Annotated in this window: 116 protein-coding genes and 2 pseudogenes (2 of these 118 cut by a window edge); 17 read left to right on the plus strand and 101 right to left on the minus strand. The window is 45.9% G+C overall.

Annotation, left to right across the window (positions count from 1 at the left end; translation table 11 throughout):
- On the plus strand, positions 1–1102 hold the 3' portion of the coding sequence (locus J9317_RS18750) for a PqqD family protein (RefSeq protein WP_211561446.1). It extends 110 nt beyond the left edge of the window; the window shows 1102 of its 1212 coding nt (coding positions 111–1212); the start codon falls outside the window, past its left edge; its stop codon occupies positions 1100–1102.
- A gap of 130 nt (positions 1103–1232) precedes the next feature.
- A complete protein-coding gene (locus tag J9317_RS18755; protein WP_211561448.1) occupies positions 1233–2129 on the plus strand; it encodes a helix-turn-helix domain-containing protein in 897 nt (298 codons plus the stop codon).
- A 326-nt stretch (positions 2130–2455) separates the two neighbouring features.
- Here the strand turns inward: J9317_RS18755 and J9317_RS18760 are convergent, their stop codons facing one another.
- Genes J9317_RS18760 through J9317_RS18775 form a run of 4 tightly spaced genes read right to left on the minus strand, consistent with a single transcriptional unit; the run spans position 2456 to position 4299 of the window.
- Positions 2456–2929: a hypothetical protein gene (locus tag J9317_RS18760; RefSeq protein WP_249292240.1), complete on the minus strand. Its 474-nt coding sequence runs from the start codon at positions 2927–2929 to the stop codon at positions 2456–2458.
- Between the two features lie 19 nt (positions 2930–2948).
- Positions 2949–3410: an HNH/endonuclease VII fold putative polymorphic toxin gene (locus J9317_RS18765; protein WP_249292241.1), complete on the minus strand. Its 462-nt coding sequence runs from the start codon at positions 3408–3410 to the stop codon at positions 2949–2951.
- Positions 3341–3982, minus strand: a complete 642-nt coding sequence (locus J9317_RS18770; RefSeq protein ID WP_211561450.1) for a hypothetical protein — start codon at positions 3980–3982, stop codon at positions 3341–3343. Before J9317_RS18770 ends, J9317_RS18765 begins: the two co-directional genes overlap by 70 nt.
- Positions 3979–4299, minus strand: coding sequence for a hypothetical protein (locus J9317_RS18775; protein WP_211561451.1), 321 nt, complete (start codon positions 4297–4299; stop codon positions 3979–3981). Before J9317_RS18775 ends, J9317_RS18770 begins: the two co-directional genes overlap by 4 nt.
- A 337-nt stretch (positions 4300–4636) precedes the next feature.
- On the opposite strand from J9317_RS18775, the gene J9317_RS18780 reads away from it, so the two are divergent.
- Positions 4637–5878: an Nramp family divalent metal transporter gene (locus J9317_RS18780; RefSeq protein WP_211561452.1), complete on the plus strand. Its 1242-nt coding sequence runs from the start codon at positions 4637–4639 to the stop codon at positions 5876–5878.
- 593 nt (positions 5879–6471) lie between these two features.
- Here the strand turns inward: J9317_RS18780 and J9317_RS18785 are convergent.
- The 11 genes and pseudogenes from J9317_RS18785 to J9317_RS18835 all read right to left on the minus strand — a co-directional run bounded on the left by J9317_RS18785 (position 6472) and on the right by J9317_RS18835 (position 14155).
- A complete protein-coding gene (locus tag J9317_RS18785) occupies positions 6472–6906 on the minus strand; it encodes an SMI1/KNR4 family protein (protein WP_211561453.1) in 435 nt (144 codons plus the stop codon).
- A gap of 215 nt (positions 6907–7121) precedes the next feature.
- A pseudogene (locus tag J9317_RS18790) lies at positions 7122–7496 on the minus strand (immunity protein YezG family protein).
- 1206 nt (positions 7497–8702) lie between these two features.
- A complete protein-coding gene (locus tag J9317_RS18795) occupies positions 8703–9032 on the minus strand; it encodes an SMI1/KNR4 family protein (RefSeq protein WP_249292243.1) in 330 nt (109 codons plus the stop codon).
- Positions 9022–9276: an HNH/ENDO VII family nuclease gene (locus J9317_RS21100; RefSeq protein WP_211561455.1), complete on the minus strand. Its 255-nt coding sequence runs from the start codon at positions 9274–9276 to the stop codon at positions 9022–9024. The genes J9317_RS18795 and J9317_RS21100 overlap by 11 nt, the downstream gene beginning before the upstream one ends.
- Before the next feature lie 40 nt (positions 9277–9316).
- On the minus strand, positions 9317–9640 hold the full coding sequence (locus tag J9317_RS18805) for a T7SS effector LXG polymorphic toxin (protein ID WP_211561457.1): 324 nt from the start codon (positions 9638–9640) through the stop codon (positions 9317–9319).
- A 61-nt stretch (positions 9641–9701) separates the two neighbouring features.
- On the minus strand, positions 9702–10061 hold the full coding sequence (locus tag J9317_RS18810) for a hypothetical protein (protein WP_249292244.1): 360 nt from the start codon (positions 10059–10061) through the stop codon (positions 9702–9704).
- Between the two features lie 583 nt (positions 10062–10644).
- The gene (locus J9317_RS18815; protein WP_211561461.1) at positions 10645–11112 is read right to left on the minus strand and encodes an SMI1/KNR4 family protein; all 468 of its coding nucleotides are present in this window, start codon (positions 11110–11112) and stop codon (positions 10645–10647) included.
- Between the two features lie 25 nt (positions 11113–11137).
- Positions 11138–11434 (minus strand): hypothetical protein, encoded by a 297-nt coding sequence (locus tag J9317_RS18820; RefSeq protein WP_211561463.1) that lies wholly within the window; start codon positions 11432–11434, stop codon positions 11138–11140.
- 17 nt (positions 11435–11451) lie between these two features.
- Complete coding sequence (locus tag J9317_RS18825) at positions 11452–12915, minus strand: T7SS effector LXG polymorphic toxin (RefSeq protein ID WP_211561469.1); 1464 nt, start codon at positions 12913–12915, stop codon at positions 11452–11454.
- 23 nt (positions 12916–12938) lie between these two features.
- Entirely contained in the window at positions 12939–13226 is a 288-nt protein-coding gene (locus J9317_RS18830) for a YwqI/YxiC family protein (RefSeq protein WP_211561471.1), read from the minus strand.
- A 788-nt stretch (positions 13227–14014) separates the two neighbouring features.
- Positions 14015–14155, minus strand: coding sequence for a YwzD family small protein (locus tag J9317_RS18835; RefSeq protein ID WP_164462274.1), 141 nt, complete (start codon positions 14153–14155; stop codon positions 14015–14017).
- 281 nt (positions 14156–14436) lie between these two features.
- On the opposite strand from J9317_RS18835, the gene J9317_RS18840 reads away from it, so the two are divergent.
- Together J9317_RS18840 and J9317_RS18845 are read left to right on the plus strand one after the other, a co-directional pair.
- Complete coding sequence (locus tag J9317_RS18840; RefSeq protein WP_211561473.1) at positions 14437–16032, plus strand: SWIM zinc finger family protein; 1596 nt, start codon at positions 14437–14439, stop codon at positions 16030–16032.
- Positions 16025–18769: a DEAD/DEAH box helicase gene (locus J9317_RS18845; protein WP_211561476.1), complete on the plus strand. Its 2745-nt coding sequence runs from the start codon at positions 16025–16027 to the stop codon at positions 18767–18769. Before J9317_RS18840 ends, J9317_RS18845 begins: the two co-directional genes overlap by 8 nt.
- A 594-nt stretch (positions 18770–19363) precedes the next feature.
- Here J9317_RS18845 and J9317_RS18850 read toward each other — a convergent pair.
- From J9317_RS18850 to ssb, 12 genes are all read right to left on the minus strand, one after another.
- Positions 19364–19825, minus strand: coding sequence for a transposase (locus J9317_RS18850; RefSeq protein ID WP_249292246.1), 462 nt, complete (start codon positions 19823–19825; stop codon positions 19364–19366).
- Between the two features lie 836 nt (positions 19826–20661).
- Positions 20662–21201 carry a type VII secretion protein EssA gene (essA, locus tag J9317_RS18855; RefSeq protein WP_211561478.1) on the minus strand — a complete coding sequence of 180 codons (540 nt, stop codon included), beginning with the start codon at positions 21199–21201 and terminating at the stop codon, positions 20662–20664.
- A gap of 19 nt (positions 21202–21220) precedes the next feature.
- A complete protein-coding gene (gene esaA / locus J9317_RS18860) occupies positions 21221–24115 on the minus strand; it encodes a type VII secretion protein EsaA (RefSeq protein WP_211561480.1) in 2895 nt (964 codons plus the stop codon).
- Complete coding sequence (essC, locus tag J9317_RS18865; RefSeq protein ID WP_211561482.1) at positions 24112–28581, minus strand: type VII secretion protein EssC; 4470 nt, start codon at positions 28579–28581, stop codon at positions 24112–24114. The genes esaA and essC overlap by 4 nt, the downstream gene beginning before the upstream one ends.
- Positions 28582–28659: 78 nt before the next feature.
- Positions 28660–30000 (minus strand): type VII secretion protein EssB, encoded by a 1341-nt coding sequence (essB, locus tag J9317_RS18870; protein WP_211561484.1) that lies wholly within the window; start codon positions 29998–30000, stop codon positions 28660–28662.
- Positions 30001–30014: 14 nt separating this feature from the next.
- Complete coding sequence (gene yukD / locus J9317_RS18875; RefSeq protein WP_035408137.1) at positions 30015–30254, minus strand: ESX secretion system protein YukD; 240 nt, start codon at positions 30252–30254, stop codon at positions 30015–30017.
- Positions 30255–30343: 89 nt separating this feature from the next.
- Positions 30344–30637, minus strand: a complete 294-nt coding sequence (locus J9317_RS18880) for a WXG100 family type VII secretion target (RefSeq protein ID WP_211561485.1) — start codon at positions 30635–30637, stop codon at positions 30344–30346.
- A gap of 809 nt (positions 30638–31446) precedes the next feature.
- Positions 31447–31791, minus strand: a complete 345-nt coding sequence (locus tag J9317_RS18885; RefSeq protein ID WP_211561486.1) for a hypothetical protein — start codon at positions 31789–31791, stop codon at positions 31447–31449.
- 200 nt (positions 31792–31991) lie between these two features.
- A complete protein-coding gene (locus J9317_RS21140; RefSeq protein WP_488656181.1) occupies positions 31992–32312 on the minus strand; it encodes a hypothetical protein in 321 nt (106 codons plus the stop codon).
- 161 nt (positions 32313–32473) lie between these two features.
- The gene (locus tag J9317_RS18890) at positions 32474–34435 is read right to left on the minus strand and encodes a methyl-accepting chemotaxis protein (RefSeq protein ID WP_211561487.1); all 1962 of its coding nucleotides are present in this window, start codon (positions 34433–34435) and stop codon (positions 32474–32476) included.
- A 116-nt stretch (positions 34436–34551) separates the two neighbouring features.
- The gene (locus J9317_RS18895; protein WP_211561488.1) at positions 34552–35169 is read right to left on the minus strand and encodes a DedA family protein; all 618 of its coding nucleotides are present in this window, start codon (positions 35167–35169) and stop codon (positions 34552–34554) included.
- A 223-nt stretch (positions 35170–35392) separates the two neighbouring features.
- Positions 35393–35740, minus strand: a complete 348-nt coding sequence (ssb, locus tag J9317_RS18900; protein ID WP_211561489.1) for a single-stranded DNA-binding protein — start codon at positions 35738–35740, stop codon at positions 35393–35395.
- Between the two features lie 225 nt (positions 35741–35965).
- Here ssb and J9317_RS18905 point away from each other — a divergent pair, with 225 nt between their 5' ends.
- Positions 35966–36424 (plus strand): YwpF family protein, encoded by a 459-nt coding sequence (locus tag J9317_RS18905; protein ID WP_211561490.1) that lies wholly within the window; start codon positions 35966–35968, stop codon positions 36422–36424.
- Positions 36425–36457: 33 nt separating this feature from the next.
- Here the strand turns inward: J9317_RS18905 and J9317_RS18910 are convergent, their stop codons facing one another.
- The 11 genes from J9317_RS18910 to spoIIQ form a co-directional block, all read right to left on the minus strand.
- On the minus strand, positions 36458–36721 hold the full coding sequence (locus tag J9317_RS18910; protein ID WP_211561492.1) for a hypothetical protein: 264 nt from the start codon (positions 36719–36721) through the stop codon (positions 36458–36460).
- Between the two features lie 205 nt (positions 36722–36926).
- Positions 36927–37361: a 3-hydroxyacyl-ACP dehydratase FabZ gene (fabZ, locus tag J9317_RS18915; RefSeq protein ID WP_211561497.1), complete on the minus strand. Its 435-nt coding sequence runs from the start codon at positions 37359–37361 to the stop codon at positions 36927–36929.
- An 85-nt stretch (positions 37362–37446) separates the two neighbouring features.
- On the minus strand, positions 37447–37725 hold the full coding sequence (locus J9317_RS18920) for a DNA-directed RNA polymerase subunit beta (protein WP_211561499.1): 279 nt from the start codon (positions 37723–37725) through the stop codon (positions 37447–37449).
- A gap of 22 nt (positions 37726–37747) precedes the next feature.
- Entirely contained in the window at positions 37748–38560 is an 813-nt protein-coding gene (locus J9317_RS18925) for a flagellar hook-basal body protein (RefSeq protein ID WP_211561506.1), read from the minus strand.
- Positions 38561–38576: 16 nt separating this feature from the next.
- Positions 38577–39413, minus strand: a complete 837-nt coding sequence (locus tag J9317_RS18930) for a flagellar hook-basal body protein (protein ID WP_211561508.1) — start codon at positions 39411–39413, stop codon at positions 38577–38579.
- 834 nt (positions 39414–40247) lie between these two features.
- Positions 40248–40652: a DUF6188 family protein gene (locus J9317_RS18935; RefSeq protein WP_211561509.1), complete on the minus strand. Its 405-nt coding sequence runs from the start codon at positions 40650–40652 to the stop codon at positions 40248–40250.
- Positions 40653–40725: 73 nt separating this feature from the next.
- Positions 40726–41331 (minus strand): TetR/AcrR family transcriptional regulator, encoded by a 606-nt coding sequence (locus J9317_RS18940; protein WP_211561515.1) that lies wholly within the window; start codon positions 41329–41331, stop codon positions 40726–40728.
- A 120-nt stretch (positions 41332–41451) separates the two neighbouring features.
- Positions 41452–42453 (minus strand): rod shape-determining protein, encoded by a 1002-nt coding sequence (mreB, locus tag J9317_RS18945; protein WP_211561517.1) that lies wholly within the window; start codon positions 42451–42453, stop codon positions 41452–41454.
- 151 nt (positions 42454–42604) lie between these two features.
- Positions 42605–42880, minus strand: a complete 276-nt coding sequence (gene spoIIID, locus J9317_RS18950) for a sporulation transcriptional regulator SpoIIID (protein WP_211561522.1) — start codon at positions 42878–42880, stop codon at positions 42605–42607.
- A 372-nt stretch (positions 42881–43252) separates the two neighbouring features.
- The gene (locus tag J9317_RS18955; RefSeq protein WP_211561523.1) at positions 43253–44245 is read right to left on the minus strand and encodes a Gfo/Idh/MocA family protein; all 993 of its coding nucleotides are present in this window, start codon (positions 44243–44245) and stop codon (positions 43253–43255) included.
- A 107-nt stretch (positions 44246–44352) separates the two neighbouring features.
- The gene (gene spoIIQ, locus J9317_RS18960) at positions 44353–45147 is read right to left on the minus strand and encodes a stage II sporulation protein SpoIIQ (RefSeq protein WP_035408259.1); all 795 of its coding nucleotides are present in this window, start codon (positions 45145–45147) and stop codon (positions 44353–44355) included.
- A gap of 123 nt (positions 45148–45270) precedes the next feature.
- On the opposite strand from spoIIQ, the gene J9317_RS18965 reads away from it, so the two are divergent.
- Positions 45271–45699, plus strand: coding sequence for a VanZ family protein (locus J9317_RS18965; RefSeq protein ID WP_211561525.1), 429 nt, complete (start codon positions 45271–45273; stop codon positions 45697–45699).
- A gap of 5 nt (positions 45700–45704) precedes the next feature.
- On the plus strand, positions 45705–46193 hold the full coding sequence (locus tag J9317_RS18970) for a GNAT family N-acetyltransferase (RefSeq protein ID WP_211562513.1): 489 nt from the start codon (positions 45705–45707) through the stop codon (positions 46191–46193).
- Between the two features lie 247 nt (positions 46194–46440).
- Here J9317_RS18970 and spoIID read toward each other — a convergent pair whose 3' ends face one another.
- Positions 46441–47469: a stage II sporulation protein D gene (spoIID, locus tag J9317_RS18975; protein ID WP_211561526.1), complete on the minus strand. Its 1029-nt coding sequence runs from the start codon at positions 47467–47469 to the stop codon at positions 46441–46443.
- 268 nt (positions 47470–47737) lie between these two features.
- Here spoIID and J9317_RS18980 point away from each other — a divergent pair, with 268 nt between their 5' ends.
- A complete protein-coding gene (locus J9317_RS18980) occupies positions 47738–47977 on the plus strand; it encodes a hypothetical protein (RefSeq protein WP_211561527.1) in 240 nt (79 codons plus the stop codon).
- Positions 47978–48206: 229 nt separating this feature from the next.
- Here J9317_RS18980 and murA (J9317_RS18985) read toward each other — a convergent pair whose 3' ends face one another.
- The 15 genes from murA (J9317_RS18985) to J9317_RS19055 form a co-directional block, all read right to left on the minus strand.
- Positions 48207–49517, minus strand: coding sequence for a UDP-N-acetylglucosamine 1-carboxyvinyltransferase (gene murA / locus J9317_RS18985; protein ID WP_211561530.1), 1311 nt, complete (start codon positions 49515–49517; stop codon positions 48207–48209).
- A gap of 32 nt (positions 49518–49549) precedes the next feature.
- On the minus strand, positions 49550–50287 hold the full coding sequence (locus tag J9317_RS18990; protein WP_211561533.1) for a YwmB family TATA-box binding protein: 738 nt from the start codon (positions 50285–50287) through the stop codon (positions 49550–49552).
- 252 nt (positions 50288–50539) lie between these two features.
- Positions 50540–50770 (minus strand): DUF1146 family protein, encoded by a 231-nt coding sequence (locus tag J9317_RS18995; RefSeq protein WP_211561535.1) that lies wholly within the window; start codon positions 50768–50770, stop codon positions 50540–50542.
- Between the two features lie 96 nt (positions 50771–50866).
- Positions 50867–52324 carry an NADH-quinone oxidoreductase subunit NuoN gene (gene nuoN, locus J9317_RS19000; RefSeq protein WP_211561537.1) on the minus strand — a complete coding sequence of 486 codons (1458 nt, stop codon included), beginning with the start codon at positions 52322–52324 and terminating at the stop codon, positions 50867–50869.
- Positions 52325–52327: 3 nt separating this feature from the next.
- A complete protein-coding gene (locus tag J9317_RS19005) occupies positions 52328–53821 on the minus strand; it encodes a complex I subunit 4 family protein (protein ID WP_211561539.1) in 1494 nt (497 codons plus the stop codon).
- Complete coding sequence (gene nuoL, locus J9317_RS19010; RefSeq protein WP_211561547.1) at positions 53818–55707, minus strand: NADH-quinone oxidoreductase subunit L; 1890 nt, start codon at positions 55705–55707, stop codon at positions 53818–53820. Before nuoL ends, J9317_RS19005 begins: the two co-directional genes overlap by 4 nt.
- 32 nt (positions 55708–55739) lie before the next feature.
- Positions 55740–56054, minus strand: a complete 315-nt coding sequence (nuoK, locus tag J9317_RS19015; RefSeq protein ID WP_211561550.1) for an NADH-quinone oxidoreductase subunit NuoK — start codon at positions 56052–56054, stop codon at positions 55740–55742.
- Complete coding sequence (locus J9317_RS19020; protein WP_211561552.1) at positions 56051–56566, minus strand: NADH-quinone oxidoreductase subunit J; 516 nt, start codon at positions 56564–56566, stop codon at positions 56051–56053. Before J9317_RS19020 ends, nuoK begins: the two co-directional genes overlap by 4 nt.
- Positions 56563–56985: an NADH-quinone oxidoreductase subunit NuoI gene (nuoI, locus tag J9317_RS19025; RefSeq protein WP_211561554.1), complete on the minus strand. Its 423-nt coding sequence runs from the start codon at positions 56983–56985 to the stop codon at positions 56563–56565. Before nuoI ends, J9317_RS19020 begins: the two co-directional genes overlap by 4 nt.
- A gap of 41 nt (positions 56986–57026) precedes the next feature.
- The gene (nuoH, locus tag J9317_RS19030; protein ID WP_211561556.1) at positions 57027–58031 is read right to left on the minus strand and encodes an NADH-quinone oxidoreductase subunit NuoH; all 1005 of its coding nucleotides are present in this window, start codon (positions 58029–58031) and stop codon (positions 57027–57029) included.
- Positions 58031–59131, minus strand: coding sequence for an NADH-quinone oxidoreductase subunit D (locus tag J9317_RS19035; RefSeq protein ID WP_211561558.1), 1101 nt, complete (start codon positions 59129–59131; stop codon positions 58031–58033). Before J9317_RS19035 ends, nuoH begins: the two co-directional genes overlap by 1 nt.
- A gap of 3 nt (positions 59132–59134) precedes the next feature.
- Positions 59135–60586: an NADH-quinone oxidoreductase subunit C gene (locus J9317_RS19040; protein WP_211561560.1), complete on the minus strand. Its 1452-nt coding sequence runs from the start codon at positions 60584–60586 to the stop codon at positions 59135–59137.
- A 3-nt stretch (positions 60587–60589) separates the two neighbouring features.
- Positions 60590–61102: a NuoB/complex I 20 kDa subunit family protein gene (locus tag J9317_RS19045; protein ID WP_035408069.1), complete on the minus strand. Its 513-nt coding sequence runs from the start codon at positions 61100–61102 to the stop codon at positions 60590–60592.
- On the minus strand, positions 61093–61467 hold the full coding sequence (locus J9317_RS19050; RefSeq protein ID WP_035408068.1) for an NADH-quinone oxidoreductase subunit A: 375 nt from the start codon (positions 61465–61467) through the stop codon (positions 61093–61095). The genes J9317_RS19045 and J9317_RS19050 overlap by 10 nt, the downstream gene beginning before the upstream one ends.
- A gap of 478 nt (positions 61468–61945) precedes the next feature.
- Positions 61946–62296 (minus strand): hypothetical protein, encoded by a 351-nt coding sequence (locus J9317_RS19055; RefSeq protein ID WP_211561562.1) that lies wholly within the window; start codon positions 62294–62296, stop codon positions 61946–61948.
- 154 nt (positions 62297–62450) lie between these two features.
- On the opposite strand from J9317_RS19055, the gene J9317_RS19060 reads away from it, so the two are divergent.
- Positions 62451–62939 carry a hypothetical protein gene (locus J9317_RS19060; protein WP_211561564.1) on the plus strand — a complete coding sequence of 163 codons (489 nt, stop codon included), beginning with the start codon at positions 62451–62453 and terminating at the stop codon, positions 62937–62939.
- A gap of 34 nt (positions 62940–62973) precedes the next feature.
- Here the strand turns inward: J9317_RS19060 and J9317_RS19065 are convergent, their stop codons facing one another.
- Entirely contained in the window at positions 62974–64014 is a 1041-nt protein-coding gene (locus tag J9317_RS19065; RefSeq protein ID WP_211561565.1) for a YdbT family protein, read from the minus strand.
- A 290-nt stretch (positions 64015–64304) separates the two neighbouring features.
- Here J9317_RS19065 and J9317_RS20865 point away from each other — a divergent pair, with 290 nt between their 5' ends.
- Positions 64305–64433 (plus strand): hypothetical protein, encoded by a 129-nt coding sequence (locus tag J9317_RS20865; protein WP_284143284.1) that lies wholly within the window; start codon positions 64305–64307, stop codon positions 64431–64433.
- A gap of 180 nt (positions 64434–64613) precedes the next feature.
- Here the strand turns inward: J9317_RS20865 and J9317_RS19070 are convergent, their stop codons facing one another.
- The 27 genes and pseudogenes from J9317_RS19070 to prfA all read right to left on the minus strand — a co-directional run bounded on the left by J9317_RS19070 (position 64614) and on the right by prfA (position 86766).
- Positions 64614–65018: a F0F1 ATP synthase subunit epsilon gene (locus J9317_RS19070; protein ID WP_035408062.1), complete on the minus strand. Its 405-nt coding sequence runs from the start codon at positions 65016–65018 to the stop codon at positions 64614–64616.
- A gap of 24 nt (positions 65019–65042) precedes the next feature.
- Entirely contained in the window at positions 65043–66464 is a 1422-nt protein-coding gene (gene atpD, locus J9317_RS19075; protein WP_211562514.1) for a F0F1 ATP synthase subunit beta, read from the minus strand.
- Between the two features lie 46 nt (positions 66465–66510).
- Positions 66511–67368: an ATP synthase F1 subunit gamma gene (gene atpG, locus J9317_RS19080; protein WP_035408059.1), complete on the minus strand. Its 858-nt coding sequence runs from the start codon at positions 67366–67368 to the stop codon at positions 66511–66513.
- 325 nt (positions 67369–67693) lie between these two features.
- Complete coding sequence (atpA, locus tag J9317_RS19085) at positions 67694–69202, minus strand: F0F1 ATP synthase subunit alpha (RefSeq protein ID WP_211561566.1); 1509 nt, start codon at positions 69200–69202, stop codon at positions 67694–67696.
- A gap of 22 nt (positions 69203–69224) precedes the next feature.
- On the minus strand, positions 69225–69764 hold the full coding sequence (locus J9317_RS19090) for a F0F1 ATP synthase subunit delta (protein WP_211561568.1): 540 nt from the start codon (positions 69762–69764) through the stop codon (positions 69225–69227).
- A complete protein-coding gene (gene atpF, locus J9317_RS19095) occupies positions 69761–70300 on the minus strand; it encodes a F0F1 ATP synthase subunit B (protein WP_211561570.1) in 540 nt (179 codons plus the stop codon). Before atpF ends, J9317_RS19090 begins: the two co-directional genes overlap by 4 nt.
- 179 nt (positions 70301–70479) lie before the next feature.
- Positions 70480–70698 carry a F0F1 ATP synthase subunit C gene (atpE, locus tag J9317_RS19100; RefSeq protein ID WP_035408051.1) on the minus strand — a complete coding sequence of 73 codons (219 nt, stop codon included), beginning with the start codon at positions 70696–70698 and terminating at the stop codon, positions 70480–70482.
- A gap of 64 nt (positions 70699–70762) precedes the next feature.
- The gene (gene atpB, locus J9317_RS19105; RefSeq protein ID WP_035408049.1) at positions 70763–71497 is read right to left on the minus strand and encodes a F0F1 ATP synthase subunit A; all 735 of its coding nucleotides are present in this window, start codon (positions 71495–71497) and stop codon (positions 70763–70765) included.
- Between the two features lie 20 nt (positions 71498–71517).
- Positions 71518–71886, minus strand: coding sequence for an ATP synthase subunit I (locus J9317_RS19110; RefSeq protein ID WP_035408047.1), 369 nt, complete (start codon positions 71884–71886; stop codon positions 71518–71520).
- Between the two features lie 7 nt (positions 71887–71893).
- Positions 71894–72115 carry an AtpZ/AtpI family protein gene (locus J9317_RS19115; RefSeq protein ID WP_035408045.1) on the minus strand — a complete coding sequence of 74 codons (222 nt, stop codon included), beginning with the start codon at positions 72113–72115 and terminating at the stop codon, positions 71894–71896.
- Between the two features lie 194 nt (positions 72116–72309).
- Positions 72310–74541 (minus strand): S8 family serine peptidase, encoded by a 2232-nt coding sequence (locus J9317_RS19120; protein ID WP_211561572.1) that lies wholly within the window; start codon positions 74539–74541, stop codon positions 72310–72312.
- A gap of 130 nt (positions 74542–74671) precedes the next feature.
- Positions 74672–75301 carry a uracil phosphoribosyltransferase gene (upp, locus tag J9317_RS19125; RefSeq protein WP_035408041.1) on the minus strand — a complete coding sequence of 210 codons (630 nt, stop codon included), beginning with the start codon at positions 75299–75301 and terminating at the stop codon, positions 74672–74674.
- A 143-nt stretch (positions 75302–75444) separates the two neighbouring features.
- A complete protein-coding gene (glyA, locus tag J9317_RS19130; protein ID WP_211561573.1) occupies positions 75445–76677 on the minus strand; it encodes a serine hydroxymethyltransferase in 1233 nt (410 codons plus the stop codon).
- 314 nt (positions 76678–76991) lie between these two features.
- Entirely contained in the window at positions 76992–77828 is an 837-nt protein-coding gene (locus J9317_RS19135; protein WP_211561578.1) for a Rossmann-fold NAD(P)-binding domain-containing protein, read from the minus strand.
- Between the two features lies 1 nt (position 77829).
- Entirely contained in the window at positions 77830–78267 is a 438-nt protein-coding gene (locus tag J9317_RS19140) for a nuclear transport factor 2 family protein (RefSeq protein ID WP_249292248.1), read from the minus strand.
- A 61-nt stretch (positions 78268–78328) separates the two neighbouring features.
- Entirely contained in the window at positions 78329–78913 is a 585-nt protein-coding gene (locus J9317_RS19145; RefSeq protein WP_211561582.1) for a TetR/AcrR family transcriptional regulator, read from the minus strand.
- A gap of 168 nt (positions 78914–79081) precedes the next feature.
- Positions 79082–79165, minus strand: a pseudogene (locus J9317_RS20695) (hypothetical protein); the annotation flags it as partial.
- 73 nt (positions 79166–79238) lie between these two features.
- Positions 79239–79811, minus strand: coding sequence for a TIGR01440 family protein (locus J9317_RS19150; protein WP_211561584.1), 573 nt, complete (start codon positions 79809–79811; stop codon positions 79239–79241).
- A 17-nt stretch (positions 79812–79828) separates the two neighbouring features.
- Positions 79829–80269 (minus strand): ribose 5-phosphate isomerase B, encoded by a 441-nt coding sequence (gene rpiB / locus J9317_RS19155; protein WP_035408030.1) that lies wholly within the window; start codon positions 80267–80269, stop codon positions 79829–79831.
- Between the two features lie 18 nt (positions 80270–80287).
- A complete protein-coding gene (locus J9317_RS19160; RefSeq protein WP_211561586.1) occupies positions 80288–80743 on the minus strand; it encodes a low molecular weight protein arginine phosphatase in 456 nt (151 codons plus the stop codon).
- Positions 80744–80895: 152 nt separating this feature from the next.
- A complete protein-coding gene (locus tag J9317_RS19165) occupies positions 80896–81456 on the minus strand; it encodes a manganese efflux pump MntP (RefSeq protein WP_211561587.1) in 561 nt (186 codons plus the stop codon).
- Between the two features lie 61 nt (positions 81457–81517).
- Positions 81518–82564 carry an L-threonylcarbamoyladenylate synthase gene (locus tag J9317_RS19170; RefSeq protein WP_211561589.1) on the minus strand — a complete coding sequence of 349 codons (1047 nt, stop codon included), beginning with the start codon at positions 82562–82564 and terminating at the stop codon, positions 81518–81520.
- 182 nt (positions 82565–82746) lie between these two features.
- Positions 82747–83190, minus strand: coding sequence for a GNAT family N-acetyltransferase (locus J9317_RS19175; RefSeq protein WP_211561591.1), 444 nt, complete (start codon positions 83188–83190; stop codon positions 82747–82749).
- A gap of 80 nt (positions 83191–83270) precedes the next feature.
- Entirely contained in the window at positions 83271–83936 is a 666-nt protein-coding gene (spoIIR, locus tag J9317_RS19180; protein ID WP_211561593.1) for a stage II sporulation protein R, read from the minus strand.
- Between the two features lie 266 nt (positions 83937–84202).
- Positions 84203–84835 carry an NUDIX hydrolase gene (locus J9317_RS19185; RefSeq protein WP_249292250.1) on the minus strand — a complete coding sequence of 211 codons (633 nt, stop codon included), beginning with the start codon at positions 84833–84835 and terminating at the stop codon, positions 84203–84205.
- A 12-nt stretch (positions 84836–84847) separates the two neighbouring features.
- Positions 84848–85693, minus strand: a complete 846-nt coding sequence (gene prmC / locus J9317_RS19190; RefSeq protein ID WP_211561595.1) for a peptide chain release factor N(5)-glutamine methyltransferase — start codon at positions 85691–85693, stop codon at positions 84848–84850.
- A 2-nt stretch (positions 85694–85695) separates the two neighbouring features.
- Positions 85696–86766: a peptide chain release factor 1 gene (gene prfA, locus J9317_RS19195; protein WP_211562516.1), complete on the minus strand. Its 1071-nt coding sequence runs from the start codon at positions 86764–86766 to the stop codon at positions 85696–85698.
- A gap of 221 nt (positions 86767–86987) precedes the next feature.
- Between prfA and J9317_RS19200 the strand changes: the two genes are divergently transcribed.
- From J9317_RS19200 to J9317_RS19210, 3 genes are all read left to right on the plus strand, one after another.
- Complete coding sequence (locus J9317_RS19200) at positions 86988–87431, plus strand: hypothetical protein (protein ID WP_211561596.1); 444 nt, start codon at positions 86988–86990, stop codon at positions 87429–87431.
- A gap of 13 nt (positions 87432–87444) precedes the next feature.
- Complete coding sequence (gloA2, locus tag J9317_RS19205; protein ID WP_211561598.1) at positions 87445–87828, plus strand: SMU1112c/YaeR family gloxylase I-like metalloprotein; 384 nt, start codon at positions 87445–87447, stop codon at positions 87826–87828.
- A 122-nt stretch (positions 87829–87950) separates the two neighbouring features.
- Entirely contained in the window at positions 87951–88466 is a 516-nt protein-coding gene (locus tag J9317_RS19210; RefSeq protein ID WP_211561600.1) for a MerR family transcriptional regulator, read from the plus strand.
- Between the two features lie 621 nt (positions 88467–89087).
- On the opposite strand, the gene J9317_RS19215 is transcribed toward J9317_RS19210, so the two are convergent.
- The 9 genes from J9317_RS19215 to J9317_RS19255 all read right to left on the minus strand — a co-directional run bounded on the left by J9317_RS19215 (position 89088) and on the right by J9317_RS19255 (position 97863).
- A complete protein-coding gene (locus tag J9317_RS19215) occupies positions 89088–89867 on the minus strand; it encodes an AIM24 family protein (protein WP_211561602.1) in 780 nt (259 codons plus the stop codon).
- Positions 89868–90008: 141 nt separating this feature from the next.
- Positions 90009–90626, minus strand: coding sequence for a thymidine kinase (locus J9317_RS19220; protein ID WP_211561604.1), 618 nt, complete (start codon positions 90624–90626; stop codon positions 90009–90011).
- A 208-nt stretch (positions 90627–90834) separates the two neighbouring features.
- The gene (gene rpmE, locus J9317_RS19225) at positions 90835–91035 is read right to left on the minus strand and encodes a 50S ribosomal protein L31 (protein WP_035408007.1); all 201 of its coding nucleotides are present in this window, start codon (positions 91033–91035) and stop codon (positions 90835–90837) included.
- Positions 91036–91214: 179 nt separating this feature from the next.
- The gene (gene rho / locus J9317_RS19230) at positions 91215–92498 is read right to left on the minus strand and encodes a transcription termination factor Rho (protein ID WP_211561606.1); all 1284 of its coding nucleotides are present in this window, start codon (positions 92496–92498) and stop codon (positions 91215–91217) included.
- Positions 92499–92781: 283 nt separating this feature from the next.
- On the minus strand, positions 92782–93744 hold the full coding sequence (glpX, locus tag J9317_RS19235) for a class II fructose-bisphosphatase (protein WP_211561608.1): 963 nt from the start codon (positions 93742–93744) through the stop codon (positions 92782–92784).
- A 71-nt stretch (positions 93745–93815) separates the two neighbouring features.
- Positions 93816–95105 (minus strand): UDP-N-acetylglucosamine 1-carboxyvinyltransferase, encoded by a 1290-nt coding sequence (gene murA, locus J9317_RS19240; RefSeq protein ID WP_211561610.1) that lies wholly within the window; start codon positions 95103–95105, stop codon positions 93816–93818.
- Positions 95106–95696: 591 nt separating this feature from the next.
- Entirely contained in the window at positions 95697–96338 is a 642-nt protein-coding gene (gene fsa, locus J9317_RS19245) for a fructose-6-phosphate aldolase (protein ID WP_211561612.1), read from the minus strand.
- Positions 96339–96443: 105 nt separating this feature from the next.
- Positions 96444–97301, minus strand: coding sequence for a class II fructose-bisphosphate aldolase (locus J9317_RS19250; protein ID WP_211561614.1), 858 nt, complete (start codon positions 97299–97301; stop codon positions 96444–96446).
- A 187-nt stretch (positions 97302–97488) separates the two neighbouring features.
- The gene (locus J9317_RS19255; RefSeq protein WP_211561616.1) at positions 97489–97863 is read right to left on the minus strand and encodes a response regulator; all 375 of its coding nucleotides are present in this window, start codon (positions 97861–97863) and stop codon (positions 97489–97491) included.
- A 161-nt stretch (positions 97864–98024) separates the two neighbouring features.
- On the opposite strand from J9317_RS19255, the gene J9317_RS19260 reads away from it, so the two are divergent.
- Positions 98025–98570 carry a DUF2529 domain-containing protein gene (locus tag J9317_RS19260; protein ID WP_211561617.1) on the plus strand — a complete coding sequence of 182 codons (546 nt, stop codon included), beginning with the start codon at positions 98025–98027 and terminating at the stop codon, positions 98568–98570.
- A gap of 45 nt (positions 98571–98615) precedes the next feature.
- Here J9317_RS19260 and pyrG read toward each other — a convergent pair whose 3' ends face one another.
- The 9 genes from pyrG to J9317_RS19305 form a co-directional block, all read right to left on the minus strand.
- Positions 98616–100223 carry a CTP synthase gene (pyrG, locus tag J9317_RS19265; RefSeq protein ID WP_211561618.1) on the minus strand — a complete coding sequence of 536 codons (1608 nt, stop codon included), beginning with the start codon at positions 100221–100223 and terminating at the stop codon, positions 98616–98618.
- Positions 100224–100474: 251 nt separating this feature from the next.
- Complete coding sequence (gene rpoE / locus J9317_RS19270; protein ID WP_211561619.1) at positions 100475–101023, minus strand: DNA-directed RNA polymerase subunit delta; 549 nt, start codon at positions 101021–101023, stop codon at positions 100475–100477.
- A 525-nt stretch (positions 101024–101548) separates the two neighbouring features.
- Positions 101549–104803: a fused isobutyryl-CoA mutase/GTPase IcmF gene (icmF, locus tag J9317_RS19275; protein ID WP_211561620.1), complete on the minus strand. Its 3255-nt coding sequence runs from the start codon at positions 104801–104803 to the stop codon at positions 101549–101551.
- A gap of 50 nt (positions 104804–104853) precedes the next feature.
- Entirely contained in the window at positions 104854–105474 is a 621-nt protein-coding gene (locus J9317_RS19280) for a TetR/AcrR family transcriptional regulator (protein ID WP_211561621.1), read from the minus strand.
- A gap of 93 nt (positions 105475–105567) precedes the next feature.
- Positions 105568–106707 carry an acyl-CoA dehydrogenase gene (locus tag J9317_RS19285; protein ID WP_211561623.1) on the minus strand — a complete coding sequence of 380 codons (1140 nt, stop codon included), beginning with the start codon at positions 106705–106707 and terminating at the stop codon, positions 105568–105570.
- A 17-nt stretch (positions 106708–106724) separates the two neighbouring features.
- Positions 106725–107861 carry an acyl-CoA dehydrogenase gene (locus J9317_RS19290; protein WP_211562517.1) on the minus strand — a complete coding sequence of 379 codons (1137 nt, stop codon included), beginning with the start codon at positions 107859–107861 and terminating at the stop codon, positions 106725–106727.
- A 16-nt stretch (positions 107862–107877) separates the two neighbouring features.
- Positions 107878–108729: a 3-hydroxybutyryl-CoA dehydrogenase gene (locus tag J9317_RS19295; protein ID WP_211561625.1), complete on the minus strand. Its 852-nt coding sequence runs from the start codon at positions 108727–108729 to the stop codon at positions 107878–107880.
- 27 nt (positions 108730–108756) lie between these two features.
- Entirely contained in the window at positions 108757–109935 is a 1179-nt protein-coding gene (locus J9317_RS19300; protein ID WP_211562518.1) for an acetyl-CoA C-acetyltransferase, read from the minus strand.
- A 117-nt stretch (positions 109936–110052) separates the two neighbouring features.
- Positions 110053–112164 (minus strand): (Fe-S)-binding protein, encoded by a 2112-nt coding sequence (locus J9317_RS19305; RefSeq protein ID WP_211561630.1) that lies wholly within the window; start codon positions 112162–112164, stop codon positions 110053–110055.
- Between the two features lie 205 nt (positions 112165–112369).
- Between J9317_RS19305 and cls the strand changes: the two genes are divergently transcribed.
- Both cls and uvsE read left to right on the plus strand, forming a co-directional pair.
- Positions 112370–113566 carry a cardiolipin synthase gene (gene cls, locus J9317_RS19310; RefSeq protein WP_211561632.1) on the plus strand — a complete coding sequence of 399 codons (1197 nt, stop codon included), beginning with the start codon at positions 112370–112372 and terminating at the stop codon, positions 113564–113566.
- Positions 113567–113593: 27 nt separating this feature from the next.
- Entirely contained in the window at positions 113594–114553 is a 960-nt protein-coding gene (gene uvsE / locus J9317_RS19315) for a UV DNA damage repair endonuclease UvsE (protein WP_211561634.1), read from the plus strand.
- Between the two features lie 463 nt (positions 114554–115016).
- Here uvsE and argS read toward each other — a convergent pair whose 3' ends face one another.
- Positions 115017–115343: the end of an arginine--tRNA ligase gene (gene argS / locus J9317_RS19320; protein ID WP_211561636.1), read on the minus strand. It continues 1344 nt past the right edge of the window; 327 of the gene's 1671 nt are visible here — the last part of the coding sequence; its start codon lies off the right edge, out of view; its stop codon occupies positions 115017–115019.

Genomic DNA, 115343 nt, shown 5'->3' on the forward strand with positions numbered 1-115343 from the left:
GGTTCCTGAAGTCGCCGTTGATGTTGTGAGGCTCCTGGATGGAAAGAATACATTGCTGCAGGTGAAAGAGAAAATTGACCGTAAATACGGGGAAGATGTGGACGTCCTTGATTTTGTCGAGATGCTGAAGGAATGCGATTTGATTTATAAAATCGATTCAGAGGTGCTGAATGATTCTTTTCGTAAAGAAGTTAATCCTGTCTTATTCAAATTAGGCAGCCTTTTCTTCAGCAAGACAGCCAACCTTTTGTATGTGGTTTCTTTCGCAGCGCTAATTCTTTTACTCTTTCTCTATCCATCTCTCATCCCTACATTCCGGGATATGTTTGTCTTTGAGCCAGTCGGATTGAGCGGATTGATTTTCCTTGTGGCAGGCTGGGGCCTTACCATGATTCATGAATTCGCCCATCTGCTTGCCGCCTCCAAAGAAAAAGTCCATTCGAAGATAAGGCTTAATTTAAGAATGATTTTCCTCGTTGCTGAAACCGATATGACAGGGCTTTGGGGAAAACCTAAGAAGAACCGATATGTTCCATTTTTAGCCGGCATGGCCTGGAATACCGTCATTGCCCTCGTGTGCTTTGCGGTTCAGCTGCTCTCTTCTTCAGAACTGGTGTTTTCTTTTGCAAGAATGATTGCGCTGATTGCTTTATATGGCTTTGTATGGCAATTCATCATTTTCCTCCGAACAGACATTTATTATGTCATCTCAAATTGGAAGAACACATCCGCCATGCATGAACACAGTCTCATGTTTTTACGGAAAACCGTTCTGCGGAAAGAACCGGCAGAATGGGCGTCCCTTCCGCTTCATGAAAAAAACCATGCAAAATGGTTTGGTGTCCTTTATATTATCGGAGGCTTTATATCTGTGACCTTAACCCTTTATATTCAAGTTCCTGCCCTTTGGTATACCCTTTCTTATGCAATCCGGTCGCTAAGCACCTACACCTACAGCTCCTACTATTTCTGGGACAGCCTGATGGTCGTAAGCGTTGGTGCCATAGAGCTGGTCATCTGGCTGGTTGGATTGAACAATGCGCGAAAAGAACGGATTGCGCAGCGAAACAATCCCGCCAATCGGGAGCAGGAAGCTGTATGAATACCAATTCTCAACCGAAATAAAGCAAGAGATTCTTGCTTTATTTTTTTACAACCCATTCTGAACATACCCTTCCCTGTCCTTTGCAGCCTAAGAGTCCCTGATATGTTTAAGAAAGAAAGGAAAACAAATGGACTTTTCAAAAATCGGCAAAGAAATCTATTTCCTGAGAAAGGCCATCGGCATGTCTCAAAAAGAGCTAGCAGAAGGCATTTGTTCTCAAGCTCAAATCAGCAAAATCGAAAAAGGCGATGTCTATCCGTATGCCCCTACCCTCTACCTCATTGCCCAAAGGCTTGGAGTGGACGTCAGTTATTTCTTCAATATAGCCACTACTTTAAATTATCATTATGTACTAGAAGTGGAGTCACAGTTAACTGTATTAAGACGTGAAGAGAAATACGCAGAGATTCAAAAACTCGTACAGACTGAGAAAAAAAACCCGCTTTACAAAACCACCCCTTCCTATCAGCAGCTGCTTATTTGGCACGATGCCATCGGGCTATTCAATATCGCCCAAAAGGAGGAAGAGGCGATTGCTCTGCTTGATCAAGCCATCTCCCTCACAAGCTTCACATCCAAAATCATGACCGAACGCGAAATGGAAATCCTCAACACAAAATGCGTCTTTCTGCTTGAATTGGAAGATTACAAACAGCTGGCACAGCAGCACCAAGCCATTATTCAGCACCTCGAACGCGTGCCAAATCTGACAGATAAAACACTTAAAACAAGAATCTACTTCAACTGCGCCAAAGCAAAATTCAAGCTGGGGAACCACCATGACTCGATTCAGCTCTGCCATAAAGCCATTCAATGGTGTTTGAGTGCCTACTCTCTTTATCTTCTGCCGGAACTTCACTATTTAATGGGCCAAAACTACAACTGTTTAAACGACTCTTATCAGGCAGGCAATTATTTGAGAAAAGCCCGGGATTATTTTGAGCTGCTTGGCAGGGGCGGATGCAAAATGATGGCGGAGAGAGATTTAGAGCATACTGGCAGAAAGGAACAGTCTGGAAGGTAAGACGTTTCTGTTTTTTTTCGAAGGTAGAAAATTAAAAGGTCTATAAAACACACAAAAACCCACTGGATGGTAATTGCCCAGCGGGTTTTCTTCTATCAAACTCCTCAAGCCACTTCCTCATCCAATATCGCCGCACTTGACCTTGATCAATCGTTTCAAAGTACTTATCTGCTGTTTCTCAAGAACAAAAAAACCTCAGAGATTTCCCTCTGAGGAGCTATTTTTGTAAATCTGGTTTTCCTATTTTCTTACCTTCATGAGGGTGGTTCAAAGATAACAATCCTACATTGAATTCAGCAGTCAAAATTGTAACTAAGTGAGTTCAACTAGATATTTTCTTTAACATTAGTAATATCACACTTTCCAACATGTATCTCATAGCACTGTTCTTCAAAAAACATCTGTACAACCGTTCCCGTAGACTTATCAGCAATTAGGAAGCTATTCGATTCAGACGTATTCCAAAGTTCTCCGATAGCTTTGGTATAATCCAAGACCTGAACGTTTGCCCATACAGGCTCTGGACATTTTGGAACAACGATTAACCATTCTTTTTTTTCTTTAAGAAAGCTTAAAGTATTTTCAATCCATAAAATTGTATTATTCTCCAAATCACTTACTGATTTAGTATAAGTAGCTTTAGAATCAATTCTTCGAAACTCTTTTAACTTTGATTCAAACACTTGTAACCAAGTGGAATCATGCTCTTCAATATCTATTAATTCTAAATAAGTAAGCTGCTGCATAACTTTCTTAGCAGTCATTAATGATATTTTACGTCGAATCATTTCATTACGCATGTCATATCTTCCTTATCTTTTATTTATAGTATATATCGTGGTCTCCATTAGGACCGTATATATTATCATACCTCTCTTTTTTAAAATCATAATTAAATTGATTTGCTTGTCTATTGGGCCTACCTGCATGTGTATGCACTCTTCCATCATTTGTGTGCTCAGCAATAACCCTTTTTCCTTGAGGTGTATTGTACTCGTAGTAACGTCCGTGGTGTGTTGGGTTTGAACTAAATTCGTAGTTTTTGTAGTCCATTCCTTTCCTTTTTATATCTTCTCCAACTTGCCATTGTCGTGAAGGTTGTTGCGACCTTGGAACACCAGCTAAATCCTTTGCTTGATTAAGCGCTTTCTTTCTATTAAGATTAGTCGCACCTTTAGGCACAACCTTACCAATATCACCCATCTCATCTTCTAATTTCTTAATTGCATTTTTAGCCAGCTTCTTTCCAAAGAATACAGGTCCCCCATATATTCTACCCATTCATAACCTGTTCCTTCTAAAAAATCAGTAGGCTTGGCATCGCCTCTTTGATCTACCTCTGGAATTTCATCCACAAATCTTTTTCCTTGTACAAAATAGATCTGACCATTTTCAAATACATGGTAGACTCCTACATTATGAGAAGCGCGCAGCTTTTCATCCGTTATGGGTCTTGTTTGGGTGTCTACCAGTTTATGACCCATCGGATTGACTAGTACACCGTTCTCCATGTAAATATTTTTCCGCTTCCACTCTGTCACAGCGATCGGATTTTGCTTGATGGATTTCGGCATTCCCCATAGGTCCAGATTATAAGTGGCAGCATAGTTTTCGTCTGATGCAATCATTACTTCCCGAGCAATAAACACCTTCTGATGGCCGTGATCAAGTGTTTCGAGGCAGGTCTCCATCTGTTTTAATAGCTTCATTTTAGCATTTTCAATGTCAGCCGTGGTAGCGTAGGAGGAGGCTTCGTTGATGATGGATTGGCCTTCCTGAGCCATTTGAATGGACTGGCCGATTTTCTGAGCAAGTTCAAGCAGTTCCTCCGGTTTGATTTGAATATCGGTCATAGGGAATTCAGCTCCTGTAAGAGGCGGCTGATTTCCTCGCTGATGGCATCAATGGTTTCCAATCCGGAGACCTCCATTTTCAGGTTCAGATTATTGAGGTCTCCCGCCAGTTCCTTGTAAGCCGTGCCGCCTTCCCCAGTCCATTGTCCAAGATATAGCTCGTGTGCGGCATGAAGATGCTGTTTGTTCTTATGAAGTTCATTCATTCCATCTTCTATATCAACCTGGTATTTTTGCAATGATTCTATTTTTTTCATAATCTCAATACGTTTGGCTGCCCTGGCCGCCCGGGCTTCCATTTCAATTAAATCCGGCAAAAATCCCACTCCTTTCCAAATATTCATTGCTCTAATGGTAAAATAATACATACGCTGTTTCTATCAACCAAAAGTCCTTTTCTTTTACAGCTATCACATTCATATGAACTACCAATCATAAATCAGCCCTTAAGATTGAGGACATATTCCTTCTGTTTATTCCCAGATAAAACCAATAAGTAAACATGTACATCCAAATCTGCAATCTAAATGAAACACAAAATATGCCTTTAGACCTGATAAAAATTTACTTTAGAACTTATATAAAGACCTATTAAAGACACGTCTATAAACTGTAAAATTAAATCAGAAAATTCAGTATTTAGGAGGATGCATAATGGATGGAAATACTCGTATTGCGGATGCGAAGAGTACCCAGACAAAGAAACCTTTGGTGCGGTTAACGGGACTCGGACCGGCGATTATTACAGCCGCATTGGTGCTCGGGCCTGGAAGCCTTACACTATCCACAAAGATTGGGGCTGTTTATGGATTGTCCCTTTTATGGACATTGCTGGCTGCGATTGTGCTAATGATGGTATTTACCGAGATGAGTACACGGATTGGGCTTGCTTCCAAAGATTCGTTTATTGTGAGTGTCCGTAAAAAATGGGGAAAGGGAGCGAGCTTGCTTATTGGGATTGGGGCTTTTCTTGTAACAGCATCATTTCAGTCCGGAAACGCTCTAGGATCAGGGCTTGCCATTGCCTCTGTAACGGGTCTGCCTGTTTCATTCTGGATATTGGTTACGACAGGCGGAGCCATTTTTCTTCTCTTTGCCAAGAATTTTTATAAAGTGCTGGAGCGGATGATGATTTTGCTTGTTGGCCTTATGCTGTTTTCTTTTTTAACCACTTTAGTTGTTTCAAAGCCCTCCCTCCAAATGCTATCCTCAGGCTTGAAGCTGTCCTTGCCCGAGGGTTCCATGCCGCTTGTCATAGCGCTTACGGCGACCACCTTTTCTATTGTAGGAGCCTGTTATCAGTCGTATCTTGTTCAGGAAAAAGGCTGGGGATTAACAGATGCGAATCAGGCTGTGAAAGAGAGCTATGCTGGAATTTTTATTCTCGGAGTCATTTCTTTAATTGTTATGATGTCAGCAGCATCGATCCTGCTTCCAAAAGGAGTCACAGTAGACTCGGCAGCTGAAATGGGAATGTCGCTGCAGCCGCTGTACGGGGATTGGGCGGTTATCATTTTTATGCTGGGACTGTTCGGGGCCTCCTTTTCTTCCTTAACCGGAAACGCTGCGATAGGAGGTTCCATGCTTGCCGATTCACTCGGCAAGGGTTCAAAGCTTAATACAGCACCGGTTCGGTATCTTATCATCGCGGTCATGCTTCTAGGGGCTGTCGTGGCATTAGCCTTTGGCCAGGCACCGCTTGAAATGATCATCTTTGCCCAAGCCATCACCATCGTTGTCGTTCCCTTCATAGGTTTTGCCCTGTTTATGGTTGCAAATGACGCTGCGATTATGGGGAAGTTTAAGAATAAGGCCATCCATAATGTACTTGCTGTAATAGGGCTTATTATCTTACTTTTGCTGGCAGGGAATAATTTGTATCAGATGATTTTTTAACGCGAAAAGAGCCTGGATGTGTTCAGGCTCTTTATTTCTTCATTTTTACATATAAGCCAAGACAATATCTTTTATTCTTCATGGGAGAGTCTTTAACCCAACCTCCCCTTTTAATCAATATCATCATTATGACTCGCTCATGCCTCTTGCTTCCTTATCGCGAATGTTTTCTGGATTATATATAACCTGGACAGACCAAAGATTGGCCTTTTCTCCTTCAAAATGGCCATTAACAAAAACTGTACCGCCACCCACTTTTGAAGAAAATTCGTAACCGTCAATAATAAATGGCTTATTGTCTATTTCTTTAGCAAGTTCTACTGGAATTTCTTTATCTTTTCCTTTTCTTCGTTATCTCGCATACTTGTTCCACAGCCTGCAGCTGTCATTGTAAACACCACTATCGTGAATAATAAAATAAGCATTCTTTTCAATGTGTGTCCCCCCGCATGTTGAAATTTTCCCCCATTTTAAATTCAGTAGAAATTAGGTGTCTTTATCAAAAAAAGAACTATCTCCATAGTTCCTTTCAGTTTGGGGATGCAACCCCGCCCCGCTATCCAGCCGAGAGGTAAGCTAGTATTAGACTTGGGTTAATCAAATTTATACAAACGATCAAGCAAACCTGTGAACGTTTCACACACATAATAAATTGCTTCTTCTCCCTCTAATTCATGGTCCAGAAAAATAATCTCAGGGCTATCTTTTGATTCTCTATAATCAAAACATATCTTGTTTCCAAAAGGGTCTCTCGCAAAAGGGAAAATTCCACTTGGGAAACTTCCAGCACCAAGGTCGTACACTTTTACGATATTGCTCTCTTCGCTAGTATAGCTAAGCAAACATAAAAATATTTCTTCCCTGTCTTCGCCTACTTTAAAAACATCAGGTTCCGGGTAGCCACCATTATATTTTTTTACACACTCTTTATAATCTTTTGGAAACTCGATACCGAAATATTGCTCCACGAGGTTTATTTCCTTATCAGCAATTGGGGCATCTGGTTGTATCCATTCTACCTTTTTCATTTCATCACCCCTATTAATATTTTGTAACCCACTAACTATTTAGAGCAAAAGAACACCATAAAGATTCATGATGCTTTTTATATAGAAGGTTTTTATTCATCATCCTTCATATTATTAATAAAATCAGTTAAACTGCCAAATAAAAATCTTATGTGTTTTTCCGGATTATCTCCATATTCGTACTCATGATTCCAATAGTAAATGGCACCCTTCTCTTAAACTGTAACAATAAAAGTCTCCTCCTGCTTCATTAGTTCTTCATACCCATAATTAATCTTCATCTTACCTGAGTGATCTAAGATAAACGTTAAGTTTGTCCATTGTTCTTGTTCCTGTTTCTTGAACTCGATCCATAGCTCTTCAAACGATTGATATAAGTCCTGTTTCATTTTCTTGAATGCTCTAGAATCAAGATCAAATACATCTGTAATATCCCAACTGTAAACAGCTTTGTGTGATCCTACAGGGTAATAATAGAAATAGACTTATGAGAAGCCATCTCTATATTCTGCATACAATAATATTTCTTCCCACTTTTCTGGAATCATGTTATTTAGTGTGCTAGTAATCCCTTGATAAGACTGTTTCATATAGTACACCTCACCCGTAAAGCTCGGTACTTAATTTAAATGGTTATCTTAAATATTCAGCTTCCCAATACTCCTATTTCTCGACCGGACTAATCTTAGAAATATCTTAACACGTTTCCATCTAACAATTGATGCCACATAGTACACCACTATTCCAGTAAATCGTCATCTAACCACAGTTCCACACGATCCAGATCTGCACGACTACTAGTGTCGATTTCCAATGACGAAAGGTAATCTGCAAAAGACTCTGAAACCAGAATATCGTGACTTTTTATTGCGCTGGAATGGAGGAGAAGCAGAGTTTTTCTCGATTTCTACTAAACTTTCATTTACCATTTCCACATCATCCTTATTCACCTAGAACCCCCTTCCTTCTGCCTCTTCAATATCTTGCTCACGACAGAAAAAAATGTGTTTCATGGTACTTTCAACATTAGGAATTTTCAATATATACTTTTGGTAATCTTCAAAGATTGGCATATTATCACCTGTGGTCGCACTTTTAAAAATGACCTCAGTTTGCACTGAAGTCATTAAGAATCTGTAACTAATAAAATAGTTCTAATTGGGATAGTCACAAATAAGCTAATTGAAATTCTAAAGGTTAGCTCTGTAATTGATTCTGTTGTGGTTGTTAAATTCTAGATATGACTTCCTTATTATAAGTATTATCTAGAAAGTTGTTTTCTTAATATCTCCACTAAACCTTTTGTTTTTTCAATTGATAAATTTCTCATGCCATAATCTCTTACATAAGTTTGAAAGAGTATCCACTCACCTTTACTAGCAACAAAGTCTATTTCTTTAAGTAGTTCAGAAATATAATCTTGATTTTCAATTTTTTGTATTCTATTGATAAATTTTCAATATCTTTGTAATCCATGCTCAAATTAAAGTAACACTCTAAAAAATAATTGAATTTGTCTAGTTTTAGATTCGATTCCATGCTTGTCCTCCGTTACTTAATAATCGAAGTAATTTATGGTAAAGGATATAGATGTTGATGGCTATTACAAAAGAAGATTTAAGGCTACCTAAGTCAATAACTTTATGGTTTTTACTTTTATACTTCTTGTTTAACTAACTCCAATAAAAAGTCCCCAAAATCCTCAGCGATCACTTCATATTTTTGGCTTTTTAATTCCATACCAGGAATAAATGATATTACTTTCGGTTCCGTTTTATCATCCTTTTTGTTGAAATCTAAACAGAAAAGTTCATCCCACCGGTATCATAAATAATTAATAGGTTATTTGGAAGGTTAATTTCTCTTCGCTCAGATAACGTATACCAAATAGCATCTGGTACAGAAGAATTTTCAAAATCATTGTTAATAATGCCATAGATCTCTTGAGCACCGAAGTTGCCAGCTCCAAATGTTTTTAAATAATCTAAATATAGCCCATTAAATTTAAAACCTAAGCGATCTTCAGCATCTTTTATTAATTGTACTGGACGTCCCCCAATAAAGTCAGCCAAATCTTTATTAGCAGATATAATGTTTTTGGCATCTCGATAAAAATCAAAGCTCATTTACATCCCTCTCTCCATCTATTGAAAATTCACTAGAAATATCTGGGAGGTACTTCCAATATTCTGTTCTCCATTTATTAAATTGGCTTCTGTTTACACCTGAAGGTATGGTGTTAGGATTGATATGAATAATAGCACTGTTTTCTTTATGAGACGTTTGTGTAACTTCTTCTATGGAACTTTCATTTCTTTGTGTCGTGTGATGTAGATTAATAGATTTTCCATCTGGACCAAGTGGAGCCAATCTTTTTTTTCATTCTCTCAATTTTGGTTCTACCTACTTTTTAATTTCTTGAGTTCTCAGGCTTTAAATTCTTTGTTTTTGTTTCTACAAAGGCTAATGCATTTCGGTCAGCCTGAGCTATGTCTTTATATACTTTACTGCTCCTGAATGCAGCAGCGTCGAATACCATAGGGTTTACGCCTTTTGCGCCGCTCGTGGCTCCGGTTAGCTGAGTGTAGAAGTCTTTGATGAGCTGCTGATTCATTTCGGAGGCTGCGTAGTCGTCTGTGAGAGCAATATCTACTTTATGTGTATCTTCAGCAGTTTCTATGGACTTTTTCGAGGCTTTTTGTATGTTCTCTTCAAATGGCTTGGATGAAAACAAATTAATTTAATTTACTCAATAGAATGGAAAAGGAAGCACGAGAACCGTCCGATGCTTCTAATTAATCATATTCAATCAAGACATTTCCACTTGAACTTGCGAGAAATTCAATAATATCCTCAACTAAACTAGGTAATACGATTTTTATATTCTCTGATTGATTTACTTTATCTAAATCAAATCTATTTAACTGCTTTATAGTCAAGGGAATATCTTTAATTTTCCATGGGGAGTCATCATACCACCCTTCATGTCTAAAATAATCATCTATGATTCCTTCTCTTTCAAGATCTGTTTCTAGTAAAGCATCTAATATCGCTTCAAAGTACCCATTCCAAATGATCATTTTATTCTTATCTTCTTCATTAATTAGTACTAGTTCTGGTTCACCTTCAAACCCTTCATAATATTTATTTAACAAATTAATCAATCCTCCCAATGACTTCTATTTAGTATGCTCATTTGTTCATGTGTTGCATTACCCGATTTTCTTGCTGCAATTGCATCGTACTATTTATATCCTTCAATCCATTCATTATCGCCAAGATGCATGCAGGATAGAGGGAAAATAGAATAATACCAAAAGAAGTAAATCACTTGTACATGAAGGTTATGCTAACCATCTCGCTTATCATAAAAGCTCCATGATTCATTTAAATTACTCTATAGAATGGAAAAAGAAGCATGAGAACCGTCCTGATGCTTCGTGGTCTCGCTCTTGAATCCAAATACAAAAAGCCCTGCAGAAATCTTTTCCACAGGAACTTTCAACAACTTTGTGAGGGTTTATCATATTTATTAGTCCAACTCTTTATTTTCATCCAAATTTGAAATAGACTCGGTTATAATATGTTTAAATATTACCAACTTTCGTCTAGAGCATTGGTGGTTCTACTCCTCCGCCAATCCGCGAAATATATTTTTGTTTAAATCTATTATCTTAGCAACAAAATGGACTACCAGTCTTATATTAGCTCAAGAAATCTTTCATTTGCGCAAGAGGTTTAAAAATTAATATAATAATCTATTTCCTTATCCATTTCATTCATAAAATCTATTATAGAATCTGCAATCTTAGTATCAAAATAATATATCGGACAAGTCCCATTTGAATCTTCTTGCCTTAGATCTAAAGTCAAATAGTTTCCAGATCCTATCTCAAAAAACACCAGCATATGATCTGGATAAAGTTCTTTGACATCCTCATCAATGAACTCATCTTCATCTAAAATAAAATCTGCGATGCTGTGAGGATCCATAATTCTATCTCGTCTTGTTTTATCATGGTTACATAAGAATCCATATCCCAGTTCTTTATATAGAGACTTTAATTCACCTGGAAATTTCATTTGTAATCTTTCTTCCGCTTCTTTAACATCTTCATCTAGAGAGAAAAAAACATGTTTCTTAGTTTTATTTTCTTCGTCATTGATACTTGATATATATATTTTATAATCTTCAAAGTTTGGCATTTAATATCACCTTCCAAAATTATAATTAATCGAAAAGTCGCTTTTCCGGTCCATCTTTCCTGTGAATACCGCCTTGATGTTCATCTGGACGCTTTGCTGGATGGATATTATACCACTTATTTGGTCCCCCATACTCGTTCTTAATTATATGATGGGCATCATATTTATCCCCAATATTAATGTAGACTTTACCTCTCTTAGATAAAACAGGCTCATCATATGTCGGCCATTTTTGGGCGTTGTTTAGTTCCCATTCTTCAATTAACTTATTTTTCTCACGTTCAAATTCTTTCCTATGCTGCTTTACTTTATCCTGTGGCATTTTAATTGAGTAATCATTTAGTCAAAATCTTTTTTTAACATTTCCTTTTGATTAATTGGAACTTTCCTTTTTGTTATTAATTCAATATCTTTAATATAGTCTTTAACCCCTACAAGTTTATTACTAGATTTAAATAAGGTCTCTATTTTTAATAAGGCTGCATCTTTTACAGCTTGGCTATTGTAAACATTATAAGGTACTAACTCCAAAGCAGGAGTAAAGTTAGCATTCTTATTAATTCTCCGTATTTTTTCAAAACCGTCAGATGCTTTATTTATAGTGACTTTCACACCTGTCTTTGTTAATACGCCCAACTTTGCAGCATGGCCACTCTTCGCCGCAGCCCCAAGCCCCTTCGTTCCCACAACCGAGGTCCCCACAGTTCCCAATGCATAGCTGATCCAGCGGGATCTGGAGTTGGCGTCTCCGTTGATGACGTCGCGGGTCCAGGATTCTTCGATGGCTTTGGACATGATGCTGTATGTGTCGACTGGGTGGATGATGGAATTGCCCATGGCTCCGAAGGTTTCCTGGGGTTTGGTGACCATGTCTTTGATGCCGACTACGAAGTCTTTACCGGCTAGGTAGATGCCGTCTTTTATTCCACTTGCTATTTCGCGGTCCCGCTTGTAGCTTTCATATCGTTTTACGATGCTCATTTGTTCTTCGGTTAGGTTCTTGTATCCTATTTGTTTCGCAATCTGGAGATATTCGTCTTGGGAGAGTTTATAGACATCAAGTTTACTTTTTAATTCCTTGATTTCTCTGGCTTTAAATTCTTTGTTTTTTGCTTCTACAAAGGCTAATGCATTCCGGTCAGCCTGGGCAAGGTCTTTATATACATTACCGCTTCTGAATGCAGCGGCATCGAATCCCATTGGATTTACGCCTTTTGCGCCTTTAGTGGCTCCCGTCAGCTGGGTGTAGAAGTTTTTGATGAGCAGCTGATTCATTTCAGAGACTGCATAATCGTCTGTGAGAGCAATATCCACTTTATGCATATCCTCAGTGGTCTTAACGGAATTTTTGGAGGCTTTTTGTATGTTCACTTCAAATGATTTGGATGAAAACACCTCCAATGAAAGGATGTCGTTGATGCCTGACAAGATTCGGGTAAGGTCTTCTTTTTGAGCTTCAACCATTTGTCTTGATTTTTCAATCGAGTTCCGCAGCTCTCCCTCCAGGAATTCCTCTCGAATGAAGGTTTTTTGAGCGAGACTGGAGTCCTCCATTTTCCCTTCAATGCTCCCAATAAATGCGAGCTGCATACTAATAAAATCCACCCATTTTCCAACGAGGACCGTGTGCTCCTGGTAGAAGCTTTTAATTGCTTCGGCTCCTTTACCCTGGAATTCTCCATCCTGGATAATGGCCGTAAACTTTTCATTAAGAGACTGCAGCTGCACGGCAAGGTTTTTATATTGTTCCGCACGTTCGTTCATCGTCGTCAGCAAGGCTTCTGAATCATATACGTTCGGCATGAATCACGCTTACCTTTCCTCATTTATTTTAGCGGGCCCATTGGCAAATGCGTAATCGACTCATCCTGTTCCCGGAGGTAATCGATGTTCGCTCTCGTATCCTCAATGTTCTTCTGAACCGCTCTCTTGTATTCTTCTATCATGCTATGAATCTCATTTTCCCTCTTGATCCACTCCGCAGTTAACCGAAGTTTGTTTTCTCCGAGCATATCTTCGGAGGGAAGCGGAAGATTGAGCTGCTCAAGCGTATGGCTAATCTGGTTAAGCTGATCCACGACATCAGCATGCTTCAGTTTAATAAGGGTTTGCACTCATCCGCACCTGCTTTCAATTTCCAGATTTATCTACAGTAAATTCTATCATTATTTTCCATTTTTCTAAATTGGCAGAAAGTCCTTATTTGTTGGATGTGCTGATAAAATATAGTCTTACATATCCAATAACATTAATTCCAAACCTACAATACACATGATTTTCAGCCCAATTATGAGGAATGAAAATGTAATGCGTTTTTAAGTCAGCTAGTATGATAAGAGTATAATCTCTGGAAATTTCCCAGGAGAGTTAATGAAGTACATGTAAATATTTGTTGTAAATAACATATGAGATTTATTACATATTGTGGGGGATGCTGATGGAGGGGAAAAGAAGAAAGAAGTCAAAAAGCTTAGTCTATTTAAAAATGTTTTCACGTTCAACTACTCGGTAGGTAAGAGTATAATCGCGCTAATGTTCATCTTCTATAAAATTGGCGAAAGAAACAAGGCGGTTAAATTTTAGTGAATCCATGCTCATAACGTTCTCGCTCCAAACCCGTTCATATGTGCCATAAAGGTTTTTATGGATTTGATATATTCACCGCGCTGACCCTCAAGATATAATGAAGTCTTCAAGGGGATATTTTACCTAGAGAAATAAGGATTTTAGAAGGTATAGCTGATCACTTCCATTTTATGATTCATAAATATCGATAGGAAATTGTTTTTTTCGTAAACATTATGTAAATTTTAGCAATAACGCAGAAAAGGAGTCAGGCGCGGGTGGCCGGACTCCTTTTCTATTTATTGGTTGCCGATCGGCAATGGGTGCCTAACATCTTCTAGGATGCGTACACTTTTTTCATTTGCAAGATGATTTCTTCTACCATTTCTTTCGTTGATACGTTTCTTTGCTCGCCTGTGCGGTAGGCGTGCATAAGGATTTGCAGAAACTCCTCTTGCTTCATCTGCTTAGTGTCCATTGTACATGATACCCTCTCATTTTTACAATTTTATACAGCATGCACGAAGATTATTATAATTCGGGTTTGCATCTTTAGCAACAAGTAATTATAAACTTCGAGTGCTTCTGACAATTATGTCCCCGCATTTTCCTTTTTCGAAACCTTTTAACGAAACATTTTTCTACGTTATAATATAGGAATGGATACATTCTTTGGAAGTGCCTATGGTGCTAGGACTTCGGAAGTTTCGACAAGCGGGCGCGCCTTTTGTCGCTGCCGCCCGAAAGGAGAGATGGCTTTTGCTTATGCGAGACCTTGATAAGGAACGCGTTTTGCTTACAGCGGAACGGCTGCGGACGATTTTAAGTCCGGCTGATGAAGAAGACCGGAATCTTGTGAAAAAAGGGCTGATTCTTTACCGCCAGGGAAGTGTCTATAATGTGAACGTTTCCGCTGAGCGGGTTTCGGCGAAGGTGCAGGATGTATCTCCTGTTTCCATTACGCTTGATTTGGATTTCGTCCAGGCAAGCAACTGCTCCTGTCCTGCAGACGGTTTTTGCCGGCATTTAATGGCCGCTTTTTTATATGTATATGCAAGTGTGGACCGCGTCGGAACGTTTGTGGACGCCTGGAAAGACGATCGGGCGGCCCATGTTTTATCGCAGATGCGAAGGGCAAGCGAGCTGCTGAAGCGAGAGTTTGTCCTGAAGGAGGACTCGCTTGACAGCTGGCATGAATTATTCGAACGGGAGTATGAGGCTTTGCAGGTAAAGACAATGCAGGGACTCTATCATCAGTTCTTTTTTAAATTAAAGCAAAAGGCACCAAAGAAGCTTGAGCTAAAGCGGCTGTTTGTGATTCACCTCGCGATTGTGACGATTACGCGGATGCTCGCTTCCTATAACCGGACGAAGGTAAAGGACCCCTCTCTTCAGCATATGGCGATGGTGTATGTGAATCATATGGCGAATGCGATTGAGACGGAGCTTGAGGAAATGAAGCGGTATGCGACTCCATTTGCCCTGGATCCGCTGCTTGAGGGAAGCCCGGATTATTTCAGGAAACTATTGGAGGCGCCGGATCCTTTCTATACCGGCACCCTTGGAATTTATAAATTGCTTTGGTCCGGCCTGATGAACCGGCCGAAGTGGCTGGAGATGGAACGGAAGGCGTTTGAGGCAAAGCAGGATGATGCAGTGATCACCAAAAAGGATTTAATGGGTATGCTGCACATTGATTTTCTTTTGAAAAAGGACGAAGCGGTGCTCGATTATTTGCGGGCCGGAAATGCCGGCCTCTTCCCTTCTTCTTTTTTATGGCTGGAGGAAATGACGGAGAAAAAGCAATGGGAGCGTCTTAAAAAATGGCTGCCGTATGTAATGGAAATGAGTCCGGAGTACGTGGAAGCGGATCTTCCGAGAAAGGAAGTCCGGAGCGGTGCGGCGTTTTTGCTGGATGTAGTCGGGGCTTATTCACGCGCTTCAAAAAACGATGATTTATATGAAGAGGCATGCCGGACACTGCTTCCGTATAGTTATAATGAGTACGAAAATATGCTTGCGCTCGATGAACGGTATTATGAATGGGCGGAGCTGAATATGCTGCTTGGATACCCGGTTTATGAGGTCGAGGACCGGTTTTTGAAGGAAGCGGAGAAGGCGGAGCCGGAAGCGGTGCTCTCCCTTTATAAACAGACCATCTACCTTGAGATGGAGATTCGGAACCGGGACAGCTATAAACGGGCAGTTCGTTTATTGAAAAAAGTGAAACGTCTTTTTAAGAAGATGAAAAGCGAGGAAGAATGGGAAGACTATTTGGATATGCTCCAGGAACGGTATAAACGATTGCGGGCATTCAAGGAAGAATTGGTGAAGGGAAAGTTGATTGATGGATAGTTCTTTGCGATACGAACTTCATATGGAACAGACAGAAGACTATCATTTTACCGTCTGGGCAACAAAGGGTGACGAAGAGCCGGTATCTTTGAACGAAATGCGCCGGATCTTTTTCACCTGGCATGAGTCCTCTCATTACGGGACGAACCTTGAGGATATCACCTTTATCGGAACACCTGCTTACTTACTTTCTCCATGGATGATGGCAGAGCTGATCGGGCATGACTCGTTTAACTCGATGGCTGAGGTGACGGTTCAGCATGAGGGGTTTCAGGAGGCTGCGAAGCGGATTTATGAGCTTGTTGCGGCTGGTGAGTATATGCCGGATTATCGGGCATGGCAGATTGGGCAGACGGGGTGGAAGCCTGAGGGTGAAGCGCTTGAGGGCTTTGTGGCTGAGTGGTTTTCTGCTGCTGTATCGGATTTGATTTCTTTGAATCGGAGCCTTCGTATGGCGTGGTGTACGATTACGGATGCTCATCCGGTGCTGTCGAACTTCACCGGTTACTTTCTGGATGAACAGGACTGGCTGGAGCGGATCGGCTGGGTCATTGATGATAAGCCATTTACGATTGGCCTGCGCTTGAATGAGCCGGAGTATGACGGAGGCGAATGGCGGCTCGAAGTATTATTGCGCAATAAGAAACGTGAAGATGAGCTTCACGTTTATGAGGGTGTAAAAAGTCTCCCACGCGGCTGGAAGGGCTTTGCCGATGAAGTAGAACGGGAGCTGGACCGGTTTCAGCAGGTCGTTCCGTTTCTCAGTTTCACCGGCGGTGTGACCCTTGTCACCGAGGACGAGGCGTGGCAGTTTTTGACGGAGTCGAGTGAGACTTTGGTGAATATGGGCATTGAGATCCTGCTTCCATCATGGTGGCAGGTGGTGAAGGAATCACAGATGATGGTGAAGGCGAAGCTCTCTTCCACTCCCCGCGGACAGTCGTTTGTCGGCATGAACACGCTGGTTGATTTTAACTGGCGGTTTGCGACGAATGGGATTGAGATGTCGGAGGAGGATTTTAACCGGCTTGTTAATGATCAACGCCGGCTGGTGAATATCCGCGGACAGTGGATTAAGCTAGACCCGGCTTTTATCCAGCAGGTAAAGACGCTACTGAAAAAGGCGGAGAAGGAAGGCTTGCATGTGTCGGATGTGCTGCATCAGGAGCTTGCCGGTGACCGGGATGAGGATTCTGGTGAGGCGAGTGGTGCCTTTGCAGAGATTGAGATCGAGCTCAGCAAGCAGATGCGCGGCATGATGAAGAGGCTGACGACGATGAAAAGCGATCAGGAGTATGCGGTGCCTGACTATTTCCGGGGAAATCTGCGGCCTTACCAGCAGCAAGGAGTCGACTGGCTGCTTGGACTGCGCGAGAACCGGTTTGGGGCGTGCCTCGCGGACGACATGGGCCTCGGGAAGACGATTCAGATGCTCGCCTACTTTACGTACGTGAGGGCGAATGAGAAGCCGGATACTCCAGCGCTGATAATTGCTCCTACATCCGTACTTGGAAACTGGCAGAAGGAGATTGAGAAGTTCGCGCCTCACTTGAAGGTGAGGCTGCACTACGGGCCGATGAGGTCTCGAGGCGAGCTGTTTGCGGCAAGTGTGCTGGATCAGGATATTGTGCTGACGTCCTACGGCCTTGCCCACTCTGACTTAGAGGATTTAGAAGCGATTACGTGGAGTACAGTTTGTATTGATGAGGCTCAGAATATAAAGAATGCCCATACGAAGCAGTCGCGGGCGATTCGGAGTCTGCAGGGATTGCATCATATCGCGTTGACGGGGACTCCAATGGAGAACCGCTTGACAGAGCTTTGGTCGATTTTTGATTTTATTAATAGAGGGTATTTGGGCAGTCTTCATAAGTTTCATAAGCAGTTTGTGCTGCCGATTGAGAAGGACCGGGAGACGGAGCGTGTGGAGCAGCTGCGGCGGTATATCCGGCCGTTTCTATTAAGGCGTACAAAACGTGATGAACAGGTGGCGCTGAATCTGCCTGAGAAGCTGGAGCAGAAGGAGTACATTCCGCTGACGGTTGAGCAGGCTTCGATGTATGAGCAGCTTGTGAAGGATACGTTTGAACAGGTGAGTCAGCTTGCAGGGATGCAGCGGAAGGCATTGATCCTGAAGATGCTTGGGAAGCTGAAGCAGATTTGTGATCATCCGGCGCTTTATTTGAAGGAAGGTTCGCCGAGCAAGGTGGTGGAGCGCTCGAATAAGATGGAGAAGCTGATTGAGCTCGTGACCGCGATTCGGGAGCAGGATGAAAGCTGTTTGATTTTCACCCAGTATATCGGGATGGGTGAAATGATGAAGAAGCTGCTGGAGCGCTCGTTTGGTGAAGGTGTGCTGTTTTTGAACGGGAGCGTGTCTAAGGTGGATCGGGATCGGATGGTGGAGAAGTTTCAGAGCCGCGATGTGCCGTTTTTGATTCTGTCGCTGAAGGCTGGCGGAACGGGATTGAATTTGACGGCGGCGAACCATGTGATTCACTTTGATCGATGGTGGAACCCGGCGGTTGAGAACCAGGCGACGGACCGGGCTTATCGGATCGGGCAGGAGCGGTTTGTGCATGTGCATAAGCTGATTACGACCGGAACGATTGAGGAGAAGATTGATGGGATGCTTGAGAAGAAGCAGTCGCTGAATGATGAGATTCTGCAGAGTGAGAATTGGATTACGGAGCTTAGTACGGATGAGTTGGAGGAGTTGTTTTCGTTGACGGTTTAGGGTGGTTAACTGCGCGGGGATGCGCCTGACCCGCTGTGCTTCACCGCATGTGGGGACGGAGGCGTAAACGTGCCATCCCTTGTGCGGCATGGGATAGCGGATTTGGTGCCAGAGCTTTAGTTTGGTAGAGATGGTGGGGACTGGCACCGTGCCAGTCCCCTGTTGCTTTACCGAAGAGCGGGACAGAGCCATCTGTCTGCAAAGCCTTGTGCGGCAAGGCTTTGCAGTGGAGGTGCCAGAGCTTTAGTCTGCTAATAGGGTGCGGGTCAGGCACGCGCATGCAGAGTTCAAATCGAAAATTTACTTTTCATCCGAAAAACCGCATACAAAATACGAAAATAGACAGCCGGCAGGCTGTCTATTTTCGTATAACGGGATTATGTTAGTAAACAATTTTCGAGGGGATTTTCGGCTCGTTCGGGGCGGCGGCTTGCCGCAAATGGGACAGGAACCTGCGGGGTGTAGGCGTAAGCCGTATAGCCCGCGGTTATCGGCCCATTTAGTCCTGAAGCGACACGTTACGGAGTGACAGAAAGGCGGGTTTCCTTTCTGATCAGTCCGTCGTGCTGCCGCCCGCTATTGGTTTGGACTTGCTTAGTTCGACAAAGCGCTGGTAGTTTTTTTCGAATGGCTTCGGGAATAAAGCCAGGTGTTTGTCTTTTGTGATATATGGGTTTGGCTTGTTGCGGATGTAGCTTTCATAGCTGCTCCAGAGGTATTCGCTTGGGTGGAGGACGAGACTGGATTTGACGGGGTTGAGGTGAATATAGCTGCTGGTGTGTCTTTGAATTGGTAATCGTCCTTTATTTCTACTGCAGCAAATCTGCCTTGAAAAAGGTGGCCTTCGTAATTGTGGCGGTGGTTGATAAAGATGGCGTATCTGGAGTGAAGGACCCGGATGATGGAGCTTAGAGGCACTGTATGGGTTTCTAATAGCAGGTGGATGTGATTGGACATCAGACAGTAGGCGTGGAGGCTGAAGGGATAGAGCGTTTGGACTTCTTGCAGCAATTGCAGGTATTTTTCTCTGTCTTGTTTGTAGTAGAAGATTTCCATTCGCCGGTTTCCTCTTGCTGTGATGTGGTAGGTGGTTTGGGGTTGCCAGTTTCTTAGTTTACGTGGCATTTGGTTGGTCCTTTCTGTTTGGGATGGGATTAGGATAAGGTTAAGTGGGGATTTTCGTCAAAGGCGGGGAATTTTGTTTTTGGGGTAGGAAATTGGTTTTTGGTTGGCGTGGGGTGGCGCCTGACCCGCTGTGCTTCACCGCATGTGGGGATGGAGGCATCCTCTCGCTAGCCCTTGCGCGGCAAGGGCTGGCGGAGATGGTGCCGGAGCTTTAGTCGGGTAGAGATGGTGGGGACTGGCACGGTGCCAGTCCCCTGTTGCTTCACTGGATGTGGGGACAGAGGCGATGATCTGTCAATCGTTGGGAGACAAGGGTTTGCAGATGGTGGTGCCATAGCTTTAGTTCGGTAGTGGAGTGTGGGTCAGGCGCCTCGCACATGATTTTTGCTGCCAACCACTTAATACAGCCTGGCATTAAGTTGCCATGGCTTTGATCTGGTGTGGCGGCGGTGGTGCCTGACCCGCTGTGCTTCACCGTATGTGGGGATGGAGGCATCCTCTCGCTAGCCCTTGCGCGGCAAGGGCTGGCGGAGATGGTGCCGGAGCTTTAGTCGGGTAGAGATGTTGGGGACTGGCACGGTGCCAGTCCCCTGTTGCTTTAATGGATGTGGGGACTGAGGCGATGATCTGTAAACTGTTGGGAGACAAGGGTTTGCAGAGGGTGGTGCTGGAGCTTTAGTTCGGTAGTGGAGTGCGGGTCAGGCGCCTAACAGCAGTAGACTGCAAAAAAAAAAGAGCAAAGCGCCCCGCGCTTTGCTCTTTCCCTTCTATAATTCTTCCTTTTTCACAGCAGTCAGCTTCGGTATTAGAATTACCAATATCAGCAGCAGGCCGATTCCTATGAGTGCGATGTATAGGATGGTTAGCGAGGATCCTTGGGATTCTGCTTGGGTGTCGGCTTGGAGCTGCTGGGGGCCTGTGCTTTGGAAGAGTTTTTCGTCGCTGTCCATGAATAGCTTGTCTTTGGCTATTTGGGCGGCGGTGTTGTTGGCTTCGATTTCGTTGCTGGTGTAGGTGGCAAAGAGTTCTGCGAGTTCTTTTTCTTTGCGGTTAGGGTCCGGTTTTTCGTATTGAAGGTTTTTGATTTCGTCTGGGACGTTGTACTTTCTGTCGTATAGTTTGTCTTCTTGGAAGTAATCGGTTTGCTGTTTGATTTTTTCTTCTTCATAGATGTTTGGTGCCAGGTCTTCGATGTCGGCGGGCTGTTCGGGCAGCTGTTCTTCTGCGCGGACGGCTGTTGCCGGGATGAGAAGGAGGAGAGCCGTTAGGATGATGGCTCTCTTTCTCATTTTGTTCGTTTGGTTCATGTTTTCCACCTCATCAGGATTAGGCTTCGTGCGCTTCTTTTTGGGAGGCGCGGTTGTCCATGATGGCTCGGATGATAAACGGGATGACCGTTAGGATTAATAGTATTCCGCCTAGTACGAGGACGCCTTCTGTGAAGAGGTTGTTTGCGTCTTCTTGAATGGAGATGTAGACGGTTGAGATTGGATCACTGTAATTAAAGTTTGGAACGGTTAGGGCGAGCAGCGGGCTCACGAAGTAGGCTGTGAGGGCTACGCTTGCGAGCATGCCTGTTGTGTTGTTGAACAGGTAGGCGACGCGGATCAGGCTGGATGCTGTGAGCAGCAATACAATTGTAAAGATGGACCATTGGATGGCGCGGTCGTCAGCGAGTGAGTAGATGTTGGTGCCGAATACGCTGATGAGCAGGCCGACGATGACGTTGAGCAGGATGAACAGGGTTGCCCGCAGCCAGAGTGGTGCTGTTTTGAAATAGACGCCGCTGAAGTAGCCGATGAGCAGGCTGCTTAGGAGGACGATGACCAGGATGACGACTGGCGGTACGGTTTTGGCTTTTTCAATCGGTTCTTCTCCTGAGATTTGGATTGGGTTCGCCAGGTGGTCGTAGACGAAGCCGTTGTCCTGTCCGTCGATGCGTGCGTTTCTTAGTACGTCATAGACTTGGTCTCTGGATAGCTCGGTTGCTGCTACGTTTGTTGCCCATTTGTCGTTGAGTTCGTCGGATTTCGTTTGAACTTCGTCAACTTTGTTATACAGTTCGTCCGTATAGGTAAGGACGTTTGTTTGGCGTTCACCCAGTGAGTCTATGATGCTGTTCATTTGGTCGATGGTGCTTGTGATGCTTTGGGTGCCGGATACGAGTCCGGTGCCGCTTGTTGGTGCCTGTGAAGGCTCTGCTTGTTCCGGCTGGCCAGGGGCGGATCCGGATTGCAGCTGCTGCATGAGATTGTCAGCGTTTGTCTGGATGGCTGTAATTTCGTCCATCATGGCCGTTTGCTGGTCGGCTACGCTTCCGCTGTAGTCCGCGATGAAGGTCTGGAAGGATTCTTCTAGCCTTGTCATTTCGAGCTGAGCGGATGGGAAGTTGCCCTGCATGGCGTCTGTTGCCTCGCGTTCTTCATCTGTCGGAGCGAGCGCTGTTTTCATTTTTTCGTTTAATTCTTCATTTGCAAGCACGGTGTTTTTCTCTGTGCTGTCTGACGAATTCAAGTCTTTTAGAGTCGATTCGTATTGATCAAGTTTTGCATAGTAAGCAAAGAGCGGTTCAATGGTGACCTTTTGGATGGATTCCTGGAAAATTGGTTCGAGTGTCTTTTTCCGCTCTTCCGTCAGATTGGAATCGCTCAGGATTGCCTGTTCTTTTTTCTTAACGGCATCGATAACCGGCTGGACATTCCCTTGAAGGGATAGAATTTGGTCGGAGAGACGCTTGTTCTCTTCTCTCAGGCGCTGGTTTTCGGTCAGAATTCCCGTATTATCTGATAATAGCTTTTCGTAGTCCTTTGCAAGCTGATCGTATTTCTTCTGCCATTCTTGATTGCTCGCATCTTTTTCAGCAAGCTGTTTTTCGATTTCGTTTGCTGTTAGGGCGAGCTGGCCAAGGCTGTTTGCTGCGTTGACGGCTTCATTTGGCTTTGGATCTGGAATCTTGTTAAGTGATTCCTGAAGCTGTTTTGCTTGCTCCGCTACTGCTTTGAGGGCAGTTTGCTGTTCCTGAAGGCTTGAAATCGGGTTTGGATTTGGTGTTTCTGGTGTTTCCGGTGTTTCAGGAACCGTTGGTGTGCCCGGCTCGGCTGGTGTTCCAGGGGTACCCGGTTCCGGCGTGTTTTGCAGTTCTTTTCTTAGTGAAGCCATTGTGCTTTCAAGTTCTGTAAGCGTTGTTTCTTTCATTGTTTTTTCATACAGATCCAGGTACTGGGCCTGGACCGCTTTTAGGTCGCTGATTTGGCGATCCATTTGGCCTTGAAGAATTCGTTCAATTTCGGTTGCATTGTCTGAGCCTTCCTGAAGTGTTGCTTGAATGGCGGACATATCATTGTTGATTTGGCCGACCTGGCTGTCGATCTTCTGGAAGGACTCGCTGTTACGCTGGGACTGGTTGGACATGCTTGCCTGCAGTCCGGTTATGGTCTGATTCTGAACCTCTCTCATCAGCTCCATCTGATTTTGCTGATATAGCTGGTAGCTGTCTACATATGTGACGAAGGATGCCAGGTTTTTCTGGAATTCCTCTGCATTTTGTTCGCGCTCAGGGGCTGACTTGGATGCATCGAGCATGGTGGCCTGAAGCTGCTGCAGCATTTGTTTCTGGGATTCAATCTCCCCTGACAGGTCTTTTGAGCTTGGTTTGTAGAAGGCGACCATTGTCTTTTGGAACTGGTCTTCTTTTTCAAGAATTTGATCGAACTTCTTTTTTACATCGTCCATTTCCTGGGCAATGGTGTCCCAGTAGTAAACAGCGGTTTTTTTGTTGGCGACGTCTGTTGCTTCTTCAATGGTCCGTAGAACTTTCTCTTTGTCGACAGCGGTAAGCTGGTCCTGGACCTTGAATTTGAATTCCGCTTTGGCCGGCTGCGTTTCTTCATATGTCAGAATGTTAGTGGAGAAGTCGGATGGAATGTAGATGATGGCATCGACATTCTGATTTTTCATTTCACTTTCCGCTCCGCTGCGGGCGAGTGCTTTCCATTCGTAGTCGGAATTTTTGCTCATTGCTGCGGTAACGAGCTTTCCGAATGAGTCTTCGTCACTTTCCGGCAACCCATTATCTTCGTTAACGACAGCGATGGTGCGGGTGGCTTTATCCTGTACCTCCATCGGATTTTGGCCGATGGTTTGGAAAAACAGGGCAGGGACGGCAAGAATGAGAACGACTGCTAGAATCATTTTCATCATGTGTTTGGTTTGTTCCGTCATGAATAGATCTTCCTTTCAATTGCGCTTAGAGGAATTTGGATTTTTGTCACTCTGCCATTTTCTGCGTAGTAGCCGAAGCCTGCATTGATTTCAACTTCCTTCCTGTCATATGGAAGGGTGAGAATCGTTTGCTCGGATTTTTTCATCAGGATAATGGCTTGACGGATTTGTTTCAGTTCAGACGACAGTGTATCGTAGCCTTTTGAAATTTCAGCGTTGCTTCCAGCGACGATGATGTTGAATCCAAGATGGCTGAAGTTTTTCATGAACTTCACGATGCGGTCCTGGATTAGCGAGTCGGCTGCCTGCAGGAATCTCGCATAGCCGTCAATGACCAGCAGCAGCGGAGTAAAGCTGACCTCTCCTGCTTTTCCTTCATTGATGGCTTTCATGTACTGTTCTTCGCGTTCTGTCATGAGAGCTTCCACATAATCAAGCCATGCAGCGATGCTCTCCTTTGACTCGAGGTAATCAATTTTTTCTTCTGTCGCATAGCTTGACAGTCCGCGGTCGATGGAGTCGAACAGGGCGATTTTTTCTTCCTGCTGGGCCATCACGGTGTTGATGACGACTTTAAGCACATTCGTTTTTCCTTTTTGCGACTGGCCAATGATGAGGCAGTGCTTGTTTTTCAGCAGGTTGAGATGAACCGGCTGAACCTGTTCCTCGTGAAGGCCAATTGGGATAATACCCGGACGCTGGTGGCCTTCGATGTATTGAGAGAACGTAATCGTAGAAAGATCGGTCGGCAGCATCGGCACCGGTTTTGGACGGGTATAGCTGCTGTATTTTTCGACCAACATTTGAATGTCTTCTTTCAGCTGATCGAGCAGTTCATAATCATTCGCTCCATCTGCCGGCAGGAGCATCTGGGCAAAGTACGTATGCTCCTTCTTAATGAAGGCGCGGCCCGGAATGGCTTCCATTGCGTATTGGGGACGGCCGACAATGGCATGAAGCTCAGACGAATCCAGCATATAATGGGCAATTTTCGTTTTCAGGTTGCTCATGATTGAATGACGGACAGCGTTCGCACGGGAGGCTGTGATCATCATATAAATTCCGAGAGACTGGCCGTCCCTTAAAATTTGATTCAATTCGGTTTCCAGGTCGTACATTTCGTCTTTAATGATGTCGAAGTTATCAATGGTGATGAAAATGACCGGAAGCTTTTCAGGACTTAAATTGTTGTACATTTTGATGCTGCTGACTTCATGCTGCTGGAATAAGCGTTTTCGTTTTGCCAGCTCATCTTTCAGGATACTCATGAATTTTTCAATTTTTCTGGATTGATCAACCAGAAAGTAGTCAGCCGTATGTGGAAGCTGGCGCAATGGCAGCAGCGCTCCGTTTCCGAAGTCCATGATATAGACATGAAGTTCTTCCGGACTCATTTTGGATGCCATCCCCATCAGCAGGGTCATGGCGGAGACTGATTTTCCATATCCGGATGTACCGAAAATTCCGATGCTTCCGTCGTCGATCATGTTATAGGCAAAGGCCGTTTGGCTTTGTTTCTCCGGTTCATCGATGATTCCCATGACAATCTCGCCCTCTTGCTCCGACATGTGCCCGATTCTTGAAATGCGTTCTTCAAGAGGCGGCAGCCATGGACTTGGGAGCTTTTTGATGTTGAGTTTCTTTTGGGTTTCGGCGATTTTTTCGACTACGACGTCGATTTCTGTTTGGACGTCCCGCTTTTTCTCGATGGATGCAGAGACGTCTGAGAGCGGAACAAAGCCGAGATCGGTGACGAGCGCGACCTCGTCCTCGCCCTCACGCGTTTCTTCGTTATAGGGCGCCCCGCTCCAGGCGGATTGGAACAGCTCGTACACTTCGTTGTTTCCGACCTGCAGGTATCCGCGGCCGGTTACGGTAATGGCCGCGGCATCCGCGTTTTTCAAAATCTCTTTACTGTCGGTCGCATCCTGTACTTTAAGTGCGACGCGGAAACGGGCGTTACTCCAGATTTGGTTGTCGATTACGCCGCCTGGCTTTTGGGTCGCTAGAATTAAGTGAACCCCTAAGCTCCGTCCGATACGGGCTGCCGAGACGAGCTCGCGGATAAAGTCCGGCTCTTCGCTTTTCAGCTCGGCGAACTCATCGGAGATTAGGAACAGATGCGGCAGAGGATCGGTTGCCTCGCCTTTTTTGTATAGCTTTGTATAGTCGTTAATGTGGTTGACGGTATGCTGGTCAAACAGGCGCTGGCGGCGCTTCAGCTCGCTTTTGATGGAGGCAAGAGCCCGGGCGCTAAAGTTTTTGCTGCCTTCGATGTTTGTAATGGTTCCGAGCAAATGCGGCATGTTTTTAAACGGCTGAGCCATTCCCCCGCCCTTGTAGTCAATGAGCAGGAACGCGACTTCATGCGGATGGAAGTGAGCAGCCAGAGACAAAATGTAGGTCTGCAGAAATTCACTTTTTCCGGATCCGGTTGTTCCGGCGAGCAATCCATGAGGTCCATGAGCCTTTTCATGCAGGTTCAGCTCGACGAGGTCTTCTTTTCCTTTTAAGCCGATTGGAACGGCAAGTGATTTGGCCGATTCCCTTGTGAGCCAATTTTGCTCGATTGGAAGCTCGTCCACTTCCTTCGCCTGGAACATGCCCAGGAAGGAAACGCTGTTCGGTATGGAATTCGTCATGCCGGTCAGGTGATCAAGCGTCCGTAGCGTTCTGGCAAATGTTTCGTTCGTCTCCAGAGAGTGCTGATCGAGATTGAATGGAATTTGAACGGCTTTTTTCTCCTGAATGAGAATGTCCCCTTCTTTTTCATTCACATAGCGGATCAGCGTATGAATGTGCTCTGTTAGACTTTCTTTGTTTTCAGCTGCGAAAATGGCGGAAATTCCAAGCTTTTGATGCTCGCTTTCCAAATACTCGAGAATAATGTGATCGGCAATCAGCTGCTGATTCGTCACAATGAACACGATATGCGGGGAGAAAAAGATGCCTTTTTCATCCTTTTGAATGTCGCGTTCGCGAATGAGTTCGTATAAAGAGGATAATAGCTGGTCTCTCGTCTGCTCATTGTAGATCATCCCTTTGGCATATGCATGCGGAAGCTGGAAATGAGGAAGCCATTTCATCCATTGCCAATCCTCGTATTCGTCTTCATCAAAGATGAACACAAAGCGGAGGTCATGGTAGCTGTGGGAAAAAGCAAGCTGGCCGATAAGCTGATGAAGCTCTTTTTTTACAGTTTTTTCTTTTCCGATAAGTCCCATTGCTCCATCCTTCAGCTGAACCGGAATGGGGACGGGACCTACTTCCTTGTACGCCTTCTCCAGATCCTGAGACTGTTCGAGCAAATCGTCAATCTCTCTATTTGCAAGGTCCGAGCTGCTTAAGGTGACGGTATAGCTGGACGGACTTTGTCCGTTTCCGATTCGAAGCTGCAGGAAGTCTTTGCTGTCGATGGTGCGCTCCCAGATTCGGTCAGAAATATCCTCGGTCATATACTTCATTTTTTCAAAGGAAGGAAAATGATAGCGGAGGACGGTCTTTTGTCGCTGAGAAAGTTCCTGAAGCTCCGCGCGGGAACGCTCTAAATAAGCTTTGTAAACCCGGACGCGGCGCTCTTCCCTTTTTTTGCGCTGACTGCGCTCTTTAAAATATTGAACAGAGGAGGTAATCAGTGTCATGGAGAACATGGCAACGGTGATAATGATGTAAATTCCTCTTGGCTGAACAAGGGCTACAATCCCCATCAGAATGAGCATGACAAGAGGAGGCATGATGATGAGCCAGAGTCCTCTGTTTGTATCCTCTGTTTCCTGAAGCGGCATGTTCAGGCTTATTTTGTCGTCCGGGAGATCATAAATCATCCTTGGTGTTCTGCGGTAAGCCGGATATTTCTTCTTCATTTCGCTTTCCGGCTTTCTAGCTTCAGTCAGGGTCGTTTTGAACTCCTCTAAATCAGAGACCGCCATGATGTCATCATCGACAACCGTGATCGTCATAAATCCCCAAAGGAGGATGTCTCCAATTTGAATGTCGGTCTTTCCGTCAATCCGGTGACCGTTTTTGTATAAGCGGCTGCTTGCGGATTCGAGCGTCCAGCCTTGATCCTGTTTAATCAGCCTGAACGAGCCGTCTGAGGTCGGGCTTGAGCTTGAAATCTGTGCGCCTTTCTCTCCTGAGAAGAGAATTTCGTGCTCGTAGCCGGTGAAGAGCGACCGGGCTTTTTGAAGCTCGGGAGTGAGGCAGAGAACAAGGCTGTGTCCCTCTTCTTCCCAGACGAACGAGCCCTTTTCTGCAAGGCTGCCCTTCTTTTCTCCATTGATTCCAATCTGAAATTCGCTCTTCCCTTCTTCTCTCGTCAGCTCCAGGGCTCCTGAGGAAAAAGGAAATGAGCGCACCGTAAGCGTATCGCTGTATTCCGGCCCGATGGTCAGCGTGCGGGTTGTCGAATCGGAAATAGAATATGGCTGATAAGTCCGCTGATAAAAGACCCATAACGTACTCATGCGGTGATACCTCCTTATTTTGGTGCTTTTATAAGGCCCGCCTCAGGAGTATATGAGGAGGACCTTCCCGTTAAATCGTTAATTCGTATTCGGTGCTGCAGGCTGTCCGCTAGCAGGGGCTGCCGGTTTTGAATCGGCAGGTTTTTTGGCTTTTGCTTCCGCTGCTTCTTTAGCTGCCTTCTCTTTCGCTTCTTGTTCTTCTACTTTTTGAAGAGCTTCCTGCTCTTTTTTCTTTTCTTCAGCTTTTTGCTCTCTTTCTTCGTCTAAGGCTTTTTTGAAATCATTATATTCTGTCTCAACGTCTTTAATCTTTGCTTCTTTCTCTTCTGCTTTCATATCTTTGTTTGCTTTCAGCTGATATTTGTAGGAAGCCAGAGCCGCCATAATCATAAATCGATCGTCGAATTCTCTTGCGATTTCAAGGGCTTTTTCACTTTCCCCGCGGCCCATCCGGATCCAGTAATCATAATACCTGGTATCTGTTTGGAGCGTCAGGTCATTGCGGATCTCTTCCTTTTGTTCGCCCCCGACAACAAAATCGCCTGTGACAATATAGGAATGAGCAAGCTGGTATTTTACAACCTTAGGCATAGACTCCAGCTTGTATTTTTCAAGGTCGCTGATGACATCACTATAGCTGCTCGTCTGGTAATGCTGACTGCTCTCAACGAAGGCCTCTGCTCTTGGCTGGAGGAAGAAAACAGAATAGACGGTGTAAATAATTGCAGGGATCAGAAGAATGATAAGTCCAAGACCAACGTATCGGAACGTTTTCCACTTCTTTTCAGGAATATGTACAAGACTGCGTTCTTTCTCTTCCAGCAGCATAATTTTTCTGCTTATCAATGCGGAAAGATCTTCGGTTGTTTTTGCATCAAAAATTTCTTTTACAAGAGGAGAAACCTGAAGCGTATCGTGGAATTTGATATACTCTTCAAACGTGAATTTCTCATCTATGGCTGCAGCAATAACCGCTCTTACTTCATGCCAGATGCGTTCCTCATCTTTTTCATATGGGGGTAGACTTTCTTTCACTCCGTAATGAAGAAAGAACGGCGCCAGGCCTTTTGTGAGCACCAGATTATCCGGAGCGACAACGAGATGAAGTCTTGGGTACGTGTGGGATTTAACCTTTTCCACAAGCTGGTGGGCAAACACCCATCGGCTGTGACGGTCTTTTTTGTGAAGCTCGCTGAAGTTTTGATAAGACTCGGACGGTCTAACTTTGATGATGAGCTCGTTCTCCGTCATTTCAATTTCTCTGGCAATATCTTGATCGATCTTTTCGAGCATGGCAATTTCAAGCGGATCATCCAGCTTGATTTTCTCCTGCTGAAAAATAAACGAACGTTCCAGTTTTTCTTTCGTGATGCTGCATTCGAGCTGCTGCTCCAAATAGTCAGGATTCTTTTCTGCCATGTTCTCTGGCTCCTTTACAGTATTTCAAGTCGATCTCCAGTCATAATGCCGCTCTCCGCAAGCTGGCGGTCACCGGGGATGACCTTCTGCTTGTTCGGAACGCGGACCCAATGCCCTTCTCGAGGTGGGTCAGAAATGCATTTAGCCTGCCAGACGATATCAATCATTTTCTTGACGGAATGATAGTCTGATAGGCGAAGGTCAAACACTTCTCCAGTATAATTTTTCAAGTCAACTGTTACTTCAATATACATGCCTTTTCACCTCAAAAATGAAGAAGCGCCATAATCCGCGAAGAGTATGGCGCTTCCAAGCGTCCTTGCTGGATTGATAGACTAAAAGATTAGCCGCGGATTTGGTTAGCGATATCTTGGTCAGCGTTGCGAAGTGCTTCAGCTGTTTTGTTAAGCTGCTGGCTAACTTCTGCAAGCATTGTTTCCATTTTTTCAACAGAAGGTCTTAGTGTATCCCACTGCTCGGAGAATGCTTCACTTGCGGAACCTTTCCAAAGATCTCTTAGCTCGTCCATTTTACCATTTAAACGTGTGATTTGCTGGTGTACATTTTCGCTCTCTGCTTTGAAATCGTTTGATTTTACTACAAGTTCTTCTGGTGTTACTTTAATAAGTCCTGCCATTTTTAACATCTCCCTTACCCGAATTTACTTTAATTGTAAAATTAAACCGACCCTAATTTCAATTGATACTTAGAAATTAGTAGAAAATTGGTTAATTCTATCTACTTCTACCCGAAATTGGAAGTTATAAACCATAAATAATGAGGAAATATTTCTTATTTCTTTTTTTTATTTGAAACTTAATGCTTATTTCGACAGAAAAGTCTAAAAATATATCTTTTCCAGTATGAGGGATAAAGTTTACGAGACTGGTGGAAATGTCTTATGTTTGTAATGGGATTGTTGTGATTGTCATGTTGGGGGTTTTACTTTGGTTAGAGATACTAAAGATTTTTTGGTGGGTTTATTTGGGAAAATTAAATAAAGACTCTTATAAATTTGGCTGTTGATTTCCGCTGCAGCCACTCGCTTTCCGCGGGGCGGGCGGTGAGCCTCCGCGGCGCAAGCGCCTGTGGGGTCTCACCTGTCCCGCTGCTCCCGCTGGAGTCTCGTGTCTTCCGCTGCAATCAACAGGGTGTGGTAGTTGGTTTTACACTTTAACTTACTTAAAAGACTCTTTGAAACTGTTTCATGACGGATAACATTAAGAAATAGCTTATTATAGTGGCTATTGATTTCTGCTTCAGCCACTCGCTTTCTTCGGGGAGCGGAGAGCTTCCTCCGCCAGGGGCCTGTGGGGTTCTTACTTACCTGTCCCGCTGCTCCTGAGGGAGTCTCGTAGCTTCCGATGCATTCAACATGTGTTAATAATCCACACCATCCTTTAACATAGCCTTTTGTTAAAGAAACAGTTAGCTGAATAAGATGTATTAATTAACTCTAATGATGCCCAAATGCTTGGTTGTCGAAATCAGGTCTATTTTATGATTTCCTTTTGTGTAATAAACAGAAGCCCCTTCTCTTTCTCCCTTTTTCCATCCATTGGCTTTAAGTACTAATTCATATCCAAATGGTATCCCGTTTTCTTCCGATGTTTTTGACCAATCATAACTATTCCCATGTTCGTTTTTCTGGACTACCTCAGCATTTTTAGGAACTGGAAAGCTATATAAATCTTCTGATGGTTCGTAAAGAGATAATGTTATGAAATAATAAAGTGCCCCACCTACCAAAAGCGCGGCTAAAGCAAGTATCCAACCAGTGATTTTCTTCATTTTACTAACCCTCTTTAATAAGTTGTTATTTTGATTTTTTCTTCAAATCAAGCTGAGTGTTTTTTTATGTAGAAGTTTCAAGATTTCATATTTATACTGTCATGAATATCCAATATAAATATTGTATATCCTTTTAAAATCAACCGATACCCTTAACATAACACTTCTCTAAAACTCGCTAGTGGAAGAAGTCTTCAATATTAAGGACCCGTGCCACAAGATATTTTATACGTGAATTCAACACTCTTTTTTGCATAACATAATGTACTTGTGTCACTTGTTTCACTATCCCAATCTTTCCATAATACAGAGTATAGCATTCCGTATTGTGTGTCTTTCATATTTTTGTTTGTAATTACCGCGAGGAAGCTTTGATAAGGGTGGCCATTGTTTTGTATATGGTTTCTTATTGCACTTCCTGGAGAGTGATCATTGTGCGTGATTGGGGCTAAAATCGGAGGGGAAATCATTAATAAAAATAAGACGATACAAATAATGATTGTTACCTTCTTTTTCCTCATATCTATCCTCCCTCATGCTTAGTACTACATACGTTTAACTAGTAAAGTGTTTCATTCCTTTTCTGCTTTAGAATCCTATTATCAATTTAGCATAAATATCCATTTACAGAAACCTATTATCTTATTAGTAAATAAAAAGAGGAGTTTCCTCCCCTCTTTCATTACTTCGTCTTAAATTTAGCGATTTCGGTTTTCAGGCCGGCTGCCAGTTCTGCCAGTTTGTTAATGGACTGGCCGATTTCTTCCATGGATGAGAATTGCTGCTGGGCTCCGGCTGCGACTTGTTGGGTGGAGCTTGCTGATTCGGTTGCGATGCTTGCCATTTCTTCGACGGATGCTGTGACTTCCTCGGAGCTTGCGGACATTTGCTCTGCGGTGGCGGACACTTCTTGGATTTGCGAGTTGACTTCTTGGACCGCTTTTTGAATCATGCTGAAGTTGTCACCGGTTTCCTTGATTAAATCAAGGCCGCCTGCTGCCTGTTCTTTTTCTTTCGCCATGTGATCGATGACGAGGTCGGTTCTCTTTTGGATGGAACGGATGAGGGTTGTGATTTGCTCGGCGGACTGTTTGGAGCCCTCAGCAAGCTTCCTGACTTCATCCGCTACTACTGCAAAGCCTTTGCCGTGCTCGCCTGCCCGTGCGGCTTCTATGGCGGCATTCAGGGCTAACAGGTTGGTTTGTTCGGAGATGCCTGTAATAACATCGACAATTTTATTGATTTCTGCAGATTTGTCTCCGAGCTCTTTTACGAGGCGGGTCGTTTCCTCAACAGAATGATAAATGTCATCCATTTGCTTCACGGCTTTATCAATATAGACGCTGCCTTTTTGCGTCTGTTGAGCTGCTTCTGAGACAGTGTGGCTCACGGAGGCAGCCCGTTCAGCTACATATTGGACTCCTGTAGCAATTTCCTGGACAGCCTTAGCTGTTTCTTCGGTACTCACCATTTGCGTTTCTGCTCCGTCTGACAGTTCATCTACGGACTGGGCAATTTCCTTCGTAATTCCGCTTACCTGGCGGGAGTGCTCCTGGACCTGCTCCGACGATGCTGAAAGCGTATCAGATGAGTGTTCGATTTGAGATAAAAGATTTTTCAGGGAGTCGATCATCGTATTGAACGCGACTCCAAGCTGGCCGAGGTCATCCTTAGATGCCACGTGGACTTTTTCTGTCAAATCGCCCTTACTTACCTTGCCGGCGACGACGGACAAAAGACGGATTGGACGGACAATGGATCGGATGGTGAAGTAATTAAAGATCGTTCCGACGACTATAAAAATCAAAATCACGATGATCGTGTTGAGTAAGATAGGCGCGGATTGCTCGGTAAATTCTGCCGTATCAATCGTTCCAAGCACCTTCCAGCCGGTCTGTTCGCTCGTTTCAAACATCATGGCTTTGTTCGCGCCGTTAAATGTATAGTTGAAGGATCCTTTTTCTGCTTTGTAAATTGGTTCGTTGATGCTTTTATCGAGCATGTCACCCGGTTTAAGCGTCGGGTGGACAACGACTTTTCCATTTTGGTCTAAAATGCTCGGGTACCCTTTGCTGCCGATTTTCGTATCCATGGTTTGTTTAGCAAGGACGGCCAGATCAATATCCATCGCCATGACCCCGCTGCCATCGGTTAATGTACTGGCAATGGTAACGACGGTTTTCCCTGTTGCTTCATCCTTATAAGGACTGGTGATAATCGCTTCCCCTTTGTTTGCGGCAGCCTCTTTATACCATTCTCGTTCGGCTGGATTGTAGTCTTCCGGAAAATCGGCTCTTGGAAAACTGTACATTTTACCGTCTTTCGTTCCTACATAGGTTAACGTCACTTCTTGAAAGGAATTACTTATATACCCTAACCGCTCATTTAAGTAGACTTCATTTTCAAAGGCAGTGCTATTCAGCGTTTTTGAAAACAGCTCAACGACATCCCGTTTATTTTTAAAGAATTCGTCTGTCAGACCGTTTAAGAGAGTAACCTGCTCAGAAGCCGAGTTTTCAATCTGGTCTTTTACTTCTTTTTTTGCTGCTATATATCCGAAAATACCGATCGATAAGGCTGGAATTAGCAGCAGAACCGCCGTAAAAAGGATTAGACGATTGCGGATTTTCATATTTTTAAACATTAGCATGCACTCCGATTCTCAGATGATGATTACATGCTATTTATCGACAGGCATCGACAGAAGTTAAATAGAACCAAACAAAAACCGGACCACCAATCGGAAGTCCGGCAAAACGTTTATCCCTGTTTGAATTTCTTTCTTCTTTTCACATACCATACAATAACCATAACGAGCAGAACCGTGAGAACGACATAGATGACATTCGAATAGATGCTCATATAATCTCCGATTTTCGGCCACGCTTCACCGAGCATAGCGCCTAAAATAACGAGAAGCGTATTCCAAATCAGCGTTCCAAGCGTCGTATAAATCAGGAAAAGCCATACGTTCATGTTGGACATACCGGCCGGAATGGAAATGACACTTCGTACAAACGGCACCATACGGCAAAAGAAGACCGTCCATTTTCCATATCGGTCAAACCAGGCATCGCCCCGGTGAATTTCTTTCTTTGAAACAAGCAAAATGTGGCCCCATTTGTCCACAAATTTCTCCAGCTGCTCCACATCCAGCAGCCTGCCTACATAATAAAGAATCAAGGCACCAAATACCGAACCGGCAGTCGCCGCTAATATGACCCCCGGAATCGTAAGGCCTGCTGTCGTGGTCATAAAGCCTCCGAACGGGAGAATGACCTCAGACGGAATCGGCGGGAATACATTCTCCAAAGCGATCATTAAAAAGATTCCCAAATATCCAAACTGCTCCATAAATTGCGTAATCCAATTTTCCATTAGAAATCGCGCCTCCTGTTTCGATCTAACCGTCCCCGAAACCATTAGTACGGATGGGAGCCTAAAAGGTTTCACATTCTCCCTAAAAGACTTCCCGAAAAGGGTCGGAGGCAAACCAAGATGGCGCGTTATAAAAAAAACACCAGCCGAATTGAAATCAGCTGGTCAAACGAGGGGTTGAGGGGTTTTGTGATTTTTTCTATTAAGGGGGGTTAGCTTGAACTCAGGCTTCCTGTTCGGCCAGCTCGCGCGGACGTCCGCTCATGAACCGGACGGAGTCTGCGACGACTTCTGTGACGTAGACCATTTTGCGTTCTGCGTTTTCGTATTTTCGGGATTGGATTCTTCCGGTGACACCGACGATGGAGCCTTTTTGGCAGTAATTCGCAGTGTTTTCGGCAGTTCTTCTCCACAGGGTACAGTTGACGAAATCTGTTTCAATTTCACCGGCGTGGTTTTTAAAATTACGGCTGACAGCGAGGGTGATGTGGGCAACCGGGGCTCCTTCTTTCGTGTAGCGGATATCCGGGTCCTTGGTAAGGCGCCCTACCAGCGTTACATGATTGATCATCCTGATTCTCCTTTCCTTCCTAGTCAATCGTAGTGTAATGGATGTTTGAGAATAGGGAAAATCAGGAAAAGTAATTTTTACACGTCTATTTTACCGGGATTCAGGTACAGACGAGAGGTTCTGGCCATTTAGAGGATCTATTTTGCGATTTTCGTAAAAGATAAGAAAAATTAAGCGCTATGCTATAATGGTAAAAACGACTGGAAAACAATGCGGAGGTGGATGATGATGAAGACGTTTAAGCTTGTTTCCATGAAGATTGCACGGAATGATGAGAACGGCCGCCATTATGATGAAATTCCATTAAATGACGGTCTCGTCATAAACAAAAAAGACGGTGAAAACGACTGGCTGCTTGAGTCGCTAATCAGCAGCGAGCATCTGGAACGGTTCCAAAAGCTCATGGAAGAAAACCATGAACAGACGCTTGTGATTACCATTTCTAAGAGAACGAATACTCCCGCTAAATTAAGAGCATCGGTCAGCAATGTTGTGGAGCTCGAAAATGACCTGATTTCTGTCTTATTTTCTGGAAAAATGGCCTCAAACCGCCCATTCGGAAACGCGGAGAAAATTTTAACGGAGCTTTTGGATGAGGGGTTAGATGGTGAGGACCTGCTGCAGGCTTTTTCCGCCCAGTGGCATAAAAAGCAGGATCAGCAGGAATCCGTAACGACTAAATAAAGAAGCCAGTCCATGTTTTGACTGGCTTCCTTGTTAGTCCTTCTTCATATCCTTTTTCATCATTTCTTCCTTGCGTCTCTCAGTTTCTTGATCCATATCGCCGTCCTGTTCCTGCGGATAGCGGCCATGTCTCATGCTGCCGGGGCTCATGTTCCCGTTTTTCATGTCCATGTTGTAATTTTCCTGTTCCACCGGCGGATTTTCATCCTTTTTTTCTTCAGGATCCGGATCGTCTGAGCATCCTGCTAAGCTCGCTGTCAGGAAAAGAACTGTTAAAAGACCAAATACTTTTTTCATACTGCATGCTCCCTTCTTGAAGATTATTCTCAAGAATTAGCATGCCCCGTGAAAAAACCGCTCATTCGAAGGAGGGGTACGATGAAATATGCTGCAGCGGTACTTGCAGGGATTGCCGTGCTTTTTGCCGGAACGAAGAAGGCGAAGGCACCGGTAAAAAAATAAAAGACGCGCGATTTCCTTCAGGATTTCACGCGTCTTTTTTTTATTCTGTTTTTTCGCCTAGGGCAAACATTATTTCCGCTTCGCATACTACTTGTCCGTCTACGGTTGCCGTTGCTTTTCCTTTGCCAAGGGCGCCGCGGAAACGGATAATTTCGACTTCAAGGCGAAGCTGGTCGCCTGGTTTCACCTGTTTTTTAAATCGGCAATTGTCGATTCCTGCGAAAAATGCGAGCCTGCCGCGATTTTCTTCTTTTTTAAGCATCGCTACTGCTCCAACCTGGGCGAGCGCTTCTACAATTAACACACCAGGCATAACCGGGTAGTCAGGGAAATGTCCGTTGAAAAATTCTTCATTCGCGGATACATTTTTAATTCCGACGGCACGCGCCCCTTCTTCTACTTCAAGGATGCGGTCCACGAGTAAAAACGGATAACGGTGAGGAATGATTTCTTTAATCTGCTGAATATCTAGCATATGGATCGGACTCCTTTCATCTTCCTGTCTATGTATACGGCAAAAGGAAGGATAGTCCCTTCATTTCGCAAACATGAGTATAGACTTATTCGGCCTCTTTTTCAACCAGGTCCACGATGTGCTGCCACGTGGATGGCTTCAGCACATCAAGCGGATTTCCATCTCCAATGACTCCATACCCGACCATTGCCCCAGTGATCGCAGCCAAAATAAACAGGAAGGCCACCATTAATAAACGCAGCCAAATTGGAAAGAGCCGAATCCTGATCTTCTCGACAGGCTTCGTTTCCTCCTGAGCTGGATCCTGGGCTTTCTTTTCCTGTTTATATTTTTCACGGGTCATGGACGCGTCTTTGGAAGTCATGGTGAAAACTCCTTCGGCCTAATTAGCGGACAGAGTTGATTAAACCAAGCATCTGATCGCCAATTGTAATGGACTTTGCATTAAATTGATACGCCCGCTGTGAAACGAGCATGTCGGTCATTTCTTTTGATACATCGACATTCGACATTTCCAGAGCTCCCTGCTCTATAGAAATCTGTCCGCGCCCTGCACCGGTCAGATTCACCACGGCCGTCTGGTCATTCGGATTCAAAAGTGAGTAGAGATTGCCGTTTGTCTGCACGAGTGATTGCGGTTTGTTGGATTGAACGATGCCGAGGTTGACCGTTCCGGCAGGCTGTCCATTTCCATCAAGCGCCGTCAGCGTTCCATTCGCTGAAATGGTGATGGAAGAAGCGTTTCCGTTCAGCAAAATTGGCTGATTGTTTTCGTCTAAAATTCGTTGGCCGCTGCCGTTCACAAGCGCAAGCTGGCCGTTTGCCTCTGCAGAAAGATAAAGCGCCCCGCTTCGTGTATAGCGAGTTTGCCCATCTGCCTCCACTTTTAAGAACTGGCCCGGCTTAGTGAAAGCAAAATCAAGGTTGCGGTCTGTTTTTTTAATGGTTCCCTGGCTGAATACGACATTTTGCATCAGCTGGGCTCCGACTCCCTGGCGAATTCCGAAATCGGTTGAACGGCCAACCTCTTTGTTCAGGTCGTTCTGGTTGTCGTATTGCTGGCGCACTAGTTCACCGAACGTTGTATTCGTGCGCTTAAATCCCTGTGTATCGACGTTGGCTATATTATGCCCAATTATGTCGAGCTGCTTCTGCACCTGGTTCATCGTGTTGGACGCTGTGATCATGGAATTCAGCATGTCAATTTCCTCCTCATTAGCTTAACCGGCCAATTTCATTGACAGCTTTATCAAGGCTGCGGTCATACGCCTGCAGCACCTTTTGATTCGCTTCAAATGAACGGTAGGCGGTCATCATCTCGGTGTAGGCACGGGCTGTATCAACATTCGAGCTTTCCGTGAATCCTTGCTTCAGGGAATATCTGACATTAGCGTTCCCGGCTGCTGTCGGCAGTGCAGCGTTATCCGCTGTTCTGAACAAACCGTTTCCTTCTTTAACGAGATTGCGGACGTCTCCTGCAAAACGGACATCGATTTGAGATGTTTCCCGTCCGCCTATTCTTACACGGCCGTCCTGGGTGATTTCATAATCATCGCCCGTAATCGTAATCGGTGCGCCTGATGTGGAAAGAACAGGGACACCCTGTGACGTAAGCTGGTTTTGATCATTTAGTGTAAAATGGCCGTTGCGCGTATAACGGATCTGTCCATCCGGCATTCCGACTGCGAAAAGGAGGAAGCCTTTCATTCCGGTTTCCGCATTTGCAGGCACCGCTTCTTCTAAAAGAGCGATATCTGACGGCACACCTGTTTCTCTTAAATCACCTTGCGTAAACTGGGGGACAAGTTCCTGTACGTAAGCACCTGTATTCAAAGAGCCGATTGGCGTCTGGGTTCCAAAATTCATGGTGTTCTGGGTTGGAGCATCCTTGCCTTCCATTCTGCTGAGCAGCATTTCAGGAAAAGCACGGATGGCCGCCTGGTCTGATTTATAGCCGGGCGTATTCACGTTGGCGATGTTGTTTGACAGCATTTCTGTCCGTTTCTGTTGCGAAAGCATGCCGGCCGCAGCCGTATAAAGCCCTCGAAGCATAATCCACCTCATATCGGCGCATTGTGAAGCGCCTTTTTTCCTATTTCTATTATAAATGACAATTCATGAAAACTCCTACTTTATTTTTTTCGACAAATTGCAACAAATTTTTACTTTCCCCCTTCAAAAACCGACAGAATGTCGTATAATGTATTTGGAACATATCTTTTATGTTCCCCTTTCAAATTGTGTTTTGGTTCGATTTTGTTCCCACTTAATCCGAACCGCATTTTAGGCATCCAAAGAGGCCTTGCTGATGGACTGGATCAGTGAGGGCTCGGGGTGCCCTTTTTTTGTGGGGATTTTTTTGGGGGTAGGCGGCGGGGGTGGTGCTTTGGCGGGCTTTGGCGGGGGCGGGGTCAGTCCCCACATTCTTCACCGTATGTGGGGACGGAGGGAGTAGACGCTGATGCCTTGTGTCCCAAGGGATTGGAGAGTTGGTGTCAGAACTTTAGTTTGTTAGCGGAGGGCGGGTCAGGCACGGTGCCAGTCCCCACCTGCTTCACCGTATGCGGGGCCAGAGGCATTGATCGTTGAAGCCTTGCGTATCAGCAGGTTGAAGAGTTGGTGCCGGAGCTTTAGTTCATTAGCAGGGTGCGGGTTAGGCGCGGCCATGCAAACTGTTCAGTTCCACCTCCATATCCACGGTTGGAGTTTGCACTGACCCTCAACACTTTAAAGGATCGGGGGAACAGGCATTGGTGCTCTGAACCCCTGTCAACAACCGCTTTTTGAGTGGCGGGGACGGAGGTTTAGTGCTTTAGCAGCGCGGGGGTCAGTGCATGACACAACAAAAAAAGCCAAACAGTCCACTTCCCCTGTTCAGCTCCATGCTTAAGATATATTCTCCACTTCTCCGCCAGGCAGCGAGATGAAGGAAAAGTCGTTGTCGCCGAATAGTTCCCAGCCTTCGAAGGATGCGCTGTTGTGGAAGATGTCGAGTATGGCTTGGTTTTCGGTGGTGATACGAAGGATTTCGGCTTCCTTCCACCAGCAGATGCTTTGGATTTCCTGGCCGGTGAGGAGGGTGTTGAGTTTATCTAAATATTCCCGGGCTGTGCCGGCGGTTTGGAAGTCGGTTTGGCCGACGGTTATGCGGCCGTCTTTTTTTAGTCTCCATGGACATTCGATGACGAGGCCTCCGTTGGAGAAATGCAGGATCAACGGGAGGGGGCTGCCGTTTTCGAGCTTGGTTATTTTTTGTCCTTTGAAGTAAGGGAAATCAAGGCTTTCGTTCATAGTCTCTCCTCCGTTTAGCGTCTACTTTTTATTTCTCCTTATCGATTGATAAGTAAGGTGCATGCTGCTGGACTTACATCTTTTCCAATGAGAGTCCGCGCAGGATGACTTCTGTATATAGTCTTGCCCGCTGATCGAGTGTTTTGCTGTCGCCTTGCAGCGGGTGGCTTAGCATGCTCATGAAGATTTGCGAATAAATGGATGTTGTGGCTGCCAAGGATTCTGGATCTTTAATGGTTCCTTCTGCTGCTGCTCGTTCAAAAATAGATGAAATCGGTATTTGATAGGCTTCTCTCCAGCTCTGATGAATCATCATCTGGTCTTCGGGGGTCATTTCATACTCTATATCGTGAAACATTTGGCTTAGCTTTTTCGGCTGATGCAAAATAATGTAGCGGGTAACGCGGTATAAAGAGTCTTCAAGCTCTGGATGCCGTTTGATGATTCGCTCCAGACCTGTTTGCATTTCGAATAAGTAATTTCTTACGACTTCAACGTAGAGGCTTTTTTTGTTGGGAAAATGGTGATAAAGGGCTGGCTGAGTGAGGCCGCAGGTGTCTGCAATTTTGCGGGTTGAGATGGCGCGGTACCCGTATTCCATGAATAAACCTTCCGCTGCCTTAATAATGTTTCTTCGTGTATCTCCCATTTCGGCCGCGGTATTTTGTTTGGGTGCCATTCATTTGCCTTCCCTTCTGTTCCTTATCATATGATAAGATTGTAAGCTTTTATTTTGTATGCTGTCAACTGAACTCTAAAAAAATTGGCCTGATTCCGTTCAGAATCAGGCCATAGCGTTTTACATGATTTTTCTTTTTGCAAGACGGTCGACGTTTTCGAGCATGATCCCTGTCCCAATGGCTACGCAATCCATCGGGTTTTCTGCTACAAGCACCGGTACCTTCAGTTCTTCAGCCATGAGCTGGTCGATTCCGTTTAGAAGGGCTCCGCCGCCTGTCAGGATGATTCCGCGGTCGATGATGTCGGCGGACAGCTCTGGCGGTGTGCGCTCGAGCACGCCTTTTGCTGCCTGGACGATCACGGCTACAGATTCTTTTAGGGCTTGTTCAATTTCTTTGGATGTGACAGTGATTGTTCTTGGCAAACCGCTTACCATATCACGGCCGCGGATTGCAATTTCTTCCTGACGTGCGCCTGGGAATACTGTTGCTACCTTGATTTTAATGTTTTCGGCAGTACGTTCTCCAATCAGAAGCTTGTACTCTCGTTTAATATGATTGAGGATTTCTGTATCGAACTTGTCCCCTGCCATCTTAATGGAAGAGGCGGTGACAATATCGCCCATGGAAAGCACAGCGATATCCGTTGTTCCACCGCCTATATCCACAACCATATTTCCGCTTGGCTGAAAGATATCCATTCCGGCGCCGATTGCGGCAACCTTAGGCTCTTCTTCCAGGAAAACGTTTTTGCCGCCGCTTTTTTCAGCTGCTTCCCTAATCGCTTTCTGTTCAACAGATGTGATGTTCGTTGGGCAGCAGATCAGCATGCGCGGTTTCGAAAAAACACCTTTTAGATTGAGTTTGTTGATGAAGTGCTTCAGCATTGCTTCGGTCACTTCAAAATCTGCAATGACTCCATCTTTTAACGGACGGATGGCAACAATGTTCCCAGGCGTACGTCCTACCATTCTTCTTGCTTCTTCGCCGACTGCCAGCACTTTTCCTGTGTTCCGGTCCATCGCGACAACGGAAGGTTCGTTCAGCACGATCCCTTTCCCTTTAACATGTATCAGTACGTTGGCTGTACCGAGGTCGATTCCTATGTCCCTTGCAAACATTGTTCCGTTTTCCTCCTTGCAAATCACGATTCCCGTGTATATCCATAATTGCACCTAATTACATATTGTATCACATAATACAAATAATAGGCGTTTTTTGGTAAAGAATCTACACATTTTTAGCAGGGATTGGATTTACAAAAAGACAAGGTTATTTCACTGTTTCCTCATGAAGAATGTCTTCCTTGCGGTACTTTAATTTGGTTGCTTCTCCGCCTCTTAGATGGCGAATGGATTTATGATAATCCAGAATTTCCTTTACTTCTGCTGCAAGCTCCGGGTTAATTTCAGGCAATCGCTCTGTCAAATCTTTATGGACAGTACTTTTGGAAACCCCAAACTCTTTCGCAATCACGCGAACTGTTTTTTTAGTCTCCACGATATACTTTCCAATCTTGATAGTACGCTCTTTGATGTAATCGTGCACACCACTCGACCTCCCTAAAATGGATGTGAGAAGTGTGAAATGAGACCCGCATATTAAGAGACATCAGCTGCTGGGATGGAATGTACTCTAAAGATGCTTCCGCTGGTGGATTCACAATAAACAGCCACGATCCTCACCTCAAACACTCTCTTTGTTAGGTTTGTAACATTCTATTAGCTTGGTTGCAGTAATATGCTAAAAAGTCAACAGGGACAAGGGATTGCGTAAACTTTCCTGTTAAAATACAGGGCATATGCTAAAGAATATGTGAAACTTATGGGAATTTAGAATCTTAATTTATTTTTCGGACAGAAAAAAGGAGCAGCTTTTTATAGCTGCTCCTTTTGGAGATGACGATTTTGGAACTATTACTTACAAGCCTTTTTCATCTGCCGGATAAACGAGTCCGATCTGGCGGCGCGCTTCATCCATGATTTCGAGAACGGTTAAGGAGTTTTCGAATGTATTGATGCTTGATTCCAGTTTTCCCTCGCGGATCAGGGCCGAGAATTCCTTCGCTTCGCCGTACATGGAGTTTTCATTTTGCTCGACGCTGATGTCTTCTGATTCCCCGGTACGGAATTGAATGCGGACATTTTCCATCGTGCTGAATTTCTCGATGACGATGCTGCCTGCTTCCCCTTGGATTTCGGACGGGATGTAGGAGTCGGTAATTTTGGAGAACATGACGATGGCGTCGTGTTCTTCGTATTGGAATAGGATGCTGCCTTCGCCGTCCACACCGGATTCAAGAAGGTGGGCGGTTGCCTGGATGGAGTTCGGCTTGCCGAATAGGGCAACCATTGGTGCGATGCAGTAGATGCCGATATCCATCATCGAGCCGTTTGAGAACTCGGGTTTGAAGGCGTTTAGAATTTTCCCTTCTTTATAGGCATCGTATCGGGACGAATATTGGCAGTAGCTTGCTACGTAGCGGCGGATTTTTCCGATTTTGTCCAGGTTTTTTTTGATGCTTGTGAAGTTAGGAAGCAGGGTCGTTTTCATCGCTTCCATCAATAACACTTCGTTTGCTCGTGCCGCTTCGATCATTTTTTTCATTTCAGCAGCGTTTGAGGCAATGGGCTTTTCACATAGGACATGCTTGCCGTGGTTAATGCAAAGAATAGCCTGTTCCGCATGCAGGGAATTCGGGCTTGCGATGTACACTGCATCGAATTCTTTACTGGCTGCAAATTTTTCAAGGTTTGTATATGTATGGCGGGCGCCGTGCTTTTCTGCAAACTGGGATGCGCGGTCCTCTGTCCGGGAGTAAACGGCAGTTAGCTCCAGTTCACCTGTTTGAGCTGCGGCATCGAGAAATTTTTCGGTAATCCAGTTTGTTCCGATCACTCCAAAACGTATCATGTATATCTCTCCTTTGACGATGGTAGTTCCGCATTTATTTTACCATACTCAAAAGAAAAACCCGCATGATGCAGGAGCACCGTACGGGTTCAAAATGTAAGGCATGATTATGCGTTTTTAGAAGGAACGGAAGCTTCAGATTCTTTAGCGTCTTCTTGCTTCTCATTTTTCTTTTCTTCCTGCTGCTTTGCTTCTGTTTCTTTGCTTGCAGCTGCTGCTTCATCAGAGATGGCGGTTGCAGGCTTGTCAAGAAGGTTAGCAGGATTCAATGCTTTTCCGTCTTTACGGATTTCAAAGTGTACGTGTACGCCGTTCTTTTCGTTTAATAGATTTTTCCCGGCCTTACCGATTACTGCATGCTGTGCGACTGTGTCGCCTTCTTCTACTGCAACAGATGCTAGAGATTGATAGACAGTTGTTACGCTATCCTCGTGCTGAATTTCAACAACGTATCCTAGGATCGGATCTTTTTCTGCTCTTAGAACGGTTCCGCTTAGAGAAGCTGTCACATCGAATTCCTTACCGTCCTTCTTCGCAAGGTCGATTCCTTGGTTCGGACTGTACGTGTTATTATAGGATACGAGTGCCGCTTCTTGCTCTTCTTTAGAAGACTTGGAATCATAGAACTTTTTCACGACTTGAATCTCTTCTTTGTCAAGAGCCGGCGTTGTGATATTTTCCACTGGCTTGGCTACTTCAGCAGCATCCTGTCCCTTTTCAGTTTGGGGCTTGCCTGGCTGTTCGCCTACCGGGTTCATATCGCGTGTTGCCTGATACCATAACACACTTGTTAAAATCAAAGCTGCACTAACTAAGTAGATTGCCGGAAATACCCAGCGTTTTCTAAAAAATTGCTGAACCTTTGATTGTTGAGAAGTACGATTTTTTTCTTCCTCTCTCATCTTCATCACCTCAGCAACCATTCTGAACACAATTCTGAAAATATATACATTTGCCAAAAAAAATTTAAAAAACGCTTAGTATGCTCCAGTGAATTTGCCATTATGCAAAAAAGGATGAGGACGATGAAGAAACTATTATACTGGGTGCTGACGATTGCCCCGATCGCTTATATGTGGCTGATTTGGGAGCTTTCGAGCATCCCGGGAGACCCGAATGCACCCTTTACGTTTGAGGCCGTATTTAAAGACTCGCTCCATTTAATAGAGTTTGGAATCCTGTATTGGCTGTTTGCATTTGCCCTCGCCGTTCACGGAAAATGGACAGCAGGGACAAGCCTTGCGATCGTCATCGTTTGCCTTTCATATGGGGCGATTGATGAGATCCACCAGATGTTCACGCCGTTCCGGACGTCAACCTGGTTTGACCTGTTTAAGGATGCAGTGGGAATCACCGTTTCCTATATCATTATGAGATACACCTATTTTAAATCAAGAGAATCGCGTATGTACCGCTTTTTTCAAAAGCTTGAATCGCTTGATCGGAGGAACTGACATTGATGCTGAGATTAGCCAAACGGGAAGATTTAGAACGAATCGTGGATATTTATAATACGACGATTGAATCAAGGATGGTGACGGCGGACCTTGCGCCGGTTACATATGAGAGCCGCGAAAAGTGGTTTGATGATCATAATGAACAATACCCGCTGTGGGTCGCTGAGGATGAATCAGGCGCCATTACAAGCTGGATCAGTCTCCAGCCGTTCTACGGCAGAGAAGCCTATAAGCACACTGCCGAGGTCAGTATTTACATTGACCCTGCCTTCCGCGGAGGAGGTCTTGGGAAAAAACTGCTCCAGGCTGCAATCGATCAGTGCAAGGAATTGAATATCCAAACCCTGCTCGGATTTGTTTTTGGACACAACGAACCAAGCATCCGTTTGTTTGAACGGTTCGGATTTGAACGCTGGGGCACTCTTCCGAAGGTGGCAAACCTTGAGGGTGTGGAGCGGGATTTAGTGATTTTGGGGAAACGAGTGGGATAAATCAGAGACGGCCGGTATCGAGTACCGGCCGTCTTTTTGTTACCGCGAGTGGCTTGATTCATTTTTAATGACACCTTTTAGGAAAAAGTGAAGAGATAGACCAACGGAGGCTGCAAAGTTTGAAGATGGTTTGGGAGATCGCTGTGAGAACCAGGTTGAGGCTTGCTATCCTCCTACTGGTTTATGGTGTGGCCGGTTCTTTTATCATTTTGAAACAAAAAACACAGCCCCCAAATGAGGCTGTGCCCTATTGCTGTGCCGTCAACTTCGTCAAAAACGTGTCCGCAGCAGCGAGTGTCGTTCCATTATAGTAGTACCCGACGATGTCTTTATACGATTTTCCGTCCTGGGCCATGAAGTTCGCTCCGTATTGGCTCATTCCGACTCCGTGGCCGTATCCCTTCGTTTGGATGACGACGTTCCCGCCTTTCAGTGTCCAGGTGAAGTCGGTGGATTTCAGTCGAAGTTTATCACGGACATCACGGCCGGTTAAGGTTTTGCCGCCGATTTCCACCTTTGCGACACGGTTGCTTGAGGTGCGCTCGATTACTTTTCCGACAGAGTTTGCGCTTGTGAGCGACACACCGAGTTTTTTCTGGAATTCGGCGATAGAAAAGATTTTCTGATTGTAGTATTGAGGGGATGCTTCATCCCACGTGCTTTTGACACTTCTTAAGTATGGTATGGCGTTTGGCCAATAGTCTTCCGAGTTTTCCGTATAGCCATTGCTTGTTGAGAAAAAGGATGCGGTTATCGGCTTGTTCTCATAGGTAAGGATTTGTCCTGCAGTTGATGATACGGCAGCCAGCACTTTCTCGGATCGCCAGCTGTAGTCGTTTCCCCATAATTTCTTCAATTCCTCTTTGTTCTGGTATACCTGATGGATTACTGTGTCTGTGACATTCGCTTTCTGGCCGGTCGGGGTCGAGATGCCTTTTCCTGTTGTAAGCGATTTGACAATCACCGTTCTTGCCGCAAGTGCTTGGGCCTTCAGGGCTTCTTCTTCAAAGTCAGCCGGCATTTCTGAGGCGACGACTCCAAATATATAATCCTCGAGTGCCACGTTCTCTACCTTTTTGGCAGCGGTCCGGTAAACCGATACGGTCACACTTGATTTTGGTACCTGCGGCTTCTCCTGCTGCTCCTTCTGCTTCAGTTCTTCTCCCAGCCTGCCGTTTGACTGGCTGACGAAGGGGGAAACAAGCAGCGCCGGGATCATGAGAACTAAAATAAAAAGTCCGGCTAGTACGACCAATAGCGGTTTCATAGATTTCATCCACTGAGCCTCCTGATTGAGTTATGCGTATACTCCATCCTATGGGCTTGGACAACCTTTTATGACTGCATTAGATATGAAAGGGTTAATAGAATGTTTTCCAGGATGGATAAGTTCATCGAAATATGGCGAAAAATGTTTCACAAGGAACAGGAATGAATTCCCTTAAATGAAGGTATACTGGAAGTGATACCTGTTGGAGAGGGTTTGGCGGGTGTTGGTTGGGGGTTTGGATTTAGGGTTTTGGTGGGTTTGATTGAGGGTTTTTGTGATTTTGATTGAGGGTTTAGTGGCTTTGATTGAGGATTTAGTGGATTTGATTGAGGGTTTAGCGGTTCCAATGAAGGTTTGGCGGTTTTCAGAGGTTCTCCCGGGGCTCGATCCGGACCAATCTGGAAGAATTGCTTTCGGGATTATTGCTGACTTTCTTCCGTTAATTGCTGACATTGACGGTATAATTGCTGACTTTTTACCAATAATTGCTGACTGTCAACTAATTGAGCATTGACTGCAAACCGAAAATTTCCAAAAATCACACCACAAACAATTTATGATGAAATTCCCGTCTTTATGATGAATTTTTGAGATTTATGATGAATTTTTTTGCACTTATGATGAATTTTCAACATTTATGATGAATTTCCGTAATTTATGCTGAATTCCCGGTCCGCGCGCCCCCACTAAACTGCATAAAAAAGAACCCGCCCAGATGGCGAGTCCCGTTTGAGAGTATAAAATTATGCATTTAAGTCCGAGACAGCTTGCTGTTCTGCTGTGATGGATTGGTCCTCAGTTGTGATGCGTTCGATGTCGGCTCCGATTCCGGCAAGTTTGCCGTGGAAGTTTACGTAGCCGCGGTCGATGTGCTTCAGTTCCGTTACGCGAGTATAGCCTTCGGATACGAGGCCAGCCAGGACAAGAGCGGCACCTGCGCGCAGGTCTGTTGCTGCTACTTCTGCTCCTTGAAGCTCGCCAGGTCCGTTGATAATGACGGAACGGCCTTCGATTTTGATTTCTCCGTTCATGCGGCGGAATTCTTCCACGTGCATGAAGCGGTTTTCAAATACGGTTTCTGTAATCATGCTTGTTCCCTTTGCCTGAAGAAGCAATGCCATCATTTGAGATTGCATGTCTGTCGGGAATCCTGGGTGAGGCATGGTTTTAATGTCTACCGCTTTTAATTCTTCTGGTCCAATGACACGCAAACCATCTTCTTCTTCGATGATTTCTACGCCCATTTCTTCCATTTTCGCTACTAATGAAGCGATGTGTTCAGGTACAGCGCCTTTTACAAGGACGTTTCCGCCTGTAATCGCTGCAGCCACCATGAAGGTTCCTGCCTCAATACGGTCAGGAATGATGTTGTGCTGAGCGCCTTTTAGTTCAGATACACCCTCAATACGGATGGTACCTGTTCCAGCTCCGCGAATTTTTCCGCCCATTGCATTGATGTAGTTAGCCAGGTCAACGATCTCTGGCTCTTTTGCACAGTTTTCGAGGGTTGTTGTTCCCTCTGCAAGTGCAGCGGCCATAATGATATTTTCAGTGGCGCCTACACTTGGGAAGTCCAAATAAATTTTAGCTCCGCGCAGTCTGCCCTTTACTTCGGCGTCAATAAAGCCATTTCCAACTTTGATGATTGCGCCCATGGCTTCAAAGCCTTTAAGGTGCTGATCAATTGGACGTGAACCGATTGCACATCCGCCCGGCAGTGCAACACGCGCGCGGCCAAGTCTTGCCAAAAGCGGTCCCATTACAAGAACGGATGCCCGCATTTTACGCACATATTCAAATGGTGCTTCGGTGCTAAGCTCTTTGGATGCATCTACAATTACCTGATTGTTTTCGAAATGGACATCTGCACCTAGGTGGCGCAGAACTTCATTAATCGTATATACATCGGAGAGCGTAGGTACATCACAAATAATGCTCTTATCTTCACTTGCTAATAAGGATGCAGCGATAACCGGTAAAACGGCATTTTTGGCACCTTCTACCTTAACTGTGCCGTTCAACTTCTGACCGCCGCGGACGATGATTTTTTCCAAGGTATTCCCCTCCGCGTCCCAAATTCTCTATATTAATATTCAGTCGTGATGATTGGTGTTCCTGCGACTACTGTAGTATTTTCGCCCAATCCGCCGTGTCTAACGGCCACTTGCATGTTCATGCTGCCTTGTTCAGCCGGGATTTTTTGCTCCCAGCGAGCTGTATATGCTGATACCGATGCGAATTCTTTTTCTTTAAGCTGTTCCAGCGGTACCGCGTTAAATTCGTTGAGCAAAGCATCAGTTAGATGCAAAACACCTACCATCTTATCATCTACACTGCCTTCAATACAAGAGAAAATTGTGGGATATTCATGAAAAATGTCGAATGATTGCTTTTTAAAATGTTTATTGATGTTCGCCCAATTCCGGGAATTTCCATGGCCTTGGACCTGATACAGGATATACGAGTTCGATTGTCTGTTTGTGTCGGTTGATATGATTTGCAGCGTTTCCGTGGCACCCAGGTTTTTGTTCACTTTTGTGCCCGCTGCCTTCCAGCCATTGCTGGTCCGCTCGATCGACCACTTAAAAAGACGATGCTGCTGTGTAAAACGTTTCACATTTTCCGAAAAATTTTCACTCGGCATCGAAATTTTTTTCTTGGAGTAAATCGTCCATTCTTTTACTTCAATTCCCTGGTTATGAAACGCGGCGGCCAATTCCTCAATTTCCGGCTTTTTAATGGCTGCCTCCACTATTTTTCCGCATACAGCGGTGACGACAATAAAAACGAGTGCGATCAACATCATCTGTTTTATTTTATCCATTCCGTCCACGTCCTCTCCTTATTAACAGTGTTGCCGGAGAAGGGCTGGACATACGTGGAAAAAGTCGTCATTGTTCTACAGAATCAAGCATTTTTGCAAGGTCAATGGTCCTGTAATGCATGGGGTATTACAGAATCGGTTTTTCCCGATTCCACGGCCAGACCCATGCTGGTCAGATTAGTTAATGCCGCTGGGATTACTCCTCCGCAACCCCTTCTCCACCTATATTCCCAGTGAAATACAGGCGTAAACTTAAAATATCGAAGGAAGTTCCTTAGACCAGAATAAATAATCAAGGAAAAAGCTGCTGACCAGATAAGCAATGGCGATCGTCAGCAATATAAGAAGGACCCGGGCCTGGACCACGCGTCCGCTTCTGATGAATTTGTCGAAATTCAGCGACTGAAGCGCCCACCAGGTAACGGCGATGAAAAATAAATGGGACACTAAACCGGTTAAAGCCTGCTGCGAAAATTCAATCATCTTATTCCTCCAAATATGTATTGATTTTCTCCGCAAAAAAGGAGAGGTTTTCACCTCTCCTATTATATCGCCCTGCCATGAGAAAATGTTAGATATTTAAAGAATGTGCGGGAAAAGTCCAAACAGAATCGTACCCGCTGTACAGATGAGAAGGGCTGCGGCGGCTGCCGGGTGGAAGCGGAGTTTTGTTTCCGCTTCGCCCTGCTTGAAAAACATATGGGCAAAGACATTGAAGTAATAGACGTACGATATGACGGTCGCTGCCAGCATGATCGAGGCCAGGATCAGCATCGGCACCTGATTCGTAAAGGCGCTTAGCAAAATGGTGAGCTTTGCCATAAAACCGGCTGTACCCGGTATTCCCGCTAATGAAAGAAGAAGGATTCCCATCAATACGGCAACGATTGGTGAACGTTTATACAGCCCCGAAAAAGAATTCAGATGTGCGGATCCTGTCTGCTGTTCAATCACCAGCAAAATCGCGAAGGCTCCTGCGTTCATGAACAGATAGGCGAGCAGGTAAAACCAGATGGCATCGAACATGAGCGGGGACTGCGGGGATGCGAAGGCAACGAGCATGTACCCTGCATGGCCGATGGAGGAATAGGCGAGCATCCGCTTTACGTTTCGCTGCTTCAGCGCCGTCACATTTCCGATGATCATGGTTAAGGCCGCGAGTACGGCAATGTACGGCTGCATATTCATCAGCAATGACTCGCCCTGTAAAATCGATGTATTCAGGAAAACCGTATAGAATAGACGGATAATGAGTATAAAGCCTGCAGTCTTTGAAACGACGCTTAAAAAGGCCGTCACAGATGTAGGTGCTCCTTCATACACGTCTGGTACCCACATATGGTAAGGAGCGGCGGCGATTTTAAAGGACAAGCCGGTGAAGATTATTAGAAAGGACAGGCCGAGAACGAATAAATGATCTGTGTTTTCCAGACTTTGCAGCTGTCCAATCATGTCAGTCAGGGAAACCGTTCCCGTAATTCCGTACAGATAGCTCATCCCAAAAAGTGTAATGGCGGTTGCGACTCCGCCATTGATGACGTATTTCATTGCCGCCTCATTTGATTTCTGATCCTTTTTCTTTAAACCGGCCATGATATAGGAAGAGATCGACAGCAGTTCAAGCCCGACAAACAGGGTCATCAAATCCCGGCTTGAGCTCATAAACATCGCGCCGAGAAGCCCGGTGAGCCATAGCGTAAAAAATTCACTGCGCTCTGTCACTTCTGACTTTTTCTCCTGGAATGTCAGTAAATAGATGAGTGCCGCGCCGGCGAGAAGAAGGATTTTGAACAGTTTGGCAAACCCATCGAGAACGAAGCTGTCTCCAAGAATCCCCTCTGTTTCGGATGGGGTCAGTAAAAGAAGCACCGTTCCAGCTCCGGCGATGGCTGCAAATCCGAGCCACCCAAGCCATTCCCTGCCCGTTTTCTTCGGCAGAATCAGATCGAGGACAGAGATGAGGATCGCCCCGCCAAGCACAATCAATTCAGGCAGCATCAGCATCCAGTTATAGGACATTAACGTTTTGGCATCCATGGTTTACCCTCCTATCCCTTTCATAATGGTTTCAATCGCCGGCTGCAGCGGAACGGCGAGACCGTTAGGAAAGACACCGACTGATATAATCAGGAAAAGAAGAATCCAGGCGGGAGCCGCTTCGTGCCAATTCAAATCCGGCAGGCTCCCTTCCGCCCCTTTTTCCTTGCCGAACGTAATGGACAGGACCGCTCTTAGTACATAGGCTGCCGTTAGGATCAGCCCGATGGCAGCAACCGCACCGAGCTCAGGCTGAACGAGGAAGATGCCCATAAAGGCCATAAACTCGCTGATAAATCCGGACATGCCGGGAAGGCCGAGTGATGCCATTCCTGCCGCAAGGAGGACACCCGATAGCTTCGGAAGCTTCCTGGCGAGCCCGCCAAGCTCGCGGATGTCGGTCGTCTGAAACCGGACGGCCATGAGTCCGACGAGCAGGAACAGCAGCGCCGAGATGAATCCATGGGAAACGGTTTGAAAAATCGCTCCCTGGATCCCCGCTTCGTTCATGGCACCAAGCCCGATCAGCACAATTCCCATATGCGAGACGCTCGAATAAGCGAGAATCCGTTTAAAGTCTGTTTGAATGAGAGCAAGAAAAGCTCCGTACAGCAGATTGACTGTTCCTAAAATCATGATTGCTGTTCCAAGTGTTTGAAAGGCTTCCGGAAACATTCCGATACCGATCCGGATTAAACCGTACGCACCAATTTTCAATAAAACACCGGAGTGAAGCATAACAACCGGCGGCGGCGCCTGAACGTGAACGTGCAGCATCCACGTATGCAGGGGCACAATCGGCAGCTTCACACCAAAGGAAACCAGTAATGCAAGGAGCAGGCCAAGCTGGACACCTGCCGGAAAATCACCTGCAAGATCCATTAGTTTTCCGATATTTACGGTTCCTGTCATTCCGAACAGGTAAACGATGACGATTAAAAGGATGGCTGAGCCAATCCCGTTATAAAGCAGATAATACCAGGCCGCTTTTTCCCTTCCTGCGAAGCCCCACTTTCCAATGAGGAAAAACATCGGAACAAGCGTCAGCTCAAGGAAAATGAAAAAGAGAATCAAATTTTCTGCCGCAAACACGCCAAGCATCCCGGTTTCAAGGATGAGCAGGAGAGAGAAGTAGCCCTTCCATCCAGATCGAATAAACGAGGAAGCTGAAGCAGAAAGAGTGGCAAGAACGGCAGCGAGCGTCATCATAATGAGAGAGAACCCGTCAATTCCAAGCTCGTAGTTAACGGTGAAAAAATACTCCCCGCCGAGACTTACATTTCCCATTTTGAACCACGGCACAGAAACGCTGAACCTTTCAATGCCTGCGCCCATAGCGTTTTGGATTAGAATGATACCTGAAAGAATGAGTGCCGGCATGGTTGCAGCTAGCCCTGCTGCTTTTATTGCCCGTTCCTTCTCTTTCGGAATAAACAAAAGGAGCGCAGCGCCAGCCAGCGGGGAAAACACGAGCAGTGTCAGGATGAGGCTGTTCATTTTTGCATTCCCCCTGTCAGCAAAAATACGGCAGCGAGCATTGCGAGCCCTAAAAAGGCAGCCGCCGCATAGCTTTGTGTCTGCCCGTTCTGCAGCCTGGATCCTGCCGTTCCAAGACCCTGCACAAAGGACGCGGTCCCTTTCACAAGTGTTTCGACGACGAATCGCTCAACCAGCTGGCATAGGCCGGAAACAGCGCGAACGGCTGCAAGAACGGTAATCTGATACAGCTCGTCAATGAAATATTTTTTCAAAAGCACTTGATGGATCATTGGCATTTTTCCTGCAATGGCACTTCGTTTAATCCACCCTTTTTCATAAATGGCGTAGGCAAGAAAAATACCGGCAAGCGAAACAGTGACCGCAATCACCATGATCCACAAAGGAGCCGCCTCATGCGCTTCGCCTGGCTGCAGCCATTCCCCTAGTAACGGAAACCACGGAGTGTTGAGATAGCCAGCTGTCACGGCGAGAACTCCCAGTACGGCCATAGGGATGATCATCAGCGGACCGGATTCAGCACTGTTTTTGATCATAGCTTCGCTTTGCGTATCAGGCGTAATTGCTGCTGCCGTCTCTTCCGCTCCTTTGCCAAAAATGAGGAAGAACAGGCGGAACATATAGAAAGCCGTGAAAAATGCGGCGATCACAGCGAGCCAAAACAGCAGAGGATTGCCGTGAAGCCAAACTGAGGCAAGAATTTCATCTTTACTGAAAAATCCTGAGAAGAAAGGAAATCCGCTTATGGATAATGCGCCTATTAAAAACAGCGGCCCGGTCCAGGGAAGCTTTTTCCATAGTCCGCCCATTTTCCGGATATCCTGAGTATGAACAGCATGAATGACGCTTCCCGCTGCCAGGAATAGAAGGGCTTTGAAGAAGGCGTGTGTGAATAGGTGAAAGATGCCGGCCGTGTAGCCTGCAGAGCCGAGGGCGAGCATCATGTAGCCAAGCTGGCTCACGGTCGAATAGGCAAGCCCCCTTTTTATATCGTTCTGAACAAGCCCGATGCTTGCCGCAAAAATGGCAGTAAAGCCGCCGATTACAGCGACAACTGTTAAGGCAGCTGCGCTCGCTTCAAAAAGTGGGAACATAAGAGCCGTGAGATAGACACCGGCTGCAACCATTGTGGCTGCATGGATGAGTGCGGAAACCGGTGTCGGGCCCTCCATTGCATCCGGAAGCCATGTATGCAGCGGAAATTGTCCGGATTTCCCCATTGCTCCAATGAAAATCAAGATGGCAATCAATGTGAGCATATCGTCCGGAATGGAACCTGCTCCAGCGAATTGAAAAATAACATCATACTCGAAGCTTCCTGTCTGCGAGAAAAGGAGAAGCATACCGACCAGCAGTCCGACGTCCCCGATTCTCGTCATAATGAACGCTTTTTTTGCAGCTTTTTTTGCTGATTCCTTTGAAAAATAAAAGCCAATCAGCAGGAAGGAGCCCAGTCCGACAAGCTCCCAGAACACATAGAGCTGCAGAAGATTGGTCGTCATAACGAGGCCAAGCATCGCGAAGGTAAACAAGCCAAGATAAGCGAAAAATACGTGCAGCCTCTCATCATCTGCCATGTAAACCTTGGAATATATATGTACAAGCAGACTGACAAGCGTAACCGTGATTAGCATAAGCGCATTGAGCTGGGTCACTTCAAAGCCGGCCGTAATGGGCAGACCGCCGATGTTCAGCCATGTGCCTTCAGCCTTAAATGTTCCATGCTGCAGCCGGTCTGCAAGGACAAAAATGGAGAATAGAAATGAAACGAGCATGAATCCTGTTCCAAGCCAGGCACTATTAGCCTTCAGACGCTTGCCGGCAGCGAGCAGGATCAGGAAGGAAATCAGCGGAAAAAGCGGTATCAGCCAGGCGAATTGCATCATATTCCCTATCCCCTTTTTGAGGTTCTGTTTTTCTAATGCTTCATAGAATCATAATCATCCACCGCGATGGACTTCCGGTTCCGGTAAAGGGCGAACAGGATGGCCAGTCCAACCGCAGCTTCTGCCGCCGCAATCGTAATGGAAAATAGTGCAAAGACCTGGCCGGTTATGGAAGGAGCCGCTCCAAGCTTGCTGAAGGCGACTAGATTCAGGTTTACTGCATTCAGCATCAGCTCCATGCAGATCAGCACGATCACGGTATTTCGTTTCGTCAGGGCGCCGTACAGTCCGATGCAAAAAAGGATCAGCGCAAGAACAAGGTATCCGGATAGCGGGATCGAACTCATGACTGCTCCTCCTTTTCCTCATCCTTTTTCGCTAAAATAATGGCCCCAATCAGTGCCGCGAGAAGAAGCACGGACGTTAATTCAAACGGGATAATGTGCTTGGAAAATAACGCAATCCCAATCTGCTCGGTATTGTCTTCATGAAGAGCAGCGGGATCACCGTTCAAATCCAGACGGTAAATACCGATGTACATGACCACAGCGAAAACGGCAGTCGAAGCGAACACAAGCCCTTTTTTCAAGCGGCCGGCGGATGGTTCTTCTTCATCCGTTTTACGGGTCAGCATAATCCCAAACAGCATGATGATCGTGATCGCCCCGGAATAGATGAGGATTTGCACAACGGCAATGAATTCTGCTGTGAGCAGAATGTAGAGTCCCGCGATGCTCACAAAGGTGAGCACGAGGGAAATCAGCATATGAACGACCTTCGTTACATTCAGCATGAGAATTCCGCCTGAAATGGCCGTCAGTGAAAGGATGGCAAATGCGGCAAACTCGCCTGAGATCATTCGACCTTATTCTCCTTTCGGACATGGGTGTCGTTTTCATCCAGCCACTCCATGTCTTTAAAAAGATTGTCGCGGCTGTACTCTGCGAGCTCAAAGTGATTCGTCATCACAATGGCCTCTGTCGGGCACACCTCTGTACACAAATCACATAGAATGCAAATCTCAAAATTGATGTCATACGTCTCTATGACTTTTCCTTTTTTCGTTGGGTCAGGATGCTTCTTGCCGGTTAGCGAGATGCAGTCGGTCGGACAAATATTCACACACTGATTGCAGACAATGCATTTTTCCGGATAAAATTTCTGAATGCCCCGGAACCGGTCCGGCAGCATCAGCGCTTCGTTCGGATAATCATACGTTACTTTTTTCTTTGTAAGATTTTTCAGCGTATAGGAAAGCCCTTTTCCTAAGCCCCGCATGTTGTCACTCCCCTTCTGATTTATCCCGTATTAACGGGCTTTTATCGGAAAAATAATTCCTTTACGAGCGCCGTGATAAATATATTGGCCAGTGCTACCGGCAGCAGCACCTTCCATCCAAATTCCATCAGCTGATCGGCACGAAGCCTCGGAAATGTGACTCGGAACCAGATCAGGATGAAGACGATGAGGCTGAACTTTAGCGCAAACCAGACAGCACCCGGGATGAAGACGAGGAACGGCACCTCATGCCAGCCGCCTAAAAACAGGACGGTTGTGAGGGATGCCATTGCAAAGAAATAAACATATTCAGAGAGCATGAAAAATGCCCATCTAAAGCCTGAGTATTCAACATGGTACCCGGCAACCAGCTCCGATTCAGCTTCAGGCAGATCAAATGGTGTCCGGTTCAGCTCCGCTACCGAAGCAATCAGGAAGACAAGGAATCCAATCGGCTGGACAAAAATAAACCAGACATTTTCCTGGGCAGCAACGATTTCATTCAAATTGAGGCTGCCGGATAAAAGAACGACGCCGATCACACTCATGACGAGCGGAATTTCATACGAAATCATCTGGGCGGCTGCCCTCATCCCGCCTAGAAGCGAATATTTATTGTTTGATGCCCAGCCTCCGGCAACGACGCCGACTGTCGTTAAACCCGAAATGGCAATGTAATAAAGCAGGCCGACTCCGATGTCCGCAAATTGAAAAGCATCCGTGAACGGAATGACGGCCAGAACAAGAAAAGCAGGTGTAAAGGCAATCACAGGAGCGAGGATGAAGAGCGGCCGGTCCGCAAGCTTCGGAATGGTGTCCTCCTTCAGCAGCAGCTTCAGCACATCAGAAACCGTTTGAAGCAGCCCCCATTTCCCGCCGACCTGATTCGGGCCGATCCGTCCCTGCATGAATCCCATTACCTTCCGTTCAGCAAGAATGCCGTACGTAACGAATCCAAGTACGACAAATAGAAACAGCGTGGCGAGTGAAAAAAAGGCCAGGAAATTCAGCCAGCTCGGCTGGGCGGAAATTAGATCCTGCATCATCAGCCATCTACCTCCCCGAGAACAATGTCAATCGCACCTAGTATGGTTATGAGGTTTGCCATGTTTTCGCCTTCCAGAAGCTTTGGAAGGATTTGCAGATTGTAAAATGAAGGCCTTCTGAATTTTAAGCGGTACGGTTCTTTTTTTCCTTCAGAGGCGATATAGCAGCCGATTTCTCCTCTCGGCGATTCAATCCTGACGTACGTTTCACCTTTAGGGGGCTTAATGATCTTCGGCACCTTCGCCATAATCGGACCTTCCGCCGGAAACTGCGCGACGGCCTGTTCGATGATTTTCAAGGATTCTTCGATTTCGGCCATCCGGCACTCGTACCGGGAAAACGCATCCCCCTTCGTCCGGACAGGAATGTCAAAATCAAATCGATCGTAAATCGAATACGGCTCATGTTTTCGCAAGTCCCATTCCACTCCCGTACAGCGCAGGTTTGCCCCGCTCAGGGAGTACTCAATCGCTTCTTCTTTTGTATAAATCCCAACATCTTTTACCCGGTTGAGAAAAATTTCGCTGCCCGTCACGAGATCGTGGTAGCCCTTCAGCTGCTCCCTCATGTATGGAACGAATTCTTCTACCTTCTCGAGCCATCCATCCGGTGCATCCCACTTCACCCCTCCAACCCTCATATAGTTAAAGGTCAGCCGGGCGCCGGAAAGCTCGGTTAATAGATTAATAATCATTTCACGCTCACGGAAGGCATAAAGAAACGGACTGACGGCCCCGATATCAAGGAGATAAGTTCCCCACCAGACGAGGTGGCTTGCAACACGGCCAAGCTCCATTGCAAGGATCCGCAAATATTCAGCCCGGTCCGGCGGTGTAATGCCAGCCATCGTCTCCACGGCGTGGCAGATCACATAATTGTTCGTCATCGCTGACAAGTAATCCATCCGGTCCGTGTAAGGAATAATCTGGGTGTACTGCAGATTCTCAGCAAGCTTTTCCGTCCCCCTGTGCAGGTAGCCGATGACAGGGGTGGCTTCTTTTATGATTTCGCCGTCAATTTTAATGACGAGCCGGAAAACACCGTGGGTACTCGGATGCTGAGGACCGACATTTAATAGCATTTCTTCCGTGCGGATCATCGGCTACACCTCCACATCATACGGTTCATAATCTTTCCTCAATGGATGGCCCACCCATTCGTCCGGCAGCATGATCCTCTTTAAATTCGGGTGATTCGTAAATTGGATTCCCAGGAGATCAAACGTCTCCCGCTCCGGCCAATCTGCCCCCCGCCATAAATTGGCGACCGATTCCACCACCGGCTGATCCCGGTCGATTTTCGTTTTCAAAACGAGGGCATGATGATGGGTATACGAAAACAAGTACAGGAAAATTTCCATATGCGTCTGAAAATCCGTTCCGTGCATCTCAGAAAGAAAATCAAACGACATATCTTCATGGTGCCTCAGCAGAGTTGCCGCCTCTAAATAGCGCTCTCGTTTCACGACAATCGTCGGCACCTCTTTAGAAAGGCGGTTAATAAATGCGTCCTCCAGACAATCCGCTCCAAACGCCTCGGCTAAAAGAGCCGCTGTGCGATCAAGCCGAGGCTGATGAATGGAAGGCGGTTCTTCCTTTACCTCCTGGATATCCTTCACCGCAAGCTTCGCCTTGGCAGCCGCAGCCGCCTTTGCTTTCGCAGCAGCAACCGCCTTTTCCTTCTCCTTGGCCGCCTCCTCATCTGTAAGCGGGTCAGTTCTCGAAGTCTTGGCTGCTGCGGCAGCTTTTGCTTTTGCTGCTGCTGCCGCTTTTTTCTTGGCCAGGGCAAGGGAAAGGGCGTCCTCTTCCGGAGTTTCACCCTTATTTACCCGCTGCTGTTTCGCAAGTGCGGCGGCCTTTGCTGCGGCTGCCGCTTTTTTCTTGGCCAGAGCCAAAGCATCTTCTTCCGATGTTTCCTCTCCATTTACCCGCTGCTGTTTTGCGAGCGCTGCGGCCTTTGCTGCGGCTGCGGCTTTTTTCTTGGCCAGAGCCAAAGCATCTTCTTCCGATGTTTCCTTTCCATTTACCCGCTGCTGTTTTGCGAGTGCGGCGGCCTTTGCTGCGGCTGCGGCTTTTTTCTTGGCCAGAGCCAAAGCATCTCCTTCCGATGTTTCCTTTCCATTTACCCGCTGCTGTTTTGCGAGTGCGGCGGCCTTTGCTGCGGCTGCGGCTTTTTTCTTGGCCAGAGCCAAAGCATCTCCTTCCGATGTTTCCTTTCCATTTACCCGCTGCTGTTTTGCGAGTGCGGCGGCCTTTGCTTTCGCTGCGGCTGCCGCTTTTTTCTTGGCCAGGGCAAGGGCGTCTTCTTCCGGTGTATCCTCGCTGTTATCCATTCTTTGCTGTTTAGCGAGTGCAGCCGCTTTCGCTTTTGCTGCCGCTGCGGCTTTCTTTTTCGCTAAAGCGAGGGCATCTTCTTCCGTTTCGGTCTTGTCCTTCTCGATGGAAACGGCCGCTTCTTCTTTAAGCTTCCGTTCCTCCATTTTTTTCTTGGCAGCGAGCTTTGCTTTTTCGGCTGCTTCTTTTTTTAAGCGTTCCAAGTCTTTCCGATCTGTCATGTATTAGAGCACCCGCTTTCCGGTTTTCGCCTCGTAGCGGATTTTTTCTTTCAGCTTGTTGATGCCATAGATAAGGGCTGCAGGGTTTGGCGGACAGCCTGGGATGTAAACGTCCACTGGTACAATTTGATCGACGCCTTTAACGACGGCATAGGATTTGATGTAAGGTCCGCCAGCTGTCGCGCAGGAACCCATGGCGATGACCCATTTTGGTTCCGGCATCTGATCGTAAAGCCGTTTAAGGATCGGGGCCATTTTCTTCGTGACCGTTCCCGAGACAATCATGACATCTGACTGCCTTGGCGAGGTGCGGAAGAAGGAACCGAATCGATCTAAATCATAATGGGAAGCGCCGACCCCCATCATTTCAATGGCACAGCAGGCCAGACCGAATGTGAGCGGCCATAGCGAGTTGCTCCGGGCCCAGGCCTTGAGCTCTTCCAAGGTGCTTAAGAAGACACTTTGTCTGATTTGCTCCAGCTCTCCGGGCGGAAGATTTTCGAGCTTTAAGTCCATTTGAGCACCCCCTTTTTCCATGCATAAAGCAAGCCGATCAACAGCATCACGACAAAGATCAGCATTTCAATCAGCGCAAAAATCCCCAGTTTTTCATAGGCTACAGCCCATGGATACATAAAGACGGTCTCAACATCAAAAATAACGAACAGCAGGGCAAATATGTAATAGCGGACATTAAATTGAATTCTGGAGTCATGAAAGGGTTCAATCCCGCTTTCATAGGTGGTCATCTTAGCTTGTGTGGGAGCGTGAGGACGAAGAACCCGTCCGATTGTCAGGGCAATGGCAGGAAGAAGCAAACCGAGTAAAAGAAAAACAACGACAATTAAATAATTATTCCAATATGGATAAAGTGATTCCATGATCCCCCTCCAATGTTGAAACTTTCTAAATATTCTATTTTTGTAATCGCTATCATTATAGCAAACATATCCTGGAAGTGTCGATATTAACTAGAGAGCTAGGGGCCGAGATCCCTTGAACAAGGCGGATTTTTGGGTTTTCGTTGATTTATTTGGATTTTCGACGATATATATGAATTTTCGTCGAATGCATAAGATGGAGGGGTGTGCCACTTTGATGAATAATGTCGAAAAGTCGATACCCCACCCATTTCGGTCGATAAATTCAACTAATAGCCGATATATTTTAATTTCGGTCGATATATCTGAATTTCGGTCGATATCCGGGCCGATATCTATTAAGCTGCCCCATATCACTGCTAATTCCCGGTTTCGAGCCCTCGAACAAACATCCCCCCCTGCAGAAAATCCAGCTGGACAAACCGATTTGATATATAAATATGCTCACAGTGCTGAAAACAGCACAAAAAACCGCCTGCTACGCAGACGGCTCAGTTATGGCTTTGGAATGCAGCCTTTTATATGGTTTTCTCAAACCGTAAACTCTTTTTTTGGTTAACAGCTGATAGATGGCAAGCTTCGTTTCAAACTCAATCTGTTCACTGTTTAAAATCATAAAATAAGCTTCCTTCAGTTCAATCCATAGATTCTGCTGGTTCGGTATTGCCCAGACCCTTTTCAAAGCTCTTAAAAATACGGCTGCCTGTTCCTCATGGGGATGATCTTTTATATGGTTCACATGGAATGTAATGGTTCTGGACCAGAAAAAGCGAACAACAATCCGCAGTATTAACAATCCCGCTATTAGGGGTATGATCCAAAACGCCATCCCGTTCTCTCCTTGCAAATCGAATATGTTTCTTTCATTCTACCTAAAAAAGACCTCATTTACTATATTTTTCTTTTATTAGGTAATGGTTTCTATTACCTATTTTTTTACAAATTTCGTGATATACTGTCCCTATTGAAAAGGAGATGATCGAATGCATGAATCATTTCATATAGAAGAGGAATATGGCCGGAATCTCCCTGAATTCGAGAGTGAATTCGAAGCCATCGCCTTCTACTTTGACTTCCGGATTGAAAAGCTTTCTATTTTAAACGAAGCAGCTGAATATATGAGATTGCGCGAATTGGATTATTCTCCTGAGAGTTTGATTGACTTGGAGAAATTGTATTTTATGTGCTTCCGTACAAACGGATGGAAGGATCTTCAGCTCACTATTCACGAATTTGAAACGATGATGTCCATTTATTTCGGAGAAGTGGTAACGAGAAATATTCCAGGTACCGATTGGGCAGTCCAGCCATATCCCTTTAATGAATCTAAATATGTGCTGGGCTTAAATCGCGGAAAACATACAGATTTCTTCACCAACTACTTTGAAGACCACTATTTATCTGTGAAAAGTGAAGACGAGCACTATCTTTTGGGACGATTTAAGAGAATTGAGAAGAGGATGAAGCGGTAAAGTGCTGAAAAAGGAGCAGGGGTGCCTGCTCCTTTTAATTAGATTCCAGCTTACGAGTCAGCGCTTCATATAATAGCTGCGGTTCATCAGGACGCACATGCGCTTTTGTTACTTTTTTGGTAAAACCATAGAGGAGCTTTGCTTCCACCGGATGAGTAAACTCTATCACTATAGCCGGATCCTCTTCAGCGAATTCTTTAGGCATTCCATTGAAAACCTGAGAATCCTCCGCAGCCTCTGGCTTCTGGTAATAAGAAACGGCTTGAATATCCTTCAGCTTAACTGTAAGCCGCTTCATAACTCCTACCTGTAAATGCAGCTCCTGATCTGTCATTACAAATGGACTCAGGCGGAAGGCTTGTATCTCCGCTATAAACAGTAAAATCGTATAGATATTGAGAATGAGAAGAATCCAGGATAGAACCGGGTTCCATGAATGCAGCAAAACATGAAAGCCTATTGATTCAATGAGCAGTGCATGAATTAGCATAATATTGAAGGCAATCACACTTGTATTTTTATGGAAAGTGAAAATATTTGGAGCTTGCTCAGGCTTCTTTTTCCAAGAAAAAAAACTATAATAAATCAGCGCCGCTTCACTCGTTAGGATGGCCAGCAGGCGTGAAGTCTTGATCTGCCTTGAAACAGCCTGTTCAAACCTGTCAAAAAATGAGGTGCTATTCTGTGATTTGAAATCCTTTAGAATGGCAGCTGCCTTTAAAACGAGCTTGATAAGGATAAAAACCTCAGCGCCGATTAAAACGGCCATGCCGCCTGTTACCGAATACTTCAGATATGTAAATTGATTCATATATTCCATGGGGATAATCAGCCAGGAAGCAGCAAGTCCAGCTATGATAACCGGAACGATCCAGCGCAGTGAATACCGCTTACGAATGATGAGCAAATAGGCAGCGAGCGGAAGAATAAGAATACAATCAAACAAGGATCCAATTGCAGCTTCCGGTGTCATCTCCACAAAATCAGGGATTCTGTAAATAAGGGCATTGCTTCCAAGAATGATGGCAGACAGAAAGATCATCCATCCCCAGCGCGGTTTATTCAGTGCATTCAAGTCCATACTCCTCCTTTTCTCCTATCCTTTTTATATAGTATAAATCTTCCAGTTTATCTTCAAAGCAGAAATTTTTGTCTATATTTTGAAAGAAGGAATCCCCTGCCGGCATAAAAAGAGGAATTGTTCCAGGTTAAAATAAATAAATGTTTTATAACCTCCCAAAAAGGGAATGGATTAAATGTGGTCTTTCAATTTTTTCTCTGAGGGAGCTCAAAAGGAGAAGTGATTGTATTTTAATTTTAATCAATAACAGACACTCCATTATTCTCTATAAGATAAAAAAAGTGGTGAATGAAACAAAAAAACGCGGAAGAACGATCCCGCTAACCATTCCAAAAATAAGCCAGCTTATCGGGTTTTCTGAGGAGAACATCCTCGAGGCAATGGAGCTGGGAGAAGATCCCGTTACCATCTAAAATGACTCCGGCTTCCTTTTGATAGTAAAAGGCAAGATCGTGAGAGGCTAATTTGATTGCTCCCAATACGAGGGCACCTGAGATAAAAACACATATGGCATATAGATGATGAAGATTCCTTCCTTAGGGAGGGAATCTTTTATGCAAAAACCCCCCGGTTTGGAACCGGGGGGCTTGTCTTTATATACGATTGTTTTTTATGTCAATTCGGTTAATTGCTCGGCTCAGTGCTAATTGGGCACGATGAGAATCCATATCCGCTGTCTTCTGATTCAGACGGCGTTCTGCGCGCTCTTTTGATGCTTGAGCACGATCAAGATCGATATTCTCAGCGGCTTCTGCAGCCTGAGCTAAAATCGTTACGTTATCCGGGCGGACTTCAATGAATCCCCCGCTGACAGCCACGAGTTCCGTGCTGCTTCCTTTTTTCAGGCGAACCGCTCCTATTTTAAGGGGAGCAACCATCGGAACGTGTCCAGGCAGGATTCCAAGCTCACCGCTTTGAGCTTTTACACTGACCATTTCCACTTCCGCATCGTAAACTGGGCCATCAGGAGTAACGACATTGACTTGTACTGTCTTCATACTCATACCCTCCTAAGGACCAGATTAGACTTCAACACCCATGCCTTTAGCGCTTTCCACAACTTCTTCAATGCGTCCAACAAGGCGGAAAGCATCTTCTGGAAGGTGGTCGTACTTGCCGTCAAGGATTTCTTTGAAGCCTTTAACGGTTTCTTTAACCGGCACATAAGAACCTTTTTGTCCTGTAAACTGTTCAGCTACGTGGAAGTTCTGAGAAAGGAAGAACTGGATACGGCGCGCACGCTGTACAACCAATTTATCTTCTTCAGAAAGCTCATCCATACCAAGAATCGCGATGATATCCTGCAGCTCTTTATATTTTTGAAGTGTCTGCTGAACTTGACGTGCCACGTTGTAGTGCTCTTCTCCAACAATCTCAGGAGAAAGGGCGCGTGAAGTGGAAGCAAGCGGATCTACCGCAGGGTAGATACCCATCTCAGACAATTTACGCTCAAGGTTTGTTGTTGCATCCAAGTGAGCGAACGTTGTAGCAGGAGCCGGATCCGTATAGTCATCGGCTGGTACATAGATCGCTTGGATGGATGTTACAGAACCTACGTTAGTAGATGTGATACGCTCTTGAAGCTGACCCATCTCTGTTGCAAGTGTCGGCTGGTAACCAACGGCAGAAGGCATACGTCCAAGAAGGGCAGAAACCTCAGAACCTGCTTGCGTGAAGCGGAAGATGTTATCCATGAAGAAAAGAACGTCCTGTCCTTGATCATCACGGAAATATTCAGCCATTGTCAAACCAGTCAAGGCAACACGCATACGTGCTCCAGGCGGCTCGTTCATTTGTCCGAAAACCATGGCTGTTTTCTTGATAACGCCGGAATCCGTCATTTCATGGTAAAGGTCATTACCTTCACGTGTACGCTCTCCAACACCGGCGAATACGGAGATACCGCCGTGCTCTTGTGCGATGTTGTTGATTAGTTCCTGGATCAGAACGGTTTTACCTACACCCGCTCCTCCGAACAAACCGATCTTACCACCCTTGATGTAAGGAGCAAGCAAGTCAACAACTTTGATTCCTGTTTCAAGAATTTCTACTTCTGTGGATAGATGTTCAAAAGTAGGTGCCTGTCTGTGAATTGGATCACGGCGGGATTCAGCAGCAATTGGAGAATCCAAATCGATGTTTTCCCCAAGTACGTTGAATACACGGCCAAGCGTGATATCTCCAACAGGAACAACAATCGGTGAACCTGTATCAGTTACTTCTGTGTTACGCTGCAATCCGTCAGTCGATGCCATTGCAATCGTACGTACGGTATCATCACCAAGATGAAGGGCAACCTCCAAAGTAAGTGAGAAGGATGCATCAGCTTCGCTTTTTGCAGCTTGCTTAATTGTAAGAGCGTTGTAAATCTTCGGCAGGTGTCCGCTTTCGAACTTTACGTCAACGACGGGACCCATAACCTGTATAACGCGTCCTTTCATGATCGCTTTCCCTCCTATCGAGCTTATTAAAACAATGTATTTTTCCGGCCTATTCGAGCGCAGCGGCTCCGCCGACAATCTCGGTAATTTCCTGAGTGATGGCTGCCTGGCGTGCGCGGTTGAAAGTAAGTGTATAGCTGCTGATTAATTCCTTGGCATTGTCAGTTGCATTTTTCATCGCTGTCATACGGGCAGCATGCTCAGACGCCTTACTGTCTAAAAGCGCTCCGTAGATCAAGCTTTCTGCATACTGAGGAAGAAGCACTTCAAGGATTTCGTCCTCATCCGGCTCGAATTCGTAAGAAGTACGTTTGCCTTCGGCTGAAATGTCAGTCAGCGGCAGCAGTTTTTTCTCGGTTACGTCCTGCTGAATGGCACTAACGTAGTGGTTGTAGAAGAGATACAGTTCATCGAATGTCTCATCTTCGTACATGCCTACAGTTTCGCTTGCAATGTTCTTGATATCGGAAAAACTTGGCTCATCCCCAAGGGACACAATATCGCGGGCTACCGTAATACCGCGGCGCTTAAAGAAGTCACGGCCGATTTTTCCGATTGCAATAACCGCGTATTCATCACTGGATGAATGGCGTTTTTGGATGGTTTGGTAGACAGCGCGCAGAACACTGCTGTTGAAAGCACCTGCAAGTCCGCGGTCAGACGTAATCACAAGATAACCCGTTTTCTTAACCGGACGTGATAGAAGCATGGAATGGCGTGCACCGGAAATTCCGTTTGCTACATTCGATACAACTTCCTGCATCTTGTTCATGTAAGGAACGAATGATTTCGCATTGTTCTCAGCACGGTTAAGCTTCGCAGCCGAAACCATTTCCATTGCCTTCGTGATTTGACTCGTCTTTTTCGTCGAAGTGATTTTTGATTTAATATCACGTAATGATGCCAAAGATACTCACCACCTTGTTTTTAAACTCCGGTCTTAGGTCTTATTCATAAAGAGAGGGGAAGCGCCGAACGGCGATCCCTCTTAATTTCATTAAAATTAACATCTTTAACATTAATGTTTATCAAGGTCATCTTCGTCCAGCTCCAGCGCCTAGCCCCTCGAGGTCATAAGCCCCTCAGCCTGCGGAAGGGAAAAACGCCTTCCTCCGGCTGATTGTCTTATGCTTGTCGGAGGCCTGCAGGAGGCAGGTCAGTTCTGCGTTGCGACAGGACGTCGCGCACCTAGCAGAACATCCCCCCTAAAAAGGCGCTTCCGCTTTTGTTATTTATTCAGAGATTACGAATGTCTTTTTAAAGCCTGTGATCGCAGAAACGATTGCTTCATCGGCTGGAAGTTTTCCGGATGTACGGATTTGTTCAAGCAGATCAGCATTGTTTTGATCAAGGTACGCATACAATTCGTTTTCAAAGCGGTTGATATCCTGTACCGGAATGTCATCTAGATGGCCTTTAGTAAGGGCATAAAGAATCGCAACCTGCTTTTCAACTTTAAGCGGTTTATGAAGGTCCTGCTTCAGAACTTCAACTGTACGCGCTCCGCGGGCAAGTTTTGCCTGCGTTGCTTTATCCAGATCAGAACCGAATTGAGCAAATGCTTCAAGCTCACGGAAAGAAGCAAGGTCAAGACGCAGTGTACCTGCTACACTCTTCATCGCTTTAATTTGTGCGGATCCACCAACACGGGATACAGAAAGACCGGCGTTGATCGCAGGACGTACGCCTGAGAAGAACAAGTCAGACTGAAGGAAAATCTGTCCGTCTGTGATGGAAATTACGTTCGTTGGAATGTAAGCTGAGATATCTCCCGCTTGTGTTTCAACGAATGGAAGAGCTGTCAGAGAGCCAGCGCCTTTTGCATCGCTAAGTTTTGCAGCACGCTCAAGCAAGCGTGAATGCACGTAGAATACATCCCCTGGATATGCTTCACGGCCCGGAGGACGGCGAAGGAGCAAGGAAAGCTCACGGTAAGCAGCTGCCTGTTTGGAAAGGTCATCGTAAACAACCAATACGTGCTTGCCATTGTACATAAATTCCTCACCCATTGTTACACCTGCATAAGGAGCAAGGTAAAGAAGAGGAGCTGGCTGGGAAGCAGATGCAGTTACAACGATTGTGTAATCAAGAGCTCCGTGCTTGCGAAGTGTTTCAACAACACCGCGGACAGTGGATTCTTTTTGGCCGATTGCCACGTACACACAGACCATATCCTGATCTTTTTGATTTAGGATGGTATCAATTGCCACAGATGTTTTACCTGTTTGACGGTCTCCAATGATCAGCTCACGCTGGCCGCGGCCGATCGGAACAAGAGCATCGATCGCTTTAATACCAGTTTGCAAAGGCTCATGAACGGATTTACGATCCATTACTCCAGGAGCCGGACCTTCAATTGGACGGGTTTTTGTTGTTTCAATCGGACCAAGTCCATCAACAGGCTGTCCAAGAGGATTTACTACGCGTCCGATAAGCGCTTCACCTACAGGAACCTCCATGATGCGTCCTGTACGTTTTACTTCGTCGCCTTCACGGATTTCTTTGTAAGGTCCAAGAATAACGATACCTACATTACTTTCTTCAAGGTTTTGGGCCATTCCCAAAACGCCGTTTGAAAACTCAACAAGTTCTCCAGCCATGACATTGTCGAGGCCATGAGCACGAGCGATACCGTCACCAACCTGGATAACTGTACCTACATCACTAACTTCGATTTCAGACTGATAGGTTTCAATCTGCTTTTTAATCAGAGCACTAATTTCTTCAGCTTTGATGCTCATGAGTTTCACCCCTATCTGTGATCTATTTTGTAACGAGCTGTTTCTCGATTCGTGCAAGTTTGCCGCTTACGCTTCCGTCAAAAATACGGTTGCCGATTTTCAGCTTCACGCCGCCGATCAGGGATTGATCGATTACGTTTTTCAGCCTCAATGTCGTTTTACCGATTTTTTTCGCAAATGCTGCGGATAGTTCGGAAAGTTCTTTTTCACTCAGCAGACGCACAGAGTATACGACTGCATCCTCTAAACCGCGGGCATCGTTTGCAAGTCTTGCAAATTCGTCAGCAATTTCAGGGATACTTTCGACACGGTGGCGTTCAACTAAAAGGTATAGCGTATTTAAAACAGGAGTTGTTAAAGTTCCGAACCCTTCTTTAACAAGCTCTTTTTTCTTTTGCATGTCCAGCTTCGGATGCTGAAGCAGAACCATCAGCTTAGGGTTTTGCTTAAATACTTCCTTAACGGCAATCAAGTCATCTTCGAACTGATCAAGCATTTTTGTTTCCTTGGCAATTTCAAAAAGTGCGGATGCATAACGTTTGGAAACAAGGATGCTGCTCATCGGTTATCCCCTGCTTCTTTGAGGTAATCGCTGATGAGTTTTTCCTGAGCCTGCTCATTCAATTCTTTTTCAATGACTTTAGAAGCAATCATGACGGATAGAGATGCAACCTGATTGCGAAGTGCTGCGACAGCCTGATCTTTTTCCTGCTCGATTTCTTTGCGCGCAGATTCTTTAAGGCGGATTGCCTCATTGCGGGCTGTTGTAATAATTTCCTCTTTTTGCTGTTCGCCGATTTTCTTCGCATTTTCAATCAGGTTTTGAGCTTCCTGACGAGCCTGCTTCAGCAATGCACGCTGTTCTTCAATCAGTTTGCCGGCTTCGAGATTCTTCTGTTCAGCCCCGCTGATTTCGTTGGAGATATGATCTGCACGCTCTTTCATGATGTTCATGATCGGCGTCCATGCGAATTTTCTTAAAAGGGCAAGAAGGATCAGGAATGCTACAAGCTGGAATATAATATCTCCGCCATTGAAATGGCCTTCTGCTGCCGCTTCACCCGCGCCTGCTGCGCCTAGTGCAAATATAGTAAACATTGCTCGAATTCACTCCCTTCAAGGGTTACGGTATACGTTTTAATAAGGCTATGACCTCATAATTTCTGTTTTTGGACAAAAAAAGAGACGGTAGGGCAGATAAGAGAATGGCGAAGGTTCTATTCTAAGAATGATCTTCGCCATCTTCTTTTCACATCATATAATGATTGACCGGGTAATTATTGACCCATTACGATGAATGCGATAACTACTGCGATGATCGGAAGTGCCTCAACTAGTGCGATACCAACGAACATTGTTGTTTGAAGAGTCCCTCTAAGTTCCGGCTGACGAGCGATTCCCTCGATTGTGCGGCCAACGATTAGTCCATTACCAATACCTGCACCAAGTGCACCTAAACCTACTGCGATTGCAGCTGCAATTAAACCTAAACTCATTTGTAAATCCTCCCTTATCTTATGAAAATAATAGTTTTGCCTATTAGTTAGAGCTAATTATAAATTAATGGTCGTGACTCACTTTGTGGGCCATATAAACCATTGTTAACATGACGAAAATGAAAGCCTGGATGGAACCGACAAAAATACTGAATGCCTGCCATGCAAGCATTGGTATGATTGCACCCAATGTTCCGAAAATGCCTCCCATAAAACCATCGGCATAGCCGCTTGTTGCCAGTCCTGCAAGTAAACCAAGCAAGATTTCTCCGGCAAAAATGTTTCCGTATAAACGAAGGCCGAGTGTAAGAGTGTTCGCGAATTCCTCGATTATTTTAATAGGAAACAAGAATTTCATTGGTCTAATATAATCGCGTGCGTATTCGCCAGCACCTTTCATCTTGATACCATAGTAATGAGTCAGACCCACTACCATAACAGCCAGTGTAAGCGTTATGACCGGATCAGCTGTCGGTGATTTCCACCATAGCTCATGGTCAATAACAACTGCGAACGGCAAGCCCAGCATATTCGCTACAAATATGTACATGAGAAGCGTCATACCAAGTGTTAAAAATCGGCCGCCTGTCTGCCAGTCCATTGTGCTGTTGATGATGTTCTTTACAAAGTCCATCACCCATTCAATAAAGTTCTGCATGCCGGTTGGCCTTAGTGCAAGGGTGCGGGTGGCAGCCACAGCCAGAATAAATACGATGACACTTGCAATAGTGATCATCATCATATTCGCCAAGTTAAAATATAAACCTAAAAACTCTACGACAGGTGCTTTGTGCTCCAATATATTCACCTCTCTTCCAGCTAATCGCGTATATGCTGTATTAGAAAATCTATCATAATAACGACGTAAATCGTCATTAATCCAATAACCACGGAAATAAGATTGATATACTCGGGGTATCTCATTGCGATGAGCACAGCAAGACCGGCTGCTGCCATTCTGGACAGCATCCCCATTGAGCGGATCGATTTGCCTTCCTGATAAGCTTTTTCAAACTGTTTCTGCTTCCGCACCATTGTCCATAAGTTGAAAAGACTAAAGCATGTCCCGGTTATCAGACCGAGAAAGATCTCTCTGTAATCTGTAAATCCCCAGCCAAGCACATAAATGGCAAGCAAGTATACTATGTATTTTAAATATCGCTGGTTCATGAGATGCAGTTCAGACATGAGATACTCAGTCTCCTGGAAAGTAGTGGCGGACCAGCTTCAGCATGCCATAAACGCCTGCTGACAGTCCTAAAAGAAGGCCAATGATTAAAAACAGCGGTACCGTATGAAGATAGCCGTCGAGCCATCTTCCGGCGAAAATCCCTACTAAAACAGATCCTACCAAATGTGATAGAATGCCAGACATAAGGGCCATAGCCTGTAACGGATGACGATTTTTATCGCGCATTTTTACAGCACCCCTCAATCAGGTTTTATAGGGTCATTTCAGGGGAAATATACAAGTAATTAATAAGTTTTGAAAACCTTATCATTACCCTCATATAGCATAACAATAGGCACTGGGCTGTGTCAATGTGATTCCTTGCTAAAAGTTCACAAACACCCCAGCCCGGCACAAATTGTTCACATTTTTAAAATAACTTAGCGTTGACTCCGAAAATCGATTGTGAGTGACGTTTCAATCACATCCTCAACCTTCCCTTTTTTCGCAAAAATAAGGGCTTTGTAGGTTCCTTCACGGATATTAAGATCCCTGTTTTTCAATACTCTTTTCAGCCGGCCTTTTCCCACATGTTTCTTCCAATCCAAATATCCAATAAAATGATACGATGCGGGTTCGTATAAAGCAATGCCAATTTCATCCGCCCCTCCCGGAAGGTAAACTTCATACTCACTCGTGCCCGGTTCTTTTCCAGGATGAAATTCAAATCCCATTAGACGGGGATAGTCTGGTTCATTCATCATGTAAAGGTAGGGAATGCTAAAGCGCTCCGATCCGGCTGTTACATCAAGTCTTCCTTGATGGGTGCCGTCACTGAGATGCATCGGGGTTCCTTCCAGTTCAATTTCTACCTCTTTGGAGGAACGGGGGTTTACATACTGCGCTGCAGGAATGTGCCATGTAATTCCCTGCGCTCTAGCAGGATAGGAGAACACAAATTTTTTCGTTTTGGGTGAGTGATTCACAAGCCTGATTTTCGCTTTGTGTGATGATCTTCTCCCGCCTGATGAGAACTGGGAGAAGACGAGGGAGCCAGGCACCGCTAAAACCTCACTCTTAACAGCTCTCCAGGCATCCATTCTCCCTGCTCCCTGGCCGATCGGTTCGTAAAGCCTCGATTGAGAATCTTTGAGCGGTTTTGCTGTATTCATCAGCGCAGCTTTGACTTCCTCCGGGCTCCAATCCGGATGAGCCTGTCTTATCAGTGCAGCCGCACCTGCCACAAGAGGTGCAGCCATACTGGTTCCCTGAAGCGGTTTGTACTTCTTGTCCGGAACGGTACTCATAATGGCGACCCCTGGTGCGACAAGATCCGGTTTGATTTCCCAGCTTCCAGTCACTGGTCCCCGGGAGCTGAAGCTTGCCAGCGTGTCTTCTTCTTTAATCTGAAGGATGCTTGCACGCAGCCGGAGAGATTTCCTTAGCTTGATCCCATCCTGTCTCGACAGGGATGCCGCGGGGATGCCAATGTTTTTCATTGAGCCTGCAAAACTTCCTTTTTCATTGTTGTAGACGAGGATGGCAGCTGCCCCTCTGCTTTCAGCTGATGCCGCTTTATCGGAAAAAGGAATCTTCCCTCTCTGAACGAGTACAAGCTTTCCTTTTACATCCTTTGTAAACTCATTTTCCCTTCCGAAGCCGGCATCTGAAATTTCCAGTCCCCGAAACGGCCTCCACTCAGCTGCGCCCTGAAATGGGATGAGTCTGATTGGCTCAGCGGCATCATCCATCAGCAGCTTGTATCCTTTCATCGGCGGAGTTGAGGCACCGACGGATATCGCTTTTTCAGCCGTTCCGGGAGAGCCGAGCGTCCATTTGCCCGGACCGGAATTTCCACTCGCCGCAACAGCAATAACACCTTTCTCTACAGCTTTGTTCAAGGCAAGGCTTGTCGGCCAATCTGGACCGTTCACATCGTTCCCCAGGGATAGATTCAGAACGTCTACTTTATCCTTTACCGCCCGGTCAATAGCCGCGATGATCCATTCCGAAGTACCAATACCTCCCGGACCAAGGGCCCTGTATATGTACAGGCTTGCTTCAGGCGCAATTCCTTTGATTTTGCCATTCGCAGCAATAATTCCCGCTACATGGGTTCCATGGATCGTCGCCAAATCTGCGCTTCCCCTTGTCTCCATTGGATCCCGGTCATCGTCCACTACATCATAGCCCCCAGCGTAATTCCTGCGCAGGTCAGGATGGAGGTAATCCATTCCTGTGTCAATTACTCCTACCTTCACACCTTTGCCTGTCAGCCGCTGATTTTTCGAATCAAAAAGGCTTCGCACCTTGTCTCCGCCGACGAAGGAAACATGTGATTGGGATTCGGTATTATAGGTCGTGACCGGACCGAGATCCTCCACTTCAGGCTGAGCGGACAGCCTCGTAAGATCTGCAAGGGAGCCTTCAACGGATACACCTTTGAACACTTCCGTATATACATGTCTTATTCCAATCCTCGGGAATTGGCTTTTAAGCTTCGCCTTAAAGCTAAGCCATTCAGCCGGCTTAACAATTAGAATCCGTTTCTCCATAGCTGTCCCGCTATCTTCCGGGATCGGCGGCCGGTCTGGATAGGAATAGGAATTTGAGGACGTTTTTGCTGCAGCTGCAAAGCATAAGATCAGCAGAAGAATGATTGTTTTTTTCATAAAAAATCCACCTCTTGCGGATTAGGGTTCTCAGAGGCGGAGGGTTTTATTAGGGTGAGATTAAGATGAGGTGCTTAAATCCCACAAAAAAAGGCCTGAACCCGAGAATCGAATTCAAACCTTCTTTCATTTATTTCGTTCCGAACATTCTGTCGCCTGCGTCTCCGAGCCCAGGGACGATGTATCCTTTTTCGTTCAATTTTTCATCAAGAGCTGCGATGAAAATGTCTACGTCAGGATGAGCAAGCTTAAATTCTTCAACGCCTTCAGGGGCTGCAATTAAGCACATGAATTTAATGTTTTTCGCTCCGCGTTTTTTCAGGCTGTTGATCGCTTCGATTGCAGATCCGCCTGTCGCAAGCATTGGGTCCACTACGATGAAATCGCGCTCTTCCACATCGGATGGAAGCTTCGCATAATATTCAATCGGCTTAAGCGTTTCAGGATCGCGGTAGAGACCGACATGTCCCACTTTTGCTGCTGGAATCAGCTTGAGGATCCCGTCTACCATGCCAAGTCCCGCACGCAGGATTGGGATGATTGCAAGTTTTTTTCCGCCGAGTACGTTTGATTTCGCAACGGTTACCGGTGTTTCTACTTCTACTTCTTCAAGCGGAAGATCTCTTGTAATTTCGAATGCCATTAGTGTTGCCACTTCGTCCACCAATTCACGGAAATCCTTGGTGCCGGTTTTTACATCTCTTATGTAAGTTAGCTTATGCTGAATTAGCGGATGATCAAAAACGTATACTTTCCCCAACCTGCTCATCTCCTTTTAATAAATCGTACCAGTTTCGTTGCACTTCCATTGATTCTACAGAAAAAGGCCGCGGGTTTCAAGAGCAGGACAAGCATTGTAAAAGATGGAAAAAGGAGCAGCTTTCAGAGCTGCTCCTCTTCACTTTAGTAAAGCGGGTATTTGGCAGTAAGAGCTTCTGCTCGTTCCGCTGCTTCTTTTTGTTTTTCTTCGTCTTCGCTATTTTTTAATGAAAGGGCAATGATAGCAGCAATTTCGTCCATCGCCTCAAGCCCGAAGCCGCGTGTCGTGACGGCTGCTGTTCCAATTCGGATACCGCTTGTTACAAATGGGCTTTCCGGATCGAATGGAATGGTGTTCTTATTAGTTGTAATGCCGATTTCATCCAGGATTTTTTCAGCCACTTTGCCTGTCAGGTTCAGGGACCTTACATCGAGAAGGACCAAATGGTTGTCCGTGCCGCCGGATACGAGATTGATTCCTTCTTTAACAAGGGATTCGCCAAGACGCTTCGCGTTCTCGATGATTTTTTCGCCGTATTCTTTAAATTCAGGCTGAAGGGCTTCACCGAAAGCAACAGCTTTAGCCGCGATCACATGCATAAGCGGACCGCCTTGAATTCCAGGGAAGATCGATTTATCAATCTTTTTCGCAAACTCTTCCTTGCAGAGAATCATTCCGCCGCGAGGTCCGCGAAGTGTTTTATGCGTCGTTGTCGTCACAAAATCCGCGTAAGGAACAGGATTCGAATGAAGTCCTACCGCTACAAGACCTGCAATGTGTGCCATATCAACCATGAAGTAGGCTCCCACCTCATCCGCAATTTCACGGAACTTCTGGAAGTCGATTTCACGAGGATACGCACTTGCTCCAGCCACAATCAGTTTTGGTTTATGCTCGATTGCTTTTTGACGCACATCTTCATAGTTAATACGGTGCGTCTCTTTATCTACACCGTATTCAACAAAGTTGTATTGAACTCCGCTGAAATTAACGGGGCTGCCGTGGGTAAGGTGGCCGCCGTGGGAAAGATTCATACCAAGTACTGTATCTCCATGCTCCAGGATGGTAAAGTAAACGGCCATGTTTGCCTGTGCACCGGAATGCGGCTGAACGTTCGCATGCTCTGCACCGAAAATTTCCTTCGCACGGTCGCGCGCAATATCTTCTACGATATCTACGTATTCGCAGCCGCCATAATAGCGCTTGCCCGGATAGCCTTCTGCGTATTTGTTCGTCAGCACAGAACCTTGCGCTTCCATTACCGCTTCACTTACAAAGTTCTCAGATGCAATAAGTTCAATCTTTGTCTGCTGGCGTTTAAGCTCCTGCTGCATCGCTTCAAATACGGATGGATCCTGCTTTTGCAAAAATGTCATGATAATTTCCCCCTTGGTTGGACAGTAGTGGCTTGCTTATATGCTCCTATTTTACACATATTCTGAACGAAATGTAAAAGACAATCGGCTGATTTTTGAATAAATGAGGCTAATACCGAACTATAGAGAGTTGAATGGAAGAGATTGTTCGAAATGAGGGGGATGGCGGAAAGCAGTGGATTATTAAAGGAGCAGTTTTGGCAAAGGGGGGTATATTGATTGGACAGAGTCGTGAGCGAAACGGACTAATGCCCTTCGGTTGATTAACAGAAAAATGAAAAGGAGAAGCAGTTCAAACTGCTTCTCCTTCCGTATTACATCCAGGCCTCCCTATGGGCCCCCGCAAATTCACTTAAACTAACCGGCTTTTTTCCAGTTACCATTTCAACTGTATTGGTTACACGGTCTTCTGCACCGTTTGCAATTTTTTCCTCAAGACCTGTCATGAAACCGGCATACTCTTTTGTTAAGCCTCCTCGGATCATAGCCTGCTCATACTGGCTAAGAGGCATGTTTCCGTATTGAATGGTGGTGCCGGCAACATGGCCGATGATCAAAGCAGCTTCTGAATAGCTCAAAGCCTCCGGACCGGTAATGATGTGGCTCGTGTTGTGCGGCTCTTGATCGATTAATGCACGAACGCCAACTTCCGCAATGTCATCTGCAATGACAAAACCAATTTTTCCATCACCGGCTGCCGACCAAATCTTGTTTTCTGATTTAATGGTGTGAAGGTGGTGAGGGGCCAGGAAATTCTCCATAAAATAAGAAGGACGGAGAATGGCATATTCAGGTGCCAGCTGCTTGACAGCGAGCTGCAGCTTCCCAAACACTTGACCGTCATCAGAGACGATGGCCGCACCGAGCATGACCACCCGTTTCACTCCGGAATTCAAAGCTTTTTTCAAAAAAGGCAGAACGGCAGGCAGCGGATCAAGCACACCGACCGGTGCAACCAGATACAATTTTTCAATCCCGTTAAACAGTTCAGCAGGAAATTGCCCGCTGTGCCAGTCGAAAGGCACATGCTCTGCACCAGCAAGCCTGGGAACCGATCTGCTGGCAATGCGAATAGAATAGCCCCGTTCCAGGAGCTTGGAAGCAATGCGGGTTCCTGTTGTGCCGGTTCCTCCAGTAAGTAAAATGGACATGCTATTGGCTCCTTTTTAGAAATTTTAGAAATGCCTGAGGTTCATTATTGTAAGCACCAATAAAGATAAGCGGGTTCCAGTAATCTTTATAACGAAGAATTTTTCCATCCTCATACTCAATAACACTAATATATTTCTGGTTGTAAGGGAGTCCTGTTTCCAGAATCACTGCTTCACATTCAAACTCCACAATCACCGTATTTTGGCCTTCGACAGGGTAGTAGTTCGGCTCAGAAAAACGGGTAAAGTTAATTTTTCCGGGGAAATCCTTCACATGATTGTAGATGGCTTCATCTCCTTCCAGTTTTGTTAAAACACCAGAAGGGGCATAGGGAATTTCAAATACAGCGTCTTTATGCCAGATCGTCATCCACTGTTCGATATTATTTTCCAGCATGCCTTGAAAAAATTGATCCATGATTTTTACGGCTTCGTTCATTATCAATGCAGCTCCTTTTTTGACTGATTAGTCCAAAATAAGCAAAGGAAAAGCCTCCTATTCAATCCAGAACAGACAGGCTGACTTTCGCATAGCTTTCCAGCGCATCAAGGCTTTTGTTTGTTTTTGCAATAAAGGTAAGAGACAGTCTCGATTGGTTCAGGTAGCGGGCAAGGCTTCTTAAATCACCGTGCCGATCTGTGAACTCTCCTTCCTGTTTTCCGCGCACTAGAGCCTCATAAAAGGCATTCTCGAGCAGCAGTGACTGCTGGCTGAAGTAATTGGCAAGCTCCTCCTGAAAAGGGAGCTGTTCAACTGCACTGTTAATAATATAGCAGGCAGTAGAACTTTCGGGGTCCTTTAAAGCCTGAATTCCTTCAGCAAAAATATCGCGGACAGCTTCTTTTACTGAACCGGCTTCCTTCAGTCTTGCAATAACCAGCTCGTTTTTTGCCTCCAAATACGTTTTGACAGCGGAAAGAAAAAGGTCCTTCTTCGTCCCGAACGTGTCGTATAAACTTTGCCGGCCAATCTCTAAATGCTTGAGCAGTTCTGGAAGCGAGGCACCTTGATAGCCTAGCTGTCCAAATACTTCAGCCGCTTTTCGCAAAACAGCAACCGTATCAAATTCTTTGCTTCTTGCCAATTGCATTCCCCCCTTCAAGTACAGATTATCCTTTTTGGACTGATTAGTCAAATAAAAAAATGGAGAAGGAAGAGGGGACGAACAAAATAAAAGAGCAGGGAGACAAAGCTCTCAGCTTCAACACGTTATCCCAAGTCCCCGCCATTCTCTCAATTACTTTTTATACCACTAAAAAGAATCCTTCTTATAGCACTTCCTGGACCCGTTGCCCTCATTAATACGGTCCACATAAACCAAACCGTACCGCTTTTGTAAAGGAAACCATGTCGATGATACCCCGAACATTTCATAACGCAAAAAGAACCGCCTCCCAGAGCGGTTCTTCCTATCTGCAGGATTCATTTTCTTTTGCCGCTTCATAAACGGCACGGACTCCGCCAATCAGCTTCGGCCGGGTTTTGGCCATGGTAACATGGGCTTGTCCCACTTGTTTCAGCAAGCTTCTGATCGGGACAGCGACCGATTTAAGGTGCATGCCTATGAAGGTGTCACCGATGTCGATGCCTGCGTCAGCTTTAATGTGCTCGACTACGACAGGGTCTGTCATGTGCTGGTAGGCGTGAGCGGCCATGGCCCCGCCAGCTTGTCTGACTGGTATGACCGTAACAGGTTCGAGTCCCTGCATTTCCGCTGTGGATTTTTGTACAACGAGAGCCCGGTTCAAGTGCTCGCAGCATTGAAAGGCCAGTCGGATTCCATGTCTTTCGCTAAACTGATGAAGTTCTTCGAAAATCATGGATGCCGCTTCAAAGGTGCCGGATGTTCCAATTTTCTTTCCGATGACTTCGCTTGTGCTGCAGCCGATGACGAATAGGCTGTTTTTTTCAAAGGTGACTTGGTTTTCGAGGTCTTTCAGGATTGTTTGGAGTTCGGAACGCCATACTTCGACTTCTCCCATATCGGTCCACCTCTTCGTTATTTGTTTTCGTATTGCCCGATTTTGCCGATGCGGTTTGCGTGCCTTCCGCCTTCAAAATCTGATTGCAGCCATGTTTTGGCGATGTCGCGGGCAAGCCCTGGGCCAATCACGCGCTCTCCCATTGCAAGGACGTTGCTGTCGTTGTGCTCCCGTGTCAGCCTGGCGCTGTAGATGTCATGGACGAGCGCGCAGCGGATGCCTTTTACTTTGTTTGCCGCAATGCTCATGCCAATTCCAGTTCCGCAAATCAGGATTCCCCGATCCGCTTCTCCTGATGCGACTTTTTCAGCAACGGGTACCGCGTAGTCGGGATAGTCGACTGATTGGCTGCATTCACAGCCTAGATCTTCGTATTGGATTCCCATTTCATCCATAAGAGATTTGATTTCTTCGCGGATATTCATGCCGCCGTGATCTGATGCAATTGCTACTTTCATTCCAGTTGCCTCCCTGCGTTACTTTTCCAGTTTTTCAATCAAAAGCTTCAGCATGCTCTCAAGGTCATCTCTTGTAGCCCTGTAAATCTCAATCGGACCTCCGTATGGATCGAGGACATCTCTTTTACTAGAAGCTCCGTGAACAAATTCAGAGAGCGTCCATATTTTTTCCCGTGATTCCGGAAAGCGTTCAAGCAGAAGCATTTTGTGGCTTTCCGTCATGGTGAAAATGTGGGTCGCCCACTCAATATTTTCCCTATTGAGGAGGGCAGAACAATGGTTGAATGCCACTCCTTTTTCAAGAAGTGCATCCTTTGCCAACGGAGAAGCATCGCTTCCGTCCATTGCAAAGACCCCTGCTGATTTAACTTTGATGTCGTCTGAGCGCTTCATAAATTGCAGGAGCGCTTCAGCCATTGGACTTCTGCAAGTATTTCCTGTACAAACGAAAAGGACATTCGACAACGTTTCCACTCCTCTATCTTCATCTGGCCTTTCATTTATAAGCACCGCTTTAAGCTTGCGGGTACACGTCAAGATTGGATCTGTCTATATTGTACTACTAACTGAAGCCGCCACCAAGCATCATAAACGAAAAAAGCCAGACCCCAGATGGTCCGGCCTTTCTACATGGGAAGCAAAAGCTTGATTCCAAAAACCAGCAGAATCGCTCCTCCGAGAATTTCACTGTAATTTCCAAGCCACCCTTGTACCCGTTTGCCGATGATCAGTCCAATCCAGGTGAGCACCATGCTGACAAACCCGAACATGAGAATGGTAAGCATCGTTCTGGCCCCGTAGATTCCGAGAGTGAGGCCGACAGAAAAACTGTCCAGGCTTACACTCAGCGCGAATAACAGCAGCCCGAAGCCGACCGGTGTAATAAGCGGGGCATCATCTTTTTTGAAGGAGGAGACGACCATTTGGATCCCTAGAAGGATGAGCAGCCCGCCGCCGGCATAGGCAGCGATGGCACCCAATTTATCAGATAACAGCTTGCCGAGTCCCATGCCAGCCAAAGGCATAGCAATATGAAACAAGCCGATGACCAAGCCGATAAAGAAGATTTGTCTGAATCTCAGGGAAATCATGCCCATCCCCAAACCGACGGAAAAGGCATCCATTCCTAAAGCAAAGGCCATCATAAACAGCGTTAAAATTTCCCCGATTACCGCTTCTATACTCATGCATTCCCTCCTCGGACACGCCTGTTTCAGCATATGTCTGTCCAAGGGGGGTTAGAACGGGTTATTCTTCGATTACACGGTGTCCGGCCGCTTTCATCAGCCGGTTCATAATAGCCTGTCCAACTCCTTTTTCAGGAAAGGCTTCGCTGTAAATTAAATCAAGCTCTGCATTCTGATTAAACTGGCGGAGAACACCGTAAAGACTCGAGGCAACGGTCTCAAGTTGAAGGATGGATCCGCACGCGAGAACTTCTTCCGCCCTGAACTCTTCCTTATATTCAGAGGTGGTGAGAATGCCGACCTTTTTCCCTTCCGATCTCGCTTCATCTGCGAGCTTTTGCAAAAAATCTCTCGTACCCTTTACGACAGTTAGCGGAGCATTGGGAGCGTAATGAGTATACTTCATACCGGGTGATTTCGGCGCTTGCGTTTCATCGCTTAGAGCCTGGTCTACATGAACCGGTCCGATAACTGCTTCGAGCTGCTCCTGTGTGACACCGCCCGGTCGTAAAATGACAGGAATCGATTTCGTACAATCCAGAACCGTTGATTCGACTCCAACGCCTGTTGCCCCCCCGTCCACGATGCCAGCAATTCTTCCGTCCAAGTCCATCGCCACATGGGCAGCTTCCGTCGGACTAGGCTTTCCGGATAGATTGGCACTTGGCGCCGCAATGGGAACTCCAGCTTCCTTAATTAGAGCAAGGGCAATCGGATGGTCCGGCATGCGAATGGCAACTGTGGATAAACCTGCTGTAACCAATGAAGAGAGCTTTCCCTCTTTTTGCGGCAGGATAACAGTCAGTGCCCCAGGCCAGAACATGCTCATGATTTTCATAGCGTAAGCCGGTATATCACTAACGAGCTCAAGTGCCTGGTTATGGTCTGCAACATGGACGATGAGCGGATTGTCTCCCGGTCTTCCTTTTGCTTCATATATTTTTTTCACCGCTTCATCCGACCCCGCATTGGCTCCAAGGCCATAAACAGTCTCGGTCGGGAAGGCGACGGTTTCGTTTTGGGCAAGTAAAGCTGCTGCCTGTGCAATTTGTGGATAACCTTTGGATAAATCGTTATCTTTATCCACAGTCCAGTGAATCGTATCCATTCTTATCTGACTCCTAACTTTCCTTGTCTGCATTGCTTTTTCAACTAGTTTAACACCCAGACTGCTTTAGTAAAAGCAAGGAACCCCAACAAGCTTTATCCACAAAATGTGGATAAAGCTTGTCATTCGGTGGATAACTATGTTGATAAAGTTATTTAGACCTATTACAAGTGTTCGTTTAATCAGGTATTCTTGACCATTATAACGGATCCTTCTGCTTTGAGTGAGGATTGGATATGTTTTGAGGCAAGCATCTCTTCAGGCAGGTCCGCCTTTGAAGTCCGCTTAAATCCAATAACTTCCAAAAATTCCGTAGAGCCCTGTCCCCCTGCAACGAGATAATAATTTTTGAGTTTCTTTTTGCGCCCTACTTCATGAATGCTTTGAAAGAGCGATAGAATATAAGCCTGATCCAGCTTGTCCGAGACAACAAGCGTCCGCAGCAAACCGCATTCTCCGAAAATCTCAAGTCCGATGCAGGCTGCGATTCTTTTATCCGCATCCGTCATCATGACAAATTGATCCATTTTTTCTTCAATGCCCTCAGCGTTTGAGCCTGCTGCTTCCACAAATTCTATTAACCGGCTCTTATCTGATGGTTCTGCTAATTTTAATTGATAAAACATCGTTCCACCCCATTGTTCTTTGTTACTCCCAATGTATGTGGCTCAACGGTTCATTATGATAAAAAAAGATAGACTGTTCTCTATGAAAACAGTCCGCCCAGCCATTCTGCGAGGAAGAATTTTACTTCTACTTCCTCTTTCTTGCTCTCTACGGAAGCTACCTTTTCTGTTTTTTCCACTTTCTTTTCTTCTTGTTGCACTTCTTTATTTTGTGCTTCTACCGCTTGTCCTGTTGAGAAATCAAGGAAGCATAATGGAGGGAACAGTACGCACCACCAGTTTGCGCCTTCACCATCGCCAAGCGTGATGAGGATTGCTTCGTAATCACCCGCCGGATAAATAAAATCTCCGTAAAGTTTCGTCGGGAAGCGGACACTCGTTCCATACTCCACCTTAATGCTTTGATTCATTCCCTCTTCTATCATTGTTTTCTTCGCGATCTTGTTGATTTCTCCAAGCTCGGAGCGAATCAGTGCTCTTGCTTTTTCGATGGAATCAATATCCTTCACCCAATTGGTAATTTGCTTATTCACTTGATCGCGGATTTTCAGTTTGACGCCCTGATCCTCGGGCGCATCACTGTTTGCAAGTATTCTAAGACGAATCGCTTCCTCTGGTATGACCTTGGGTCCGGTTTGCTCTGCCGCTGCTGCCTGGCTTGCTCCAAGCGGCTGATTATACGTATTTAAAAGCGCTCCCACTGTGATGAACACTAAATATATGATTGCTAATGTTTGTTTTTTCATTTCTCCTCAACCATCCCTTCTCTAGCAACAGTATGGCCGGGAGTTTTGAAAAATAAACACGCAAAATCAAAATCTATGATTCTATATAAAATCCAGCTCTATTGAACGCAGCTGTTGATTTACGCTGCAGGCGTTCGCTTATCCTTGGGCGGGCGGTGAGCCTCCTCCTGGCTTCGCCACTGCGGGGTCTCACCTGTCCCGCTGCTCCCGCAGGAGTCTCACGCCTTCCGCTCCAATCAACAAGTGTAATCAATCAACCTCTTACTTTAACATAGCCTTAAATTCAAGCGAATCTGTTTAAACAGCTCGAGATAATAGCTGATAGTATGCGGGACGAAGGCAGATAAATCAACGGAATCCTCCAGCAAAACTTTTTCTCCGTCCTCTTGTTCTTTGAAGCCTGTGACGTGAAGGAGGTCTCGCTCTCCTAATACCAGTTCCTCAAACTCTCTTAAATCCGCCTTCACCATTCCTGCGACTTCTTCCTTTTGCAGAAAAAAGCCGCTGATAGGGGATTCCTGATGATAGAGATAGACACGGGCAAGCTCACGGTCGATGATGTCTCCGCTGCTGCCTGTCCAGGGAATGGTGCCGAGAGACGCAAGTTCCTGAAACCGGATGCTTAAGCCCAGTTCCTCTTCTACTTCCCTGACACCATCTTCTGCAGTTTCATCAGCCAGCAGATGGCCCGCTGCGGTTATATCGAGCAGGGAGGGATAGTCTTTTTTGCAAGAGCTTCTTAGCTGAAAATAAAGATAGATCCTGTCCATCCAGCGTTCCGTCATCCAGCAGTGAAAGGTTTCATGCCAGTAGCCCTTCCGGTGAACTTCTTCCCGTGTAGCCGTCCCAAGACAGCGGCCGCTTTCATCGAGAACTTTCAGAAGCTCCGTTTCCATCATTAAAGCGCCCCTTTATCTTTCAGCAAACACCATCCGGTCCTTGCCGTTAATATCGAATACCACTTCCACCTTTGCTTCCGGGAATGCCTCTTGAAGCAGACCGGCAACATCTTCTCCCTGTCCTGCCCCAATTTCAAATGAGGCAATGCCCGGCTTATTTAAGAGAGCAGGCATACCGCTGCAAAGCTTCCGGTAGAAATCCAACCCATCTTTGCCACCTGCCAGCGCTCGGTGCGGTTCATGGTCTTTTACGACCTCTGACAGCTGCAGAACATCTTCATCTGGAATATACGGAGGATTGGAGACGATGATATCAAATGAACGGCCTTCCAGCGGTTCATAAAGGTCTCCTTGAACAAAAAAAACCTTTGCGCCGTTCCGCTCCGCATTCCGGCCCGCAACTTCCAGGGATTCCTGTGCGATGTCCGTTCCGGTCACAAGAAGTTCCGGAACTTCAAGCGCAAGTGTAATGGCAATCGCCCCGGAACCTGTTCCGATATCGGCAGCCGTCAGCTGTTTATTCGGCAGATGAGTCTGAATTCTGCTCTTCAGTCCTTCAATTAATTCCTCTGTTTCAGGCCTTGGAATCAGCACTTCTTTATTCACTTCAAATTTTCGACCGTAGAATTCCTCGTATCCGGTCAGGTGCTGAACCGGGACGCCGTCCGCATGTTTTTTTACATCGGCCTTGAACGCTTCCAGTACCTCTTCGCTGATTTCCATTCGGAAATTGGCGAGAAGCGCGGACCGGTTCATATTTAAGTGGTGTCTCAGCAGCCATTCACCGGCATTTTCATCTCTTCCCGCATCGGTTAAAAAAAGAGAAGCCCATTTCAGGGCTTCGAATACAGTTGTCATGCTTAGTTTTCCGCCTGTTCCAGCCTGCTGGACTGATCCTCGACGATGAGCGCATTGATGACATCATCAAGCTTTCCTTCAAGGATTTGATCAAGCTTCTGGATCGTCAGACCGATGCGGTGGTCTGTTACGCGGTTTTGCGGAAAGTTATAGGTGCGAATCCGTTCAGAACGGTCTCCGGAACCGACAGCAAGCTTGCGGTTTTGATCATACTCTGCCTGGGCCTCGCGCTGGAATTTATCATAAACGCGGGCACGGAGTACCTTCATCGCCTTTTCTTTATTTTTAATCTGTGATTTTTCATCCTGGCAGCTTACAACCGTCATGGTCGGAAGATGAGTGAGGCGGACCGCGGACATCGTTGTATTTACACTCTGTCCCCCTGGTCCGCTGGAAGCGAACGTATCAACACGTACATCTTTATCGTGGATTTCCACTTCAACTTCCTCTGCCTCCGGAAGGCATGCAACTGTCGCAGTGGACGTGTGAATACGGCCGCCTGACTCGGTTTCAGGTACACGCTGTACGCGGTGGGCTCCATTTTCAAACTTCATTTTGGAATAGGCACCTTTGCCGTTCAGCATAAAGATAATTTCTTTATAGCCGCCGACACCCGATGAGCTTGCTTCCATTACTTCGGTTTTCCACCCTTGGGCCTCCGCGTATTTGCTGTACATTCTGTATAGATCGGCAGCAAACAAAGCCGCTTCGTCACCGCCTGCTGCTCCGCGGATTTCCATGATTACGTTTTTGTTATCATTTGGATCCTTAGGAACAAGGAGAAGCTTCAATTTATCATTTAAGGATACTTCCTGCTCCTGCAGCTCAGATAGCTCTTCCTTTACCATTTCACGCATATCGCCATCAAGCTTTTCGTCAAGCATCGCCTTTGCGTCTGCGATTTGCTCTCTTACTGCTTTATATTCTCTGTATGCTTCCACTGTATCAGACAGATCAGATTGTTCTTTTGAATATTCTCTCAGCTTATTGGTATCACTGATAATATCAGGATCCATCAATAGCTGATTTAATTTTTCATAACGCTCTTCAACCGCTTGCAAACGATCTAACACGTTCTTCACCTCTGGAGTTTCCTAGCTTATTCTTTCAGCCGGTCTATTTTTATCCCGCAGTAAGTCTCGTTTCCATCTGCGGGGGACAAGGAAAACATAATAATCTCACTTTATCCATAACATTCTAATTATAGTATAGGTCAGGCAAACAATCAAAAGCAATTTGGCCTTTCGTATATGGTAATGTTAAGGAAGAATAGAGAAGGAGGACGGCAAATGATATGATTTCACTAATCGTTCTTTTTATCGCTGTTATGATTATTGCGGCGGCTGGAATAGCCATCTTCATTTCCAAAAAAGAGCAGCAAAAAGGAGAGCTGGATATGACCTTTCGAAACCTGTATGTGTACCTTGTGCTTTTCGCTACATTGATGATGTCGATCGGCGGATCTGTGGGAGTATTTATGTCTGCTGCTGATTATATTTCTACCCCCTCGTATCAGCAGAGCTACACAGATTTTAAAGCTATGAAAGAGGGCAACCCGAAGGAACAAGCAACAGATAAAGAAATCCGGGCACAGTATGAAGATGCCATCCAATTTGAGAAAGAACGCGCAAAAGCAAATGCTATAAACGGAATTATAAAAAGCCTGGGATGGATTGTTATCCCTCTGCCTGTATTCCTGTATTTCCAGCGGCAGGTCCGGCTTTCGAAAAAAGAATAGAAGGAGCTTAAGTATGCTAACGCACATCCACCACATCGCCATTATTTGTTCTGATTATGAAATCTCTAAAGAGTTTTACGTCCATACACTTGGATGCCGTATACTCAAGGAAACGTACCGGGAGGAAAGAAACTCCTACAAGCTGGATCTCGCCGTTGGAGACTCCGGGCAGATTGAGCTTTTCTCCTTTCCTGAACCCCCTCTTCGTCCGACACAGCCGGAAGCAAGAGGCTTAAGGCATTTAGCTTTTGGTACAGAGGATTTGGATGCTGAGGTGGCAAGACTTGCCGAACAGGGCGTGGAATGCGAGCCCGTCAGAATTGACGAACTGACCGGGAAACGCTTCACTTTTTTCCGCGATCCTGACGATTTACCGCTTGAACTGTACGAAAATTGATTCGACAAACCCTCGCGCATTTTCACTACCTTTGCCGAACAGGTTCTTGTTTTGTCTTTTGCAAAGGAGATGAAAGGGAAAGAGCGAATTCCTTTCTTATCAATAGATAGGGGGAATGTTTGATGAACACTGCTGCCGTTGCAAAAGAACTTGGGGTTTCCACAAAAACCATACAGCGCTGGGTAAAGCAATTGGAACTGCCAATGGAACGTAACGAGCTTGGACACTACCATTTCCGGGAAGATGATCTAGATACGTTAAAAAGCGTAAAGGAGCAGCTGCACCATGGCGTCCTCCTGCAAGATATAAAAGCAGAAACCGCACCAGTCCCAACAATGGAAACGAGTGAACCTCCCGCTTTAGCCAGTGATGCTGAAGGCCGTGTAGCCGAGCTTGAAAACCGCCTGAACCTCATGGAGCAGAAAATGAACCTGAAGGCCGATGCCGTCGTGTCCTATCAGCTGCTTCAGCACCGCAGGGAAATGGAAGAGCTGAACCGCAAAATTCAAAAACTCGAACAGACAATTGATATCCTTTTTGCCCAGCTCCCGGATGCCCAGCAGGAGCCTGTGCTTGTGTTTGATAACCAGAAGTTGCAGAAGCGCAGAGGACTCCTGCGCTCTATTTTCAGTTTGTAAACAAGATTGGATGACCTTTCGGGGTTGTCCTTTTTTTGAGGGCTGATTTTTGTAAAGCGGGGGTGGCGGGGGTGGCGGGGTCAGTCCCGTCATCCTTCACCGCATCTGGGGACAGAGGACTCCGCCTCCGAGCCCTTATCTTTCAACGGCTGAGCGATTCGGTGCCGGAGCTTTAGTTCGGTGAAATTTCGCGGGACTGGCACGGTGCCAGTCCCGTTATCCTTCACTGCAGCGGGGGACACAGGACTCCGCCTCTGAACCCTTATCCCTCAACGGCTGAGCAACTCGGTGCCGGAGCTTTAGTTCGGTGAAATTTCGCGGGACTGACCCCTCCTTCACCGCAGCGGGGGACACAGGACTCCGCCTCTGAACCATTATCCCTCAACGGCTGAGCAACTCGGTGCCGGAGCTTTAGTTCGGTGAAATTTCGCGGGACTGACCCCTCCTTTTGAAAAAAGCTGCACTGACCCTCAGCTTATTAAAGAATGAAAGGACGGAGCAAGGAGACTATTTATTCATGTACACCTTGACTTGGCGAGAGATGGGGACGGAGGTTTAACGCTTTAGCAGAGCGGGGTTCAGTGCACATAAAAAACCGCTGCAAACGTGCAGCGGTCTTCCTTATGATAGCAGGGGTCCTCTCGATGTCGTCGGAGAAAGCCAGACCTGCCCCGTTCCCCTGAATGTCTGCAAGTAGCCCTCTCCGCTAGTTGCAGATCCGATGATTCCTTTTGCAGAGCGTTCTACTGTAAATTGGATGCCGCCGGTCCGGAGTATGGCGAAGTTGCCGTCCACCTTCAGCGTATCGTTGTTTAGATCAACTTTTACAACCGCGCCTGCCGGAACGGGACTTTCCAGCACGATAATACCTGTTCCGGAAAGCTTCGTTTGGAATAGTCCTTCTCCGCCTTTTGCAGCAGAGGATAAGTTTTTCATTGATTCAATTCCTACCTCCACTGTTGACTCGCAGCAGTAAAACATGCCTTTATCCACAATGATTGAGTCATTTTCGATTTCAAGCATGAGGAAGTGGCTGAAGCTCGGCTCTAAAAAGATATCCCCGGTTCCCTTATATTTGGGTTTGACTCCTGATTCATTCGTCAGTACGCTGCTTGCAAACTTCTTCATGATTCCTGCCGCTCCGCCAAGCGAGTTATCCATTTCAATGTTTCCCTGCATGTAATGAAGGGCACCCGCTTCGGTTGTAATACTGCCATTTCTCAGTTCAACTGCGATTTGACGAAGGCCCATGCCAAGCTTTTTTGCATAGTACATATCGGTTGGCGAGGTTAAGTATGTACTGCCGTTCAGGTCATTGAATTCCACAATTTTAAACACAGCGTTCTGTGTTTCAAGCTGCTCAATAACGCTGTATACATCCTGATTATTTTGTACGATCATGGTTTCTCCTCCTAAAAAATTCTAATCTATAAGTATCGTACCACATTTGAAACAGTAAAAAACTTCCTTTTGGGACCTTTATGCTGATAAAACAGAAAATCCCTCTATCGCTGATTGTAAGCTAAGAGGGATGGCTGTTTTTTATTTATGAGAAGTCTGGTTTTGTTCACGCGTAAATGCCTGCTTGCCCGGCACCTCGTGATGGTGGCGGCAGCGCGGCTCGTAGGATTCTGACGCTCCGACTAAAATGATTGGATCCTGATAGGCCGCTGGTTTGCCGTCGATCAGGCGCTGTGTGCGGCTTGCGGGAGATCCGCAAACGGAGCAGACAGCCTGGAGCTTTGTAACGGTTTCAGCGATTGCCATTAAATCCGGCATGATGCCAAATGGCTCTCCACGGAAATCCTGATCGAGACCCGCCGCGATAACCCGGTGACCGCGGTCTGCAAGCGTTGTGACCACTTCCATAATGCCGGCATCGAAAAATTGAATCTCGTCGATCGCTACTACATCTGTGTCCTCATCCACGAGCTTCAAAACATCCGCTGATGATGGAACCGGTGAGCAGATAATGGTTGTCCCATTGTGGGAAACGACTTCCTTTTCACTGTATCGATTATCAATGGATGGCTTAAAAACCAGAACGTTCTGTTTAGCATATTGCGCACGGCGCACTCTGCGGATCAGTTCCTCGGATTTCCCTGAAAACATGCTTCCGCAAATGATTTCAAGCCATCCGCTAAATTTCATTACATACATGCAAACGGCCTCTCCCTTCATTCACTGCATTAGGCTGATGGACCGTGTGACAGCCTGTTTATTGCATTTTTACCCTTTGATTATCTTGTCCGAAAGCCGGCTTTACATGCCGAAAGTACCTATGTAAAACGCCTGATTTCGTGTTTTTATCGTAAAAAAACAGGCAAGTGTGAAGACTTGCCTGTTTTTGTTTGAATCTATTTCGAAATTACTTCATACCATATTTTTTATTGAAACGGTCAACACGTCCGCCAGCTTCAGCGAATTTTTGACGTCCAGTGTAGAATGGATGGCACTCAGAGCAAGTCTCGATGCGCACCTCTTCTTTAACAGAACCTGTTTCAAATTCGTTACCGCAAGAACATTTAACCATAACTTTTTTGTAGTTAGGATGGATTCCAGTTTTCATTCTTTTCATCTCCTTCTGCCCTGCATTCTTACCGAATCCAGAGTTATCTTGTTCAAAAAATGGAACTCACCTGAATGAGATCATCTATTTGAACGGCATATGAAAAAAGTATAACAGGGCTTCTCTATGATTGCAAGAAACAAAATTGGAATCATAAAGGAAATCCTACTCGTTTTTTTCTATGACCTTCTTGAACCTGCAGTGCTTGGCTTCATTTCAGCCGACAGCATTTCAAAAAATTCTTCATTGCCTTTTGACTGCTTTAGTTTGCGAAGGAATTTTTCAACAAAGTCAGGTGTATCCGTCATTGATTTGCGGATTGCCCATAGCTTCTCAAGATGTTCCTTTTGAACGAGAAGCTCTTCCTTACGTGTTCCGGAACGGCGGATATCAATGGCAGGGAAAATTCGTTTTTCGGCAAGAGAGCGGTCTAGATGCAGCTCCATATTACCGGTTCCTTTGAACTCCTCGTAAATGACATCATCCATACGGGATCCCGTATCGACTAGTGCCGTTGCAAGAATCGTTAAGCTTCCGCCCTCTTCAATATTACGGGCAGCCCCGAAGAAACGCTTCGGACGGTGGAATGCAGCCGGGTCAATCCCTCCGGAAAGCGTACGTCCGCTTGGAGGAATAACAAGGTTATAGGCACGTGCAAGACGAGTAATGCTGTCCATAAGGATGATTACGTCTTTCTTGTGCTCCACAAGCCTCATCGCACGGTCAAGCACGAGCTCGGCAACCTTAATGTGGTTTTCCGGAACTTCATCAAAGGTTGAGCTGACCACATCGCCTGCAACGGAGCGTTCGATATCCGTTACTTCCTCTGGACGCTCATCGATTAATAGAACAATCAGTTCTGCTTCCGGGTTGTTCGTTGTGATGCTGTTGGCAATTTCCTTCAATAGCATCGTCTTCCCTGCTTTTGGAGGCGCAACAATCAGACCGCGCTGCCCGAATCCAACCGGCGCAATCAGGTCCATAATTCTTGTGGACAGCATGTGCGGCTCTGTTTCAAGCTTAATCTGACGGTCCGGATAAAGCGGCGTCAAAGCTGGGAAGTGAACGCGTTCCTTGGCTGATTCAGGATCGTCGCCATTCACGGCATCGACATGAAGCAATCCGTAGTAACGCTCATTTTCTTTCGGAGGACGAACCTTACCCGAAACCTTATCACCGTTTCTCAGATCAAAACGTCTGATTTGGGATGCAGAAATATAAATATCCTCCGAGCTTGGAGAATAGTTTATCGGTCTAAGGAAACCAAAGCCCTCAGACTGGATGATTTCAAGAACGCCTTCCATGAATAAAAGGTCTTCCTGTTCTGCATCTGCTTTTAAAATAGCAAAAATTAATTCTTTCTTCGTCAACTTGCTGTAGTAAGAGATTTTGAAATGACGAGCATGCTCGTACAATTCTTTCAGCTTCATGTTTTCTAATGAAGAGATGGAAACCTTACTCATGTAAACACCACACTTTTAGCATATAAAATAGACATACTGGTTTTCTTTCCGCCCTATATGTACTTTTGACATTGAAAAATGGATTTCAGGATAGAGAAGGAAAAGAAGGAAAGGCTTGAAGTAGTTGAAAGCAGTGTAATTTGTGAATGTGAATTGCAGCACTCTTTAGTTTTACCTTATTTCACGCGATTAATCAATACGTTTTCGGAGACGTAAAACATTTGAAACAAATGAGGTAACCGGGGCATGGAAGCCCCCGGTCATATAATTACAGAAAAGCGTATTATTTTATAACCAAATTTGGTTTCTTTTTCAAACTGTGCTGGCCGTCGATGAAGCGGACGGTTCCGGATTTGGCTCTCATAACGATGGACTGGGTTGTGCCGCTTGATGCTTTAAACTGCACGCCGCGGAGAAGTTCTCCATCGGTAACTCCGGTGGCAGCGAAGATTGCGTCATCGCCTTTTACGAGATCATCCATTAGAAGGACTTTGTTTACATCCAAACCCATTTTTATGCAGCGATCCAGCTCCTGGTCGTTTTGCGGAAGGAGCTTGCCTTGAATTTCTCCGCCAAGGCATTTCAGCGCTACGGCTGCAAGAACACCCTCAGGTGCTCCGCCGGATCCAAAAAGGATATCGACTCCGGTATGGTCAAAAGCCGTGTTGATCGCACCGGCAACATCACCATCATTAATCAGTTTGATGCGGACACCTGCTTCGCGAAGCTCATTAATGATGCCCTGGTGGCGTTCACGGTTCAAAATCGTAGCAACGATATCTTCAATGTCCTTGTTCTTCGCTTTTGCTACTGCACGAAGGTTGTCCATAATCGGGGCGTTAATGTCAATGCAGCCCACGGCATCCGGTCCTACCGCAATTTTGTCCATGTACATATCCGGAGCATTGAGCATGTTTCCATGATCAGCAACCGCAATAACTGCGAGCGCATTCCAGCCGCCCTGTGCCAGGATATTCGTTCCTTCAAGCGGGTCTACGGCTACGTCTACTCTTGGTCCGTATCCATTCCCAAGCTTTTCTCCAATATAAAGCATTGGAGCTTCATCCATTTCTCCTTCTCCGATTACGACGGTCCCTTTCATTGGAATCGTATCGAAAACATCCCTCATTGCAGATGTTGCGGCATCATCCGCTTCATCCTTCTTTCCCCGGCCCATCCATCTTGCGGATGCAAGTGCTGCGGCCTCTGTTACGCGTACTAGTTCCATCGACAAACTTCTTTCCATCTTTGGTTCCTCCCCTTCGCTGTAACGATACTATGTAAAACCTGCTTCCATTCGGAAACAGGGTATTCACGTTAAGAGTTTTGAATTTGTTCGATTTCCTGAGCGGTTAATTTTTCGCGCCAGATGGTTGCTCCCATATTTGTCAGCTTTTCCTCAAGCTCGCTGTATCCGCGGTCAATATGTTCAAGACCAGTAACCTCGGTGATCCCTTCAGCCATCAGGCCTGCTGTGACAAGAGCGGCACCAGCTCTTAAATCGCTCGCCTTAACCTTTGCCCCTTGAAGCTTATTCGGCCCGGAAACAATGGCGGAACGCCCTTCCACTTTAATAGACGCGCCCATACGGCGAAGCTCGTCAATATGCTTAAAGCGTGCGGAGTAAATCGTATCCGTGACGACGCTTGTCCCATTGGCTTTCGTAAGGAACGAGGTGAACGGCTGCTGGAGATCCGTCGGAAACCCCGGATATACAAGGGTTTTTACATCAACCGGCTTCAGCTCTTTCTGTCCGCCGACAATCCAGATTTGATCGTTGCTCGTTTCAATATGAACTCCGGTTTCCCTCAATTTTGCAATCAGGGATTCCATGTGGAGCGGAATAACGTTGTCAACCAGAACTTCTTTGCCTGCTGCTGCAGCAATAATCATGTAAGTTCCAGCTTCAATCCGGTCCGGAATGATAGAGTGGCGGCAGCCGTGAAGCTTTTCTACACCGTCAATCCGGATTTCGTCCGTTCCCGCTCCCTTGATTCTTGCACCCATACTGGTCAGAAGCGTGGCTACATCAACTATTTCCGGTTCCTTCGCTGCATTTTCAATGATGGTCCGGCCTTTTGCAAGAACGGCTGCAAGCATAATATTGATGGTCGCGCCAACGCTGACTACATCTAAATAAATACGTGCGCCTCTTAATTCTTCTGCCCGGAGATAAATCGCACCCTGTTCATTTGTTACCTGTGCTCCAAGCGCCTCAAAGCCTTTAATGTGCTGGTCAATCGGACGCGGTCCGAGGTGGCATCCGCCTGGAAGTCCAATCACTGCTTTTTTAAACCGTCCGAGCATTGCGCCCATCAGATAGTAAGAGGCTCTTAGTTTTTTTACCTTTCCGTTTGGAAGCGGCATTGAAATCATGTTCTCTGGCTGTACGTGCATTTCCCCGTTTTGAAAGTCGACTTTCCCGCCTACTTCCTCAAGCAGATCCTTCAAAATATGCACATCTGATATATTTGGCAAACCTTCAATAATGACAGATGATTCAGCTAAAATGGTCGCTGGGATCAGCGCTACCGCACTGTTTTTTGCCCCGCTGATTGAAACGGAACCTTTCAGCAAATCACCGCCGGCAATTTTCAATTTTTCCATGATGGTCTCCTTCCTAAGAAGCTGACATGTTAAGAGCACTTTTCAACAAATTCTCCATAATTCCGACAGAACATACTCCGTATATGAAAAATAAAATCCCTCTGAATGGGAAGTTAAAAAATGACCTGTTTCCATTGTAAATTAAATTCCATCGATCCTCAAATGAAGCTCTCAACGAGAAGTTCCGTTCCTCGCTTTACGAGGACGGCACCCTTATCAGAACTTCCTTTAAGAATAGTAGATGATGAGGGGATTTACAAATTTAAACTTAGCGTTTCTTTAGCACACGCCGCGGTCCTAGCAAAACTTCCTCCCTATGAGCGCCCTCCGCTTTTCTACTTGTTAAGCTACGGGCGCTGTGCCGCAGGGTCATTTCACTTCCTCGGTCGAGGGCCTTCACGATGAAGGCCCGTTCAGCGTTGCGACAGGACGTCGCGATCTTAGCAGAACTTCCTTACTCGACGCCCTCCGCTTTTCTATTTGTCTAGCTCCGGCGGCTAGCTGTTCGGACGCTTCCGCTTTTCTGGTAGACCGCATAAATGGCAAGCACGAAGCTTGCCATTTATATCTGCCTATTTACTTGTCCGCTGATTAAGCTCGGTTGTTCCAGTCGGCAAGAAACTTCTCAATCCCCTGTTCCGTAAGAGGGTGCTTGAATAGCTGATGAATTACTTTCAGTGGGATGGTGGCAATGTGCGCACCATTTAATGCTGCATCCGTAACGTGCATTGGATGGCGGATTGAAGCGGCGATAATTTCTGTATCCAGTCCGTGAAGGTCAAAAATTTCAGAGATTGTCGCAATTAAATCCAGTCCGTCCTGACCTATATCATCCAGTCTCCCAAGGAAAGGAGAAACGTACGTTGCTCCTGCACGCGCTGCAAGAAGCGCTTGGTTTGCACTGAAAATAAGGGTTACGTTCGTCTTAATTCCAAGCTCCGAGAATTCTTTAACCGCTTTTAGTCCATCTGGTGTCATAGGGACTTTTACGGTAATGTTTGGAGCGATTTTCGCTAGTTCTTTACCTTCTTCGATCATTTCTTCGGCTTTTAAAGAAATGACTTCTGCACTGACCGAACCTTTAACTATGTCCGTAATTTCTCTTAGTCTATCATGAAAGGAAATATTTTCTTTGGCTACTAAACTCGGGTTTGTCGTAACACCTGCAAGGATGCCCATCTCCTGGGCTTCTTTGATTTCTTCAAGGTTTGCTGTATCAATGAAAAATTTCATTCTATCCCGCTCCCTTATCAAAATCTGAAAACTAAAACTTGTTATCGCTTTCTTTTTATATCTGTGAAAACCGTCTCGTAAAAGACGGTTTTCAATTGTTGGAAATTACGCTCTGTTTGAAGAACCGAATTCGCGCATTTTGCCTTGAACCGTTTCTTTGATTGCATCGCGAGCTGGTCCAAGATATTTGCGTGGATCGTACTCCTCAGGTTTTGCAGCAAGCACTTCACGAACCGTTCTTGCAGAAGCAATTTGGTTCTCTGTGTTCACGTTGATTTTAGCTGTTCCGAAAGAAATAGCTTTTTGGATATCGTGAGTCGGGATACCTGTTCCGCCGTGAAGAACTAGCGGAAGGCCAGTAGCCGCACCGATTTCTTCCATTTCTTTGAAACCAAGGTTTGGTTCACCTTTGTAAGGACCGTGTACAGATCCAAGTGCAGGTGCAAGCGTGTCGATTCCAGTACGCTCAACAAGCTCCTGGCACTCTTTAGGGTCAGCGTAGATTACGCCTTCAGCGATTACGTCATCTTCCTGTCCGCCAACTGTTCCAAGCTCAGCTTCAACAGATATACCGTGGAAATGAGCAAGCTCAACCACTTTGGATGTCTCAGCAATGTTCTCTTCGAACGGATGGTGAGAAGCATCGATCATAACAGATGTGAAACCTGCATGAATTGCTTTTGCACAAGATTCGAAGCTTGAACCGTGGTCAAGGTGAATGGCAACAGGTACCGTCACTTTGTATTCGTCCATTAGAGCTTTAACCAAAGCCACAACGGTTTTGAAGCCGCCCATGTAACGTGCAGCACCTTCAGAAACACCTAAAATAACCGGTGATTTTTCTTCTTGTGCAGCTTGAAGAATCGCTTGAGTAAACTCAAGGTTGTTCAGGTTGAATTGACCAACAGCGTAGCCTTCGCTTTTGGCTTTTTGAAGCATTTCTGTCATTGATACTAAAGGCATATCAAATATCCTCCTTGTATAGCCTGATTTTGCTAAACCCGAAAAGCCTATCAAATCTAGCTTGACCAGAAAATTTCCTGTATATGTAACTAAGAAATGGATGCATAGCTTTTCTCAATCAATAGCATACCAATAACAAGAAAAAACGGCAACTTTTCGACACAAGTCCAAAAATTCAAACTACTTCTCAGTTTGATCTGATTGGAAGGTGTTTCTTGACAGCTGCACGAATCTCATCAATATCAAATGGTTTGGCGAAATGAGTAAGCGCCCCAAGATCTTTCGCCTCTTGAATCATATCCAATTCTCCATACGCTGTCATGATAATGACACGGATGTTGGGCTCAACAAGCTTCATTCTCTTTAGGATTTCAATTCCATCCATTCCAGGAATTTCCATGTCCAGCAGAACGAGATCAGGTGGTGTTTGCTCCAGAATTTCCAATGCTTGAAAACCGCTTGCAGCCTGGTACGTGTCGTAGCCTTCTTTTTGGAAGACCTCATTTAATAAAATTCTGATCCCGTACTGATCGTCCACGATTAATATTTTCTCTTTCGCCATCTCTGCACCTCTTCACGTTTTTTCCTTATGACCTATGATACTTATTCTTTTAAGAAGGTCAATCTCCTGCCTCTTATTGGATATTGTTTAACATTTTGTCTTTTAGGCCGAAATTCCGTATAATGCCTGTGAATAGGAATTGTACAGAAGGAGTTTTTCCCATGCTAAAAATATTTTCCACCCAGCTCGCCGGACAGTTTCAGCGCATACAAAGCCAGGAGGAATTTTCAATAGAGGATGGAGCAAGATTGCTTGCACAGGCTTGTACAGGAGACGGCACCATTTACATTCACGGATTCAGCGAACTTTCTGGGATTGTTACAGAAGCATCGCAAAGCCTCGAGCCTTTCCCAAAGGCAAAACCGCTCTTCCGGGAAAACAGAGAAATGGAAACCGTACTCCCCGCTGACCGGGTGCTGCTCTTTACTAGACTTTCTACTGACCATGATGCCATTGAACTTGCCAATCAGCTTCAGGAAGCAGGAGTTCAAACTGTTGGAGTATCTGCTCTTAATGGGGATTCCGGTTTGGAGAGCGCCGTGGATATTCATATTGACTCAAAACTAAAGAAACCGATGATTCCTGCAGAAGACGGCAGCCGCTACGGATTTCCTGCCATTATGACAGGGCTGTTTGTTTATTACGCTCTCAAGTTTACCATTGAAGAAATACTCGCTGAATATCTAGAGGATGAAGAAGATCTGTAACCGAAAAAAATCCTGACGGAGAAACCGTCAGGATTTTTGCATTACTTATAGTTTTTCTGAAGCTTTCAAGGAAGCTTGAATAAAATCACGGAATAGCGGCTGCGGACGTGTTGGACGAGACGTGAATTCCGGATGGAATTGAGACGCTACAAACCAAGGGTGATCCTTCAGCTCAATAATTTCAACCAGTCTTCCGTCCGGGCTTGTACCGGAGAACATGAATCCTGACTCCTCCATCGCTTGACGGTATTCATTGTTGAACTCGTAGCGATGGCGGTGGCGTTCATATACAACTTCATCTGCATAAGCTTCCATTGCTTTAGAGCCTTCCGTCAATTTGCAAGGGTAGATTCCAAGACGCAATGTTCCGCCAAGATCTTCGATATCCTTTTGTTCAGGAAGAAGGTCGATGACTGCATGCGGTGTAAGAGGATCAATTTCTGCAGAATGAGCCCCTTCCAGTCCAAGCACATTACGTGCATATTCAATCGATGCTACCTGCATTCCAAGGCAGATTCCGAAGAATGGCACTCGGTTTTCACGCGCGAACTTAGTTGCGGCGATTTTGCCTTCCACTCCGCGGTCTCCAAATCCTCCAGGAACAAGAATTCCGTCGGCATTCGCAAGAAGAGTGCTGACATTTTCATCGGTTACTTCTTCTGCATTGATCCAATCGATGCTGATATCCGAATCAAATGCATACCCTGCATGGCGAAGTGCTTCAACGACTGAAATGTATGCATCCTGCAATTCAACATACTTTCCGACAAGCGCAATGCGGGTCGTTTTAGAAAGATTGGTTACACGGTGAACAAGCTCTTTCCACTCCTCCATGTTCGGCTCCGGGCAATCAAGCTTCAAGTGTTCACATGTAATGGTGTCGAGCTTCTGATCCTGAAGCGCAAGAGGAATCGAATAAAGCGTGTCTGCATCGCGGCACTCGATGACAGCTTTTGCGTCGATGTCGCAGAATAGAGCGATTTTATCCTTCATATCCTGGGAAATCGGCATTTCCGTACGGGCAACAATCACATTCGGCTGGATGCCCAGACTTCTTAATTCTTTCACACTATGCTGTGTAGGCTTTGTTTTCATCTCACCAGCTGCCTTGATATAAGGCACAAGCGTACAGTGAATGTACATGACGTTGTCACGGCCGATATCACTTTTGATTTGGCGAATGGCTTCAAGGAATGGAAGAGACTCAATATCCCCTACTGTTCCGCCAATCTCTGTGATAACGACATCCGCATTTGTTTCTTTGCCGGCACGGAATACTTTGTCTTTAATTTCATTTGTAATGTGCGGGATAACCTGAACAGTTCCGCCAAGGTAATCACCGCGGCGTTCCTTTTTCAGCACCGTGGAATAAACTTTTCCCGTCGTCACGTTGCTGTATTTATTAAGGTTAATATCGATAAAACGCTCATAATGGCCCAGATCCAAATCCGTTTCTGCGCCATCTCCGGTTACGAATACTTCCCCATGCTGATACGGGCTCATCGTTCCCGGATCCACATTAATGTAAGGATCGAATTTTTGAATGGTTACGTTCAATCCTCTGTTTTTTAGCAAGCGGCCAAGCGATGCCGCTGTGATACCTTTTCCGAGCGACGAGACAACACCGCCGGTTACGAAAATATACTTTGTCATTTGATGGTCTTCCCCCTCGCGAGATGCAGTCTTTGTATAATTTGTGCTAAAACCAGCCAATTTAGTAATTGAAATGGAGCATGGCTGACAGCACGGATGAATGATGAAACGGTCGTATGCTTACTGAGAAAAATAAGAAAGCTCCCTTCCAATTTCTTAGAAGGGAGCTGATATTATAATCATCATAAAAGCACTTAAAAAGAGCCCAAATAAAATATTACTCACTTCGATGTCGAAAGTCAAGATGAATCTTATTCTTTATCTTCTTCATCCTCGTCCGTATCATCTTCATCGTCATCATCAAGATCTTCATCGTCAATGATTTCCAGTTCATCATCGTCCTCGTCGTCTACATCCGTATCATCGAGGTCTGGATCCACTGCTTCCTCTTCCTCGTCATAATCTTCGAGGTCGTCAAAATCAAGATCCTCTTCTTCATCCGCTTCTTCGAAGTCATCTTCTTCAAAGTCATCTGCCACTGCAGCAGCTTTCTTCGTTTTCTTTTTCTTCGCTTTCGGAGCTACAGTCATTTCTTCTTCAAGCGTATCCACTGGATATCTGTTGCGGAGTCCCCACTTGTTATCGCCTACAGCAATGAAGCGGCCATCAATATTCAGGTCTGTATAAAATTGGGCAATTTTATCCTCAACCTGCTCTTGAGTAAGACCTGCTAATTTAGTAATTTCTTTCATTAAATCCTTAAAATCAACTGGTTCTTTTTTATCCGTCATTAATCCATGAGCAATTTCGATCAATGCCATATCTTTAATTTCTTCTTTAGAGTATTGCTTTAAACTCAACGTAAGGCACTCCCTTTCTTATTCGACCATTCTTGATCCCGCATTAACGTACAGTTAAATTCCCGCAAATGGGAATTTACCTTTATTTAAAGGCTGAAAAGGGCTGAACCTAACGGCCGCAAGCCTTCTCGCCTGTATGTAAACCTAGCTGAAGACACAAAATCATATCTTTCATTATAAACAAATTCTAGCACTTTATGCTAGCTTTCTGTGAAAAAAAGAAGGCTGCCCTGAAAATAAGCTTCGTTAAAAATAAGGGTAAGGTTTAAACAGATTGCTTATCTTCCTGCCTCATGATCTGAATTTTATCAGCATCGCAGTCTCTGTTTAAGGCGCCCGCTTATTCTTGGACGGGTTCACCGAAGCGGACGGACAGCCTGAAGCCGGATCTGTTACAACCATCTAAAACCACAGCTGTTTTTCGCAGTATACAGCGCGCGAGTATGATAGGTTTGCACAATGAGAACCAGCCCGGTTCGCCATAGTAAAAAAATCAGGCAGTGCCTGACACTGCCTGATTTCTGCTTACATATTCCGGCGATACTGCCCGCCTGCTTCGTATAGAGCAGCCGTGATTTGGCCGAGACTTGCGTATTGGACGGTGTTCATTAGTTCCTTGAACAGGTTTCCGTTGGTCATTGCGGTGTGCTGCAGTTTTTCCAATGCTTTTTCTGCTTCTTTTTCATGCCGTTTTTGGAAGGCTAGGAGATTTTGAATCTGTGTCTCTTTTTCTTCCTTTGAAGCACGGGCAATTTCCATGTTATCCAGTTCTTCTTCCGAAGGCGGATTTGGATTTAAGTACGTATTCACACCGATAATCGGAAGCTCGCCATTGTGCTTCTTCATTTCATAGTGCATGGATTCATCCTGAATTTTCCCGCGCTGGTACTGTGTTTCCATTGCACCAAGTACACCGCCGCGTTCGTTGATGCGGTCGAACTCTTCGAGGACTGCCGCTTCCACTAAATCGGTAAGCTCTTCAATGATAAATGAGCCCTGAAGCGGATTTTCATTTTTCGTCAGGCCGTGTTCTTTCGTAATGATCATCTGGATGGCCATCGCCCGGCGAACAGATTCTTCTGTTGGCGTTGTGATCGCTTCATCATATGCGTTCGTGTGAAGCGAATTGCAGTTATCATGAAGAGCCATTAATGCCTGCAGGGTAGTCCTGATGTCGTTGAAGTCGATTTCCTGGGCATGCAGGGATCTCCCGGACGTCTGGACATGGTATTTTAGCTTTTGGCTTCGTTCGTTTGCTCCATATTTATCACGCATGACCGTTGCCCAGATTCTTCTTGCCACACGTCCGATCACGGTATATTCAGGGTCAAGCCCATTACTGAAGAAGAAGGACAGATTCGGTGCAAAATGATCGATGTTCATGCCTCTGCTTAAATAGTATTCAACATACGTAAAGCCGTTGGCCAGTGTAAAGGCCAGCTGCGAAATCGGATTGGCTCCGGCTTCTGCGATGTGGTACCCGGAAATGGAGACGGAATAGTAGTTACGTACCTTTTCCTCAATGAAATACTGCTGAATGTCCCCCATCAGTTTAAGGGCGAATTCGGTAGAGAAGATACACGTGTTCTGTCCCTGATCTTCTTTCAAAATATCCGCTTGAACCGTCCCGCGTACCGTCTGCAGTGTATACGCCTTTATTTCTGCAGCTTCCGACTCACTCAGCTCGCGTCCAAGCTCTTCTTTTTTCCGGTCAAGCTGCTGTTGGATCGCTGTGTTCATAAACATCGCAAGGATGATGGGTGCCGGTCCGTTAATGGTCATCGAAACAGAGGTGGATGGCGCACAAAGGTCGAAGCCCGTGTACAGTTTTTTCATATCATCAAGTGTACAGATGCTTACGCCGCTCTCCCCGACTTTCCCATAAATATCAGGGCGGTGTGCAGGGTCTTCTCCATAAAGAGTAACTGAATCAAAAGCTGTGCTTAAACGTTTTGCCGAATCATCCTTGGACAGATAATGAAAACGGCGGTTCGTTCTTTCAGGCGTTCCTTCTCCTGCGAACTGCCTTTTCGGATCCTCCCCTTCGCGTTTGAACGGGAAAACGCCTGCTGTGTAAGGGAAGGAGCCCGGAACATTCTCCCGGTAAATCCAGCGTAAAATATCGCCTTGATCCTTGTAGGCCGGCAGGGAAATCTTTGGAATCCTCAAACCGGATAGGGAAACGGTTTTCAGCTGGGTGACTAGCTCTTTATCGCGAATCTTCGTTACAAATTGATCGCCTTTGTATTGTTCTTTTAGAGGTTCCCAGTTTTCCAGATGGTTGTTGGATTCTTTCGTAAGTTCTTCTTTCATTTGCTCTTTTATCGCTTGAAGTGCAGAAGCCGTTTCTTCTTTCCCTTCTGTTTCAGGAAGAAGAGAGAGCACGCCATCGAGCTGATAAAGCTTTGTCGCAATAACAGCCTGCTGCTCTGCTTTTTTATGATAATTCCGGACAGTATCGCTGATTTCACGGAGGTAATAGCGGCGTTCACTTGGGATGATGACGTTTTGTTTTTTTACATCGGTCACCATTTCAAGAGAGGAATTCCACTCTTTTCCGGTTTTTTCACGAATCGTATGAAGCAGCGCCTGGAAAAGGGTATTGGTGCCGGGATCGTTAAATTGGCTGGCGATTGTTCCGTAGACAGGCATTTCATCCAAATCCTGTTCAAACAGAGTCCGGCTGCGCTGGTATTGCTTTTGAACCTGACGTTTTGCATCCTCAGATCCTTTGCGCTCAAACTTATTAATAACAATTAAATCCGCGTAATCAATCATATCTATTTTTTCGAGCTGAGTTGGTGCTCCGTACTCGCTTGTCATCACATACATGGAAAGATCGCAAATATCGGTAATACCCGCATCCCCTTGGCCGATTCCGCTTGTTTCCACGACAATCAGGTCATATCCTGCTGCCTTCACGACAGAGATGGCATCCTTGATCGCAAGGGAAAGCTCCGATCTGGATTGCCTTGTTGCAAGGCTTCGCATATATACTCTTGGATTAAAGATGGCATTCATGCGGATACGGTCTCCAAGCAGCGCTCCGCCCGTTTTTTGCTTTGTCGGATCAACGGACAGAATAGCAATCTTCATTTCCGGTATTTCATTTATGAAGCGGCGGATCAATTCATCAGTTAAGGAGCTTTTACCGGCTCCGCCTGTTCCTGTGATTCCGATGACAGGTGCACTTGATTCCGTCTGATTCAGTCCAGCGATCAGCTGCTCGGCAGCCGCTGCAGCCTCATCCTTTTCACTTACACGCGCTTCCGCCAATGTGATGAGCTTTGCCACCGCCGTCACACTGCCGTTTTTCAGTTCCTCAAGCTCACTTCCAAGCTTCACAACAGTTGGAAAGTCACACTCTTCCAACATTTGATTAATCATGCCCTGCAGGCCATTTTTCCGGCCATCCTCCGGTGAGAAAATCCTGGAAATCCCGTATTCGTGCAATTCTTTTATTTCCCGAGGAATAATGACACCGCCTCCTCCGCCGTAAATCCGGATATGCGGTGCACCCTTTTCTTTCAGCAAGTCCAGCATGTATTTGAAGTATTCGACATGACCTCCCTGATACGAGGAAATTGCAATCCCCTGTGCATCCTCTTGAATGGCTGCATCCACTACTTCCTCCACGGACCGGTTGTGGCCCAGGTGAATGACCTCCGCTCCGCTTCCCTGCAAAATGCGTCTCATAATGTTGATGGATGCATCATGACCATCAAACAAGCTTGAAGCTGTTACAAAACGCACGGCATGCTTTGGCTTGTAAATATGCATGTTCCGCTTCCCCCTTCGTTTCACCGCCCATCCCAATACGCGGCTTGTTTTTAAACTCGGTTTATCCCGTTTAATATTAGTGAGGTCTGTGAAGCAATGTATTCCTCGATTGGACAAAGCTTGTGGAGAGCCCACCTTCTGAACGCCCACATTTGGCCCTGAACGAAAATGTTATGGGCCATCAGCTTTTTTTCGCTTTCACTTAAGGAAAACGCTTTGTTTTCCATGCAATTTCCTATGACATGCTCGAACATTCCGACCATCTCCACCTCTTTTTGAAGGACGTAAGGAAGCGCGTCCTTCGAAAGTGACTTGGCCTCCTGGTACATCACGAGAACCTCATCCTGCATATCATCAATGACCCGGAAATAGTTGGCGATCGCATGTTCAAGTCCCTCGATTGTTCCATTCCTTGGATTGATATCCTGCTCAAGGCGGTTCCGGACTTCATCGTAGATTGTATCGCAAACGAGATACAAAACATCCTCTTTCTGCCGAATGTATTCATATAGCGTTCCGATGCTGAAGCCCGCAGCTTTTGCAATCTCACGTGTTGTGGTTCGATGAAAGCCCTTTTGCTTAAACAGGCTGACCGCTCCCTTGATCATTTGATCCCGTCTTTTTTTAATCAGCCGTTCATCTTTAACGGATGCTGGTACCTCTCTCCTCATTCGACCGGCCCCTTTTTTGCGAAATACGAAAGGTTATTTCCTTTGAAAAATGAGCAGATTCAGCAAATTCTGCTTACCCGCTCATCTTCAGCATTATTTCGTCAGCATTCTGGAGATAACCAGTCTTTGAATCTCCTGCGTTCCTTCGTAAATCTGCGTGATTTTCGCGTCGCGCATGTAGCGTTCAACCGGATAATCCTTCGTATAGCCATAGCCGCCAAATACTTGAACCGCTTCTGTTGTCACCCTCATTGCTGCATCTCCTGCGAAAAGCTTCGACATTGCGGATTCTTTCCCGTATGGAAGCCCTTCTGATTCAAGCCATGCTGCCTGATAGGTTAGAAGTCTGGCTGCTTCGACACTCGTTGCCATATCGGCAAGCTTAAAGCCGATTCCCTGCTGGGCAGCGATTGGTTTGCCGAACTGCTGACGCTCCTTAGCATAGCCGACAGAAGCATCGAGTGCTCCCTGCGCAATCCCGACTGCCTGGGCAGCGATTCCATTTCTTCCGCCGTCAAGTGTCATCATCGCAATCTTGAAGCCATCTCCTTCTTCACCAAGCATGTTTTCCTTCGGTATGCGGCAATCTTCAAAGATGATTTCTGTTGTCGGTGACGAGCGGATTCCCAGTTTCTTTTCTTTTTTCCCGACGGAGAAGCCAGGGTAGCTGCTTTCTACGATAAAAGCCGTGGTGCCTTTATGTTTATGAGAAGCATCCGTTACAGCAAATACAATATAAATATCAGCGATTCCGCCGTTTGTGATGAAGATTTTGGACCCGTTCAGGATGTAATGATCTCCATCAAGCTTTGCATAGGTCTTCATCCCGCCTGCATCGGATCCTGAGCCGGGTTCTGTTAAACCGTAAGCGCCGATTTTTTCTCCCTGCGCCATCGGCTTTAAGTATTTCTGTTTCTGCTCTTCAGTTCCGAATTTATACACCGGCCATCCGGCGAGAGAAGTATGAGCTGACAGTGTAACACCGGTTGAAGCACAGACACGGGAAAGCTCTTCCACCGCAATTACGTAAGCCAAATAATCACTTCCGATTCCGCCGTACTCTTCAGGCCATGGAATTCCTGTCAAACCAAGCTCTGCCATTTTGTCAAACAAGGCCCTGTCGAAGCGCTCTTCTTCATCACGCTCAGCCGCAGTAGGCTCTACTTCCTTTTTAGCAAAATCGCGTACCATTTTACGAATCATTTCATGTTCCTCTGATAGTTTAAATTGCATGTTCCCATCCCCCATTTTCAGCTTGTTAAGTATTTTGAAATCACCATTCGCTGTATTTCACTTGTACCTTCATAGATTTCGCAGATTTTCGCATCGCGGAAATACCGCTCGACCGGATATTCCTTCGTATAGCCGTAGCCTCCGAATACCTGGATTGCCTCGGTACTTACATCCATTGCCGTTCTAGATGCAAAAAGCTTTGCCATAGAAGCCTCTTTTCCGCACGGAATGCCTTTTTGTCTAAGGGAAGCGGCCTGATAGAGTAATAGCTTGGAGGCTTCAACGCTTGTTGCCATATCCGCAAGCTTAAAGCCGATTCCCTGCTGTGCGGAAATCGGTTTGCAGAATTGGTGCCTGCCTGCCGCGTATTCAACGGACTTCTCCAGAGCTGCTTCCGCAATCCCAAGTGACTGTGCAGCAATTCCAATCCGGCCGACGTCCAGGTTGCCAAGAGCGATTTTAAAGCCGTGCCCTTCCTCGCCAAGAAGGTTTTCAGCCGGTACAAGGCAATCTTCCAGGGTAATCTGAACCGTTCTTGAACCGCTCAGGCCCATTTTGTGCTCATCCTTGCCGATAATAAACCCCTTTGTACCCTTTTCTACGATAAACGCGGATATCCCTTTGCTTCCTGCCGCTGGGCTCGTCGAGGCAAAAACAATGTACACATCGGCCTCGCCGCCATTTGTGATGAACACCTTGGATCCGTTTAGAACGTAGTGGTTCCCTTTCAGAACGGCCCTTGTCTTCAGGCTCGCGGCATCAGATCCTGAACCCGGTTCTGTCAGACAGAAGGCGCCCAAATATTCCCCTGAAGCGAGCTTCGGCACATAATGCTGCTTTTGCTGCTCATTTCCGTAATACAAAATAGGGTTCGTTCCGACAGAGGTGTGAACGGAGAGAATGACTCCGACCGTTGCACTGACCTTTGAAAGCTCGTGAATCGCAATAATATAGGAGGTGAAGTCCATGCCCGCTCCCCCATACTCTTCCGGGATCGGGATCCCCATGAGCCCTAGCTGACCCATCTTGTCTAAAATTGCTCTCGGAAATTCACCCTGCTCCATTTTTTCAATAACAGGCTCAATCTCCGTTTTGGCAAAGTCCTGCACCATTTTCCTCATCATGTTCTGCTCATCTGTAAAATGAAGCTTCACCGCATGTCCCCCTTGATCAAGCGTATTCGTAAAAACCTCTGCCTGTTTTCTTGCCAAGCCAGCCTGCTTTTACATACTTTCTCAAAAGCGGACATGGGCGGTATTTATCATCACCGAAGCCCTCATGGAGCGTTTCCATAATATAAAGGCACGTGTCCAGACCGATAAAATCAGCGAGAGTCAGCGGCCCCATTGGATGGTTCATTCCGAGCTTCATAACTTCATCAATGGCCTCGCGGCTTGCGACACCTTCATAAAGCGTGTAGATAGCTTCGTTGATCATCGGCATTAAAATCCGGTTAGAGACGAACCCCGGAAAGTCATTCACCTCAACCGGCACCTTCTTGAGCTTTCGTGTCATTTCCTCCACTGCTTCATAAACCGCATCTTCTGTTGCAAGACCGCGGATTATTTCAACAAGCTTCATAACCGGTACCGGGTTCATAAAGTGCATCCCGATGACTTTGCCGGGCCGGTTTGTTGCAGCCGCGATTTCTGTAATAGGCAGAGAAGAGGTGTTCGTCGCAAGGATGGCTGACTCCGGTGTAATTTCATCCAGCTGAGCGAAAATGGTCTTTTTAATTTCCATGTTTTCGATTGCCGCTTCAATGATGAGGTCGGCCTCGCCGGCGCTTTTGATAGCTGTGGACCGTTCAATCCGGTTCAATACTTCTGCCTTGTCTGCGGCGGTCATTCTTTCTTTATCTACCTGTCGCTGAAGATTTTTTGCTATCCCTGATAACCCCCGTTCCAGAAATTCTTCTTTTAAATCCTGCAAAATGACGCTGAATCCAGCCATAGCACAAACCTGAGCAATCCCTGAACCCATTTGGCCTGCTCCAATCACCATTACTTTTTTAATTTCCATTTCCCATCCCCCTATGAATATCGTTCCTTACACTTCCACCATAATCGCATCACCCTGGCCGCCGCCGCTGCATATCGCTGCAACCCCAATGCCTCCCCCACGTCTTTTCAGCTCATGAATAAGCGTTAAGATGATGCGTGCTCCGCTTGCACCAATCGGATGTCCCAGTGCTACTGCACCGCCGTTTACATTCACTTTTTCCGGATCCAGGTCTGCCAGCTGATTGCTTGCAAGAGCCACAGCCGCAAACGCTTCGTTAATTTCAAACAAATCAATGTCCACTGCCGTTTTCCCGGTTTTCTTTAAAAGTTCATTGATGACAACCCCCGGTGTTTTTGGAAAATCCTTTGCTTCCATTGCCACTGCAGTATGAGCAATGATTGTGGCTAGCGGCGTTTTTCCTTCTTTTTCAGCCCGCTCCTCACTCATTAGAACAAATGCTGCCGCTCCATCGTTTACGCCCGGTGCATTTCCCGCCGTGATCGTTCCTTCATGGCCGAAAACCGGTTTAAGGCTTGAGAGTCTTTCAAGAGAAGTATCCGGACGCGGCGCCTCATCCTGATCAACTGTAATTGGATCTCCTTTTCGCTGCGGAACACTGACCGGCACGATTTCTTCACTGAAAATCCCTTTTTTTATGGCTTCCGAAGCACGCTGGTGGCTCCTGAGTGCCCACTCATCCTGGGACTCTCTCGTAATCTCTAAATCTCTCGCTGTTGAATTGCCGTACGTGCCCATATGCACCCCTTCAAAGCTGCACGTAAGACCGTCGTGGACCATTAAATCCTTAACAGCCGCATCCCCCATCCGAAGCCCCCATCTTGCCTTTGGTACGATATATGGAGCATTTGACATAGATTCCATGCCGCCTGCGACAATGATTTCCTCGTCCCCTGCACGGATGATTTGATCGGCCATCGTTACGCTTCTTAATCCGGACGCGCATACTTTATTCACGGTCTCTGTTTTTACTTCCCACGGAATACCAGCATGGCGTGCTGCCTGTCTTGAAGGGATTTGTCCCTGCCCTCCCTGAAGAACATTTCCGAGAATGACTTCGCCGACATCTTCCGGACGGACGCCGCTTCTTTCAAGCGCTTCCTTCACGGCAATTCCGCCGAGCTCTGACGCCGTTAAAGACTGAAGTGCTCCTCCAAACTTGCCAAAAGGTGTACGTGCTCCTCCAACGATTACCGTTTTCCTCATCATGTTTTCCTCCTCAAGTTTACTAGCAAGCGCTTACATTTAATGGCGACTGAACGCTCGCTCAGTTCAGTTAAAAAGGGACAGGCAGTACATACAGCACCGCCTTATCTCCCGATTTTATGCAATTTCCTTCTTCACATCTCCAATGACCGATTTTTCAAGCAGCTCGGCTACATCGTAGGTGGATACCGTTTCCTCGACTTCCTTTGCCTTCGTCCCATCGCTGAGCATGGTCAGACAGTAAGGACATCCCGAGCTGATCACGGTTGGATTTACAGCAAGCGCCTGTTCGGTTCTCGCTACATTGATGCGGGTTCCTGTATCCTCTTCCATCCACATTAAACCGCCGCCCGCTCCGCAGCACATTCCTGTTTCGCGCTTACGGGCCATTTCAACAAGCTTGACGCCAGGAATTGCTTTTAAAAGGTCCCTTGGCGCATCGTATACATCATTGTAGCGGCCAAGGTAGCAGGAATCATGGAAGGTAATCGTCTCTTTCACTTCATGGACCGGCTTAAGCCTGCCTTCCTTCACAAGCTTTGCAAGCAGTTCAGTATGATGATAAACCTCCGCATTCAGTCCAAAGTCCGGATACTCATTTTTGAAAATATTGTAGGCATGCGGATCGATCGTGACGATCTTTTTCACACCGATTTTCTCGAATTCATCAATATTCTTCGTCGCGAGCTCCTGGAATAAGAATTCATTTCCAAGTCTTCTAGGCGTATCGCCTGAGTTTTTCTCCTTATTGCCGAGAATCGCAAACTTCACACCCGCTTCATTCATCAGCTTCGCAAAGGAAAGGGCAATTTTCTGGCTGCGGTTGTCGAAGGAACCCATGGAGCCTACCCAGAACAGGTATTCAAACTCTTCCTCCTGTTTTTGAAGCTCTTTCACCGTCGGGATGACCACATCCTCGCGCGCTTCACGCCAGTTTTCGCGTTCTTTCCGGTTTAGTCCCCACGGATTTCCCTGACGCTCAATGTTCGTCATTGCACGCTGTGCATCAGCATCAAGCTTACCTTCTGTTAAAACAAGATAGCGGCGAAGATCAATAATCTTATCGACGTGTTCGTTCATAACCGGACACTGATCCTCACAGTTCCTGCAAGTCGTACAAGCCCAAATCTCTTCTTCCGTGATTACTTCGCCAATAAGGCTCGGATTGTACGCTGCAGCTGCGGCCGCTTCTTTGGATCCCTGACCAGCTGAAGCCATGGCCAGCTGATTTCCCTGTGTTTCAGCAAAGGCGAAAGCCGGTACCCAAGGTGTCTGAGACGTTACGGCAGCCCCCTTGTCTGTGAGATGATCCCTTAACCGCAAAATCAGGTCCATTGGTGAAAGCATTTTGCCTGTTCCGGTTGCAGGACACATATTTGTGCACCTTCCGCATTCTACACAGGCATAAAGATCAATCAGCTGGGACTGTTTAAAATCTTCTATTTTTCCAACCCCGAAGGATTCCTTTGATTCATCTTCAAAATCAATCTTTTCAAGCTTTGCAGGCGGTCCCACTCTGGAGAAGAATGTATTGGCCGGCCCTGCGATTAAGTGGGCATGCTTGGATTGAGGGACGTATACAAGGAACGTCAGCAAAATCAGCAAATGCACCCACCAGGATACGTAAAAAACGACGATAGCGGCCGTTTCATTCATAAAGCCGAAAATGAACGCAAGCGACGAAGCAATCGGCTCTGTCCATGTCAGTTCATGATCATGCCAAATGATGCCCATTGCATTTCCTAGAAGCACGGAGATCATTAAGCCTCCGATAAATATCAGGACGAGTCCCGCTTTAAAATTCCGCTTTAAACGGACAAGCTTTTCAATATAGCGTCTGTAAAACGCCCAGACGACGGCAATAAGAATGACAAGCGTTACGATTTCCTGGAAAAAAGTAAAGCCGGGATAAAGCGGTCCAAGCGGCAGATGCGCCCCTGGAGACAGCCCTTTTATAATAAAATCTATCGCCCCAAACTGGACGAGGATAAATCCGTAAAAGAACATAACATGAATGATTCCGCTCTTTTTATCCTTCAGCAGCTTCTTCTGGCCAAAGACGTTTACCCAAATCCGATCAAGCCGGTCTTTCCATTTCCCGTCAAACTCTTCTTTTCTGCCCATCCGGATATATGCGATCCGGGAACGGATTAAATGAACAAACAGCGCAACTGCGTAAGCGGTTACAAGCAAGAATGCAATAAGATTGATCCAAAGCAGTATGCTCATTCTGTTTCCCCCTATCTGATGTGTATGTGATTTCTCCCATTTCTATTGAAAATTTTAAACCAAACAAATTTTCAGAAATTATCCCTACCATTATCATAATTATGAATGAGCATTCAGTCAATCCTTTTCCCTTAATCTTTTTTCATAATTTTCCCTTACTCGTCCATGATAAGGGTACATCTATTATTTGAAGGAAGGAACCTCTATGGCCTTTTTTATCCTAATACTTCTTGCCCTGCTCATAACCGTTTGGATCCGCATTGATTTTTCCATCGCTTACAGCCGCCATGTGCGGAAGGCCGGGCTCCAGTCCTATCCAATCCGCAAGGGAGATATTCAGTTTTTTTCTGATGGACAGGAATTTTACACACACTATTTCAATGATTTAAAGCAGGCGTCTACTTGTATTTATGCAAGCTTTTACATTATCAAAAATGATGAGGAAATCAGTCAGAGCTTCTTGAAGATTCTAGGCCGAAAAGCCGAGGAAGGCGTGAAGGTCTGTTTGATGCTGGACCGGATCGGATCGGCCAAAGCCCCTAAAAACCTTTTAAAGCAGATTCAGGATCAGGGAGTGGCGCTTATCTACTCACACAACCCTAAATTTCCATTTTTCTTCTTTACGCTGCTCGCCAGGAATCACCGGAAGATCACCGTTATCGATCATAAAACCGGCTACTTGGGCGGCTATAACATCGGGAAGGAATACATAGGGAAAAATCCAAAGCTCGGATACTGGCGCGATTACCATCTGTCTTTTACCGGAGCCGGCATTCAGGACCTCGAGGAGCAATTCTGCAAAGATTGGCGAAATGCGGGTGGAAGGTATTTAGACAAAGCCAAATTCCCGCCTGAAGCAGACGGCAGCATTTCATACCGGTTTGTTTCTACTTACGGAAAAGCCCTCGATGAGCAGTTCCTTTCTTTTATTCATCGAGCCAAAAAAGAGCTGATTATTTGCACGCCCTATTTTATCCCCGGTGCGAAGCTGCAGATTGAGCTGCTTCGCGCACTTGAAAGAGGGGTAAAAGTAAAAATCATCGTTCCCATGCGCTCTGATCACCTTTTTGTGAAGGAGGCGGCTTTTCCGTATTACGGTCCTTTGCTGAAAGCAGGAGCAGAGGTTTACCGATTTTATCTGGGATTCTATCATGCCAAAATCATTATGGCCGATGACGATTTCTGTGATATCGGAACCGCAAACTTTGATAAGCGGAGCATGTATTTAAATGATGAGATGAATGCTTTGATCCAAGACAAAGCTTTTACAGCAAAAGTCAGGACGAGCATCCTAAAGGATATTCATGATTCGGAACAGCTGTTGTATGAAGACTATTTACAAAGACCGCTGTGGCAGAGAGCGAAAGAAAAAGCCGCCTCCGCTGTGTCCTTTTTCCTGTAAGGCACATGCGGTGAAAAGGAGAGAGAAATGAAGATACGGTTTGGTTATGTTGCTAACGCCCTTTCCCTTTGGGACTGCTCCCCCTCAAAGACGATGACCTATGCAAGATATCAAAAGCTCGAAGAAAGTGAACGCTATGAAGCGCTTCACCGTGTGACGAAGCAAAACCTTGAGCATACGCTGCGCATCATTCATTACAACATTGCGCACGAAATCCATCTTTACCGCTTTTCTTCGAGCCTTGTTCCGCTCGCCACTCACCCTGAAGCAAGCTGGGATTTTGTCGCGCCATTTAAGGATCAATTTAAAGAAATTGGAGAGCTGGTAAAGAAAAACAAGATCCGGACAAGCTTCCACCCGAGCCAGTATACGCTGTTCACAAGTGATCGGCCATCCATCACTGAAAACTCAGTGATGGACATGGAGTATCACTATGCGATGCTAGAAGCGATGGGTCTCGAGAAGGAAGGCTTGATCAACCTTCATGTTGGTGGAGCGTATGGGGATAAAACGGCATCGGCTGAGCGCTTCTTTGTAAACATTCAATCGCTCTCTTCCCCTGTTTTTTCGAGAATGACTCTTGAAAATGACGACAAAACCTATACAACGGAAGAAACCTTGCAGGTATGTGAAAAAGGCGGCATCCCGCTCATGTTTGATTATCATCACCATCAGGCAAATAAAAACGAAGGCGGGCAAAAATTGGAGGATCTGCTTCCAAGATTTTTTGATACATGGAGACAGACAGGCCTTTCACCAAAAATCCATATCTCTTCACCAAAATCAGAAAAAGAATATCGCAGCCATTCCGATTACGTGGATCTTGAGTTTATTAGACCGCTGCTCAAAATGCTGAAGGAATTTGACGTCGATGTGGATGTGATGATTGAAGCGAAGATGAAGGATTTGGCTCTGTTGAAGCTGATCGAGGAAATTTCAGCGATTCGCGGGGTGAAACGTGTGGATGGGGGGAGTGTGGTTTGGTGATGTGGGGGTGTTGTGGGGGGGGTTTGCACTCGCAGTGTGCGGGGTTTGCACTCGCAGTGTGCGGGGTTTGCACTGGTAGTATGCGGTTTGCACTCGCAGTGTGCGGGTTTGCACTGACCCCCACTCTGCTAAAGCACTAAAGCTCCGGCACCGCATCCTGTAAACTCTTACGTACCAAGGGATTGCAGCTCTCTTCCTCTGTCCCCTGATGCGGTGGTGCAACGGGGGTCAGTGCAGTGCACTGACCCCCGCTCTGATAAAGCACTAAACCTCTGGCACCGCACCCTGCAAACTCTTACGCACCAAGGGATTGCAGCTCTCTTCCTCTGTCCCCTTATGCGGTGAAGCGGCGGGGTCAGTGCAAAGTACAAAAACAAAGTACAAAAACAAAGTACAAAAACAAAGTACAAAAACAAAGTACAAAACAAGACCCCCATACCTAAAAGGTACGGGGGCCAAGACCTTACATCTTTTCCGGAGCCGATACTCCAATGAGCGTCAGGGCATTTTTCAATGTATGCTGAGTCGCTTTCATGAGAGCGAGACGGGCTTTGGATTTATCGTCGTTTTCCGGGTCCAGCACTTTTTCTGCGTTGTAGAAGCTGTGCAGAGTAGAAGCCAGGTCGAAAATATAGTGGGTGATTTTATGCGGAATCCGTTTTTGGGCAGCGTCTGCTACGGTTTCCGGGAACTCGCCTAATTTTTTTAGCAGGTCGATTTCCTTTTCGGAAAGGTCTGAACCGAGCACATTTTCGCGGTCGTATGAAAGACCTTTTTCCTCGCCCTGGCG

It is taken from the genome of Metabacillus flavus (assembly GCF_018283675.1).
Lineage (GTDB): Bacteria > Bacillota > Bacilli > Bacillales > Bacillaceae > Metabacillus_B > Metabacillus_B flavus.

Bases quoted from the DNA above. Each gene is read 5' to 3' on its own strand.
- J9317_RS18755 (WP_211561448.1), top strand. From the start codon at position 1,233: ATGGACTTTTCAAAAATCGGCAAAGAAATCTATTTCCTGAGAAAGGCC.
- J9317_RS18760 (WP_249292240.1), bottom strand. From the start codon at position 2,929: ATGCGTAATGAAATGATTCGACGTAAAATATCATTAATGACTGCTAAG.
- J9317_RS18765 (WP_249292241.1), bottom strand. From the start codon at position 3,410: ATGGGTAGAATATATGGGGGACCTGTATTCTTTGGAAAGAAGCTGGCT.
- J9317_RS18770 (WP_211561450.1), bottom strand. From the start codon at position 3,982: ATGACCGATATTCAAATCAAACCGGAGGAACTGCTTGAACTTGCTCAG.
- J9317_RS18780 (WP_211561452.1), top strand. From the start codon at position 4,637: ATGGATGGAAATACTCGTATTGCGGATGCGAAGAGTACCCAGACAAAG.
- J9317_RS18785 (WP_211561453.1), bottom strand. From the start codon at position 6,906: ATGAAAAAGGTAGAATGGATACAACCAGATGCCCCAATTGCTGATAAG.
- J9317_RS18795 (WP_249292243.1), bottom strand. From the start codon at position 9,032: ATGAGCTTTGATTTTTATCGAGATGCCAAAAACATTATATCTGCTAAT.
- J9317_RS18815 (WP_211561461.1), bottom strand. From the start codon at position 11,112: ATGCCAAACTTTGAAGATTATAAAATATATATATCAAGTATCAATGAC.
- J9317_RS18820 (WP_211561463.1), bottom strand. From the start codon at position 11,434: ATGCCACAGGATAAAGTAAAGCAGCATAGGAAAGAATTTGAACGTGAG.
- J9317_RS18825 (WP_211561469.1), bottom strand. From the start codon at position 12,915: ATGCCGAACGTATATGATTCAGAAGCCTTGCTGACGACGATGAACGAA.
- J9317_RS18835 (WP_164462274.1), bottom strand. From the start codon at position 14,155: ATGGACACTAAGCAGATGAAGCAAGAGGAGTTTCTGCAAATCCTTATG.
- J9317_RS18845 (WP_211561476.1), top strand. From the start codon at position 16,025: ATGGATAGTTCTTTGCGATACGAACTTCATATGGAACAGACAGAAGAC.
- J9317_RS18850 (WP_249292246.1), bottom strand. From the start codon at position 19,825: ATGGAAATCTTCTACTACAAACAAGACAGAGAAAAATACCTGCAATTG.
- essA (WP_211561478.1), bottom strand. From the start codon at position 21,201: ATGAACCAAACGAACAAAATGAGAAAGAGAGCCATCATCCTAACGGCT.
- esaA (WP_211561480.1), bottom strand. From the start codon at position 24,115: ATGACGGAACAAACCAAACACATGATGAAAATGATTCTAGCAGTCGTT.
- essC (WP_211561482.1), bottom strand. From the start codon at position 28,581: ATGAGTACGTTATGGGTCTTTTATCAGCGGACTTATCAGCCATATTCT.
- essB (WP_211561484.1), bottom strand. From the start codon at position 30,000: ATGGCAGAAAAGAATCCTGACTATTTGGAGCAGCAGCTCGAATGCAGC.
- yukD (WP_035408137.1), bottom strand. From the start codon at position 30,254: ATGTATATTGAAGTAACAGTTGACTTGAAAAATTATACTGGAGAAGTG.
- J9317_RS18880 (WP_211561485.1), bottom strand. From the start codon at position 30,637: ATGGCAGGACTTATTAAAGTAACACCAGAAGAACTTGTAGTAAAATCA.
- J9317_RS18885 (WP_211561486.1), bottom strand. From the start codon at position 31,791: ATGAAGAAAATCACTGGTTGGATACTTGCTTTAGCCGCGCTTTTGGTA.
- J9317_RS21140 (WP_488656181.1), bottom strand. From the start codon at position 32,312: ATGAGGAAAAAGAAGGTAACAATCATTATTTGTATCGTCTTATTTTTA.
- J9317_RS18890 (WP_211561487.1), bottom strand. From the start codon at position 34,435: ATGTTTAAAAATATGAAAATCCGCAATCGTCTAATCCTTTTTACGGCG.
- J9317_RS18895 (WP_211561488.1), bottom strand. From the start codon at position 35,169: ATGGAAAATTGGATTACGCAATTTATGGAGCAGTTTGGATATTTGGGA.
- ssb (WP_211561489.1), bottom strand. From the start codon at position 35,740: ATGATCAATCATGTAACGCTGGTAGGGCGCCTTACCAAGGACCCGGAT.
- J9317_RS18905 (WP_211561490.1), top strand. From the start codon at position 35,966: ATGATGAAGACGTTTAAGCTTGTTTCCATGAAGATTGCACGGAATGAT.
- J9317_RS18910 (WP_211561492.1), bottom strand. From the start codon at position 36,721: ATGAAAAAAGTATTTGGTCTTTTAACAGTTCTTTTCCTGACAGCGAGC.
- fabZ (WP_211561497.1), bottom strand. From the start codon at position 37,361: ATGCTAGATATTCAGCAGATTAAAGAAATCATTCCTCACCGTTATCCG.
- J9317_RS18920 (WP_211561499.1), bottom strand. From the start codon at position 37,725: ATGACTTCCAAAGACGCGTCCATGACCCGTGAAAAATATAAACAGGAA.
- J9317_RS18925 (WP_211561506.1), bottom strand. From the start codon at position 38,560: ATGCTGAATTCCATGATCACAGCGTCCAACACGATGAACCAGGTGCAG.
- J9317_RS18930 (WP_211561508.1), bottom strand. From the start codon at position 39,413: ATGCTTCGAGGGCTTTATACGGCTGCGGCCGGCATGCTTTCGCAACAG.
- J9317_RS18935 (WP_211561509.1), bottom strand. From the start codon at position 40,652: ATGAACGAAAGCCTTGATTTCCCTTACTTCAAAGGACAAAAAATAACC.
- J9317_RS18940 (WP_211561515.1), bottom strand. From the start codon at position 41,331: ATGGCACCCAAACAAAATACCGCGGCCGAAATGGGAGATACACGAAGA.
- mreB (WP_211561517.1), bottom strand. From the start codon at position 42,453: ATGTTTGCAAGGGACATAGGAATCGACCTCGGTACAGCCAACGTACTG.
- J9317_RS18955 (WP_211561523.1), bottom strand. From the start codon at position 44,245: ATGATACGTTTTGGAGTGATCGGAACAAACTGGATTACCGAAAAATTT.
- spoIIQ (WP_035408259.1), bottom strand. From the start codon at position 45,147: ATGAGAGAGGAAGAAAAAAATCGTACTTCTCAACAATCAAAGGTTCAG.
- J9317_RS18965 (WP_211561525.1), top strand. From the start codon at position 45,271: ATGAAGAAACTATTATACTGGGTGCTGACGATTGCCCCGATCGCTTAT.
- J9317_RS18970 (WP_211562513.1), top strand. From the start codon at position 45,705: ATGCTGAGATTAGCCAAACGGGAAGATTTAGAACGAATCGTGGATATT.
- spoIID (WP_211561526.1), bottom strand. From the start codon at position 47,469: ATGAAATCTATGAAACCGCTATTGGTCGTACTAGCCGGACTTTTTATT.
- J9317_RS18990 (WP_211561533.1), bottom strand. From the start codon at position 50,287: ATGGATAAAATAAAACAGATGATGTTGATCGCACTCGTTTTTATTGTC.
- J9317_RS18995 (WP_211561535.1), bottom strand. From the start codon at position 50,770: ATGATTGAATTTTCGCAGCAGGCTTTAACCGGTTTAGTGTCCCATTTA.
- nuoN (WP_211561537.1), bottom strand. From the start codon at position 52,324: ATGGATGCCAAAACGTTAATGTCCTATAACTGGATGCTGATGCTGCCT.
- J9317_RS19005 (WP_211561539.1), bottom strand. From the start codon at position 53,821: ATGAACAGCCTCATCCTGACACTGCTCGTGTTTTCCCCGCTGGCTGGC.
- nuoL (WP_211561547.1), bottom strand. From the start codon at position 55,707: ATGATGCAATTCGCCTGGCTGATACCGCTTTTTCCGCTGATTTCCTTC.
- nuoK (WP_211561550.1), bottom strand. From the start codon at position 56,054: ATGAGTTCGATCCCGCTATCCGGATACCTTGTTCTTGCGCTGATCCTT.
- J9317_RS19020 (WP_211561552.1), bottom strand. From the start codon at position 56,566: ATGATCTCAGGCGAGTTTGCCGCATTTGCCATCCTTTCACTGACGGCC.
- nuoI (WP_211561554.1), bottom strand. From the start codon at position 56,985: ATGCGGGGCTTAGGAAAAGGGCTTTCCTATACGCTGAAAAATCTTACA.
- nuoH (WP_211561556.1), bottom strand. From the start codon at position 58,031: ATGATGCAGGATCTAATTTCCGCCCAGCCGAGCTGGCTGAATTTCCTG.
- J9317_RS19035 (WP_211561558.1), bottom strand. From the start codon at position 59,131: ATGATCCGCACGGAAGAAATGCTATTAAATGTCGGTCCTCAGCATCCG.
- J9317_RS19040 (WP_211561560.1), bottom strand. From the start codon at position 60,586: ATGACAGATCGGAAAGACTTGGAACGCTTAAAAAAAGAAGCAGCCGAA.
- J9317_RS19045 (WP_035408069.1), bottom strand. From the start codon at position 61,102: ATGGACTTAAAGCTCGAAAATCTTCCGCCCGGAGAGCTGGAGCAAATC.
- J9317_RS19050 (WP_035408068.1), bottom strand. From the start codon at position 61,467: ATGGAATCACTTTATCCATATTGGAATAATTATTTAATTGTCGTTGTT.
- J9317_RS19055 (WP_211561562.1), bottom strand. From the start codon at position 62,296: ATGGCGTTTTGGATCATACCCCTAATAGCGGGATTGTTAATACTGCGG.
- J9317_RS19060 (WP_211561564.1), top strand. From the start codon at position 62,451: ATGCATGAATCATTTCATATAGAAGAGGAATATGGCCGGAATCTCCCT.
- J9317_RS19070 (WP_035408062.1), bottom strand. From the start codon at position 65,018: ATGAAGACAGTACAAGTCAATGTCGTTACTCCTGATGGCCCAGTTTAC.
- atpA (WP_211561566.1), bottom strand. From the start codon at position 69,202: ATGAGCATCAAAGCTGAAGAAATTAGTGCTCTGATTAAAAAGCAGATT.
- J9317_RS19090 (WP_211561568.1), bottom strand. From the start codon at position 69,764: ATGAGCAGCATCCTTGTTTCCAAACGTTATGCATCCGCACTTTTTGAA.
- atpF (WP_211561570.1), bottom strand. From the start codon at position 70,300: ATGTTTACTATATTTGCACTAGGCGCAGCAGGCGCGGGTGAAGCGGCA.
- atpE (WP_035408051.1), bottom strand. From the start codon at position 70,698: ATGAGTTTAGGTTTAATTGCAGCTGCAATCGCAGTAGGTTTAGGTGCA.
- J9317_RS19110 (WP_035408047.1), bottom strand. From the start codon at position 71,886: ATGTCTGAACTGCATCTCATGAACCAGCGATATTTAAAATACATAGTA.
- J9317_RS19115 (WP_035408045.1), bottom strand. From the start codon at position 72,115: ATGCGCGATAAAAATCGTCATCCGTTACAGGCTATGGCCCTTATGTCT.
- J9317_RS19120 (WP_211561572.1), bottom strand. From the start codon at position 74,541: ATGAAAAAAACAATCATTCTTCTGCTGATCTTATGCTTTGCAGCTGCA.
- glyA (WP_211561573.1), bottom strand. From the start codon at position 76,677: ATGACATTTTTGCAAAAGCAGGATCCATCCGTATTTGAAGCGATGCAG.
- J9317_RS19135 (WP_211561578.1), bottom strand. From the start codon at position 77,828: ATGTCCATTTTACTTACTGGAGGAACCGGCACAACAGGAACCCGCATT.
- J9317_RS19140 (WP_249292248.1), bottom strand. From the start codon at position 78,267: ATGAACGAAGCCGTAAAAATCATGGATCAATTTTTTCAAGGCATGCTG.
- J9317_RS19150 (WP_211561584.1), bottom strand. From the start codon at position 79,811: ATGGGAGAAGTCGAAGTATGGCGTTCCGAACTCCAAACAATCCTGAAA.
- rpiB (WP_035408030.1), bottom strand. From the start codon at position 80,269: ATGAAAGTAGCAATTGCATCAGATCACGGCGGCATGAATATCCGCGAA.
- J9317_RS19165 (WP_211561587.1), bottom strand. From the start codon at position 81,456: ATGAGTATAGAAGCGGTAATCGGGGAAATTTTAACGCTGTTTATGATG.
- J9317_RS19170 (WP_211561589.1), bottom strand. From the start codon at position 82,564: ATGGATACGATTCACTGGACTGTGGATAAAGATAACGATTTATCCAAA.
- J9317_RS19175 (WP_211561591.1), bottom strand. From the start codon at position 83,190: ATGTTTTATCAATTAAAATTAGCAGAACCATCAGATAAGAGCCGGTTA.
- spoIIR (WP_211561593.1), bottom strand. From the start codon at position 83,936: ATGAAAAAACAAACATTAGCAATCATATATTTAGTGTTCATCACAGTG.
- J9317_RS19185 (WP_249292250.1), bottom strand. From the start codon at position 84,835: ATGATGGAAACGGAGCTTCTGAAAGTTCTCGATGAAAGCGGCCGCTGT.
- prmC (WP_211561595.1), bottom strand. From the start codon at position 85,693: ATGACAACTGTATTCGAAGCCCTGAAATGGGCTTCTCTTTTTTTAACC.
- J9317_RS19200 (WP_211561596.1), top strand. From the start codon at position 86,988: ATGATTTCACTAATCGTTCTTTTTATCGCTGTTATGATTATTGCGGCG.
- gloA2 (WP_211561598.1), top strand. From the start codon at position 87,445: ATGCTAACGCACATCCACCACATCGCCATTATTTGTTCTGATTATGAA.
- J9317_RS19210 (WP_211561600.1), top strand. From the start codon at position 87,951: ATGAACACTGCTGCCGTTGCAAAAGAACTTGGGGTTTCCACAAAAACC.
- J9317_RS19215 (WP_211561602.1), bottom strand. From the start codon at position 89,867: ATGATCGTACAAAATAATCAGGATGTATACAGCGTTATTGAGCAGCTT.
- J9317_RS19220 (WP_211561604.1), bottom strand. From the start codon at position 90,626: ATGTATGTAATGAAATTTAGCGGATGGCTTGAAATCATTTGCGGAAGC.
- rpmE (WP_035408007.1), bottom strand. From the start codon at position 91,035: ATGAAAACTGGAATCCATCCTAACTACAAAAAAGTTATGGTTAAATGT.
- rho (WP_211561606.1), bottom strand. From the start codon at position 92,498: ATGAGTAAGGTTTCCATCTCTTCATTAGAAAACATGAAGCTGAAAGAA.
- glpX (WP_211561608.1), bottom strand. From the start codon at position 93,744: ATGGAAAGAAGTTTGTCGATGGAACTAGTACGCGTAACAGAGGCCGCA.
- murA (WP_211561610.1), bottom strand. From the start codon at position 95,105: ATGGAAAAATTGAAAATTGCCGGCGGTGATTTGCTGAAAGGTTCCGTT.
- fsa (WP_211561612.1), bottom strand. From the start codon at position 96,338: ATGAAATTTTTCATTGATACAGCAAACCTTGAAGAAATCAAAGAAGCC.
- J9317_RS19250 (WP_211561614.1), bottom strand. From the start codon at position 97,301: ATGCCTTTAGTATCAATGACAGAAATGCTTCAAAAAGCCAAAAGCGAA.
- J9317_RS19255 (WP_211561616.1), bottom strand. From the start codon at position 97,863: ATGGCGAAAGAGAAAATATTAATCGTGGACGATCAGTACGGGATCAGA.
- J9317_RS19260 (WP_211561617.1), top strand. From the start codon at position 98,025: ATGCTAAAAATATTTTCCACCCAGCTCGCCGGACAGTTTCAGCGCATA.
- pyrG (WP_211561618.1), bottom strand. From the start codon at position 100,223: ATGACAAAGTATATTTTCGTAACCGGCGGTGTTGTCTCGTCGCTCGGA.
- icmF (WP_211561620.1), bottom strand. From the start codon at position 104,803: ATGCATATTTACAAGCCAAAGCATGCCGTGCGTTTTGTAACAGCTTCA.
- J9317_RS19280 (WP_211561621.1), bottom strand. From the start codon at position 105,474: ATGAGGAGAGAGGTACCAGCATCCGTTAAAGATGAACGGCTGATTAAA.
- J9317_RS19285 (WP_211561623.1), bottom strand. From the start codon at position 106,707: ATGCAATTTAAACTATCAGAGGAACATGAAATGATTCGTAAAATGGTA.
- J9317_RS19295 (WP_211561625.1), bottom strand. From the start codon at position 108,729: ATGGAAATTAAAAAAGTAATGGTGATTGGAGCAGGCCAAATGGGTTCA.
- J9317_RS19300 (WP_211562518.1), bottom strand. From the start codon at position 109,935: ATGAGGAAAACGGTAATCGTTGGAGGAGCACGTACACCTTTTGGCAAG.
- J9317_RS19305 (WP_211561630.1), bottom strand. From the start codon at position 112,164: ATGAGCATACTGCTTTGGATCAATCTTATTGCATTCTTGCTTGTAACC.
- cls (WP_211561632.1), top strand. From the start codon at position 112,370: ATGGCCTTTTTTATCCTAATACTTCTTGCCCTGCTCATAACCGTTTGG.
- uvsE (WP_211561634.1), top strand. From the start codon at position 113,594: ATGAAGATACGGTTTGGTTATGTTGCTAACGCCCTTTCCCTTTGGGAC.